This is a genomic window from Neobacillus rhizosphaerae (assembly GCF_937468385.1).
GTDB classification, from domain to species: domain Bacteria; phylum Bacillota; class Bacilli; order Bacillales; family Cytobacillaceae; genus Neobacillus; species Neobacillus rhizosphaerae.
Genome location: NZ_CALBWS010000025.1, coordinates 1 through 85,466, shown reverse-complemented (window position 1 = coordinate 85,466; position 85,466 = coordinate 1). Strand labels below are relative to the sequence as shown.

80 protein-coding genes, 1 tRNA gene, 1 pseudogene, 1 riboswitch and 2 other annotated features are annotated in these 85,466 nt (G+C 39.8%); of the genes and pseudogenes, 74 read left to right on the top strand and 8 right to left on the bottom strand.

All coding sequences use genetic code 11. The features are described 5' to 3' along the window. The 3 genes from M5A78_RS17485 to M5A78_RS17475 form a co-directional block, all read left to right on the top strand. On the top strand, positions 1–90 hold a 90-nt coding region (locus tag M5A78_RS17485; protein ID WP_248736569.1), incomplete at its 5' end, for an IS3 family transposase. Positions 91–242: 152 nt separating this feature from the next. Then, positions 243–2,015 carry an excinuclease ABC subunit UvrC gene (uvrC, locus tag M5A78_RS17480; protein WP_248736565.1) on the top strand — a complete coding sequence of 591 codons (1,773 nt, stop codon included), beginning with the start codon at positions 243–245 and terminating at the stop codon, positions 2,013–2,015. A 70-nt stretch (positions 2,016–2,085) separates the two neighbouring features. Next, positions 2,086–2,263, top strand: a riboswitch (Lysine riboswitch). A gap of 117 nt (positions 2,264–2,380) precedes the next feature. Further along, positions 2,381–3,598 carry an aspartate kinase gene (locus tag M5A78_RS17475; protein ID WP_248736564.1) on the top strand — a complete coding sequence of 406 codons (1,218 nt, stop codon included), beginning with the start codon at positions 2,381–2,383 and terminating at the stop codon, positions 3,596–3,598. Positions 3,599–3,660: 62 nt separating this feature from the next. On the opposite strand, the gene M5A78_RS17470 is transcribed toward M5A78_RS17475, so the two are convergent. Further along, positions 3,661–4,113: a YslB family protein gene (locus M5A78_RS17470; protein WP_248736563.1), complete on the bottom strand. Its 453-nt coding sequence runs from the start codon at positions 4,111–4,113 to the stop codon at positions 3,661–3,663. Positions 4,114–4,647: 534 nt separating this feature from the next. Between M5A78_RS17470 and M5A78_RS17465 the strand changes: the two genes are divergently transcribed. The 19 genes from M5A78_RS17465 (at position 4,648) to yihA (ending at position 24,341) form a co-directional block, all read left to right on the top strand. Then, positions 4,648–5,262: a succinate dehydrogenase cytochrome b558 subunit gene (locus M5A78_RS17465; protein WP_248736562.1), complete on the top strand. Its 615-nt coding sequence runs from the start codon at positions 4,648–4,650 to the stop codon at positions 5,260–5,262. A 53-nt stretch (positions 5,263–5,315) separates the two neighbouring features. Next, positions 5,316–7,067 (top strand): succinate dehydrogenase flavoprotein subunit, encoded by a 1,752-nt coding sequence (sdhA, locus tag M5A78_RS17460; protein WP_248736561.1) that lies wholly within the window; start codon positions 5,316–5,318, stop codon positions 7,065–7,067. Positions 7,068–7,088: 21 nt separating this feature from the next. Next, the gene (gene sdhB / locus M5A78_RS17455) at positions 7,089–7,850 is read left to right on the top strand and encodes a succinate dehydrogenase iron-sulfur subunit (protein ID WP_248736560.1); all 762 of its coding nucleotides are present in this window, start codon (positions 7,089–7,091) and stop codon (positions 7,848–7,850) included. A gap of 224 nt (positions 7,851–8,074) precedes the next feature. After that, the gene (locus M5A78_RS17450) at positions 8,075–8,650 is read left to right on the top strand and encodes a class D sortase (RefSeq protein WP_248736559.1); all 576 of its coding nucleotides are present in this window, start codon (positions 8,075–8,077) and stop codon (positions 8,648–8,650) included. A 103-nt stretch (positions 8,651–8,753) separates the two neighbouring features. Beyond that, complete coding sequence (locus M5A78_RS17445; RefSeq protein ID WP_248736558.1) at positions 8,754–9,218, top strand: acyl-CoA thioesterase; 465 nt, start codon at positions 8,754–8,756, stop codon at positions 9,216–9,218. Between the two features lie 137 nt (positions 9,219–9,355). Then, positions 9,356–9,580, top strand: a complete 225-nt coding sequence (gene gerE, locus M5A78_RS17440; protein WP_007087335.1) for a spore germination transcription factor GerE — start codon at positions 9,356–9,358, stop codon at positions 9,578–9,580. A 387-nt stretch (positions 9,581–9,967) separates the two neighbouring features. Next, positions 9,968–10,417 (top strand): MarR family winged helix-turn-helix transcriptional regulator, encoded by a 450-nt coding sequence (locus tag M5A78_RS17435; protein WP_248736557.1) that lies wholly within the window; start codon positions 9,968–9,970, stop codon positions 10,415–10,417. A 114-nt stretch (positions 10,418–10,531) separates the two neighbouring features. Then, positions 10,532–11,326 carry a glutamate racemase gene (gene racE / locus M5A78_RS17430; protein WP_248736556.1) on the top strand — a complete coding sequence of 265 codons (795 nt, stop codon included), beginning with the start codon at positions 10,532–10,534 and terminating at the stop codon, positions 11,324–11,326. 282 nt (positions 11,327–11,608) lie between these two features. Further along, positions 11,609–12,661, top strand: a complete 1,053-nt coding sequence (locus tag M5A78_RS17425; RefSeq protein ID WP_248736555.1) for a GerMN domain-containing protein — start codon at positions 11,609–11,611, stop codon at positions 12,659–12,661. Positions 12,662–12,800: 139 nt separating this feature from the next. Continuing rightward, on the top strand, positions 12,801–13,556 hold the full coding sequence (gene rph, locus M5A78_RS17420; protein ID WP_248736554.1) for a ribonuclease PH: 756 nt from the start codon (positions 12,801–12,803) through the stop codon (positions 13,554–13,556). A 12-nt stretch (positions 13,557–13,568) separates the two neighbouring features. Then, positions 13,569–14,180 (top strand): XTP/dITP diphosphatase, encoded by a 612-nt coding sequence (locus M5A78_RS17415; protein WP_248736553.1) that lies wholly within the window; start codon positions 13,569–13,571, stop codon positions 14,178–14,180. Beyond that, positions 14,177–14,695, top strand: a complete 519-nt coding sequence (locus tag M5A78_RS17410) for a metallophosphoesterase family protein (RefSeq protein ID WP_248736552.1) — start codon at positions 14,177–14,179, stop codon at positions 14,693–14,695. Before M5A78_RS17415 ends, M5A78_RS17410 begins: the two co-directional genes overlap by 4 nt. 105 nt (positions 14,696–14,800) lie before the next feature. After that, positions 14,801–14,877 (top strand) — tRNA-Arg (locus M5A78_RS17405). A gap of 233 nt (positions 14,878–15,110) precedes the next feature. Then, the gene (locus tag M5A78_RS17400) at positions 15,111–16,136 is read left to right on the top strand and encodes a tetratricopeptide repeat protein (protein WP_248736551.1); all 1,026 of its coding nucleotides are present in this window, start codon (positions 15,111–15,113) and stop codon (positions 16,134–16,136) included. A gap of 170 nt (positions 16,137–16,306) precedes the next feature. After that, positions 16,307–17,584: a trigger factor gene (gene tig / locus M5A78_RS17395; RefSeq protein WP_248736550.1), complete on the top strand. Its 1,278-nt coding sequence runs from the start codon at positions 16,307–16,309 to the stop codon at positions 17,582–17,584. A 431-nt stretch (positions 17,585–18,015) separates the two neighbouring features. After that, a complete protein-coding gene (gene clpX, locus M5A78_RS17390) occupies positions 18,016–19,275 on the top strand; it encodes an ATP-dependent protease ATP-binding subunit ClpX (RefSeq protein WP_248736549.1) in 1,260 nt (419 codons plus the stop codon). Between the two features lie 250 nt (positions 19,276–19,525). Beyond that, positions 19,526–21,193, top strand: a complete 1,668-nt coding sequence (lonB, locus tag M5A78_RS17385; RefSeq protein ID WP_248736548.1) for an ATP-dependent protease LonB — start codon at positions 19,526–19,528, stop codon at positions 21,191–21,193. Between the two features lie 242 nt (positions 21,194–21,435). After that, positions 21,436–23,763 (top strand): endopeptidase La, encoded by a 2,328-nt coding sequence (gene lon, locus M5A78_RS17380; protein ID WP_248736547.1) that lies wholly within the window; start codon positions 21,436–21,438, stop codon positions 23,761–23,763. Beyond that, positions 23,760–24,341 (top strand): ribosome biogenesis GTP-binding protein YihA/YsxC, encoded by a 582-nt coding sequence (gene yihA / locus M5A78_RS17375; protein WP_248736546.1) that lies wholly within the window; start codon positions 23,760–23,762, stop codon positions 24,339–24,341. The genes lon and yihA overlap by 4 nt, the downstream gene beginning before the upstream one ends. Positions 24,342–24,415: 74 nt before the next feature. Here the strand turns inward: yihA and M5A78_RS17370 are convergent, their stop codons facing one another. After that, entirely contained in the window at positions 24,416–24,904 is a 489-nt protein-coding gene (locus M5A78_RS17370; protein WP_248736545.1) for a LiaI-LiaF-like domain-containing protein, read from the bottom strand. A 216-nt stretch (positions 24,905–25,120) separates the two neighbouring features. Here M5A78_RS17370 and hemA point away from each other — a divergent pair, with 216 nt between their 5' ends. The 11 genes from hemA to M5A78_RS17310 all read left to right on the top strand — a co-directional run bounded on the left by hemA (position 25,121) and on the right by M5A78_RS17310 (position 41,060). Next, positions 25,121–26,464, top strand: a complete 1,344-nt coding sequence (gene hemA, locus M5A78_RS17365; RefSeq protein WP_248736544.1) for a glutamyl-tRNA reductase — start codon at positions 25,121–25,123, stop codon at positions 26,462–26,464. Positions 26,465–26,477: 13 nt separating this feature from the next. Beyond that, the gene (ccsA, locus tag M5A78_RS17360; RefSeq protein ID WP_248736543.1) at positions 26,478–27,311 is read left to right on the top strand and encodes a cytochrome c biogenesis protein; all 834 of its coding nucleotides are present in this window, start codon (positions 26,478–26,480) and stop codon (positions 27,309–27,311) included. A gap of 16 nt (positions 27,312–27,327) precedes the next feature. Next, on the top strand, positions 27,328–28,260 hold the full coding sequence (gene hemC, locus M5A78_RS17355) for a hydroxymethylbilane synthase (protein WP_248736542.1): 933 nt from the start codon (positions 27,328–27,330) through the stop codon (positions 28,258–28,260). Continuing rightward, positions 28,260–29,039, top strand: coding sequence for a uroporphyrinogen-III synthase (locus M5A78_RS17350; protein ID WP_248736541.1), 780 nt, complete (start codon positions 28,260–28,262; stop codon positions 29,037–29,039). Before hemC ends, M5A78_RS17350 begins: the two co-directional genes overlap by 1 nt. Positions 29,040–29,122: 83 nt before the next feature. Next, positions 29,123–30,103 (top strand): porphobilinogen synthase, encoded by a 981-nt coding sequence (hemB, locus tag M5A78_RS17345; RefSeq protein WP_248736540.1) that lies wholly within the window; start codon positions 29,123–29,125, stop codon positions 30,101–30,103. Between the two features lie 26 nt (positions 30,104–30,129). Further along, positions 30,130–31,416 (top strand): glutamate-1-semialdehyde 2,1-aminomutase, encoded by a 1,287-nt coding sequence (gene hemL, locus M5A78_RS17340; protein ID WP_248736539.1) that lies wholly within the window; start codon positions 30,130–30,132, stop codon positions 31,414–31,416. A gap of 464 nt (positions 31,417–31,880) precedes the next feature. Further along, a complete protein-coding gene (spoVID, locus tag M5A78_RS17335) occupies positions 31,881–32,912 on the top strand; it encodes a stage VI sporulation protein D (protein WP_248736538.1) in 1,032 nt (343 codons plus the stop codon). A gap of 89 nt (positions 32,913–33,001) precedes the next feature. After that, positions 33,002–34,045 (top strand): spore coat protein YsxE, encoded by a 1,044-nt coding sequence (gene ysxE, locus M5A78_RS17330; RefSeq protein WP_248736537.1) that lies wholly within the window; start codon positions 33,002–33,004, stop codon positions 34,043–34,045. A gap of 367 nt (positions 34,046–34,412) precedes the next feature. Further along, positions 34,413–34,650, top strand: a binding site (T-box leader). 53 nt (positions 34,651–34,703) lie between these two features. Continuing rightward, the gene (locus tag M5A78_RS17320) at positions 34,704–37,346 is read left to right on the top strand and encodes a valine--tRNA ligase (RefSeq protein WP_248736535.1); all 2,643 of its coding nucleotides are present in this window, start codon (positions 34,704–34,706) and stop codon (positions 37,344–37,346) included. Between the two features lie 455 nt (positions 37,347–37,801). Beyond that, complete coding sequence (locus M5A78_RS17315) at positions 37,802–39,139, top strand: bifunctional folylpolyglutamate synthase/dihydrofolate synthase (RefSeq protein ID WP_248736534.1); 1,338 nt, start codon at positions 37,802–37,804, stop codon at positions 39,137–39,139. A gap of 208 nt (positions 39,140–39,347) precedes the next feature. Continuing rightward, positions 39,348–41,060 (top strand): sensor domain-containing diguanylate cyclase, encoded by a 1,713-nt coding sequence (locus M5A78_RS17310; protein WP_248736533.1) that lies wholly within the window; start codon positions 39,348–39,350, stop codon positions 41,058–41,060. A 61-nt stretch (positions 41,061–41,121) separates the two neighbouring features. On the opposite strand, the gene M5A78_RS17305 is transcribed toward M5A78_RS17310, so the two are convergent. From M5A78_RS17305 to M5A78_RS17295, 3 genes are all read right to left on the bottom strand, one after another. Then, the gene (locus M5A78_RS17305; protein ID WP_248736532.1) at positions 41,122–42,273 is read right to left on the bottom strand and encodes a hypothetical protein; all 1,152 of its coding nucleotides are present in this window, start codon (positions 42,271–42,273) and stop codon (positions 41,122–41,124) included. Continuing rightward, positions 42,273–42,743 carry a type II secretion system protein gene (locus tag M5A78_RS17300; RefSeq protein WP_248736531.1) on the bottom strand — a complete coding sequence of 157 codons (471 nt, stop codon included), beginning with the start codon at positions 42,741–42,743 and terminating at the stop codon, positions 42,273–42,275. Before M5A78_RS17300 ends, M5A78_RS17305 begins: the two co-directional genes overlap by 1 nt. A 137-nt stretch (positions 42,744–42,880) precedes the next feature. After that, positions 42,881–43,189, bottom strand: coding sequence for a prepilin-type N-terminal cleavage/methylation domain-containing protein (locus tag M5A78_RS17295; RefSeq protein ID WP_248736530.1), 309 nt, complete (start codon positions 43,187–43,189; stop codon positions 42,881–42,883). 250 nt (positions 43,190–43,439) lie between these two features. Between M5A78_RS17295 and M5A78_RS17290 the strand changes: the two genes are divergently transcribed. The 28 genes from M5A78_RS17290 (at position 43,440) to pheA (ending at position 69,047) form a co-directional block, all read left to right on the top strand. Then, positions 43,440–44,201: a hypothetical protein gene (locus M5A78_RS17290; RefSeq protein ID WP_248736529.1), complete on the top strand. Its 762-nt coding sequence runs from the start codon at positions 43,440–43,442 to the stop codon at positions 44,199–44,201. A 15-nt stretch (positions 44,202–44,216) separates the two neighbouring features. Next, complete coding sequence (locus tag M5A78_RS17285; RefSeq protein WP_248736528.1) at positions 44,217–45,548, top strand: G5 domain-containing protein; 1,332 nt, start codon at positions 44,217–44,219, stop codon at positions 45,546–45,548. Positions 45,549–45,564: 16 nt separating this feature from the next. Further along, on the top strand, positions 45,565–47,226 hold the full coding sequence (locus M5A78_RS17280) for a GspE/PulE family protein (RefSeq protein ID WP_248736568.1): 1,662 nt from the start codon (positions 45,565–45,567) through the stop codon (positions 47,224–47,226). A 12-nt stretch (positions 47,227–47,238) separates the two neighbouring features. Continuing rightward, a complete protein-coding gene (locus tag M5A78_RS17275) occupies positions 47,239–48,288 on the top strand; it encodes a type IV pilus twitching motility protein PilT (protein WP_248736527.1) in 1,050 nt (349 codons plus the stop codon). After that, on the top strand, positions 48,281–49,498 hold the full coding sequence (locus M5A78_RS17270) for a type II secretion system F family protein (protein ID WP_248736526.1): 1,218 nt from the start codon (positions 48,281–48,283) through the stop codon (positions 49,496–49,498). Before M5A78_RS17275 ends, M5A78_RS17270 begins: the two co-directional genes overlap by 8 nt. A gap of 134 nt (positions 49,499–49,632) precedes the next feature. Further along, on the top strand, positions 49,633–50,130 hold the full coding sequence (locus M5A78_RS17265) for a type II secretion system protein (RefSeq protein ID WP_319942313.1): 498 nt from the start codon (positions 49,633–49,635) through the stop codon (positions 50,128–50,130). Positions 50,131–50,142: 12 nt separating this feature from the next. After that, complete coding sequence (locus tag M5A78_RS17260; RefSeq protein ID WP_406603718.1) at positions 50,143–50,904, top strand: prepilin peptidase; 762 nt, start codon at positions 50,143–50,145, stop codon at positions 50,902–50,904. Between the two features lie 16 nt (positions 50,905–50,920). Further along, positions 50,921–51,916: a type IV pilus biogenesis protein PilM gene (gene pilM / locus M5A78_RS17255; protein ID WP_248736524.1), complete on the top strand. Its 996-nt coding sequence runs from the start codon at positions 50,921–50,923 to the stop codon at positions 51,914–51,916. Beyond that, positions 51,913–52,794, top strand: coding sequence for a PilN domain-containing protein (locus M5A78_RS17250; protein WP_248736523.1), 882 nt, complete (start codon positions 51,913–51,915; stop codon positions 52,792–52,794). Before pilM ends, M5A78_RS17250 begins: the two co-directional genes overlap by 4 nt. Next, complete coding sequence (locus M5A78_RS17245; protein ID WP_248736522.1) at positions 52,791–53,561, top strand: pilus assembly protein PilO; 771 nt, start codon at positions 52,791–52,793, stop codon at positions 53,559–53,561. The genes M5A78_RS17250 and M5A78_RS17245 overlap by 4 nt, the downstream gene beginning before the upstream one ends. A 134-nt stretch (positions 53,562–53,695) precedes the next feature. Then, a complete protein-coding gene (locus M5A78_RS17240; protein WP_248736521.1) occupies positions 53,696–54,766 on the top strand; it encodes an SPOR domain-containing protein in 1,071 nt (356 codons plus the stop codon). Between the two features lie 216 nt (positions 54,767–54,982). Beyond that, a complete protein-coding gene (locus M5A78_RS17235) occupies positions 54,983–55,555 on the top strand; it encodes a Maf family protein (RefSeq protein WP_248736520.1) in 573 nt (190 codons plus the stop codon). Positions 55,556–55,601: 46 nt separating this feature from the next. Continuing rightward, entirely contained in the window at positions 55,602–56,291 is a 690-nt protein-coding gene (gene radC / locus M5A78_RS17230) for a RadC family protein (RefSeq protein WP_319942312.1), read from the top strand. A gap of 167 nt (positions 56,292–56,458) precedes the next feature. Beyond that, positions 56,459–57,481, top strand: a complete 1,023-nt coding sequence (locus M5A78_RS17225) for a rod shape-determining protein (protein ID WP_319942311.1) — start codon at positions 56,459–56,461, stop codon at positions 57,479–57,481. 306 nt (positions 57,482–57,787) lie between these two features. Further along, complete coding sequence (mreC, locus tag M5A78_RS17220) at positions 57,788–58,669, top strand: rod shape-determining protein MreC (RefSeq protein ID WP_248736518.1); 882 nt, start codon at positions 57,788–57,790, stop codon at positions 58,667–58,669. Continuing rightward, complete coding sequence (gene mreD, locus M5A78_RS17215; RefSeq protein ID WP_248736517.1) at positions 58,666–59,184, top strand: rod shape-determining protein MreD; 519 nt, start codon at positions 58,666–58,668, stop codon at positions 59,182–59,184. Before mreC ends, mreD begins: the two co-directional genes overlap by 4 nt. A gap of 213 nt (positions 59,185–59,397) precedes the next feature. Next, positions 59,398–60,078 carry a septum site-determining protein MinC gene (gene minC, locus M5A78_RS17210; protein ID WP_248736516.1) on the top strand — a complete coding sequence of 227 codons (681 nt, stop codon included), beginning with the start codon at positions 59,398–59,400 and terminating at the stop codon, positions 60,076–60,078. A gap of 1 nt (position 60,079) precedes the next feature. Next, positions 60,080–60,883 carry a septum site-determining protein MinD gene (gene minD, locus M5A78_RS17205; protein ID WP_248736515.1) on the top strand — a complete coding sequence of 268 codons (804 nt, stop codon included), beginning with the start codon at positions 60,080–60,082 and terminating at the stop codon, positions 60,881–60,883. A gap of 235 nt (positions 60,884–61,118) precedes the next feature. Further along, positions 61,119–61,904 (top strand): M23 family metallopeptidase, encoded by a 786-nt coding sequence (locus M5A78_RS17200; RefSeq protein WP_248736514.1) that lies wholly within the window; start codon positions 61,119–61,121, stop codon positions 61,902–61,904. Next, entirely contained in the window at positions 61,897–62,763 is an 867-nt protein-coding gene (locus M5A78_RS17195; protein WP_248736513.1) for a M50 family metallopeptidase, read from the top strand. Before M5A78_RS17200 ends, M5A78_RS17195 begins: the two co-directional genes overlap by 8 nt. A gap of 45 nt (positions 62,764–62,808) precedes the next feature. Continuing rightward, entirely contained in the window at positions 62,809–64,275 is a 1,467-nt protein-coding gene (locus M5A78_RS17190; protein WP_248736512.1) for an Rne/Rng family ribonuclease, read from the top strand. Positions 64,276–64,309: 34 nt separating this feature from the next. Continuing rightward, positions 64,310–64,392, top strand: a sequence feature (ribosomal protein L21 leader region). A gap of 13 nt (positions 64,393–64,405) precedes the next feature. Beyond that, positions 64,406–64,714, top strand: a complete 309-nt coding sequence (gene rplU / locus M5A78_RS17185; protein ID WP_248736511.1) for a 50S ribosomal protein L21 — start codon at positions 64,406–64,408, stop codon at positions 64,712–64,714. 15 nt (positions 64,715–64,729) lie between these two features. After that, positions 64,730–65,074 (top strand): ribosomal-processing cysteine protease Prp, encoded by a 345-nt coding sequence (locus M5A78_RS17180; RefSeq protein WP_248736510.1) that lies wholly within the window; start codon positions 64,730–64,732, stop codon positions 65,072–65,074. After that, positions 65,075–65,368 (top strand): 50S ribosomal protein L27, encoded by a 294-nt coding sequence (gene rpmA / locus M5A78_RS17175; protein WP_026572313.1) that lies wholly within the window; start codon positions 65,075–65,077, stop codon positions 65,366–65,368. Between the two features lie 376 nt (positions 65,369–65,744). Continuing rightward, positions 65,745–66,281 (top strand): Spo0B C-terminal domain-containing protein, encoded by a 537-nt coding sequence (locus M5A78_RS17170; protein ID WP_248736509.1) that lies wholly within the window; start codon positions 65,745–65,747, stop codon positions 66,279–66,281. A 55-nt stretch (positions 66,282–66,336) separates the two neighbouring features. Then, on the top strand, positions 66,337–67,626 hold the full coding sequence (gene obgE / locus M5A78_RS17165; protein WP_248736508.1) for a GTPase ObgE: 1,290 nt from the start codon (positions 66,337–66,339) through the stop codon (positions 67,624–67,626). A gap of 55 nt (positions 67,627–67,681) precedes the next feature. Continuing rightward, positions 67,682–68,131, top strand: coding sequence for an ACT domain-containing protein (locus tag M5A78_RS17160; protein ID WP_248736507.1), 450 nt, complete (start codon positions 67,682–67,684; stop codon positions 68,129–68,131). A gap of 70 nt (positions 68,132–68,201) precedes the next feature. Continuing rightward, complete coding sequence (pheA, locus tag M5A78_RS17155; RefSeq protein WP_248736506.1) at positions 68,202–69,047, top strand: prephenate dehydratase; 846 nt, start codon at positions 68,202–68,204, stop codon at positions 69,045–69,047. 102 nt (positions 69,048–69,149) lie between these two features. Here the strand turns inward: pheA and M5A78_RS17150 are convergent, their stop codons facing one another. Continuing rightward, on the bottom strand, positions 69,150–69,686 hold the full coding sequence (locus tag M5A78_RS17150; protein ID WP_248736505.1) for a transcription repressor NadR: 537 nt from the start codon (positions 69,684–69,686) through the stop codon (positions 69,150–69,152). Between the two features lie 234 nt (positions 69,687–69,920). On the opposite strand from M5A78_RS17150, the pseudogene M5A78_RS25110 reads away from it, so the two are divergent. The 10 genes and pseudogenes from M5A78_RS25110 to yajC form a co-directional block, all read left to right on the top strand. Then, a pseudogene (locus M5A78_RS25110) lies at positions 69,921–70,070 on the top strand (IS4 family transposase); the annotation flags it as partial. Between the two features lie 263 nt (positions 70,071–70,333). Continuing rightward, the gene (gene safA / locus M5A78_RS17145; protein WP_248736504.1) at positions 70,334–72,286 is read left to right on the top strand and encodes a SafA/ExsA family spore coat assembly protein; all 1,953 of its coding nucleotides are present in this window, start codon (positions 70,334–70,336) and stop codon (positions 72,284–72,286) included. Beyond that, entirely contained in the window at positions 72,273–73,262 is a 990-nt protein-coding gene (locus M5A78_RS17140; RefSeq protein ID WP_248736503.1) for a phosphotransferase, read from the top strand. The genes safA and M5A78_RS17140 overlap by 14 nt, the downstream gene beginning before the upstream one ends. A 105-nt stretch (positions 73,263–73,367) precedes the next feature. Further along, positions 73,368–74,063 carry a YhcN/YlaJ family sporulation lipoprotein gene (locus M5A78_RS17135; protein ID WP_248736502.1) on the top strand — a complete coding sequence of 232 codons (696 nt, stop codon included), beginning with the start codon at positions 73,368–73,370 and terminating at the stop codon, positions 74,061–74,063. 141 nt (positions 74,064–74,204) lie between these two features. After that, positions 74,205–74,765 carry an intercompartmental signaling factor BofC gene (locus M5A78_RS17130; RefSeq protein WP_248736501.1) on the top strand — a complete coding sequence of 187 codons (561 nt, stop codon included), beginning with the start codon at positions 74,205–74,207 and terminating at the stop codon, positions 74,763–74,765. A gap of 272 nt (positions 74,766–75,037) precedes the next feature. Further along, positions 75,038–75,649 (top strand): Holliday junction branch migration protein RuvA, encoded by a 612-nt coding sequence (ruvA, locus tag M5A78_RS17125; protein ID WP_248736500.1) that lies wholly within the window; start codon positions 75,038–75,040, stop codon positions 75,647–75,649. A gap of 10 nt (positions 75,650–75,659) precedes the next feature. Continuing rightward, a complete protein-coding gene (gene ruvB, locus M5A78_RS17120; RefSeq protein ID WP_248736499.1) occupies positions 75,660–76,661 on the top strand; it encodes a Holliday junction branch migration DNA helicase RuvB in 1,002 nt (333 codons plus the stop codon). Positions 76,662–76,883: 222 nt separating this feature from the next. Further along, positions 76,884–77,912, top strand: a complete 1,029-nt coding sequence (queA, locus tag M5A78_RS17115) for a tRNA preQ1(34) S-adenosylmethionine ribosyltransferase-isomerase QueA (RefSeq protein ID WP_248736498.1) — start codon at positions 76,884–76,886, stop codon at positions 77,910–77,912. Positions 77,913–77,940: 28 nt separating this feature from the next. Continuing rightward, positions 77,941–79,080 (top strand): tRNA guanosine(34) transglycosylase Tgt, encoded by a 1,140-nt coding sequence (gene tgt / locus M5A78_RS17110; RefSeq protein ID WP_248736497.1) that lies wholly within the window; start codon positions 77,941–77,943, stop codon positions 79,078–79,080. Between the two features lie 29 nt (positions 79,081–79,109). Next, the gene (gene yajC / locus M5A78_RS17105; RefSeq protein ID WP_248736496.1) at positions 79,110–79,400 is read left to right on the top strand and encodes a preprotein translocase subunit YajC; all 291 of its coding nucleotides are present in this window, start codon (positions 79,110–79,112) and stop codon (positions 79,398–79,400) included. 47 nt (positions 79,401–79,447) lie between these two features. Here yajC and M5A78_RS17100 read toward each other — a convergent pair whose 3' ends face one another. Then, complete coding sequence (locus tag M5A78_RS17100; RefSeq protein ID WP_248736495.1) at positions 79,448–79,810, bottom strand: TIGR04086 family membrane protein; 363 nt, start codon at positions 79,808–79,810, stop codon at positions 79,448–79,450. Positions 79,811–80,040: 230 nt separating this feature from the next. On the opposite strand from M5A78_RS17100, the gene M5A78_RS17095 reads away from it, so the two are divergent. Then, complete coding sequence (locus M5A78_RS17095; RefSeq protein ID WP_248736494.1) at positions 80,041–80,706, top strand: DUF421 domain-containing protein; 666 nt, start codon at positions 80,041–80,043, stop codon at positions 80,704–80,706. Between the two features lie 227 nt (positions 80,707–80,933). Here the strand turns inward: M5A78_RS17095 and spoVB are convergent, their stop codons facing one another. Beyond that, positions 80,934–82,478 (bottom strand): stage V sporulation protein B, encoded by a 1,545-nt coding sequence (spoVB, locus tag M5A78_RS17090; RefSeq protein WP_248736493.1) that lies wholly within the window; start codon positions 82,476–82,478, stop codon positions 80,934–80,936. A gap of 139 nt (positions 82,479–82,617) precedes the next feature. Here spoVB and M5A78_RS17085 point away from each other — a divergent pair, with 139 nt between their 5' ends. Together M5A78_RS17085 and secDF are read left to right on the top strand one after the other, a co-directional pair. Then, positions 82,618–82,914: a post-transcriptional regulator gene (locus M5A78_RS17085; RefSeq protein ID WP_248736492.1), complete on the top strand. Its 297-nt coding sequence runs from the start codon at positions 82,618–82,620 to the stop codon at positions 82,912–82,914. A gap of 148 nt (positions 82,915–83,062) precedes the next feature. Next, positions 83,063–85,324 carry a protein translocase subunit SecDF gene (gene secDF / locus M5A78_RS17080; protein ID WP_248736491.1) on the top strand — a complete coding sequence of 754 codons (2,262 nt, stop codon included), beginning with the start codon at positions 83,063–83,065 and terminating at the stop codon, positions 85,322–85,324. Positions 85,325–85,466: the final 142 nt, after the last annotated feature.

Sequence of the window (85,466 nt, the reverse complement as noted above, 5' to 3'; positions counted from 1 at the left end):
ATTCACTATTACAATAACAAACGAATAAAGGCAAAATTAAAAGACCTAAGCCCAGTAGAATACCGAACTCAGGTCCTCAAAGTAGCCTAAAATATTTGTCTAACTTTATTGGGTCAGATCAAATGGCTAAGGTTTTTTATTTTGACTATTATAATTTTTAGAACAAAACCTCCCACTTTCCTTTCTAAGCAGTTTGCTTTAAAATTTTAAAAGATAGATAAAGACGGATAGGAGTGGGCGGAGTGAATGAAACCATCAAACAAAAATTAACACTACTGCCTGATCAGCCTGGCTGCTACTTAATGAAGGATCGTCAAGGGACAATCATTTATGTGGGGAAAGCAAAGGTATTAAAGAACCGTGTTCGATCTTATTTTACCGGGTCGCACGATGGAAAGACCTTAAGGCTCGTCAACGAAATCGAAGACTTTGAATATATCGTGACTTCTACGAATATTGAAGCACTCTTACTTGAATTAAACCTAATCAAAAAATATGATCCAAAATACAATATCATGCTGAAGGATGACAAAAGCTACCCGTTTATCAAATTGACTGCTGAAAGACATCCAAAGCTTATCATCACGAGAAAAGTAAAAAAGGATAAAGGCAAATACTTTGGCCCCTACCCGAACGTCGGAGCGGCTAACGAAACAAAAAAGCTTCTTGACCGGATTTATCCGTTACGTAAATGCTCGACCCTTCCCGACCGCGTCTGCTTGTATTACCATTTAGGACAGTGCCTAGCACCATGTGTGAATGAAGTGGCCGAAGTGCAGTATAAGCAAATGACGGACGAGATTACCCGATTTTTAAATGGCGGGTATAAGGAGATAAAAAAAGAGCTTTCGGAAAAAATGACAGCGGCAGCTGAGGAGTTAGATTTCGAGCGGGCAAAGGAATTCCGTGATAAAATCACTCATATTGAAACTATTATGGAAAAACAAAAAATCACAATGACCGACTTTACCGACCGCGATGTATTTGGATACGCTGTCGACAAAGGCTGGATGTGTGTCCAAGTCTTTTTTGTCCGCCAAGGAAAGCTGATAGAGCGAGATGTTTCCATGTTTCCAATTTACAATGAACCAGAGGAAGAGATCTTGACGTTCCTCGGCCAATTTTATCAAAAGACAAATCACTTCAAGCCGAAGGAAATTCTCATTCAGGACGAAGTGGATTTGAACATGGCCGAACAATTGCTTGAAGTAAAAGTGATGCAGCCGCAGCGGGGGCAAAAAAAGGATCTCGTCAAAATGGCAATCAAAAATGCCAAAATAGCTTTATATGAAAAGTTTTCATTAATTGAAAAAGATGAGGATAGAACAATCAAGGCGGTAGAAACCCTTGGTGAGCTGTTAGGGATTTATACCCCACACAGGATTGAGTCATTTGATAACTCCAACATTCAAGGAACTGACCCTGTATCGGCAATGGTTGTTTTTATTGATGGCAAGGCAAACAAGCGGGAATACCGCAAATATAAAATCAAATCAGTTAAAGGCCCTGATGATTATGAATCAATGCGGGAAGTGACGAGAAGAAGATATTCCAGAGCTTTAAAGGAAAATCTGGCACTTCCGGATTTAATTATCATAGATGGTGGAAAAGGGCATGTGGAAGCAGTCAGGGATGTGTTGGAAAATGAACTTGGACTAGATATTCCGCTTTCGGGGCTTGTGAAGGATGAAAAACACCGAACATCGCAGCTCCTTTACGGTAATCCGTTGGAAATTGTCCCGCTAGCAAGGAACAGCCAGGAATTTTATTTACTGCAAAGGATTCAAGATGAGGTTCACCGCTTTGCGATTACCTTCCACCGTCAAATCCGTGGGAAAAGTGTCTTTCAATCGTTACTCGATGATATCCCTGGTATTGGGGAAAAGCGGAAAAAGCAATTGTTAAAGGAATTTGGCTCTGTTAAGAAAATGAAGGAAGCAACGTTTGAAGAATTTCGAGCCCTCGGAATTCCAACTAATGTCGCAGAAGAATTAATCAATAAACTTCGTTCATAGTATTGTTAGGAAAAAAAGAACATGCTATAATGAGTGAAAATTTAATTTACTATCACTTTTTACGTATTAAAGTGAAGGTAGAGGTGCGAGCTTCAAGAGTAGTGGTTCTGAGAAGGATGAGCTTCTGAGAAGAATCATGAAAGGGAAAGTTCGCCGAAGTAAAGAAGGTCTCATTTCTTTCTTTGCTGGTCTTGCATTGAATAAATGCCGGATTGTCAAGACGTTTGTCTTGGAGAGCTATCTTACATTGTGTGTACGAGAATTTATTTCTTCGTGTTCTTAAAGCAATGAGAGGCCCTTCTCATTGCTTTTTTGCATTTATGGGGAAAATTAAGAGTAACATTTGAAAGAAGGAGAAAACAACTATGGGGCTTATCGTACAAAAATTCGGGGGAACCTCCGTCGGCAGTGTAGAAAGAATTTTGAATGTGGCAGCATGTGTAAAAGAGGAGACGGAGAAAGGCAATAACGTCGTTGTCGTTGTTTCGGCAATGGGAAAATCGACGGATCAGCTAGTCGGCCTGGCAAAGGAAATTTCCTCACAGCCAAGCAAGCGGGAAATGGATATGCTCCTTTCGACAGGGGAACAGGTGACTATCGCACTATTGTCGATGGCCTTAAATCAACAAGGTCTTGATGCTGTTTCTTATACTGGCTGGCAGGCAGGAATCGTAACAGAACCCATCCACGGAAACGCCCGAATCACAAAAATCAACACAGAGGCCCTTCAAAGTCAGCTATCAAATGGTAAGATTGTCATTGTTGCGGGTTTCCAAGGAATAACAGAGGACGGTGAAATTACCACACTTGGCCGCGGTGGATCTGATACAACAGCGGTGGCCTTAGCAGCAGCACTGAAAGCTGATAAATGCGATATTTATACGGATGTGACCGGGGTGTTTACAACAGATCCAAGGTATGTCAAAGAGGCGCGCAAGTTATTATCTGTGTCCTATGATGAAATGCTCGAACTCGCCAATTTAGGTGCCGGTGTGCTCCACCCAAGAGCAGTGGAGTTTGCCAAAAACTATCAAGTCAGGCTCGAGGTTCGTTCAAGTATGGAAAAAATCGCAGGTACAGTCATAGAGGGGGAAGCAACTATGGAACAAAACCTAGTAGTACGCGGAGTGGCGTTTGAAGATGAAATAACGAAGGTTACCGTATTAGGATTAACCAATTCCTTAACAAGTTTATCAACAATTTTTACCACGCTCGCGCAAAATCAAATAAACGTTGATATTATCATACAAAGTACAACAGAAGCAGGAACAGCCAATTTGTCGTTCTCGATTCATACAGATAACTGGCTAGAAGCATTAAGTGTTCTAGAAAATAATAAACCAGTACTGGGTTACGAACAGCTGGACGCAGAAAATAAATTAGCAAAGGTGTCAATTGTTGGTTCAGGTATGATTTCCAATCCCGGAGTAGCCGCAAAAATGTTTGAAGTGTTGGCAAGTAATAACATTCCAATTAAAATGGTCAGCACATCAGAAATTAAAGTATCTGTTGTGATCGAAGAAAAAAATATGCTAAAAGCAGTTGAAGCACTGCACAAGGCATTTGAGCTTGGGGATAATTAGAAAAGGGTGTCAGGCACCGTCCGTTTGGACGGTGCCTGACACCCTAAAAAGGATAACCGTAATTAAATTTGGTCCTTGCTGTCCCATTTGACGGTGAACTGGACTTTGTTGGATTTTTTTACTGGATGCTCGAAGGTTTCTGCAATGACTTCTTTTTGAAGTTCGATTTGCTGGGCCAGGAAGCCCGCTTCAAGCTGGAAAAAGTGCTCTGCTTTTGACTTTACCCGGGAAACAATCAAAGGACTTGCTAGTTCAAATTCAATTTCGCTTTTCGTTTCTTTTTTTATTTCAAGCTGTCCCCAAGAAGCATTAGCGAAAAATTCAATGACTTTATCATAATCGGTTAAAGGAAATTTCCGGGCGAGGCGTTTTCCAGCCCAATATAAAATTTCGGGAGAATCTTTCCCTAGAATCTCAGGCAAAAGGATTTCCCTGATTAATTCGTATCCGAATATGGATATGGTTCTTGGCTCCCCAGTATTCAAAGTTTGATCAACGTCTGTACTTTCTTTCACAAGATTCCCCTCTTTCTATCATTCTATTATATACAAATTAAGTTGAGTTTCAGTACATTTCCCCAGAAAAAACAATTGATAATGTATTTTTAATTATTTTGCAATACCATATCTTTTTTACCATCATAATTATCTTATCCTTTTAAGGAAAAATTTTTTACCGTAAGATATTGGTAATTAAAATGTAAGAATCATGATGATTAACAGAAAAATCCAGTTAAAGGAAAGAGGGGGAGGCCCCTTCTATTACAATATCAATATATTTTAAAAATTTTATTAATTACCAAAGAATTGTGTATCCGTTTTCTTGACGCTCTATGATGATGGGAGTAAAATGAACATGTCACATTATTGTCACAGTGGTGCTAGAAATTCTTTCAAGGGGAATAATGAAAACTTGCCAATTGCTAGTTCGAATCAGGTTCATAAGGCATTGTTGAATTATCAATTCAGAATTTATGAATAGTAAATTCTGATAAGTTAAAAGGGGAAGAAACTTAACACCATTTTTTAAAAACTAAGGGGGGTAAAATTATGGCGGGTAATCGAGAGTTTTTTAACCGGAGATTGCATTCGTTGCTAGGGGTTATTCCTATTGGGGTATTTCTGACGCAGCACCTTGTAGTCAACCATTTTGTCACAGGAGGACCAGATTCCTTTGAAAAGGCTGCGGCTTTTATGGGAAATCTTCCATTCCGGATTGTCCTTGAAACTGTAATTATTTATTTACCAATGCTTTTTCATGCAATTTATGGACTTTATATTGTTTTTACCGCTAAAAGCAATGTCAAAAATTTTGGTTTTTTCAGGAACTGGTTGTACGTGATTCAGCGGATAACAGGCGTCATCACGCTTATTTTTATAGCTTGGCACGTATGGCAGACGCGTGTAGCTGATGCACTAGGCACGGCAGATGTTTCTTATGAAATGATGCATAATATTCTTTCATCACCAGTCATGTTCGTTTTCTATCTTGTGGGTATCCTTTCAGCAATTTTCCATTTTGCCAATGGGTTATGGTCATTCTTAGTAAGTTGGGGTATTACTGTGTCACCACGTTCACAAGTGATTTCTACATATGTGACAATTGGTATTTTCGTTATTCTATCAATTGTTGGAATTCAAACACTGATCGCATTTGTTTCTTAACTATTTTTTGATCGGAAAAATAAGGTATTTTGGATTAAGGGAGTGAGTCACGAATGAGTAAGGGTAAAGTGATTGTAGTCGGTGGCGGCTTAGCCGGCTTAATGGCTACCATCAAGGTTGCAGAATCAGGAACACCAGTAGAACTATTTTCTTTAGTTCCGGTAAAACGTTCTCACTCTGTTTGTGCCCAAGGTGGTATTAATGGAGCAGTAAATACAAAGGGTGAAGGGGATTCCCCATGGATTCACTTTGACGATACGATTTATGGCGGAGATTTCTTGGCGAATCAGCCGCCAGTTAAGGCAATGTGCGATGCAGCACCTGGTATTATCAATTTATTTGACCGGATGGGAGTTATGTTTAACCGGACTCCGGAAGGATTACTAGACTTCCGCCGTTTTGGAGGGACACAGCATCACCGTACCGCTTTTGCTGGTGCCACGACAGGTCAGCAGCTACTTTATGCACTTGATGAACAAGTTCGCCGCCATGAAGTCGACGGATTGGTTACCAAGTATGAAGGCTGGGAGTTTTTGGGCTCGGTTATCGATGACGATGGTGTATGCCGTGGTGTTGTTGTTCAGGACTTAAAAACAATGGAAATCAGGTCATTTGCAGCAGATGCTGTTATATTGGCAACAGGCGGCCCTGGGATTATTTTTGGAAAGTCAACAAACTCAGTTATTAACACAGGTTCTGCAGCCTCTATTGTATATCAACAAGGTGCTCATTATGCAAATGGCGAAATGATTCAGATTCATCCAACTGCTATTCCTGGTGATGATAAACTACGCTTAATGAGTGAATCAGCGCGGGGTGAGGGCGGACGTATTTGGACATATAAAGATGGAAAACCATGGTACTTCCTAGAAGAAAAATACCCTGCATATGGAAACCTTGTACCACGTGATATTGCCACACGTGAAATTTTTGATGTTTGCGTTTCGCGGAAGCTAGGTATTAATGGTGAAAACATGGTATTCCTTGATTTATCCCATAAGGACCCACATGAATTAGATGTAAAACTTGGCGGAATTATCGAGATTTATGAAAAATTCATGGGTGATAATCCACGCAAAGTGCCAATGAAAATATTCCCTGCTGTTCACTATTCAATGGGTGGACTTTGGGTTGATTATGAGCAAATGACGAATATCCCTGGACTATTCGCTGCTGGTGAATGTGATTACTCCCAGCATGGTGCTAACCGTCTCGGTGCAAACTCCTTGCTTTCAGCTGTTTTCGGTGGAATGGTGGCAGGACCAAACGCTGTTAAATATATCGGTGGACTTGAAAAGAGCTCTGATGCTGTTTCTTCTTCTGTTTTTGACCGTCATATTAAAGAACAGGAAGATAAATGGAATTCAATTATGTCATTAAATGGTTCCGAAAATGCCTATGTACTACACAAAGAGCTTGGGGAATGGATGACAGATAACGTAACAGTTGTCCGCTACAATGACAAGTTATTAAAAACGGATGAAAAAATCCAAGAACTATTAGAACGTTACCAAAACATCAATATTAATGATACATCTAAATGGAGCAACCAAGGGGCAGCATTCACACGTCAATTACAAAATATGCTGCAATTAGCCCGTGTTATTACAATTGGCGCTTACAATCGTAATGAAAGCCGCGGTGCTCATTATAAGCCTGACTTCCCTAAACGTAATGATGCGGAATTCTTAAAAACAACTATGGCAAAATTTGTAGATTCTAAATCGGCGCCGGAATTCCATTATGCAGAAGTCGATATCTCGCTACTCAAGCCGCGTGAGCGCGATTACACTAAAAAGCATTAAAAGAAAGGGGAGTAGGAAAGAATGTCTGAAAAGAAAACAGTGAAATTTATCATAGCACGTCAGGATACCCCAGACTCTGCTCCTTATGAGGAGACATTCGAGATTCCATACCGTCCAAATATGAACGTGATTTCGGCGTTAATGGAAATTCGTAAAAATCCTGTAACGGATAAGGGACAAGATACAACCCCAATTACATGGGAAATGAACTGTCTTGAAGAGGTTTGTGGTGCTTGTTCAATGGTTATCAACGGTAAGCCACGTCAATCTTGTTCGGCACTTGTTGATCAATTGGAGCAGCCAATCCGCCTCGAGCCTATGCGAACATTCCCTGTTGTCCGTGACCTTCAGGTTGACCGCAGCAGGATGTTTGATTCCTTAAAGAAAGTAAAAGCATGGATTCCAATTGACGGAACGTATGATTTAGGACCTGGGCCACGTATGCCTGAGAAAAAACGTCAATGGGCCTATGAACTTTCAAAATGTATGACTTGTGGTGTTTGTTTAGAGGCATGCCCGAATGTAAACAGTAAAACAAACTTTATGGGTCCGGCGATCTTTAACCAAGTTCGCTTATTTAATGCCCATCCAACGGGTGAAATGAATAAAGCAGAACGTTTAAATGCCTTTATGGACGACGGTGGAATGCAGGGCTGTGGGAATTCTCAAAACTGCGTCCAATCATGTCCAAAAGGGATTCCAATTACCACTTCCATCGCAGCAGTTAACCGTGATGCTACCATGCAAGCATTTAGAAACTTCTTTGGAAGTGACCACGATTAATTAGAAAAGCGCAAGCTTTCTTTGCTCGGGGCTGGAGCTGGACAATTCTCAAAGTGAAAATTTTATTCTTTCTTTATAAGTAAAGAAAAACCTTCTTTTCTAAATCGGAAAAGAAGGTTTTTCGCATCTTTGAAACGAATTTTATGCATAACCATTTTAATCATTTATTATTCGTTTGGTATACTTGGAGCTATTAAGTCCCTTGAAAAGGAAGGTTTTCAAAGTTGAAATCAAAGTTTCCGCTGTTGATTATTTTAATTGGACTTATTCTAATGGGAATCGGTGCCTGGCAATTTGTAAATGTAAAAATGCAAACAAAGTCATCACTGGAAAAAGCAAAGGAAATCATTTCAGAGCAATCAGTGGATGCTTCTTCTAAAAGAAATGAGAATAGCCCTCCTCCAAGTGTAGGAGATATTGTTGGTCTATTAACAATCCCGAAAATTAAAGCGGAATTGGCTATCGTCGAAGGAACAGACCCGGATGATCTAGAAAAGGGCGTTGGCCATTATAAAGGTTCCTACTTCCCTGGCGATAAAGGGCAAATTGTCTTATCTGGCCATCGGGACACGGTATTCCGACGACTAGGAGAGTTGGAAATCGGTGATTCACTAATGCTGCAAATGCCCTATGGAAATTTCACTTATGAAATCACTCATACGAAAATTGTAAAAGCGAATGATACGAGTATTATTACCTTGCAAAATAATGAAGAAGAATTAATTGTATCGACCTGTTATCCATTTCGTTATGTAGGTAATGCCCCAAAACGTTATATCATTTACGCGAAAGCTAAGTAATTCATTTTTTCAGGAACTCCTTCCGTTCTGAAATAGTTTTAAAATTTTGTGAAAAAAACTATAATAAATGAATAACTATTCAGAACTTAAGGAGATTACCATAATGGGAAAAGCAAATTACATAGACGACTTTCATCAGTGGGAACAGGGGTTTGTGTTTTGTCATCTTGTAAAGGTGCGTTTTTCTGAAACAGATATGTTTGGCCATTTGAACAATACCGTTCCGTTTATTTATTTTGAAGAGGCGAGAATAGAATTTTTTAAATCGATTGGATTTATGCAGGATTGGCTGCGGTCGGATAATGAAACGATTCCTGTTGTGGCAGATCTTCAATGTGATTTTTTGCAACAAATTTTTTACAATGAGCAACTTAAGGTTTATGTTAAGGCGCACACTGTTGGGAATTCCTCTGTTGACCTTCACTATATGGCGAAAAGAGAAGATGGAAGCATCGGGTTTATTGGTAGGGGGACAATGGTGCAAATTTCAAAAAAGACTGGAAAAGGAGTTCCTTGGACAGTGGAAATGAAAAATCTTCTCCTTCATCAAGAAAAAGTTGGTATATAATTCATATTTTTTTTTATAATCGTTCTCCGTTAAGTAATTATAGTCACTCCAATTGCATCCTTCACATATGATATGGTGACTAAATATATACCCACCCCACGGTTCATTACTGGCGAAGGCAAGGAGGGTTACAATACTTGAAGGAGAATGATTATAATCACAAGCCATTACTCACCAAACGTGAAAGAGAAGTATTCGAACTGTTAGTACAAGACAAAACAACGAAAGAAATCGCTGGTGAATTATTTATAAGCGAAAAAACGGTTCGGAACCACATTTCAAATGCCATGCAAAAGCTTGGTGTCAAGGGGCGTTCACAAGCAGTTGTAGAGCTCCTTCGAATGGGAGAGCTAGAACTTTAAAGATGACCGGCTTTCCTATTTGGGGAGGCCGGTTCATATTTTATGAAAAAATAGGTTTAATGAAATAAGTTATTCTCGTGCCTAAATTGTTTGGAGGTTATTTTGGTGCCAATATATGAAATACGAGGTAAACTGATTTTCATTTTTTGGAGACCATTTTGTATTTTAATATAAAATTATTTCCCTGTGCATTTCTCTTTTATCATCATCAACACTATCGAAATTAATATTTTTTTTTATACAGTCTTTTCAATAAGTTTCAACTTGAAATTTTAGTGAAAAAAGTAGAAAATAAGGACAAGCTTTATGACATTAATTGTGGAATAAAGGCTTTGTTTTTTATTATACAAGTTTTGAGGAGAAGCCTATTTTAGGGGTGTATGAAGGATGAAACTCGAAAATTCACAAAGAGTGAATAGAGACATAGTAGCTAATATCGAAAAGGATTTACGTTACATTTCCGGAATTATCAAACAAAAAGGAAGAGAGATGTTGAGTAATTATAAGATTACTCCGCCGCAGTTTGTTGCCTTACAATGGCTGTTTGAAGATGGAGACATGACGATTGGTGAACTATCCAACAAAATGTATTTGGCCTGCAGCACAACTACTGATCTAGTTGACCGAATGGAGAAAAATCAGCTCGTTGTGAGGGTTAAGGATTCTAGCGATCGTCGTGTGGTGAGAATACACTTGCTTGAAGAAGGCAAACGAATCATTGATGAGGTTATTCAGAAGCGACAACAATATTTAGAGGAAGTGTTAGTCAATTTCTCAACAGAAGAAATTGAACTTCTTCAAAGCAGCATGATGAAGCTCCATCAAGAAATGCGTTAACTGAAAACGTGCCGGTTGGCTAGATAGTTAGGACAGTTCATAAGGCGTAGTTGAATTAAGAAGTTCAGAATTTATTGATAGAAATTCTGATTAGCTAAAAATGAGGCGAGATGTTTGAAGCAACCAATTGGTGTAATAGATTCTGGGGTAGGTGGATTAACCGTTGCCAAAGAGGTCATGAGGCAGCTGCCAAATGAGAAAATTATTTATTTGGGAGATACCGCACGATGTCCCTACGGACCACGGACTTCGAAGGAAGTAAAAAGATTCACCTGGGAACTAACTACTTTTTTACTAGAAAAAAATATTAAGATGCTGGTTATTGCCTGTAACACGGCGACGGCAGCTGCACTGGATGATATTCGCAAGGAGTTATCCATCCCTGTCATAGGTGTAATTAATCCAGGAGCTCGGGCGGCAATCAAACGAACAAAGAACTATCGGGTAGGAATTATTGGTACTGAAGGAACAGTTAAAAGCGGTGCTTATGAAAAAGCTTTAAAGTCGCTAAATAGCCGGCTCTATATAACAAGCCATGCCTGTCCAAAGTTTGTTCCTCTTGTAGAGAGTAGCGAGTATGACGGACCGATTGCCGAAAGAATTGTCGATGAAGCCTTAAAACCGCTGCTGAATCAAAATCTGGATACGCTTATTTTGGGCTGTACCCATTATCCATTACTTGAACCCCTAATAAAAGATGTAATGGGTGATTCCGTCAATGTGATTAGTTCAGGGGATGAAACTGCACGGGAGATAAGTGCCATTCTACAATATAACGGTCTGCTTGAAACAAGTGAAATTGAGCCGGAGCATGAATTTTACACAACGGGTTCGCGGCGGATATTTGCCAAAATAGCCTCTCAGTGGCTCGGAATCCCAATCAACAATGTAAAAATGATAAAACTATAACGACCAGGAGCCCCCTACAAAATCAGGGGCTCTTTTTGTGCTAATCAAAGCGATGATGTCCACCGCACGCGCACATTTGTCCGCGAGTGGTGCCTGACACCATAGTGAAACCTGACGCCCATAATGTGACACCAAAGTGAAACCCATAGAAGCGCCCCGTAAAATGCCCTTCATTTAAATGAAAAAATTTAAATTATGTTCTTTTTTTCTTTCTTAAGGCGGTCTATTTTTCTACAAGGCTCGTATACATGATAGTACAAACTGTCTTAGGGGGGAATTTATGTGTCTAAAAATAAAGCAAAAATCCTTGGGGTGACTGTGCTTTCTTCAACAGTACTGCTATCTGGCTGCGGCTTGTTTGGGACGGAAACAAAAAAGAAAATTGATCCGCCAAAAACGGTAACTGTTGGAGATAAAAATGCAAGTAAGGAATCAGATGCAAAAGATAAAGGTAAAGTTGAAAACACGGTAAAAACAGAACTTTATCTCGTTGATAAAAATGGCTATGTGGTCCCACAAACACTAAATCTGCCGAAAACAAATTCAGTTGCCACACAAGCACTTAAATATTTAGTAGCTAATGGTCCAGTCACAAACATGCTTCCTAATGATTTTAGAGCAGTCTTACCTGAGGACACAGAGCTAAGTGTTGATATAAATAAAGAGGGGGTCGCAACTGTTAATTTCTCAAAGGAATTTAAAAATTATGAGCCTAAGGATGAGATGAAAATTCTCCAATCAGTTACATGGACATTGACTCAATTTAATAATGTAAATTCGGTAAAGCTTAAAATGAATGGTCATGACCTGACTGAAATGCCAGTCAATGGAACCCCTATTAGTGAAAATCAATCAAGGGCATCCGGTATTAATTTTGATACAACAGATGTTGTTGATCTTACGAATACAAAACCTGTAACCGTATACTACATTGGCGGCACTGAGGGCTCCTATTACTATGTCCCTGTTACTCGCAGGGTTAGTAACAATGAAAAGAATAATATTATTGCCGTTGTCAATGAATTGGTGAAGGGTCCTAGTGGAAAATCCAACCTGGTTTCTGAGTTTATGTCTGATGTAAAGTTGCTTGAGGCACCTAAATATGAGGATGGAAAGGTTACGTTGAACTTTAATAACAATATTTTTGGAAGCTTTGAGGAAAAAGAAATTTCGCAGTCCTTATTGGATGCACTTGTACTATCATTAACTGAGCAAAAAGGTATTGAAAAAGTCGCTGTTCAAGTAAACGGTAAAGCAGATATTAAGAATGATAAGGGTAAAAAACTATCGGAACCAGTAACTCGTCCTGAAAAAGTCAATACAGGTAGTTTTTAAAAAATAATTTTTGTTATACTATATAGTGACAATGAATGAGGTTGGCTTGAAGGCCACCTCTTCTTTATTTGATTTGGTAGTAGGGTTCAGATTCTTAGTGCCAATCGAAAAATAAACAGTAATTGAAGGAGGAAGTTTTGTGCGTGTTGATGGAAGAGAGCCCTTACAGCTAAGACCCATACATATTGAAACGAATTATTTAATGCATCCAGAAGGTTCTGTCCTTATTTCTGTAGGTAATACAAAGGTGATTTGTACTGCCAGCATAGAAGAAAGAGTTCCTCCTTTTATGAGAGGCGAAGGCAAGGGCTGGATTACTGCCGAGTACTCGATGTTGCCAAGAGCAACAGAAACAAGAAATATTCGCGAATCCTCGAAAGGAAAAGTTTCCGGCCGTACAATGGAAATCCAGCGTTTAATTGGCCGTGCACTTAGGGCAATTGTCGACCTTGGTGCGATTGGCGAAAGAACAGTTTGGATTGATTGTGATGTTATCCAAGCTGATGGCGGAACACGGACTGCCTCCATTACTGGTGCGTTTGTCGCAATGGCGCTAGCGTTAAATTCATTAGCGGAGAAAAAGTCATTTTCGAAGTTCCCAATAATCGATTATTTAGCGGCAACTAGTGTTGGAATTTTGCAAAATAACCAAACTGTTTTAGATTTAAACTATGCTGAAGATTCGAAGGCTCAAGTTGATATGAATGTAGTCATGACAGGTAATGGCGAGTTTGTTGAACTGCAGGGAACAGGTGAGGAATCTACTTTTTCCTATGATCAGCTTCAAGGCCTGTTACATGCGGCCCAGGAAGGGCTTATGGAATTATTTGAACAACAAAAAGCAGCACTTGGTGCGGAAATAACCAAAAAAATCGAAAGTAGACGAAAGAAATAAGAGGCGATTAGTATGAAAGAAGTTATTATTGCTACTAAGAATCCAGGAAAAGCTAAAGAATTTGAGGAAATTTTTGCAAGCAGGGGAATTGAGGTTCGAACCTTGCTTGATTTTCCAGAAATTCCAGATGTAGAAGAATCAGGTTCCACCTTTGAGGAAAATGCCGTTCTGAAAGCAGAGGCTATCTCCCAAGCACTTAACAAAATGGTCATTGGTGATGATTCCGGCCTAATGGTTAAAGCCCTTGAAGGAAGGCCAGGCATTTATTCAGCACGTTATGCAGGCGAGCCGAAAAATGATCAAAAAAATACGGATAAAGTCCTTTCCGAATTGAAAGACGTTCCTGAGGCGGAGAGAACAGCGCGGTTCTACTGTGCGCTAGCAGTAGCTGTCCCGGGCCAAGAAACGATGACGGTGTCAGGCACCTGTGAGGGTCGGATTCTTGAAGAGCGAAGAGGTTCAAATGGGTTTGGCTATGATCCAGTCTTTTATGTGCCGGAACAAGGTGTCGCCATGGCTGAACTATCTTCGGATGAGAAACACAAAATTAGTCATCGTGCGAATGCGCTTAAGAAGCTTGATGTGGTACTTGATTCAATTTTAAAGAGATCTGAGCAGCCATGAGCAAGGTATTAATCGTCAGTGATAGTCATGGATTGACGAAGGAACTCGAGGTTCTAAGGGAAAGGCATATAAACGAAGTGGACATGATGATTCATTGCGGTGATTCCCAGCTAACGCCGGATGATAAATCCATTTCTGGTTATTTGACTGTAATGGGAAATTGTGATTTCAGCGGCGGGTATCCATTAGAGACGATTTCTGAGGTTTCTGGTCGGAAGTTCTTTATTACCCATGGACATCGTTATTCTGTGAAAACTTCATTGATGAATCTAAAATATAGGGCGCAGGAAGTGAATGCGGATGTCGTCTGCTTCGGTCATTCTCACATCTTGAGTGCGGAAGTAATAGATGATACCTTATTTTTAAATCCCGGCAGCATCCGCCTGCCACGAGAGCCCATGGAAAAAACATATGTGATTCTTGATTTGCTTGAGGAAAAAATAAAACTGTCTGTGTTTGAAATGAATGGGAAGGAAATGGCAGAGTTGGCCCGTGAATTTACTTTGCCAAAGTGAAGGGGGGAAATATCTCCCCCTTCTTCTTGAAAAAAATGAACAAATAACTGTTGACTTTTAGATATTAGGATAATATAATAAATCTTGTCTTCGATAACTGCATACGTCCCAGTAGCTCAGCTGGATAGAGCAACGCCCTTCTAAGGCGTGGGTCGGGAGTTCGAATCTCTCCTGGGACGCCATACTACATACTAAACCATTAACCTCACTTTTAAAGTGAGGTTTTTTTGTTTTTTTGATCTCGCCTTTCAGGGTGAGTTTTTTTTGACCGATAGGAAAGTATAACTTTCTATCAGGCATAAGTGCAACTACGCCTCTGTCTTCGCCCTTAGGGGCTCGCCAATCGGCGAGTTTTCTTTATCCTTTTTTTATGCTAAACTATTTTTCAACGACAAGCCGAAGGACGGTTTTTTTTATGAAGAAACGGGAGCAAGCGAAGAGAAAAGATAATGTCATCTTTTTTCCCGGAATTGAAAAGAGATTAACAGCAAAAGGCTTAGAAAGCCTCCATAATAAAAAATTTAACGAAGCCATAAATCTGTTGGAAGAAGCAAAAGAACTAGACCCAGATAATGACGATATATTAATCGGGCTTGTATTTGCTTATTTTGAAGTATCTTCTTTTAAAAAAGCAAAATTACTGGCAAATGAAATGCTCTTAAAAGGAATTGGTGACTATTTTCAAATGGTGGATTTATATTTAACGGTGCTGATTCAGCTGCATGAGTATCAAGAAATCGTCTCGACCATTGAAGCTTTATTAGATGAGAAAGAAATTCCTCCAGAAAAACATGATCATTTCATTACCATTCTACAATTCAGCCGGCGGATGGCCGAGAATCGCCAACAAGACGTAACTGAAACAGTGCCAGAAGAAAGCACTGTTAAACAGTTAAATCTTTTTGAAATCGATAATCTAAATGATCAAATGCTGATTGTTGCTAGTTTGGCTGAAAAAAATATCCGCCCCTATGTCGAAGAAATTGCTGAATATTTGAAAGTAGACGGAGGGCATCCATTTCTCAAAACGATGCTGCTAACACTTTTACAGGAGCAAGAAATTGAGCGGGAATTAGTAGTCAGGAAATTTTCGATGGAAGAAAAGGTGATTCCAACGCAGCTGCCAGAGGTTAACTTGCAGCCAAGAATGATAAAGGTAAAAGAATTATTAGCAAACGGATTGGAAAGTGACAATCCAGTCCTGTTTGAAAATACAGTCGGAATGATAGAACGGATTTTTTTTATCAGCTATCCTTTCGAGCTTGAGCCGGAAAGTTCTGCTGCTTGGGCTGGTGCTTTCCACCTACTTGCACAAGAATACATGGGATTAGATCCGAAAATCGGTAAAATCGCAAGTGAATATGCTGTTCACCCGAAAGAAATTGGTCAGGCGATTGTAAAAATCGAGGAAATAGAGAAAATTTCTTATCCTAATATATAGGCTTCGCTGTTGAAAGAAAACAAACCTATGATATAATGTAGGGGTTGCATTGTGTAAAAAACTATATTTTACATTTAAAAAATGGAAATAGTGCTTGGTGGACAAGTCATTTTCCGACTCTAAATTCGTTACGAATGAAATGAGAATAGATTTGTTGGAGGGAAAAAGGTATGACAGCAAAATGGGAAAAGTTAGAAGGAAACCGCGGTGTCCTTACAGTTGAAGTAAGTGCGGACCAAGTTAGCAAAGGTTTAGACGAGGCATTCCAAAAAGTTGTAAAGCAAGTAAGCGTACCAGGCTTCCGTAAAGGAAAAATGCCACGGGGAATGTTTGAAAAGCGCTTCGGTGTAGAATCACTTTATCAAGATGCATTAGATATTCTTCTTCCAGAAGCATACGGAAATGCAATTGATGAAGCAGGTATCGAGCCAATTGACCGACCTGATATCGACATTGAGCAAATGGAAAAAGGCAAAGACCTTATCTTCAAAGCAACGGTTCAGGTTAAGCCAGAAGTGAAATTAGGCGAATACAAAGGCTTAGAAGTGGAAGACCTTGATACAACTGTTACGGACGAAGACGTTGCAAACGAATTAAAAACTCTTCAAGAGCGTCAAGCAGAGCTTGTTGTTAAAGAAGAAGGCACTGCCGTAAACGGTGATACTGTTGTTTTAGACTTTGAAGGCTTTGTTGATGGTGAAGCGTTCGAAGGTGGAAAAGCTGAAAACCACTCACTTGAACTTGGTTCAGGCTCATTCATCCCAGGCTTTGAAGAACAATTAGTAGGTCTAGCTGCTGGCGAATCTAAAGATGTGGAAGTAACATTCCCTGAAGAATACCATGCTGCTGAGCTTGCTGGTAAACTAGCAGTTTTCAAAGTAACGGTTCATGAAATTAAAGGAAAAGAACTTCCTGAAATAGATGACGAGTTTGCAAAAGATGTTGACGATGAAGTCGAAACATTAGACGCGCTTAAAGAGAAAATCAAAACTCGTTTAGAAGACAGTAAAAAGCATGAAGCTGAGCACCACCTACGTGACACAGTAGTAGAAACAGCTGCTGCAAACGCTGAAGTGGAAGTTCCAGAAGTGATGGTTGATACTGAAGTTAACCGTATGCTTCAAGAATTCGAACAACGCCTGCAAATGCAAGGTATGAACCTTGAACTTTACTTCCAATTCTCTGGTCAAGATGAAAATGCACTTCGCGGACAAATGAAGGAAGAAGCTCAAAATCGCGTAAAAATGAACTTAACATTAGAAGCGATTGCAAAAGCTGAAAACCTTGAAATAACGGACGAAGAAGTTAACGTTGAGCTTGAAAAAATGGCTGGTATGTACAACATGACTGTTGACAGCATTAAACAAGCGCTTGGCGGTTTAGAAGGAATTAAAGCAGATCTTCTTCTTAAAAAAGCAGTAGACTTTCTTGTTGAAAACAAGAAATAATTTTAAATAATGCAAGGCACGATTTTTGATCGTGCCTTGTTTTATACATTTTTTCTATTACATATTATAATAAGCAAAGGGAAACCTTTTTAATGTCTAGCTCCAACGTCTGGGCATCCGGTTTTTTTAAACAATGGACAGGAAAACAAGCAATCAACAGCGAATAAATAATTTCCATACAGGTTTTAGATTTATTTTTAAAAATTATGGTTAAAATTAATGAGTACATAAGTTTTTTTAACATGACTTACACAAACCAAAAATGAGTAATGTAAAACATAATGTGTAAAGCTTTTTATTTCCAGTCCATTGGCTTAATGTGTTACAATGCAAAATACATACTATTGAATTGTTAGAAAAAGACTCGGATTTTGTTTGTGTGAATCGCGGCTTTAATTATGAGTTTTAACACGTTTTAAGGGGTGAAAGGTTTGTTTAAATTTAATGATGAAAAAGGACAATTAAAATGTTCCTTCTGTGGTAAAACACAGGATCAAGTTCGTAAATTAGTTGCCGGGCCGGGTGTTTATATATGTGATGAATGTATCGAGCTTTGCACAGAAATCGTTGAGGAAGAGCTTGGAACGGAAGAAGAAGTAGAATTTAAAGACGTTCCAAAGCCAAAGGAAATCTGTGAAATTCTTAATGAATATGTCATCGGCCAAGACCAGGCAAAAAAATCACTGTCTGTAGCGGTTTATAATCACTACAAGCGCATCAATTCCAACAGTAAAATTGATGATGTTGAGCTTTCAAAAAGTAATATTTGTATGATTGGACCAACTGGTAGTGGTAAGACTTTATTGGCGCAAACATTGGCTCGTATCTTGAATGTACCATTCGCGATTGCCGATGCTACCTCCCTTACTGAAGCAGGCTATGTTGGGGAAGACGTTGAAAACATTTTATTAAAATTAATTCAAGCTGCTGACTATGATGTGGAAAAAGCAGAAAAAGGGATTATTTATATTGATGAAATTGATAAAATTGCCCGTAAATCAGAAAATCCTTCGATTACAAGAGATGTTTCTGGTGAAGGCGTGCAGCAGGCATTATTAAAAATTCTTGAAGGTACGGTGGCTAGTGTTCCACCTCAAGGCGGACGGAAACATCCACATCAAGAGTTTATTCAAATCGATACAACCAATATTTTATTTATCTGTGGTGGAGCATTTGACGGTATTGAGCCGATTATCAAGCGCCGCTTAGGCCAAAAAGTAATTGGCTTTGGATCTGATTTAAAACAGCCAGAAATTGGACAAAAAGAGCTACTTTCAAAAGTATTGCCTGAGGACTTACTTCGTTTTGGATTAATTCCAGAATTTATCGGCCGTCTTCCGGTAATCGCTAGCCTTGAACAGTTAGATGAAGTGGCATTGATTGAGATTTTAACAAAGCCGAAAAATGCGCTTGTTAAACAATATCAAAAAATGCTTGAAATCGACGATGTTGAGCTGGAATTTGAAGATGGTGCACTTGTGGAGATTGCTAAAAAGGCGATTGAAAGAAAAACGGGCGCCCGTGGTTTACGTTCGATTATTGAGGGAATCATGTTGGATGTCATGTTTGATCTTCCATCTCGCGAGGACATCACCAAGTGTATCATTACAAAAGATACAGTTATCGAAAATAGTGTTCCGAAGCTTGTTTTAGAAGATGGAACAGTTATCGCTGAAGAAAAATCTGCCTAAAATGTATGAAACCTAGCTTATAGCTGGGTTTTTTTTTTGAGAAAATGTTTAATTTGCCAATACTACTTAAAAAATAGCAGAAACATTTTAAAAACGGCCAAAATCGATTGCAAAATAGCCCAAATGATAATTAAGTATCCGAACCATCATTCCCTTGATAATTAGTTTTTACAGTTTGTGGTTTATTCCGTCAACCTGCAGGAAATACTTATTAATATATATTGAGTCTTTAGTTGCAGGAGGGAAATGTATGAGTTGGACGGGGATTGCCTTATTTATACAGTTGTTTTTCGGAATTATCATTGGGCTGTATTTTTGGAATTTGCTGAGGAATCAGCGTACACAAAAAGTGTCCATTGATCGGGAATCCCGGAAGGAAATGGAGCAGCTTCGTAAAATGAGATCCATTTCATTAACAGAACCATTGGCCGAAAAAGTTCGCCCTACAAGCTTTCTGGATATTGTTGGTCAAGAAGATGGAATAAAATCATTAAAAGCAGCTTTGTGCGGACCAAATCCACAACATGTGATCATTTATGGACCACCTGGAATTGGTAAAACAGCAGCTGCACGACTTGTTTTGGAGGAAGCAAAAAAGAATCAAAAATCACCATTTAAACCGGCATCTGTTTTTATCGAATTAGATGCCACAACCGCAAGATTTGACGAAAGAGGGATTGCCGACCCATTAATTGGATCTGTCCATGACCCGATTTATCAGGGGGCAGGGGCGATGGGCCAGGCGGGTATCCCGCAGCCAAAACAGGGAGCAGTTACAAATGCTCATGGCGGTGTCCTTTTTATCGATGAAATTGGTGAATTGCATCCGATTCAAATGAACAAGCTGTTAAAAGTATTAGAGGATCGAAAGGTATTCCTCGAAAGTGCCTATTATCATGAGGAAAATAACCAAATCCCGACGCATATTCATGATATATTTAAAAATGGCCTTCCCGCTGATTTCCGCTTAATTGGGGCAACGACGAGAACACCGAGTGAAATTCCTCCAGCCATTCGTTCCCGCTGTATGGAGGTTTTCTTTCGGGATTTAACCCAGGATGAAATTGTGAAAGTGGCAAAAAAAGCGGCTGAAAAAGTAAAACTGCAAATAAATGATACAGGCGTTAATACCTTATCTACATATGCACGAAATGGCCGTGAGACAGTCAATATGATTCAAATCGCTGCTGGACTTGCGATTACCGAAGACCGAGCTTATATCAAAGACGAAGATATCGAGTGGGTGATCCATTCCAGTCAGATGACCCCTCGGATGGAACGAAAAATCAATGATATATCTCATATAGGTCTTGTAAATGGCCTAGCTGTTTATGGACCGAATTCCGGAGCCCTTCTTGAAATTGAAGTGACCGTAATTCCGGCAAAGGAAAAAGGTTCGATTAATATTACTGGAATTGTGGAAGAAGAAAGCATTGGCAGCCAAGGAAAGTCGATTCGACGAAAAAGTATGGCGCGCGGTTCGATTGAAAATGTGATTACCGTTTTACGGTCGATGGGTGTACCAGCGAATGACTATGACATCCATGTTAATTTTCCAGGTGGGGTTCCAATTGACGGTCCTTCAGCGGGAATCGCCATGGCGACAGGGATTTACTCCGCTATATACAAAATTCCGGTTGATAACACGGTTGCGATGACGGGCGAAATTAGTATTCATGGAAATGTGAAACCAATCGGCGGCGTCTATCCGAAAGTAAAGGCTGCTCGGAAGGCAGGAGTGCAAACAGTCATTATTCCAGAAGAAAATATGCAAACCATTTTAAATGAAATCGATGGAATTCATATTGTTCCAGTAACCCATCTTCATGAGGTATTTGAAATTGCGCTTGTCAATGCCTATGGCAAGACGGAAGCTATTCCAGCTTCGATAGAGCTTTCCAAAAAAGAAACGATTTAATAGTGAACTTCGGTTTTTGGTTCAGCTGCCAAACCGAAGTCTTTTTTTTGCGTAATTTTAAAAAAGAAATATTTGCAAAGATTTGTTGGGAGAAAATTTAGTTCAAATGGAGAAAATAAAGTTATATTGATAAAGGGATATTCTAAAAATAGACACTGAAAAATAAATAAGATAGAATTGTACAAAGACTATTCTGCATTCGCAGTTGAAAAAATTGGATTTGCATGTGGAGGTGCAGTATATTGGCGAAAAAGAACGAATTGATCGTACCCCTCCTGCCGCTTCGGGGATTGCTTGTCTATCCGACAATGGTGCTTCATTTAGATGTTGGTCGGGAACGATCAGTACAGGCACTCGAAAAAGCAATGGTAGAAGACCATTTAATATTCTTAACCACTCAAAAGGACGTCTCCGTTGATGAGCCTTCTGAAGAGGACTTATACAAGCTTGGAACGTTAACAAAGGTTAAGCAAATGCTAAAACTGCCAAACGGAACGATTCGCGTATTGGTAGAAGGATTAAATAGAGCGGAAATTGTTTCATTTTTTGATGAAGAGGACTATTATTCCGTAAACATTGTCACCTTTGATGACCCAGATACTAAAGATGTCGAAGACCAGGCCTTGATGAGAACGATGCTCGATTATTTCGAACAATACATAAAATTATCAAAGAAAATCTCGGCAGAAACGTATGCCGCTGTTTCTGATATAGAGGAACCTGGTAGAATGGCGGATATTATTGCTTCCCATTTACCCATCAAGCTGAAGGAAAAACAAGACATACTTGAAACAATTGATATTAAACAAAGGGTAAACCGTGTTATTGACACGATCCATAACGAAAAAGAAGTTCTAAATTTAGAAAAAAAGATTGGCCAGCGTGTTAAGCGCTCCATGGAAAGAACACAAAAAGAGTATTACCTTCGCGAGCAAATGAAGGCAATTCAGAAGGAATTAGGCGATAAAGAAGGTAAAACAGGCGAAATCGCCGAACTAACAAAAAAAGTAGAGCAGGCCGGAATGCCTGAACATGCCCTTAAAGCAGCACTGAAGGAGCTGGACCGCTATGAAAAGGTTCCAACTAGTTCCGCTGAAAGTGCCGTCATTCGTAACTATATTGATTGGTTGATTTCCATCCCGTGGTCAAAAAAGACGGAGGATGATATTGATATTAACCGTGCAGAAAAAATCCTAAATCAGGATCATTACGGACTCGAAAAAGTAAAGGAACGGGTACTCGAATATTTAGCTGTTCAGAAGTTGACCAATTCCTTAAAAGGTCCGATTCTTTGTCTTGCCGGACCTCCAGGTGTTGGAAAAACAAGTCTTGCTCGTTCAATTGCCACTTCGCTTAATCGCAATTTTGTCCGGGTATCCCTTGGTGGTGTTCGTGATGAATCGGAAATTCGCGGGCATCGAAGAACCTATGTTGGGGCCATGCCAGGCCGAATCATTCAAGGGATGAAAAAAGCTGGGACGATTAACCCGGTATTTTTATTAGATGAAATCGATAAAATGTCGAGTGATTTCCGCGGCGATCCATCCAGCGCAATGCTTGAAGTACTGGACCCGGAACAAAACCATAATTTTAGTGATCATTATATAGAAGAAACCTATGATTTATCAAAAGTCATGTTCATTGCAACCGCCAATAATCTATCAACGATCCCGGCACCGCTGCTTGATAGAATGGAAATCATCACAATCGCCGGTTATACAGAACTAGAAAAAGTTCATATTTGCCGCGATCATTTACTGCCAAAGCAGATTAAAGAAAATGGTCTTTCAAAAGGAATTCTTCAAGTGCGTGATGAGGCGATTCTAAAAGTCGTCCGCTATTACACACGTGAAGCCGGTGTACGAAGTCTGGAGCGTCAGATGGCAACTATTTGCCGGAAAACAGCGAAAATCATTGTATCCGGCGAGAAAAAACGTGTTATCGTTACCGAAAAGAACGTTGAGGAATTTTTAGGAAAAACAAGATTCCACTATGGAATGGCGGAGACTGAAGATCAGGTTGGGGTTGCAACAGGTTTAGCCTATACAACCGTTGGCGGTGACACCCTGCAAATCGAGGTATCCCTTTCACCTGGTAAAGGTAAGCTCATCCTTACCGGTAAGCTTGGAGACGTAATGAAAGAGTCAGCACAGGCCGCGTTTAGCTATATTCGTTCCAAAACGAAGGAACTGGGCATAGATGAAGATTTCCATGAAAAATATGACATCCATATCCATGTTCCCGAGGGGGCTGTTCCAAAGGATGGACCATCAGCAGGTATCACCATGGCAACGGCGCTTGTATCGGCCTTGACGGGCAGACCAATCCGTCGCGAGGTAGGAATGACAGGAGAGATTACATTACGAGGTAGAGTGTTACCAATTGGCGGTTTAAAAGAGAAAACACTTAGTGCTCATCGTGCAGGCCTGACTAAAGTTATTCTTCCAAAGGATAATGAAAAGGATATTGATGACATTCCAGAAAGTGTCCGCAATGAATTGGAATTTGTACCGGTATCTCATTTAGATGAAGTTTTAAAGCATGCGCTTTTAGAAGGTGGAGTAGAATGAAGGTAGTAAGTTCAGATATTGTCATCAGTGCCGTTAAACCAGAACAGTACCCGGAAACGACCCTGCCAGAATTTGCGCTGGCAGGCCGTTCAAATGTCGGTAAGTCTTCTTTTATCAATAAGATGCTTAACCGTAAGGGTCTGGCGAGAATTTCATCAAAGCCAGGAAAAACGCAAACATTAAACTTCTTTCTCATTAATGAGATTCTTCACTTTGTCGATGTCCCGGGGTATGGGTATGCCAAGGTTTCAAAGTCGGAGCGGGCTGCATGGGGGAAAATGATTGAAACCTATTTTACAACTAGGGAGCAATTACGGGCAGCAGTCTTGATTGTCGACTTGCGCCACCCTCCAACCTCAGACGATGTAATGATGTATGACTTTTTAAAGCATTACGACATTCCCTGCATTATCATCGCAACAAAGGCAGATAAAATCCCTAGAGGGAAATGGCAAAAGCATTTAAAGGTAACGCGTGAAACGTTAGATCTCGATAAAAATGACCATATTGTTTTATTCTCTTCGGAAACAGGCGAAGGAAAAGATCAGGCTTGGGCTATTTTAGAGAGCTATATGTAAAAAAAGCCAGGCGCTGAAGCGCCAGGCTTTTTTCCGTATTAAGAGGTTGTAAAAAACTGATGGAAGTTTCACTATTATTTTTTCCTTTTTAGTAGAAAATAAATACCAACAACAATGAGAAGAGCGGGCCAGAATTTCCAGACAAAACTCATTCCATTTTGCAGCAAGCCAAAGTATCCAGCAATTTTATCATAAAAGAGCAGTAACACGGCTAGAATGAGAAAGAGGAACGATTGAAACAGGCCTGTACTGGTCTTTTGAAAACGAAGAAAAAATCCAATTGAAATAATCAAGATTAACATGCCAATATGGTTAGTCGGCCAGAACGACACGTGGCCAGCAAGATAGAGATGAAGACCAAATCCAGCCATGATAACCCCAGGAAGAATGGCCTCGTAATCCTTCGCCATATATCCTTGCCCTAAAAAGGCTGCGCCAACAATGATAATTAAGGTCGGCCAGGTTGAAATTTGTTGAAAAAAAGAAACTCCTGTTTGCTGTAATAAAAAGTATGCTCCGAAACCGATAAGAATGATACCAGGGAAAATACGTTGATTTTTCAATACAATACACCGCTTCCAGTAAGGTTCACTTGAATCTAGTCTGCTTTTTTGATACTGTACATAGGGAAGATTATAAAAAAAACTGTCCTATTCAATTTCTAATATTAACACAATAGATTCGTTTTCTGTTCACATTTTTCGAGGAAAAGTCGAAATTACTCATGATATAATTTTACTAGTTGAAACCGTATTAATTATTGGGGGTGTCCTTAACAAATGCATATATTAGTGATCGGTCTTAACTATAAAACTGCCCCTGTAGAAATCCGTGAGCGTTTGACATTTAATGAAACCGATCTTGCGGATGCCATTAAAAAGTTAAACACTAAAAAAAGCATCCTAGAAAATATTATCTTATCCACTTGTAATCGAACGGAAATTTATGCGGTTGTCGATCAATTACATACTGGCCGCTATTATATGAAAGAATTTCTGTCCGAATGGTTCGGAATGGAGCAGCTGGAGTTTTCTCCATATTTATATGTTTATGAAGACGATGGTGCGGTAGATCATTTATTTAATGTAACTTGTGGAATTAACTCCATGGTTTTAGGGGAAACGCAAATACTTGGACAGGTTCGGACGAGCTTTTTGTCAGCTCAAGCTGAGGAAACGACTGGTTCCGTGTTTAACCACTTGTTTAAACAGGCGATTACCCTGGCAAAACGCGCGCACTCAGAAACAGAGATTGGTGCAAATGCTGTTTCTGTTAGCTATGCAGCGGTGGAACTGGCAAAGAAAATTTTCGGTTCCCTTGCTAACAAGCATGTGTTAATTTTTGGCGCAGGAAAAATGGGTGAGTTAGCAGCTCAAAACCTGCATGGTAACGGTGTGAAAAAGGTAACTGTCATTAACCGGACGTTTGATAAAGCGAAGGAGCTTGCAAAACGTTTTAATGGTGAGGCCAGAACATTGACGGAGTTAGAGAAATCACTTGTGGAAGCCGATATTCTCATTAGCTCGACTGGTGCCAAGGACTTTGTCATTTCAAAAGAAACGATGGCTAGTGTTGAGAAAAAACGGAAGGGTAAGCCATTATTTATGGTTGATATTGCCGTGCCGCGTGATTTAGATCCAAGAATTGCTGAACTTGAAAACATCTTTTTATACGATATCGACGATTTAGAAGGAATTGTGGAAGCCAACCTAAAAGAGCGCAAGAAAGCGGCTGAAAAAATCATGTTAATGATTGAAAAAGAAATCGTTGACTTCAAACAGTGGCTTGGGATGCTTGGTGTGGTTCCTGTTATTTCCGCGCTTAGGGAAAAAGCTTTAGCCATCCAGGCGGAAACAATGGATAGCTTGGAGAGAAAGCTACCGAATTTATCTAATCGCGATATAAAAGTGCTTAATAAACATACAAAGAGCATCATCAACCAGCTCTTAAAAGATCCGATTTTACAGGCAAAAGAATTGGCTGCAAGACCTGACGCCGATCAGGCGATGGAATTATTTATGAAAATTTTTAATATTGAAGAGCTTGCACGTGAACAACATTCGAAAGCAGCCGAATCCAATAACATGCCGGTTCATGAACCGTTGGCTTCCTTTCAGTCATAAGGGGTAAACTTTTATGCACAACGTCTTTATGACAAGGCTTCATGAATTCACAGTTGTTCTATATGCCTTCAGTGTACTGCTCTATTTTTTTGATTTTATTCACCATAACCGGAAGGCAAACCGCATTGCCTTCTGGTTACTTGCGTTTGTATGGATTTTGCAGACGGTTTTCCTTTTGTTCTATATGATAAAAACAGGTAGGTTCCCTGTACTGACTATCTTTGAGGGGCTCTATTTTTATGCTTGGGTATTAGTCACATTGTCACTTGTTATAAATCGGTTACTAAGAGTGGATTTTATCGTATTTTTCACGAATATACTTGGCTTTATTGTTATGGCGATTCATACATTTGCCCCGATGCAATACCATTCCCATATCATGGCCAAACAGCTTGTTTCAGAACTGTTGTTGATTCATATTACGATGGCGATTCTCTCTTACGGGGCATTTTCCTTGTCGTTTGTTTTTTCAACGCTGTACCTGCTTCAGTACGATTTATTAAAAAGAAAAAAATGGGGAACAAGACTTATCCGGCTCGCAGATTTAGATAAACTGGAAAAATCATCCTACATATTCGCAGTCATCGGCGTTCCAATGCTGCTGTTGAGTCTCATATTGGGCTTGCAGTGGGCATTTATTAAGGTTCCCGGAATGCCTTGGTACGATATAAAAATTATTGGCTCATTTCTGTTACTTACAGCATACAGCCTTTTATTATATCTCCGGATTGTGAAGAATATATCCGGAAGAAAATTAGCCATCTGGAATTCAGCTTCTTTTTTAATTGTAATCATTAACTTTTTCTTATTTGGTCAATTATCATCTTTTCATTTATGGTACGCATAAACCCTAGGAGGCAGTCATGAGAAAAATTATCGTAGGCTCTAGACGAAGTAAGTTGGCGTTAACACAAACAAATTGGGTGATTGAACAGCTTAAGAAGCTTGATCCATCTTTCGAGTTTGAAGTAAAAGAAATCGTTACTAAAGGGGATAAAATCCTCGACGTTACCCTTTCAAAGGTGGGCGGTAAAGGTTTATTTGTAAAGGAAATTGAGCAGGCCATGCTTGATAAAGAGATTGATATGGCTGTTCATAGTATGAAGGATATGCCGGCTGTATTGCCTGAAGGTCTCACTATCGGATGTATTCCTTTCCGTGAAGACCACCGTGATGCCCTTATTTCTAGAGGTCATGTAAAGTTAAAGGATTTAAAGCCAGGTGCAATTATTGGAACAAGCAGCCTGCGCCGCAGTTCACAGCTGTTGGTTGAACGCCCAGATTTAGAGATTAAATGGATCCGTGGCAATGTCGATACTAGATTAGCAAAATTAGAAACTGAAGAATACGATGCCATCATTTTAGCTGCCGCTGGCCTTTCCCGCCTTGGCTGGGCAACGGACGTAGTGACAGAATTTATCGATGCAGATATTTGTGTTCCTGCAGTGGGGCAAGGGGCATTATCGATTGAATGCCGCGAAGACGATAAGGAACTTCTTGAACTGTTTGAAAAATTCACTTGCAAGCAGACGGAAAGAGCTGTCCGTGCTGAACGCGCTTTCCTGCAAAAAATGGAGGGCGGATGCCAGGTGCCGATTGCTGGATTCGCCTATGTAGCTGAAAATGATGAGATTGTTTTAAATGTATTAGTTGCATCACCTGAAGGTCATGAAGTCTTTAAAGAAGAACTAAGAGGACAAAATCCGGAAGAACTTGGTATTCATGCTGCTGATTTATTAATTAAAAAGGGAGCTAAGGACCTGATTGAAAAGGTGAAACGGGAGCTCGAGGGTTAATGCTAAAACCCTCACCCCTACTTGATAAAAAAGTTCTTGTTCCAAGAGGTAAAGATCAAGCGAAAACATTCTCTCAGCTTGTCGAAAGGTATGGAGGGATTCCGGTTGAAATCCCTCTGATTGCCTTTCGTCCGATTGAAAGAAATGAACGCCTTCATGATTCGCTGAAGGTCCTTAATACATATGACTGGATTATTTTTACAAGCAATGTCACAGTTGAAACCTTCTTTTCTTTTTTTGAAAGAGTTGGTCCGGATTTTCCTAAAATTGCTGTGATTGGCAAAAAGACTGATGAGGTATTGCGAGAAAAAGGGCTTCGTGCTGAGTTTGTACCATCGGCATATGTAGCCGAAGCGTTTGTAGAGGAGTTTTTACCCTATATCAATAAAGGATCGCGGGTATTGCTCCCGAAAGGAAATCTAGCCCGGGAATATATCGCCACCGCGTTGACGGAAGTGGGGGCTGAGGTTGATGAGGTCGTCATTTACGAAACGTACATGCCGGAAGAGAGCCGTGTGAAGCTTGCGGGCATGTTGTCTGATAACCAGCTTGATATTCTAACGTTTACAAGCCCTTCAACGGTTGATCATTTCATGGATGTCGTAAAGGAATGTGGTCTGGAAGAGCAGTTGAAAGGCTGTGTCATTGGCTGTATCGGGCCGGTGACTGAGAAAAAATTAATTGCTTACGGATTAACAGTCCATGCTTCTCCAGTGGAGTACACCGTGAAGGAAATGATTAAATGCACGATTGCTTATCTTGATAACCATCATGTTTAATTTGATTTCCGTCAGTAAAGCGGAGCTATCCGCCAGTATAAACCAAGCTAACTAATAAAGTTTAAATTTTTGGAGGTAAAAATATGGAACTACAATTCTCACGTCATCGCCGCTTACGTTCAAGTGCTAATATGCGTGCACTTGTGAGAGAAAATCATTTAAAAGCAGAAGACTTCATTTATCCGCTATTTATCTATGAAGGGGAAAATATTCGCAATGAAGTATCGTCCATGCCTGGTGTATTCCAAGTATCGATGGACCATCTTCAAGCTGAAATGGATGATATTGTCGCACACGGCATTAAATCCGTCCTACTGTTCGGCATCCCGAAAACGAAAGATGCATGTGGAGAGCAGGCCTATCATGACCATGGTATCGTCCAAGTAGCCACCCGTTATATTAAAGAAAACTACCCGGACATCATTGTTGTGGCTGATACTTGCTTATGCGAATATACAGACCACGGACACTGTGGAGTTGTAGAAGGCGAAAAGATTTTAAATGACCAATCATTAGAATTGCTCGTAAAAACAGCTGTGGCCCAGGCTAAAGCTGGAGCGGACATTATTGCTCCGTCTAACATGATGGACGGCTTTGTGGCTGCCATTCGTGTCGGTTTGGATGAAGCTGGTTTTACCGAAGTTCCAATCATGTCTTATGCCGTTAAATACGCTTCTGCATTCTATGGACCTTTCCGTGAGGCAGCGGAGGGGGCGCCGCAATTTGGTGATCGTAAGACGTATCAAATGGACCCGGCTAACCGGATGGAAGCATTTAGGGAAGCGGAATCAGATGTTGCAGAAGGTGCAGACTTTTTAATCATCAAACCAGGGATGCCATACCTTGATATTGTTCGTGATGTAAAAAACAATTTTAACTTGCCTGTTGTCGTTTACAATGTAAGTGGTGAATATGCAATGGTGAAAGCGGCAGCTGCTAATGGCTGGATTGACGAGAAAAACACCGTACTTGAAATGTTAATCGGTATGAAACGAGCAGGTGCAGATCTCATCATAACTTATGCCGCAAAAGATGCGATTCGCTGGTTAAAGGAAGACCAATAAACATTTTTTTGAAAAGAGGGAATAGAATGCGTTCGTATACAAAATCGATTGAAGCATTTAAAGAAGCCCAAAACCTAATGCCCGGCGGAGTTAACAGCCCGGTTCGTGCCTTTAAATCTGTAGCTATGAGTCCGATTTTTATGGAAAAAGGCAAGGGGTCAAAAATCTATGATATCGATGGCAATGAATATATTGATTACGTCCTTTCATGGGGACCGCTAATTCTTGGTCACTCCAACGACCGTGTGGTGGAGGCGCTGAAAAAAACAGCAGAGCAAGGAACAAGCTTTGGGGCGCCAACATTATTAGAAAACAAAGTGGCACAGCTTGTAATTGAACGTGTACCATCTATTGAAGTAGTAAGGATGGTCAATTCAGGAACAGAAGCAACAATGAGTGCACTTCGTTTAGCCCGCGGCTATACTGGTCGTAATAAGATTTTGAAATTCGAAGGCTGCTACCATGGTCATGGTGATTCGTTATTAATTAAGGCCGGCTCAGGTGTTGCTACACTTGGTTTGCCTGATAGCCCTGGAGTGCCAGAAGGGGTTGCATCCAATACAATTACAGTACCTTACAATGACCTAGAGAGTGTAAAATACGCTTTTGAACAATTCGGCCCAGATATTGCTTGTATCATCGTAGAGCCAGTTGCTGGTAACATGGGTCTTGTCCCACCGCTGCCAGGATTCTTAGAAGGTCTTCGCGAGGTTACTTCGGCAAATGGTTCATTGCTGATTTTTGATGAAGTCATGACCGGCTTCCGCGTAGGTTACAATTGTGCGCAAGGCTATTTCAATGTAACACCTGATATTACATGTCTTGGAAAAGTAATTGGGGGCGGTCTTCCCGTTGGCGCATACGGTGGTAAAGCGGAAATCATGCAGCAAATCGCTCCAAGTGGCCCCATCTATCAAGCAGGAACATTGTCTGGAAACCCACTTGCAATGACTGCAGGTCTAGAAACACTAAGTCAATTAACTCCAGAGCATTACGAGGAATTTATTCGTAAAGGGGACATGCTTCAAAAAGGTTTTGAAGCAGCTGCTGAAAAATACGATATTCCCATTACCTTTAACCGTGCTGGTTCCATGATTGGCTTCTTCTTTACTAATGAAAAGGTCATTAACTATGAAGTAGCTAAAACATCGAACTTGGAATTCTTTGCAGCTTATTATCGGGAAATGGCTAACCAAGGGGTATTCTTACCGCCTTCTCAGTTTGAAGGGCTATTCCTATCAACTGAGCATTCTGATGAGGATATTGAAAAAACCATTCAAGCAGCAGAGGTTGCTTTTTCAAAGCTTAAATAAAGATTGTGCAGGGCACCCACCAGATTTGGTGGGTGTTTTTGTATAGTTAGAAAGCTAATTTACCTGAGCCAGTCCACGGACTGGTTTTTTAACTGTAAAGGATAGCGGAATAAAAGCAGTTTGGCGGAATTTATTAAAGTTGGCGGAATTCATGTTAAGTTTGGCGGAATTCAAAGGATGGCGGAATTATTACCAAAGTTGGCGGAAATCCAGTCCAAGGCAGAGGAATCACCCCTTCTCCAGTCCTCAAAACCCAATCTCAACTCCTGAACCCCATCCAATACTCCAACTGAATTTTCAAAACTCTAATTCTTTTACCCACCACGCAAGGTTTTTTATCATAAATGAAAAAATCCCTTCATAAAGTGTAAGTGACATAGTGATTTTGCGTGAAGGAAACGAAAGGAGGAGTCGCTTTGTCCCAGGAGAATCAATCGTGTCTGCGATTTTCCTTGGAGGAGTCCTTGTGGTTTAGAAAAGGACAGGAAGTCGAAGAGCTTGTTTCGATTTCCCTAGACCCGGACATTACCATCCAGGAAAACGATCAGTACGTAACCATACGTGGTTCGCTAGAACTCACCGGCGAATATAAAAGTTACGAAGCTGCCGATGAAGGCAAGGATGAAGGCTTTACCTCGCAAAAATTTGTAGAAAGAGTGGCGGATCTTGATGAAGGAAACTGTGAATTTTCACATCGTTTCCCCGTCGATATCACCATTCCGAATAATCGGATTCAAAGCATTTACGATATTGATGTCCTCGTTGAATCCTTTGATTATTCTCTACCAGAGCGCAGCTGTTTGAAGCTCTCTGCAGAACTAACCATCAGTGGTCTTTATGGAATCGAACAACAACAGCAGCTAGAACAAACACAAGAGTATGAGGTACTTCACCGTACCGAAGAAGAAGCTGCAGAGGAAGAAGTAGAAGTAGAGCAAGAAGTCGTTCCTAGCAGCCATGAAGATAACTTCCTGTTTGAAGTTGAGGTAAGAAAACAGCAAGAGGAAGAAAGTATTGAAGTATTACCGAAATTCCCAACCTTCAACTATCAACCGCAAGTGGAGTATGTAGAAGAAGACTACGAACCTGCATGGGACCTCCAAGAGGCTAGAAGTGAGAGTAGTCAGCCAATTGAAATTGAGCATGAAGTAGTATTTGAAGAAGAATCGGTACCAAATCCTCATTTTGAAGAAGAGGTAACTATTTTAGAAGAGAGTTCATCCTCTTCTGATGATGTGATAAAAAAGGTAAAGAAAAAGCTATCTGGGAAAAAGAAGAGCATGACGTTGACAGAGTTTTTTGCCCGCAAGGATGAAAGTTCTGCTCATGCGAAATTGAAGGTTTGTATCGTGCAAAAAGGAGATACTCTCGATGGAGTTGCCGAGCGTTATGATGTAACAGTTCCAAATCTCCTCCGCGTTAATAATCTTGAACTCAATCAAGACATTTATGAAGGGCAAGTATTATACATCCCAGCAACATTTGCAAAAAAATAATATTTCAAAAAGAAGCTGAGCGGGTTTCTTTAACCAGCTCAGCTTCGTTTAGATACAGTTTTTCTTTTTTGAAAGAGAGATGAGTTTTCATGAATGACTCCAATCGATTAGAAGCCATCGCCCCAATTTTAAAGAATTATCTTGTCGAGCCCTACTTTGTTGAAGATAACGGTATTGTCCAAAAAGTTTATTCAAATAAAGGAACCTTTGCCTTAAAAAAAATTGATCCAACAATAGGGACCGATTTCGTCCGTCATGTTCATCTTCTCTACCAAAAAGGGTTTAATCGGATTGTTCCGATTTACCCTACAATGGACGGCAGGTATGCAGTTTTATACGATAACAACCTTTACTATCTAATGCCATGGATGCCAAATGATCAAAAGGAAGATCGCGAGCACAAAAACCAACAGCTATTCCGGGAATTAGCGAGGCTTCACACCCTTTCTGCCAAAGAAATTACGGTAAACAATGAAGAACGAACAGAGCATTATGAAAAGACAATTCAACAATTGGAAAAACAGCAGGAATTCCTTGATGGCTTCGCTGATGAATGTGAAAGAAAGACGTATATGTCCCCGTTCGAATTGTTATATTGCCTGTATTACAATGAAATTAGCCAGGCGCTAAAGTTTTCGAAAACTAAATTTGAAGAATGGTACGAGAGCACGAAGGAAGCTGAGAAGGCGCGAATGGTGATCACTCACGGAAAATTATCATCCGAGCATTTTCTATATGATGACAGGGGATACGGTTTTTTTATCAATTTTGAAAATGCCCGTTATGGTTCACCGATTCATGATCTCCTGCCGTATATTTCACGAGCTCTCGATACGAATCCGAAGCGAAATGACACGACTATTGAATGGATGTATCATTACTTTAAATACTTTCCGTTTAAAGAAGATGAGAAATTGTTGTTCTACAGTTATTTAGCTCTACCAATCCCAATCATCAAGACGACGGAAAAATATTATCGAAAGCAGAGCCCAAAAAATGAATTAAAATTTGTGAGACAGTTGCAGCACCGCTATTGGCATCTGAAAAATTCAGAGTATACCGTGATGAGAATGACGGAAATTGAAGCCCAGCAACGGCAGACAAAAGAAGGAGCCCAGCAGCAGCTTGATTAACTGCAACAAGGGCTCCTTATATAATTTCAAAATAGATGGAAACGGCGATGGCGATAAAAAATGATAATAATAATACATCAAAAACGGTTGGAAAAAAAATTGTTCGTAGGAATTGAAAAATAATAAATGGTACAATTAATTGTCCGCAAAATCTCCGAATCGTTCTAAACCAGGGTCGGTGTTTGTATTTTTGAAAATTCCCCCTCACCCGAAAAACCTCCTCATTCAACTTCGACATCTACCTATATATATTCTAAATATTTGTAAATTCCCCTTAAAACTTACATATAGTATAAAATAAAAGAAATTTGGTCATCATGATTGACGTCTAACCCTTTTTTTCGGTAGTATAACAATATAATTTAAAAAATAAGCAAAGACAGGGAAGAGTATGATGCTGAGCTTACTTAAAGAGAGGGAAATTATTAGCTGGAAAATTTCCTAAGAGGCACATCAGAAGGTCGCCCAAGAGCTTCTTCTGCGAACGGATCCAGTGGTCCTAGTAATGGAAGACGGATGAAATCCGTTATCCTAGTTAAGAGCCAATCATTTTTGTTGATTGGAAAAAAGGTGGTACCGCGAAGCAAACTCCATTCGTCCTTTTATGACGATTGGGGTTTTTTGTATTTTTTAGAAGTAAAAGAAGGAGGAATTTTAGATGGAAACAAAGGAAATAACGATGCCAACTAAATACGACCCGCAATCGATTGAAAAAGGTCGTTATGATTGGTGGTTACAAGGGAAGTTTTTTGAAGCAAAAGATGATGAGAGCAAGCAGCCGTATACAATCGTGATTCCACCGCCAAATGTTACTGGAAAACTTCATATAGGTCATGCTTGGGACACAACCCTGCAAGATATTATCACCAGGATGAAGCGAATGCAGGGCTTTGACGTTCTTTGGCTGCCAGGAATGGACCACGCCGGAATCGCCACCCAAGCAAAGGTGGAAGGAAAACTGCGAAGTGAAGGTAAAAGCCGCTACGACCTTGGTAGAGAAAAATTCGTCGAGGAAACATGGAAGTGGAAGGAAGAATATGCCGCTCATATACGTGCACAGTGGGCAAAACTAGGCTTAGGCTTAGATTACAGCCGCGAGCGTTTCACTCTTGATGAAGGCTTATCTGATGCGGTTCGGGAAGTATTTGTTACCCTTTATAAAAAAGGCCTCATTTACCGCGGGGAATACATTATTAACTGGGATCCGTCCACGAAAACTGCCTTATCTGATATCGAAGTTATTTATAAAGATATTCAAGGTGCGTTTTATCATATGAAATATCCATTGGCAGACGGCTCTGGACAGATTGAAATTGCGACAACTCGTCCAGAAACGATGCTTGGGGATACAGCCGTTGCGGTTCATCCGGAAGACGACCGTTACAAGCACTTAATAGGTAAAACTGTTATTCTGCCAATCGTTGGCCGTGAAATTCCGATTGTTGGCGATGATTATGTTGATATGGAATTCGGCTCTGGTGCGGTAAAAATTACCCCTGCCCATGACCCGAACGATTTTGAAATCGGCAATCGTCACAATCTTCAACGCGTTCTTGTTATGAACGAAGACGGCTCAATGAATGAAAAGGCTGGCAAGTATCAAGGCCTTGACCGCTTCGAGTGTCGCAAGGAAATTGTTAAGGACCTACAAGAACTAGGGATTCTTTTCAAAATTGAAGACCACATGCATTCCGTTGGCCACTCTGAACGGAGCGGCGCGGTTGTGGAACCATACCTTTCAACACAATGGTTTGTTAAAATGCAGCCGCTCGCTGATGAAGCCATTGCCTTGCAGGATAAAGAAAATAAAGTAAAATTCGTTCCTGATCGTTTTGAAAAAACCTACTTGCGCTGGATGGAAAATATCCGCGACTGGTGTATTTCCAGACAGCTTTGGTGGGGGCACCGCATTCCTGCCTGGTACCATAAAGAAACGGGCGAGGTTTATGTTGATCACAAGCCACCTGCAGATAGCGAAAATTGGGAACAGGACAAAGATGTTTTAGATACATGGTTTAGTTCCGCTCTTTGGCCGTTCTCCACAATGGGCTGGCCTGACACGGAAGCAGCTGATTATAAGCGTTACTTCCCTATAAGTGCGCTGGTTACGGGCTATGACATCATTTTCTTCTGGGTATCGAGAATGATTTTCCAAAGCCTTGAGTTTACAGGTGAGCGTCCATTTAATGATGTTCTCATCCACGGCCTCGTTCGTGATGAGCAAGGACGGAAAATGAGTAAATCGCTTGGCAATGGTGTCGACCCAATGGATGTCATTGATAAATATGGTGCCGATGCCTTAAGGTACTTCCTATCGACAGGTAGTTCACCTGGTCAGGATTTACGCTATAGTACGGAAAAGGTTGAAGCTACCTGGAATTTTGCCAATAAAATTTGGAATGCCTCCCGGTTTGCGTTAATGAATATGGACGGCCTGACTTACGAGGATATTGATTTTAGCGGAGAAAAGTCAGTTGCCGATAAGTGGATTTTAACGCGTTTAAATGAAACGATTGAACAAGTGACGAAGCTTTCAGAGCGCTATGAATTTGGGGAAGTTGGCCGTGCGCTTTACAATTTTATCTGGGATGATTTCTGTGATTGGTATATTGAAATGGCGAAGCTGCCGCTTTATGGAGAAGACGAAGCAGCGAAGAAAACGACTCGTTCGATTCTAGCATACGTGTTAGACCAAACGATGCGCTTACTTCATCCGTTCATGCCATTTATCACCGAGGAAATTTGGCAGAACCTCCCTCATAGTGGCGAATCGATTACCGAAGCAAAATGGCCGGAGGTTAAGGCGGAGCTTTCCGATGACGAAGCCGAACAAGAAATGAAGCTTCTCATGGAAATGATTCGGTCTGTACGAAACATTCGTGCCGAAGTAAACACGCCGATGAGCAAGAAAGTCAAAATGCTCGTTAAAGCAAAGGATGAAAAGGTTCTAAAGGCGATTGAGAACAACCGTAGCTATATTGAACGCTTCTGTAACCCGGAGGAACTGCAAATGGGAACAGACATTCAATCTCCTGAAAAAGCAATGACGGCTGTTATTTCAGGCTTGGAAATTATTCTTCCACTTGAAGGCTTGATTAACATTGACGAAGAAATTGCTCGTCTTGAAAAAGAATGGGACCGATTAAATAAAGAAGTAGACAGAGTTCAGAAGAAATTAGGCAATGAAGGCTTTATGAAAAAAGCACCAGAAAGTGTTGTTGCTGAAGAACGTGGCAAGGAAAAGGATTATCTCGAAAAAAGAAGCGTTGTCGAAGCACGGATTAACGAATTAAAAGGTTAAACAGTTAGGTGAGGCGAATCCGGCAATGGATTCGTCTCGCCTATTAATTCGCGTTGAGAAAATAATCAAAATCCTGTCTGAAAGACGCAATTTTGCTGTAAATGCCAATTTATCAGCGGTTTTTAGTCATATATCAGCGAATCCGCACAGTTTATCAGTGAATTTTGGATATTATCAGCGAATTTCCACTTTTATCAGCGAATCAAATAATAGATCTTTTCTGTGGAAAAGGGGCGGAGCGCCGCAAAAATGAATCACTTTAACCAGTTAAAGTGAAATACCCATTTCACTAGACGAAAGATGTGAAGTCTAGCTCTGCTCTCACCGCCTTTATTAGGTGACTACGGCTTGTTCTCTAAATTTATTTCCAGGCTAGGGTTGGGAGTTGAGGCTCATGATAGTTTTTTTAGAAGAAAATATTAAAAATTCAAGTCAAAACAGATGGGGTGTAACGGATGTTTACTGCATATAAAGGAGCCCTTGACTGGATTCATGCAAGGTTAAGACTGGGAATTAAACCAGGTTTAAAACGGATGGAATGGATGATGGATAGGCTTGACCATCCGGAAGCAAAAATAAAAACGGTCCATATCGGCGGAACAAATGGAAAAGGTTCAACGGTTACTTTTCTCCGTTCGATACTCGAGTCCGCAGGATATACGGTCGGCACCTTTACCTCTCCTTATATTGAGCAATTTAACGAACGGATTAGTGTGAACGGGAAACCGATTACTGATGATGAACTTCTAAAGCTTGCCAATGTCATTCGTCCATTAGCGGATGAGTTAGAGGAAACAGAGCTTGGCGGCCCTACTGAATTCGAAGTTATTACTGCTATGGCCTTCTATTATTTTGCAAATAATAGCAAGGTGGACTTGGTTGTTTTTGAGGTGGGGTTAGGTGGACGATTTGATTCCACTAATATTATTCATCCATTAACTTCTATCATTACAAACATTGGCCTTGATCACACGAATATCCTCGGGAATTCATATGAGGAAATTGCTTTTGAAAAAGCTGGAATCATTAAAGAAAACACGCCCGTTTTTACAGCTGTCAAACATCCTGGTGCCAGTAATGTGATTGAAGAACAGGCAGCGAAAAGAAAAGCGCCCTTATATCGCTTAAACGAGGCGTTTTCCATTAGCTCACACGAGTCACTTGATACTGGTGAGATTTTTACTTTACATACTGTATCACAAACTATGGAAAAGCTTGAAATCAGTATGATTGGCCAGCATCAAACTGAGAATGCAGCACTTGCTGTCAGTGCAGCGCAATTTTTAAATCAAGAGAGCTTGTTCAACATTACGGACGAAGCAATCCAAGAAGGGTTAAAAAAGGCATATTGGCCGGGAAGATTTGAGATTCTCTCTGAAAATCCGCTCGTCATTATTGACGGGGCCCATAATGATGAAGGAATAACAGCCTTAGTCCATGAATTAGCTTCCCGATACGCTGACCGTTCTATCCAGATAGTGTTTGCTGCTTTAAAGGATAAAAAGCTCGACAAAATGATTGCTAAACTCGATAAAATCGCAGATCAAATTTCGTTTGTCAGCTTTGATTTTCCACGTGCTGCCGCAGCACAAGATTTATTGAAAATCAGTCAATCATCGAACAAATTGGCTGTCGACAGCTGGGAATCCTATCTTTTTGAGGAGATTCAAAACCTGGATGCAAAAGAGATGTTAGTGATTACGGGTTCTCTCTATTTTATTTCGGAAGTCAAACCGCATTTATCCCGCATTATCAAGCAGGACGATCCCAACATCAGTGTAAAGAGAAACTAATAAGGTAAAGGTATGGGAATCCAACTACCTGAAAAGCCTACTTAACAACTAACCATCAGTGGCTGTGAAAGGCGCTCCACTGATGGTTAGTTGAACTTTATGTAAAAATTCGAAAAATAAGTCGATTCTTTATGACAAGCCTATTATTATTTGATAAAATAATTATATCTTGAATTAATAATAATATATCGGAGAGGGGGAGGGTCAGATGGTTGTAAAACCGCAAGTCCAAAGAACTATTTTTCTGATTTTCTTTTTGATGGTTCCAGCAGGTTTATGGTTTACCTATCACTATAGTCCTCCACACTTCTCCGGCAATTGGATGAATATTTTTGCCTTTTTGCTGTTAACATTAGTTGTTGCGTCGATGCCAATTGTCATCAATGAGATGTTTATCTTTTTAACTCAATGGGTTGCATTAGCGACCTTTTTAAAGTTTGGCTTATTTGTCGAAATTGTCTTTGCCCAAGCTGCGGTTATTAGTTTACTGATAAAACTAAGGGTCCTGAAAAATGGTCAATTATTTCGTCTGCCGCTAAATTTGATTATGTTTTTCATTGTTTCTTTCGTCAGCGGAATGATCTATTACTTACTTGGCGGTCAGACTGGACCAAACTTGGCCCACGATAGGCATTCACTCTTGCTGGCTGTCCTATATGCTGTTTTAAGTTATGTGTTAAATCAAGTCATTATTTCTTTTAATATATATTTTATTTATAAAAGCAAAGTGTCATATTTTGGTAAAGATTTCTTTGTCGAAACGATTACCACGTTAATCACATTGCCAATTGGCATAATTTTATACATTTTATATAATCAGGTAGGATTATTGGCCCTCTTGTTTGTAGGAATCCCGTTTGTTAGTTTATCAATCGTGTTTAATCTTTACTATTCAAGTCAAAAAATAAATGAATATTTGCAAAAGGCGGCAGAAATTGGTCATCAATTGGCCGAACGCCTCAATGTTAATGACGTGATTGACTTATTTATTCAAAAGCTTAGTGAAATGCTGTCCGTTGATTATGCGTATATCTTTGAGGTCACAGGTGAAGAACTTAAATTAATTCGCCGGATTGAAAGCGGTACCGTAATGGACAATGACATTAAACTGTTGAAAAATGAAGGAATCACAGGCATGGTTTGGGCGAAACGGAAGGCTTACCTATTCTCGGCTAAGATGGAATGGCGAGGAATTACAGACCGTTATATTCCTAGTGATGCCGAAAGTGTTCTTTGTGTCCCTATCGTAAAAAGTAAAAAAGTAATTGGGATATTATTATTGGCTTCAAAGAAGAAGCGGGCCTATGAAAAATTCCAGCATATGATTATCGATATCCTTTGTTCCTATTTTGCCGTTGCAATGGAAAATGCCAAGCATTATGAGCGAACAAAAAGACAAAGTGAACACTGCGCGTTAACGAAATTATACAATTATCGCTATTTTGAGAATCTACTTTCCGAGGAATTTGAAAAATTGACTAGTTTTCAACGCCAGATGCTTTCTTTGATCATCCTTGATATCGACCACTTTAAAGAAGTAAATGACACTTATGGTCATCAAAGCGGAAATGAAATCCTATGTGAACTTGCAACCAGAATTAGTAAACTGGTTGGAAATCACGGAACGGTTGCTCGGTATGGCGGAGAGGAATTTGTTGTTCTATTACCAGATGCAACAAAACAGGAAGCTTATCAAATGGCCGAGCACATAAGGCAGGCGATCGCGAACTGGCCATTTATTCTTAGTCAGTCTATTGATCAAAAGCAGCAGCAGGTTAAAATTACTGCTTCAATTGGAGTAGCAACAGCACCTGAGGATGCCGAGGATTCCCTCGCATTAATTCGCCATGCAGACCGGGCGCTTTATGTGGGGGCGAAACGGGCTGGGAGGAATCGGGTGGCAGAGTATTCGTCTTGTTAAAAAAGGTGTGCTCGTAGTTGGATGAAACAACTCCGAGCACACCTCTTTTTATGTGATTTAATTAATAATCAACATTGCTAATCATAGTATCAATATTATCTCCCCAGTTAATTTGGAAATCGGGTGGTACATAGGTTCCACACTCTGACTTAAAGATGGTATCAGTGACTCTATAAGGAGATGTTGTGCTACCGTTTACTTTTCCATATACGATTAATTTCCCTGGGGGATTACTACTGGAAACACTTATGCTCCTAGCCGTTAAATCTCCACGCACACACATTTTGGAAGAAGTCCCAATTGATAAACTATTATCAACAGTTGCATTTCCCCCAATCATAATCTTTGATGTTCCATAAATCTCTAAATGCCCCCCGAAATAAGCATTATCTTTCGTTTCCACTTTAAAATTTAACGCCTTATTCATATTGTTTCCGATGGTAATTGGACCTTCAGCATGAATGGAGATGTTACTTTTATTGTTTTCATTCCCAGTTCCCACTTGTGTAAATGAACCTGTGGTATAGATTGTTTGTTTAGATTTCTTAAAAAGATTGTTTCCGCCAAAGCTTCCATTCCCGTCAATATACACTTCGTCGCAAGCTAGTATACTACATCCAGCTTTAGGTTTTGGTATTTCATTGTAGGTTGGCATTGTATAACCATTTGAAGATCCACTGCCGGCCAAATTGATAATAGAGTCTAAATTTATTATCATCTTTGTACTAAGTTTGGAACCAGTACTTTTCCCATCTTCCTTACCAACAATATCAAAGGTAATATTAACTTTACTAGAATTCGTATCAGGGTCAGGAACAGAAATTAGGTTACTTATTGTAAACGAAGCATTGGTATCATCTATTGGAACTGTGGGTTGTGTGCTCCCAATTGGATAAGCTTTTTGTATTTCATCTGCCAATGTAATTGCTGCCTGTCTTTTAAAGTTCGCCGATGGAGTGGTGGTCATAATAGCTTTTACTTTATCATTAACATCAGTTTGTTTAGATTCAAATAGATTTTGAATTGCAACCTGATAATAGGTTATCCCCATTTCAGCTGTATCAATAGACAGTGATTTCTTCTCTACCACCTGATTTTGCTTCACACTTGTAAAGCCTTGTCCCATGAAAGAGAGAAATACAACCATAAACACTACTATTATTAGTAATACGGTTACAAGAGCATATCCTTGTTCATTTTTAATACTAGGCATTAATATCCAACTCCCTTCATCCGATAAAGAAATGTATCGATATTTACAATATTATTTTTGTTTTTTCTATCACTTGTTTTAACTTTTAAAATGACATCTGATTTATTTGGTTCAATTGTTACCGGTCCTGAACCTTTAATACTAGAATCAATCTTAATTTCTAGGTCATAGCATATTTGGGAATGACTAAATATTTGTGTTTTAGCTGAAGTGAGTTGGTCTTTTTTATAAATGACTGTGATATCACAATTCGAGGAACTGATAGTATAGTTTATATTTGTTTGATGAATTTTCTTTAAATTGGTAATGATTATGTTTGCTTCTTGTTGCAAAGAATTTCTCGACATAGCATTTTTTGAATATAAATAACCTTGAAAAAAAACATTCCAAATAATTACACCAATGATAGATAGGATAGCTAAGGTAACCAGAACTTCGATAAGTGTTAACCCACGTTCATTTCGAATCAATATCCTCATCTCCTATCTTAAAATGTAACCATATGTTTCACTTACAACATTTTTTCTTTTATTAAATAGTTGTATTTGGATGAGATGTGCTTTAGAAAATTTTGCTTCTTTACTAGGTGTTATTTTTATTTTTATAGTTACATCAAAATTCCCCTCCACAGTATAAAAATAATAATATCCGCCTTCTGTCTTTTATTAATAGGCAAATCATCTAGGCTTTCGTTAGTAGGATCTACAAGAAAGGCTTTGGCATGTGGGGAATTCTGCCAATCGATGAGTATTTCTTTTGCAGTATTTATAGCTTGAGTCTTTTCTGCGTTTTGATTATTCATGAACCCCATTTGTGGAAAAAAACGCATAACTGATAAAAAGATAATCGATAAAATAACAATTGAGATAAGAACTTCAAGGAGAGTTACCCCTTTTTCATTTTGACAAAATTTCATAAATTATCCTTTCCCTTCAAGGATGAAAATAGGTATTATTTAAGTTTAAAGTTTTCAAAGTTCATAGAATGAATTTTAGTAATTATTACCTATAAATATTTTCTAGCTTCTTTAAAACTAGCTAAAAGTATTATACAATATTTAGTAGGCGGATTTTGTCTAATTTTTGAAAAAATAAGCAAAAAATAAAAGACTTTGAAAAAAAATGTAGTTTCATAGTATAAAGGACAAAGAGAAAGGGAGTGAATGGATGCAATCTATTATATGGGCCTTTAGTTCTATGTTTGTTCTAATGGTGATTATATCTTTTCTACCGCTTGGATTCACTAAAAGAGGAAAATTTTTTATCGTTTTGGTCAGTTTTGTGTTAGCTTTAGGGGGACTTGCTGCCATATCCTCTTTCCCATTATGGGAAACCGTAATATTGTTAGTTCTACTCATATTCTTTACAGCTTATTTTATGGGTAAGCGCGGTGGCACTGTAATTTTTAAAGAAAATCCCTCATTTGAAGAAAGACTCCCTAGTCAAAATACAAATCCCTTTCTAGATTCCAAAATCGACATGATAAAAATGAAGGAGTCGATGGAATTAACTGAATTAGATTTGGTGGAAGCACCCGTCATAAATATGGCGGATACTATTCAACCAATAGTAAAGCCTGCTATGGAAAAATTGATCGAAAATAAAGAGGATATTTTATTTCTATTAGAGCGGAACTCTGTAAGTGAAGCTTTTGAACAGAAGCAAGAGGAGTCAGAAAATGAAATTGGTTATTTATCCGACATAGAGAGTTTACTTGAAGAGGAGATTTCCAATAGGAATGAAAAGCTGACTGGTAATTGGTTTGAAGAAATGGAGTCGCATGTGCAACACTTTCCTAACGGAATTGAGCCGTTCGGAGATTCTTCTTTTGATTTCCTTAATACTTCAAAAGAAATTGCAGTTGACATAGACAGTGTTCAAGAAGAAACTGAAACGAAAAAAAAGGTAACCTTGCAAAAAATAATGTGATGGGAGGCAGGTGAATTGGGCAAAAATCAACAAATCATTAAGTTGTTTGTTGTTTTATTTTTCAGTACAGCATTTATTTTTAGCTTCTCTCATTATGGTGCGAAGGCATTTGAAAAATTAACAAACACTGACGGGGAATTTTCTGATGGAACAGCAATTGGGGCATTAGATGTTTCCGGGAAAACAGAAGTTGAAGTGATTAGTCTCTTAGAGGAAAAGTATGTAGACTGGCTTAAGGATACAACTATTGGGCTACAATATGGGGAAAAAATTGTTCCATTTGATGTAAACCAATTCCATTTAGATGCTAAACAAACAGTGGATTCAATCAAGGATGGTCAAAAAAATCCAGCTTTCATTACAATTGACAAATCACAGGTAGAAGTACAAGTTCAAATGCTATTCCCGCAGATTAAAATCAATGATATCAACCTTGATAAGCTAACGAACAGTATAAATAAAACAGCGTCACTTTTTGAAGCAGGTTCGCATTCCTTTAACCTTTTTGAAGAATACCTACTAGCTGATCACATTAAAAAGGATGCTGTCTTAAATGTAGCAGTCATTGATATGATAGAAGTACCTGAAGGTTTGCAATCTCTAATTAAGAACAATGCATCAATTGAAATTCCAGAAGAATCTACATTTTCATTGCTAGAATATGCTAAGAAATATAAGATTAAAGAAACCTCTACACTAAATGTGATGGCAACTGGAATCTATCAGGCCGTTTTGCCTTGGAACTTTTCGATTGTAGATAGAAGCATTAGCAGTTCTCTTCCAGATTATGCGAATTTGGGCTTTGAAGCTAAAGTGAATCAAACTAAAAAGGCTGATTTAGTTATAGCCAATCCGAATAAGGTAAAGTATATGCTTGAACTGCAATTGGATAACGGTAGCTTAAAGGTCACCTTAAAGGGTGAAAAGCTTGTTTACAATTATAAAATTACGACAAAAGATGAACAAAAGTTAAAACCAAAAACGATTATTCAATACAGTCCACTGCTTCTTCCAGGAAAAACAACGGTACAAACAAAAGGGGCAGAAGGTCTAATAGTAAAGGTATACCGGGATGTCTATCAAGGCAACACATTTATTAAAAGTGAATTAATTTCAGAGGATTATTATCCACCAACCTATCAAGTGGAAGTTCATGGTTTAGCAGGAAGCGGGCAGGGCACTACCACAAATTCCGGTACGTCTAATCAGAATGGTACAGAAAATAATAATCAGACCACTAATCCTTCTAATTCTATTGGGAATCAAACGACACCCAATTCTGATACAGCTCAACAAGATTCAAATGATAGCGATCTATGGGGAAAACTGAATGAACAACCAAAATAAAAGCAGGGATGTAAAAATGAGGCAAGCACGTAAACGACTTGGTGATTTGTTAATCGAAGAAGGATTAATTACCCTTGAGCAGCTTCGGTCCACCTTAGAGGGAAAAAGTCGGCAACAAAAACTTGGTGAGGCTTTAATAGAACGAGGATATATTACTGAACAACAGTTAATTGAAGTGCTTGAATATCAGCTTGGTATCCCACACATAAGCCTTTTTCATTACCCGTTTGAAACGAATCTTTTTTCGCTTATTTCCAAAGAAACAGCGAGAAGGAATTTAATTATTCCGCTAAAAAAAGAGGGCAATAAACTGTTTGTAGCCATGGCCAATCCAATGGATTTCATCGTGATTGACGATTTACGTTTATCGACCGGATTTCAAATTGAACCCGCCATTGCCACTAAAGATGATATTCTTCGCACTATTAATAAATACTATGATGTTGATGATGGCTTTGATGAGCTACTTGATGAACTTCAACAAAATGAAAAAGGACGAGCTGATGATGTAACCGACCTAGATTCACCAATTGTACGTCTTGTGAATCAGCTTTTATCAAATGCTGTTATCCAAAGAGCCAGTGATATTCATATTGATCCGCAGGAAACTAAGGTTGTTGTCCGTTACCGAATTGATGGTGTACTACGGAATGAGCGAGTTCTGCCTCGTCATATGCAAAGTGTATTGACAGCAAGAATAAAAATTATGTCTAATCTTGATATTACCGAGCACCGAATTCCCCAAGATGGACGGATAAAATTAAATCTCGATTTTCATCCAGTCGATCTCCGTGTTTCAACGCTGCCAACTGTTTACGGTGAGAAAATAGTCATGCGTCTCCTTGATATGGGTTCAACATTAAATGATTTAAGCAAACTGGGATTTAATTCACTTAATATGAAAAGATTTAACGAGATGATTGAAAAACCGACAGGCATTGTTCTCATTACAGGTCCCACAGGATCAGGAAAATCCTCGACTCTTTATGCGGCGCTTAATAAGCTAAATAGTGAAGCGGTCAATATCATTACCATTGAGGATCCAGTTGAGTATCAATTGGAGGGAATTAACCAAATTCAGGTGAACACGAATGTTGGCATGTCCTTTGCTGCGGGATTAAGATCCATCCTTCGCCAAGATCCTAATATAATTATGGTTGGGGAAATTCGTGACAAAGAAACGGCAGAAGTAGCGATCCGGGCATCATTAACAGGACATTTAGTTTTAAGCACGCTTCATACCAATGATTCAATCGGAACTGTTACAAGGCTGATTGATATGGGAGTAGAACCGTTTTTACTTGCATCCTCTTTAAGTGGTATTGTTGCCCAGCGTCTGGTCCGGAAAGTGTGCCGTGATTGTGTGGAAATTCAAGAACCATCAAAACGAGAGCAAGAAATTTTTGCAAAGCGTGGGATGAAAATTGAAAAAATATCCCGGGGGAGAGGCTGCTCATCTTGTAACATGACGGGGTATAAAGGAAGGCTAGCCCTTCATGAAGTATTGGTCATCAATGATGAAATGAGCCGTGCGATGATGAATGGAGAATCTTTTCAAAAGCTAAAGGAAATGGCTACTAAAAATAAAACCATCTTTTTAATTGATGATGGTTTATTAAAAATAAAACAAGGTTTAACAACTACTGAAGAAGTATTAAGAGTAGCAACTCTGGAGTAGGAGTATATGAGCATGAAAGAAAAAATTGATGCAATACTAAGAGCAGCAATTGAATATAAAGCATCCGATATCCATTTAACTGTTGGTGTTCCTCCGGTCATGCGCATAAATGGTGACTTACGAAGGTACGGAACTGATCTATTATTACCAGATGATACTGAGTCAATGGCAAAAGCAATTATTCCAGAAAACATGTGGGATTTATTTAAGGAAAAAGGGGAACTCGATTTCTCCTATGGAGTAGCAGGTAGTTCACGTTTCCGTGTTAATTCCTATCATCAGCGGAAAAGCGTTTCATTAGCTCTTAGGGTGGTTGCCTCAAAGGTTCCCTCAATTGAAGAATTAGATTTGCCTGACATTGTTTCAAAGTTGATGGAGAAACCCCAGGGGCTTATTCTTGTCACCGGCCCAACTGGTAGTGGAAAATCAACCACTCTTGCTTCGATGATTGATTATATGAACCGAACGATGCACAAACATATCATTACCTTAGAAGATCCAATAGAATATCTCCATCGGCACGGAAATTCGATTGTTGATCAACGTGAGGTTGGATTTGATACAAATAACTATGCAAGTGGCTTAAAGGCTGCTCTTCGTCAGGACCCTGATGTTATTCTTGTTGGTGAGATGCGCGACTTAGAGACGATGGCAATTGCAATAACTGCTGCAGAAACAGGGCATCTTGTGTTGGGAACACTCCATACTTCAAGTGCCCCGACAACCATTAACCGGATTATCGATGTATTTCCATCGGTGCAGCAGCCACAAATACGTATTCAGTTAGCTTCAGTTCTAGTGGGGGTAATTTCGCAACGTTTATTTCCTACCGCCGATAAAAAAGGCAGAAAAGCAGCAACAGAGATTTTAGTTAATAATGCTGCAATTGCAAACCTAATCAGAAATGAAAAAATTCATCAAATTCAAAGTACGATGCAAACGTCCCGGGCCCAGGGGATGCATACGCTTGAAATGAGTATTCGAGACCTTATTGATAGAAACATAATTCAGAAGGAATCGGCAACCCAATATTTACATGAAAAGTTGTTAATGAATGGCTAGATATAAATACAATGGACGTGACCGAAAAGGAAAACGGCAGGGCACCGTTAACGCTGCCTCCAAGCGGGAAGCAATGGTCAAGCTTAAGGATGAAGGAATCCGAGTAATTGAAATAAATGAAGTCCCTGAAACGCTGTTGACTAAAGATATTTCAATAGGAAATCCCGTGAAGTTACAGCATTTTGTCATTTATTTAAGACAATTTTCGACATTAATAAAAGCCGGGGTAACAGTTGTTGAAGCAACGTCGATTCTCGCCTTTCAGACTGAAAGTAAAGCATTAAAGAAGGCTTTGCTTGATGTAGAACAGGAATTGAGGGAAGGGAATCCATTATCTGAGGCTGTTGCAAAACACAATAAGATATTCACACCCATGTTTGTTAATATGGTCAAAGCTGGGGAAGTCAGCGGGAACTTGGATGAGACGCTTGATCGCTTGGCTGAGCATTTTGAAAAACAACACTTCACCAGGCAGAAAATAGTATCTGCTCTTGCCTATCCATCTGTTGTAGGAATTATTGCGATTGCAGTTGTCATCTTTTTACTGGTTGCTGTTGTACCAACCTTTGTTACTATGTTTGATGATATGGGTGGAAAGCTTCCAGCAATTACAAGGTTTGTCCTTGCTGCTAGTAGTTTTATGCAATCATTTTGGTGGCTTGTAGCACTCATCATCATATTAATAGTAACAATAATTACTTCCTTAAAAAATAACAAGGAAACGAAATACTATTTAGATTATATGATCTTAAGAATGCCTATTTTCGGAAACTTATTGCAAAAAGCGGCTCTAGCACGAATGATGCGAACACTCAGTTCGTTATTTTCCAGCTCTGTCCCGATTCTTCAAGCAATGGCGATTGTTGAAAAGGTTGTCGAAAATGAAGTCCTCGCCAAAGTAATTCGTGAATCACGTGATTCTCTTGAAAAAGGGCGTTCGATGACTGAGCCTATGCGAATACATTGGGCATTCCCACCGCTCGTTACACAAATGATTGTGATTGGGGAAGAGACTGGTGCGCTCGATGCGATGCTTTCAAAAATTGCTGAATTCTATGAAAAAGAAGTCGAAACAGGAACTGATAGACTTAAATCATTAATAGAGCCGCTTATGATTGTTGTTTTAGCGGGATTGGTTGGTACGATAGTAACATCCATTATGGTGCCAATGTTTGACATGTTCAACCAATTTCAACAGCACAATCAATAATCCGACATCAATTACAAAAAGTTGAGGGGAAATGACAAAATATCATATAATTCTCTTTTCTTTATAATGCCAAATAATGTATACTACAAGAGACTATATTACTAGGTTCAAAGAACCATTTAGGAGATGAATTTATGTTTCAAATGTTAAAAAAGAAGCTTAAAGATCAACGTGGATTAACTTTGATTGAATTGCTTGCAGTTATTGTTATTTTGGGGATTATTGCAGCAATTGCGGTACCTTCTATTTTAGGATTAATTGACAACACTAAAAAAGATGCTCACGTTGCTAATGCACAGCAAATGATTAACTCTGCTAAGATGGCAATAACAACAGATACAAATTTACAAAAAAGTGATGCTACCAAACCAATAATTAAATATTTGACGTTAAAAGAAATGGTGGATTCAAATTATATTGATGCAATAGAAAGTCCAGACGGAAGTACTCATAACTATATGGATACAATAACAGGAACAATAGATGATACAACTGTAGTATCATATGTGAAAATTTCAAATGGAAAAGTTGTAGGTGTCAAACTTGTAACAAATGAAAGAGGAGTTCAAACAAGCACGAAGGGTCCTGTACCCCAAGAGGATCTTAAACGTGGAGTAGTTATTGGGAATTAAATAGTTATGAAAATGTATTTACTTTTATCTATTGTTTTTTTTTACGGAATTATTTTCGGCTCCTTCTTCAACGTTGTTGGCCTTCGAGTCCCAATGAAAAAATCAATAGTCACCCCGCGTTCGGCTTGCTCGGCTTGCGGGCATCAATTAACAGCATATGAACTCATCCCAGTGTTTTCATACATAATTCAAGGGGGGAAATGCCGCGGCTGTCAGTCGCGGATTTCTCCTATTTATCCGATTATGGAATTGCTTACTGGTATTCTATTTGCAACATCATTCTATGTGGTTGGTTGGTCGGGAGAGCTATTAGTTGCAATAACACTAGTTTCTATGTTTATGATTATTGTAGTATCAGATATAAATTATATGCTCATCCCTGATAAAATTTTACTTTGGTTTGCAGGGATTTTTTTATTGGAACGAATCATTTGGCCTTTAACCCCGTGGTGGGATAGCCTTTTAGGTGCTGTAACAGGTTTCACACTCCTATTAGTCATTGCCTTTGTCAGTAAAGGCGGCATGGGCGGTGGGGATATCAAACTTTATGCCCTACTTGGTTTTGTCCTAGGGTTTAAGCTTGTGTTATTATCGTTCTTCTTATCAACATTATTTGGTGCTGTCCTGGGTGGATTAGCGCAGCTCTTTAGAATCGTTAAAAAGCGGCAGCCGATTCCATTTGGTCCGTTTATTGCTGCGGGCACCTTGTCCGCTTATTATTGGGGATCGGAACTTATAGATTTATACTTACATTTTCTTAATCACGGATTTTAACTAAGGGGTTTTTTATATGACTTTTTCCCTATTTTCATCTAAAAACCGAATTATCAACCTGGTACTAAATGACCACTCGATTCGCTATGTTGAATTGAAACAGGCGACCCCACCTCAGGCACAAAAATGGGGGGAACGGTTTCTTCCGCCGGGGATTATTAGTGATGGAAAAATTGCTGATATAGATTCCTTGGCGAACATTTTAGAAGAGTGTATTGATGAATGGAAGATTCAACGACGTGCTATCCGCTTCGTAGTACCCGATCAACTCGTCATCATCCGAAAAGTGTCTGTGCCTGCTGAAATCCAGGATGATGAAATGAAGGGTTATCTGTATTTGGAGCTTGGCGCTAGCATTCATTTACCTTTTGAAGAACCAATATTTGATTTTTATCCACTTACGGATAATGGAAAGACAAAGGAGCTGCTTCTTTTTGCTGCACCAGAGCAAAATGTAATGGAGTATGCGGATTTATTTTCGAGCCTTAAGCTAAATCCTGTTGCCGCGGATATTTCACCGCTTGCACTTTATCGTTTATACCATACGATTGGTCATGCAGCTCAAAATGAAATTCTTTTAACGATTCAATTTGATTTGACAAGCGTGAATTTGTGTATTTTTGAAGGAACTGTCCCAGTAGTCATGCGCCCGTTCGCATTACCCTTTGATTTGGATCAATGGGAAATAAGGCAGGATAGCATGGGCTTGATGGAATGTAAATATAAAGGCGATGCTGAAGAATTGGTTATTCAGTTTGAAGATATTTTTAAAGAATTAACTAAATTATTGGATTTTTATCGTTATAATCTTAACATTGAGAAACGTGAAATAACCAAGTTTCTTCTAACTGGTGATCATCCAATGCTTCAAGCAATTGCAGACGAAATGAATGATCGATTTGAGATTCCTGTTGAATTGCTTTCTCTTTATTCTGATGTAAAAGGAAAATCAGGAAGCGTACCGACAAATTTATTACTTTCTCTAGGTCTCGCTTTAAAAGAGGTGCAATGATGCTAGTAGAAATTAACCTGCTTCCACAAAAAGAACCGAAAAAAGTCGGCTTTATTATTACTTTATCCAGTTTGCTAGTAGTATTTGTCCTGATTGGTGGCTTCTATTTTTGGCAAACCCAATCCGTTAAAGATGAGTTAGCTTCTTTAGACAGACAAATTTCAATAACCAAAAAAATTGCAGATAAAGAACAGAAAAATAGTGAAACTGCTGCATCTTCTAGCTCTATCAACCAATTAAAGAGTGCGATAAATTGGGCAAATGATTATCCCATTCAAACGGTACCAGTCATGCAGCATCTAACCTCGTTATTACCAGAGCGAGGCTTTATCCAATCCTTTGGCTATTCAGAGTCTGGAACTGTTACCTTGACCGTTCAATTTGATAGTGCCAGAGAGGCAGCCTACTTCTTAGATAGCCTTAATCAGTCGAAATGGATTGCGGAAGCAAGCTTAAATTCATTAGCAGCCACAGAGTCTAAAAATGAAACTAAAGCTGCTGGCAACTCAGCAGCTTCAAATAGCCAAGGGGATACAACTAATCAGACGTCAAGTGCTAATCAATCTACACCAGGATCAACTACCTCAGTTGATAGTCAAAACAATCAAGCAACTGGAACTATAACCAACCAGGGTACACAAACCAATCCAGCAGCTGGAACGACGAACAAGGATAGCCGAAACAACACTACCACAACAACAAATCAAAATACAGTCAATAATAACACAGCATCTTCTCCAATTAGTTCAACGATTAAGCAAAAAAGTAACTATCTCCCTCGTTATACAGGGCAATTTGAGATTAAGTTTAACAAGGAAGAAATGAAGAAAATTATACAAAAGAGCAAGAAGGATGGGGAAGGAGTGAAGGGTTCATGAAGCTTCGTTTCTCCAAAAGAGACAAACTTATTGTTGGAGTCGGCATTCTTTTGTTGGTGTTAATCATCGTCTATGCTCAGTTCTTTTTCCTAACTCCCTTGAAATCAGACTTAGGGATTAAACAGCAAGAATTTAAGTCAGAACAAAAGCTGTTGGATATCGTTAGTCAAAAAAAGGCAGACAATACCGTCACTTCTGCTGAAGATACAAGAGAACTCCAGAAAAAAATTCCTGTCGAACCACTTCAAGAACAATTGATTTTGGACTTAGAAAAAGCCGAAACAATATCTAATAGTGAAATTAAATCAATGAGCTTTGCAAAGGATGCAGATGCCAATTCAACAGAGAATCAAACAAATACGCAAACCACAAATGCTCCCCAAAATACAACAACTGATGCAAATGCGACATATCAAAATGCCGGGGAACAACAATCTGGACCAGCTGCACCCACTGGAATGAAAAAGCTAACTGTTCAGTTGAGTGTTGAATCTCCAACTTATGAAGAGTTAGAGAAATTCATTAAAACACTGGAATCATTAAAACGGATTGTAGTGGTTGAGGCGATTACGTATTCAGGTGGGGAAGAGATAACTAGCCTAGATCAAGCAGACCAACCGATAAGCTATAGTTTGACTATCTCTGCTTTCTATATGCCTAGTCTAGCTGACCTAAAAGCAGAGCTACCAAAAATCGATGCACCTGCACCAGCAGGAAAGGAAAATCCATTAAGTCAGTTTCCTGCTATGGCAAAAACACAGCCTTAATTTTCAACATCTCGAACTAACAAATAATTTGGCGAAATCATTCGATAACAAGACGACAAAAGTCTTGTTATTTTTTTTTGCCACTATGATAGGATGGAACCAATTACGCTTCGATTGAGAGAGGAGTACGATTAGTGGACAAGCCTAATAAAGGCCATACAATTAAGATTAGATTAAATGGAGAAAACAAAATATCTCAGGAAGAACCGCAAAAGAGGGAGTTAGAAGCTAGAATTAAACCAGTTTCCAAAGTAATAAAAATTAATAGGAATGTACCGGAAGCGGATGGATTTTTGGAGACAGCCGTTGCCCAGGAATCTATCGATGAAAGTTTTGAGTGGATTATTCCGGAATCCTCCGAAAATGACATAGAAGAATTCAAAGTTGTTAGCCATGAAAAAATGAAAAAAAATGAACCCAAAAAATTGACCTCAGTTTCAACTAATTTTATAAAAAAGAATCATCAACCAGTTGGTTCCATTTTAATTTCGGCAACATTCGCTATCCTTATTGGTCTAACGATTGGTGTTATTATGCTTAAGTTGGTGATAACAGAGTCAGGTGATAAGGCAGCAACTGAACCAAAGGTGGTTGAAGAAAAAGGCAAAGAGACCACTGCTTCAGCCAGTAAGACAACCACAGCAACGATCAAACAATTTACTACCTTTGTTATCCAAGGCGGCTACTATACATCAAAAGATGGTGCTAAGGAAGTTTCTAATCAGCTAGCTGCTAAAGGGATTCCTTCCCAATTTATTGAAATGAATGGCAAGTATTATATCTTTCTTGGTGTAGCAGATTCGATTGAAATGGCTAAATCTTTAGCTAGCCAAAATAAAGAAAGTGGGGTTGAGGGTGCATTTGCCAAGCCCCTATTACTAGAGGAAAAGAAAATTTCTGATATCACCAAACAAGAAAAGAGCTTTCTTGAAGCGGTACTAGACATTTATCAGACGCTTTCTGTTGCTACTACGGATGCCCTTCTCACCAAGGGAATCTCTGAAGAATCAAGCAAAGCGATAGTTTCCTTTGAGGAACAATTGAAGAAAAGTACAATTAAAACTGAGAAAGTTAAGGCGCTGCAGACAGAATTAACTAGTGTGGATGAAAAAGTAAAGGTTTTCCAAAAATCGAAAGACACAAAGAGTCTTGCTGAAGCCCAACAGCATTTATTAAACTTCCTATCCTTATATTATTCGTTGTAATCAATATCGACACCCTTCGATATTTTCCGGGAAATGAATCACAGCATTTAGCCTGTTCAAATAGGGCAGGCTCTTTTTATTTGCAAAATAAGAGAAATTCCGCATAGATTTACAAATTTCATCAAACTTTAATTATATAAAAATTGTTTGCTTCTACAATTTCTGATAGGATTAACTTGTATCTCCCAATACGAAAGTAAAAGGTAAGGTGATTGAATGCAGAACCTCATATTAGCCTCTTCTTCTCCACGGCGCAAAGAACTTCTAGAAAATCTCCACTTAACATTCGCAATTTCAAGCAGTGATGTTGATGAAAGCTTTAATCCAACCCTCTCCCCAGAGGAAGTAGTGATGGAGTTAGCCGACCGTAAAGCACAGGCAGTTTTTAAAGAAAACAGTCAAGCTTTTGTGATTGGCTCAGACACGATTGTGGTTGCGAATAGCCGAATCTTAGGAAAGCCAGCTGATGAGGCAGAAGCCATAAGTATGTTAACAACTCTTTCAGGTAAGCAACATGATGTGTTTACTGGTGTTTCGATTGTGTCTCCAACTAATTCAACTAAGTTTTTTGAAAAAACTGAAGTTTGGTTTTGGGAGTTAACGGACGAGGAGATACGTGCATATGTGAAAAGTGGTGAACCGCTTGATAAAGCAGGTGCATATGGGATTCAACAGCTTGGAAGTATGCTTGTCAAAAAAATAAATGGAGACTATTTTGCGGTTGTCGGTCTGCCTGTTGCAAGGACTGTACGGGAATTGAAACGGCTAGGCTACCAGTTGCCGTATTAACATTTTTAAAAGTTCATTATCTCCCGGTAAACAGGGAGGAAAAAAAGTGTCCACAAATACATTGATGATCCGTGATTTTCCACAAGACGAAAGGCCCCGGGAGCGGTTTATTCAACATGGCCCGCAAAGCTTATCTAATCATGAACTGATTGCCATTCTGCTTCGAACCGGAACAAAAGACGAATCGGTCCTGCAATTATCGAATCGTCTGCTGACCCATTTTGAAGGATTAAGGCAGTTAAAAACCGCATCATTAGAAGAAATAACTGAAATAAAAGGAATTGGTTCGGCAAAGGCAATACAAATTCTTGCTGCCGTCGAAATTGGCAGGAGGATTGCCAATCTTAACTTTAATGATCGCTATGTCATCCGTTCCCCTGAAGACGGAGCCAAGTATCTCATGAACGATATGCGCTTTTTGTCACAAGAGCATTTTGTCTGCCTTTATTTAAACACAAAGAACCAGATCATTCATAAACAAACTGTTTTCATCGGCAGCCTAAATGCCTCGATTGTCCACCCAAGGGAGGTGTTCCGCGAAGCTTTAAAGCGCTCTGCTGCCTCCGTTATTGCCGCACATAATCATCCCAGTGGCGATCCCGCACCGAGTCGCGAAGACATCGAGGTCACCAAGCGGCTGGTCGAATGTGGGAAAATAATTGGTATTGACTTGCTGGACCATCTTATTATCGGTGAAAATAAGTTTGTCAGTTTGAAGGAAAAAGGGTATTTATGACACTATGATTTTATTTGACGGTACGATATAATATTGGTTATGAATTTTAGGATCATTTAGGTTTTAGCTATATAAATAAAATAAAAAATAGACATGATATAAAAGGTGATTACCTGCCTAATGGAGTTTTTGCATTTCGTATCAGAATGAAAGGGAGATACAACACTATGTTTGGAATTAGAGCAAGAGATCTTGGAATTGATTTAGGGACAGCTAATACCCTCGTCTATGTAAAAGGAAAAGGAATTGTTTTACGAGAGCCATCTGTTGTGGCCATGCAGACAGATACGAAAAGTATCGTCGCGGTTGGAAATGACGCGAAAAATATGATTGGACGGACACCGGGAAATGTCGTGGCAATGCGGCCGATGAAGGATGGCGTTATCGCTGACTTTGAAATAACAGCTTCGATGATGAAGCACCATATTCGTCAGGCACAGAAAAGTAATAACCCTTTCTCCGGGAAGCCATATGTTATGGTTTGTGTACCTTCAGGCATAACTGCGGTAGAGGAAAGAGCGGTTATTGATGCCACCAGACAAGCAGGGGCAAAGGATGCTTATACGATTGAAGAGCCATTTGCTGCAGCCATTGGCGCTAACCTTCCTGTATGGGAGCCGACCGGCAGTATGGTCGTTGATGTTGGCGGCGGTACGACCGAAGTGGCCATCATCTCCTTAGGAGGAATTGTAACAAGCCAATCGATTCGCGTTGCCGGCGATGAAATGGACGATTCGGTCATATCTTATATCCGTAAAAATTATAATTTGATGATCGGGGAGCGAACAGCAGAAACCATCAAAATGGAAATCGGGTCTGCAGGTACTCCAGATGGCATCGACAATATGGAGATTCGCGGCCGTGATTTATTAACAGGTCTGCCAAAAACGATTGAAATAACGGCAAAAGAGATTGCTGTGGCCTTAAATGACACAGTTTATGCGATTGTCGAAGCCGTCAAGAATACATTGGAAAAAACACCGCCCGAACTTGCGGCCGATATTATGGACCGCGGGATTGTGTTAACTGGCGGGGGTGCATTACTCAGGAATTTGGACAAGGTTATTAGTGAAGAAACAAAAATGCCAGTCCTGATTGCCGAAAACCCGCTCGATTGCGTGGCAATTGGAACCGGAAAAGCGTTAGAACATATTCACTTATTTAAAAATAAATCGAAAGATTCACGTTAAATCAGAAAAGCGGAAGCGACCGTTTAGTGACGTTTGGACTGCAGCGCTTCGACTGAGATAAATGTAAACTCGCCGACTGGCAAGCCGTTAGGCGCAGACAGAGGCGTAGTTGAATTTATGCGTTCAGAATTCAGGAAATAAATTCTGATTAGCTAAAGGAAACACGGAGAGCGATAGCGATTCGATGTTGACTTCTCGTAGGGAGAAGAGCGAAGTATACTTGTCGCTGGTCGCTGGAGATGGACAGTTATCCAAGTTCAAAGACTTAAACTTTTTTATTTATTAGAAAAATAGAGGTGTATAATCATGCCACAGTTCTTTTTGAATAAACGTCTGATTATTTTGCTTGTCAGCATTATTGTTCTCGTGGCATTGATTGGGTTTTCTTTAAGGGAGAGAAGTAAACTATCCTGGCCGGAGCAATTTGTCAAAGATACAACCGGCTGGGTTCAATCCCTGGTTTCAAAGCCGACCAACTATGTGGCAGGCTTTTTTGAAAATCTCCAGGACTTACAAAATACATATGAAGAGAATAAGGAATTAAAATCGCGGCTTGAGAATCTTGTCAGCCTTGAAGCACAAGTTCAAGAGTTGAAAAAAGACAATAAAGATCTGCGAGATATTCTCGGTGAAGAAAAGACCCTGAGAGATTACGAACCACTACCAGCAACTGTGATTGGTAGAAATCCTGATCGTTGGCATGAAATGATTATTATCGACAAAGGTAAATTAAACGGCATCAAAAAAAATATGGCTGTTGTTACAGCAAATGGCCTAGTTGGAAAAGTAAAGAGTGTGACACAATTCAGTTCAACCGTGCAGCTTTTGAGTTCAACGGACCCGAAAAACCGGATTTCCGCCATCGTCCAGGGCAAGGACGATGTATACGGCCTTGTTGAAGGTTACGATAATGAGAAAAAATTATTGATGATAAAGGCTATTCCTTCAGGTTCGAATATAGAAAAAGGGCAAATGGTCATCACCTCCGGGTTAAGCGATGTCTTTCCTAAAGGGTTACCGATCGGAAAGGTTGTCGAAGTTAAACCGGATCAGTATGGATTGAATCTGACAGCACTAGTGAAACCTGGGGCAGATTTTTACGATATCAAGAGTGTAATTGTCACAAAAAAAATCATGCGACAGCCAGATGAAAAAGATTTAACAGGTGGGAAGGAGGAGGGATCGTGAAAAAATTCCTTCTTCCTCTTTTGTTTCTGTTTTTGTTTTTATTAGAAAGTCTTTTTGTTCAATACCTTCCTGCAGGTCTTTTTGGTCGTAATCGAATCGTGGCTCCACATTTTCTGTTTGCCGCCCTGCTTTTTCTAACCATTTTTGTTGGAAAGAAGCAAGGAATCATCTATGCAGCCATTTTTGGACTATTATTTGATATTGTCTATATCGAAATTATCGGTATATACTTTTTCTTATTTCCACTTATTACCTACCTTGTGTCCAAAATAATGCAGACCATGCAGGCAAATATATTTATTGCCTTCCTCGTTTCCCTTTTCGGGATTGCATTATTAGAAGTCGGCGTTTATGAAATGTATCGATTAATTCATGTAACGACCCTCGATTTTATGAGCTTTATTAATTTGCGTTTTTATCCAACCCTTATCTTTAATGCTGCTTTTATCATCATTGTGGGCTATCCGCTTAAACGACAATTTGAAAAACATGCCGAGGCATTGAGAGATGAATGATCTATTCCATTCAATCTTTGCCTTCTGAACTACCCCCTTGGAGCCTGATTTTCTTTTAAAAAAAGAGGAGAATGGACGCATCATGTCGAATTTCTAAAAAGACGTCTGTACTTTCGATTCGGAATAAGTAATAGGGCTTATAAATTACCTTTTTTAGAAGGAAAAATTGGCTTGTTCCGAAATTGTTTTTTAATTATGAGGTGAAATTTCTCCATGAAAAATCGGCAAAATGTTACAATAAAAGGTACGAAGGAAGGTCTTGTCCTTCATCTTGATGATAGTTGTTCTTATGAGGAACTAAAAAAAGAACTAGATCAAAAGCTGTCCGCCAATTCCAGAACACAGGAAGAACGTCACTTAATCACTGTTAAAGTGGAGATTGGCAACAGGTATTTAACTGAAGGCCAGCGTGAAGAACTGAAGAGCTTAATTCGACAAAAGAAGAATTTAGTAGTTGACGATATTGAATCAAATGTCATCACATTGGAAGAAGCAGTACGGTTAAAGGCCGAAACCGAGGTGATGACCGTTTCTAGAATTATACGTTCAGGACAAGTACTTGAAGTACCTGGTGATTTATTGCTAATTGGCGATGTCAATCCGGGTGGGAGAGTAATTGCGGGTGGTAATATTTTCATTATGGGTGTTTTAAAAGGGATTGCCCATGCAGGCTGCTTCGGAAATGAGCTGGCAGTCATTGCCGCTTCTAGTATGAAACCATCACAGCTGCGAATCAGCGATTGCCTAAATCGGGCACCAGATACAATAAAAAGTAACGAAAAGCGCGAAATGGAATGTGCTTACATAGATGAGAGCCGTCAAATCAATATCGATAGATTACAAGTTTTATTCAAATTAAGACCTAATTTAAATAGATTCGAAGGGGGACATTAAAGTGGGAGAAGCAATAGTAGTAACATCCGGTAAGGGCGGCGTTGGTAAGACCACAACTTCTGCTAATATTGGCACGTCTCTGGCCCTTCAAGGAAAAAAAGTCTGCTTAGTGGACACGGACATCGGCCTTCGAAATTTAGATGTCGTAATGGGGCTTGAAAACAGAATCATTTATGATCTCGTTGATGTTGTGGAAAAAAGATGCAAAATACATCAAGCATTGGTCAAGGACAAACGGTTTGATGGGTTATTATATTTACTTCCGGCCGCACAAACAGTTGATAAATCGGCCGTTAAGCCAGAGCAAATGAAGGAACTAATCACGGAGTTAAAGCAAGACTATGATTATATTATTATTGATTGCCCTGCTGGTATTGAACAGGGATTCCAAAATGCGGTTGCCGGGGCAGATAAAGCCATTGTCGTCACGACTCCTGAGGTTTCAGCAGTTCGCGACGCCGACCGAATTATTGGTTTGCTTGAAAAACAAAGGAATATGGAAGCGCCTAAATTAGTGGTCAACCGAATCCGAAATCATATGATGAAGAGCGGTGACATGCTCGATATTGACGAAATTACTCTCCATTTATCCATCGAGTTGATTGGCATTGTTGCCGATGATGAAGAGGTAATTAGAGCTTCTAACCACGGTGAACCGATTGCTTTAAATCCAAACAGCAAAGCATCCATCGCTTACCGCAATATTGCCAGACGGATTCTCGGTGAATCCATCCCGCTACAGCCGCTTGAGGATGCAAACAAAGGTGTTTTAACAAAAATTAAAAAGTTCTTTGGTGTTCGTTAATTCAGCAGCCTGCCCATTTAAACCGTGGACAGGCCTTTTTTTGTCTGTTTTTTGAAAATAATAGTCTAATTAAACAAATGGTAATAAAAAATAGACAAAACCCAAGCAATCCTCCAAAACACACCTGAAATTCATCGGATTTCCAAACTTTTTTTAACTAGAAGCCAAATGATAAGTCATACTCTCCCATTTTCCTTCATAGACTTGTACAAAAAGTGGGAAAAGGGTTGATGGTATGGCGCGGTCTACACCTGAGGAGATACGGCGACGAATAGCTAAGAGAAAGAAAGACCAGGGTACTCAGGCAAAAAGTCCAAAACACGAATTTACTTGGCATGGTGATGACGAAAAATACGGCTTTAATCCGATTACAGCTTCAGGAAGCACTAACGGTGAAGAGGGACATCCATTGTTTAAAAAAGAGGTATTCTTTTTTAAAATTTTGGCATCGGGGCTCTTATTTCTACTCGTAGCTATTTTGTTTCGCAATCATTCTGCCACTCTTGATCCGGCGCGTGGCTTCGTCCAGAATACGATGGATAAGGATTTTAAGTTTGCTGTCGTTACGGAATGGTATGAGAATAAGTTTGGTAAGCCGCTCGCTCTTTTGCCTTTTTCAGAAGATAACAAGACAGGTAAAAAAGAGCAAGGGCCAAAAGGATTTTCCGTACCGGCGATGGGAAAAATCCTTGAAAATTTCGAGAAAAATGGCCAAGGCATCATGATTGAAACCAATAAAGGGGCTGCTGTCCAAGCGATTAATGGCGGAAATGTCCTGTTTGCCGGGGTAAAAGAAGGCTTTGGGAAAACCGTCATGGTCCAGCATTCTGATGGAACGGAAACATGGTATGGGAATTTAGAGGAAATTAAAGTCAAATTATATGATTATATCGAAAAAAGAACAGTAGTTGGTACGGTTTCAACATCAACTGGTGAGGATAAAACAAAGGGCAAGTATTATTTTGCGATTAAAAAAGACAATGATTTCATCGACCCAATCCAGGTGATCCGCTTTGAATAGAGCTATCCAGTTACTAAGACTCATATATATCCATCCATTGCTGTGGATCATCATAGCTCTATCGATTGCTACAGCACATTTCCTTGAAGTCTGCATGTTGATTGGAATCATTTTTATTCATGAAATGGGGCATGCTGTTGCGGCTTCTTTTTTTTCATGGAGAATTAAAAAAATCACCCTGCTGCCCTTTGGAGGGGTTGCCGAAATGGATGAGCATGGTAATCGCCCCTTAAAAGAGGAAACGATTGTCGTACTTGCTGGACCGCTGCAGCATGTGTGGATGGTGGCTTTAGCCTTTATATTATTTACTCTTCACCTCATTCCGAAAGATTTATTTCTCTTATTTATTAGTTATAACGCGATGATTTTTGTGTTCAATCTGTTTCCGGTTTGGCCGCTTGATGGAGGAAAGCTAGTTTTCTTACTGCTCTCATTAAAAAATTCCTTTCCTCGTGCGCACCACCAAACCTTACTCATTTCTTTTTTTAGTCTAGGTTTTTTTTCAGTGATAATTTTACTGGCTGCTCCATTGCACCTTAATGTATGGTTCGTAATTGCCTTCTTATTCTTCTCGCTTTACCACGAATGGAAGCAGCGTCGCTTTATTTTTATGAGATTCTTATTGGAACGATATTATGGAAAAAAATCGAGCCTGCAGACATTAAAGCCAATCCAGGCGAATGAACAGGATTTACTCATCAATGTGTTAGAAAAATTTCAACGCGGCTGTAAGCATCCGATTATCGTTAAATCAGACGGCAAGGAAAAAGGACAGTTGGATGAAAATGAACTGCTGCATGCCTATTTTACCGAAAAGCGTTTAACCGATAAAATCAGCGACCTTCTTTTTTCGTATTAAAAGGTTATACTATTGGTAACTTAGAAAAAAGTGAGGACGCTTGGTTTGGAAACATTAATTGTCAATTACACGGCACGGGAGAAGCGATTTGCTTATTTAAGAGATAACCGTGTGGAACAGATCGTTTTTGACCGACCAGAACATCGATCACTGGTCGGAAATATTTATTTTGGAACAGTTACAAAAGTTTTACCGGGGATGAATGCTGTTTTCATCGATATTGGCGAGGAGAAAAATGCCTATTTGCACCGCGATGTCCTACCATCTTATGTGCTTTCCTCCGAAAAACAAAAAAACATCACCTCATTTGTTCATCAAGGCGAAAAAATGCACGTACAGGTGGACAAGGATGCAACCGGCACAAAGGGACCAAAGGTGACGGGTATTATTGAAATTCAGGGAAACAATCTTATTTATATGCCCAATGGACGTTATGTGGCTGTATCGAAGAAAATTGCCGATGATGCGCAAAAGGCGATGCTCCGCCGCCTAGGCAATCGTCTCAAAATGGAAGAAGAGGGGATCATTTTTCGTACTTCTAGTATTTCTAATACTGAGGAAGAAATTCAGGAAGAGCTGCAATCATTAAGACAACATTACCAAGAACTAAAACAGAAAGCGGGTTTCTTAAAAAAGCCCGGATTAATTTTTCAAAAAGATACATTTTTAGAAATGATTCTCGATGGTGTTCTAAAAATGAAGTCTGGTGAAGTAATCGTCGATGATCTAGCTGTAAAAAAAATGCTAGAGCAGGTCAATTCCAAAGTTAAGCACAGCTATTATAACGGAAAAGTGAATATTTTTTCAGCAAACCAGGTGGAGCATGAAATTGAAAAAGCCCTCAAGCGGATTGTCTGGCTCGACCAAGGGGCCTATCTTATTTTTGATGAAGCAGAAGCATTGACAATCATTGATGTAAATACAGGGAAGTTTTCTGGAAAGGCCGATTATCAGGATACGGTATTAAAAACAAATCAGCTTGCCGCCAAGGAAATCGTCAAGCAGCTTCGTCTTCGAGATATTGGCGGTATTGTTTTGATTGATTTTATCGATATGGCACGCGTTCAGGACAAGCAAACGATTCTTGACACGGTCGAAACCGAATTAGCGAGAGATGAGAAAAGAACGAAAATCATAGGTTTTACACCATTGGGTATCTTGCAACTGACCAGAAAAAGGACAAAGGTCACACTGTCAGAGGCTCTCCAAGTGAAATGTCCTGTTTGTGACGGTACAGGTCGTATTCTAAGTCCTGAAACGATGGCATTCCGGCTTGAACGAGAGCTGTTAGAGCACCGTCATGGTGAATTCGAGGCTATCCTTGTAGAGACAACTAAAGAGGTGAAAGAGGCACTTCTAGGTGAAAATGAAGCTTATAGAGAAGTATTAGAAGACCTGCTGCATGTAAAAATATATTTTTCCATCCACGTATCTGCTAAACCGTATTATGTCCTGAAACAATTTGGAGATGACCAGGATATCTCCCTAAAAGCTATTGACACTCTTGCTTAAATTATGTTAGTATTCTAATGTTATGTTTGTAGCACCCGTGCTACAACCGCACAGAACAGGTAGTAAGTCTTTTGCTTTTGGCATAAGCGCCTGTGTATGGCGAGTCTGAGTTTATAAGGAGGTGCAGTTCATGTACGCAATTATCGAAACTGGCGGTAAACAACTTAAAGTCGAAGAAGGCCAAGCTATCTACATTGAAAAATTAAATGTTGAAGCTGGTGAAACAGTTACTTTTGACAAGGTTCTTTTCGTTGGCGGTGAAAATGTAAAAGTAGGCAGCCCTGTTGTTGCAGGCGCTACAGTTACAGCTACTGTTGAAAAACAAGGCCGTCAAAAGAAAATCACTGTTTTTAAGTACAAAGCGAAGAAAAACTATCATAAGAAGCAAGGTCATCGTCAACCTTACACTAAAGTAGTCATCGAAAAAATCAACGCATAAGGTGTTGAAACATAGATGATAGAAATTACGATTAATCGTACGGAGTCCGGAATAATTCAGTCTTTTGAAATGAGCGGTCATGCTTTATTCGCTGATCGGGGGAAGGATATCATTTGTGCAGGCGTGTCTGCTGTCTCTGTTGGGGCGATCAACGCGGTGCACGAACTGACTGGTGTCACTCCCGACATTGAACATAGGGTAGATGGATTTCTCCGCTGCGTTGTCCCGGAAGAACTTCCTGATGACGTTCATGAGAAAGTTCAGCTGATCCTTGAAGCTATGGCAGTTTCATTACGATCGATTGAAGAAGAGTACGGAAAGCACATAAAAATTACCTTCAAAAAGCAGGAGGTGGAATAAATGTTATTAAAATTAGATCTTCAGTTGTTTGCATCTAAAAAAGGAGTAGGTTCTACAAAGAACGGACGTGACTCTATCGCAAAGCGCCTTGGTGCTAAGCGTGCAGACGGTCAATTCGTTACTGGTGGTTCAATCCTTTACCGTCAACGCGGTACAAAGATTTACCCAGGTGAGAACGTTGGCCGTGGCGGAGACGATACTCTTTTTGCAAAAATCGACGGCGTTGTTAAATTCGAACGTTTAGGTCGTGACCGTAAAAAAGTGAGCGTTTATCCAGTAGCTCAAGAAGCTTAAGGATTACATCATTTGGAAACTCTAACCTGTTTGGTTAGAGTTTTCTTTTTTCTAACGAAAGTAAACCTTCCGTAATAATCTTCAGGGAAAACTACTTCGTAAAAGCTTCTTTTTGCCTCTAATGACAGTTCATTCGTATACAGTTCAACTAACAATCAGTGGAGATTTTCTTCCATCCCCAACTGATTGTTAGTTGAACTAAATTGGGCTTTTATCGGCAGTTTTTTCTCCACCTAGTATTTCTTCAATTTAAGCAATTTATGATGATGGGGGAATTACTGCCTGCTAATGCGGAAAAAATAAGCTTACTCATGTTTCTTTTTTTGATATACTAACAGCAAACAGTGTTCCGACACTTTAATGTGGGAGTGTACGTATGGGGAAAGAATGGGATATCGTGGAAGTGCTGCGCCACTCACGACATGACTGGTTAAACAGACTGCAGTTAATAAAGGGGAACCTGGATTTAAATCGAATCGACCGGGCAAAGGCAGTCATTGATGAAATTGTGATCGAAGCACAGCATGAGACAAGGCTAACTAATTTACATATACCTTTGTTTGCTTCGCTGGTATTAAAATCCAACTGGGAAAATCCCTTCTTTAAGCTGGAATATGAAGTCCTTCTTGACTCAGATTCCATCAAGATTGATGATCTAGTTTTGACAGTTTGGGCGAAGTCATTTTTTTCATGCTTGAATAGGGCTATCGAGGTATTTCAAGAAAATCATTTATCCATTACAATTGAACCGCAATCAGAGGGTGTTCGTTTCTTTTTTGATTTTAGCGGAATAATAAAACACAAGGAACTACTTGATGAATTCCTTACTGACCAAAATCAATCCTTGGATTTGCTGGTCAAGGAATTCACCGAAAGTGAACTCGCACTAGAAGTGTTTATGCCAGTTTTATAGTAATGGTATAACTCCGATTCATCAGTTGATTCCTAGTGCATATGGGAGGAATAAGATGTTTGTCGATCAAGTCAAAATTTATGTAAAAGGCGGCGACGGCGGCAATGGTATGGTCGCGTTTCGTCGTGAAAAATATGTTCCAAAGGGTGGTCCGGCCGGAGGCGATGGTGGTAAGGGTGCCAATGTTGTTTTTGAAGTAGCAGAAGGCCTAAGGACGTTAATGGATTTCCGTTATCAGCGCCATTTCAAGGCGCCGCGTGGTGAGCATGGTATGTCCAAAAATCAGCACGGTAAAAATTCAAAGGATATGATCGTCAAGGTTCCCCCTGGTACAGTTGTTATTGATGCGAATACTCAAGAAGTGATTGCTGATTTAGTGGAGCATGGACAACAGGCGATTATTGCAAAGGGTGGCCGCGGCGGCCGAGGAAATTCTCGCTTTGCTACTCCGGCAAATCCAGCTCCAGAGTTGTCTGAAAACGGTGAGCCTGGTCAAGATCGTGATGTCATCCTTGAATTAAAGCTGCTAGCTGATGTTGGTCTTGTAGGTTTCCCGAGTGTTGGGAAGTCGACCCTGTTGTCAGTTGTTTCTTCAGCAAAGCCAAAGATTGCTGAATATCATTTTACTACGATTGTTCCCAATCTTGGCATGGTAGAAACAGAGGATGGCCGAAGTTTTGTAATGGCCGACCTTCCAGGGTTAATTGAAGGGGCAAGTGAAGGCGTTGGTCTAGGCCATCAATTTTTACGGCATATTGAACGGACAAGAGTCATTGTCCATGTGATTGATATGGCGGCAATGGAAGGCAGAGATCCGTTTGAGGATTTCCTAACCATTAATAAGGAATTGAAAGAGTATAATCTACGCTTGACCGAGCGGCCGCAAATTATTGTTGCTAATAAGATGGATATGCCGGATGCCGAGGAAAACTTGCAAAAGTTTAAAGAGCAGCTTAATGAGGATTATCCGATTTTTCCAATCTCTGCAGTGACAAGAAAAGGGCTTCGTGAGTTATTGTATGCGGTAGCGGATAAGATTGAGGAAACACCGGAATTCCCGCTTGAACATGAAGAAGAGGAAACCGGCATCCATCGTGTACTTTACAAGCATGAGGCTGATCCAGAAGCGTTCACGATTACAAGAGAACCAGATGGATCGTTTGTTGTTTCGGGTGAAAAAGTTGAAAAGCTATTTAAGATGACAGACTTTTCAAGAGAAGAATCTGTCCGTCGTTTCTCACGCCAGCTACGCGGGCTTGGAGTTGATGATGCTCTAAGACAAAGAGGAGCTACAGACGGAGATATCGTGAAATTATTGGAATTCGAATTTGAATTTATTGAGTAAGATTTCGGATGAGATTGAGTAAGGTTTCGGATGAGATTGAGGTAGGTAGATAAAAATGGACAACGTTGATAAAAAGTTTTATTTGGTTCGTGAGGATGTTTTGCCAGAAGCGATGCTGAAAACCATTGAAGTGAAAGATATGTTGGAACGAGGCAAGGCAGAATCGATTGCCGTTGCTACTCAGAAGGTTGATTTAAGCAGAAGTGCCTATTATAAATACAGAGACACTGTTTTTCCTTTTTCAACGATTAAGAAGGAAAAATTGATATCGCTTTTCTTTCATTTGGAGGATCGCTCGGGTACACTGTCTAATTTGTTAAGTGTTGTTGCTGCGTCTGGTGGTAATGTGTTAACCATCCACCAAACGATTCCATTGCAAGGCAGAGCAAATGTGACACTATCCTTAAACACTTCGAATATGACGGTGGAAATTGATCATTTACTGACAGAACTTAAAAAGCTTGAATTCGTAGAGAAGGTAGAAGTGCTGGGAACAGGTGCATAGTGAACAGTTTGTTCATTATGTAGAGCTGTTCTCAGCTTTCTTTTTACAATAAAAGAGGAGTGGAGAAGGAATGAAAGTCGGTTTTTTAGGACCAAAAGCAACATTTACCGAACTTGCGGTAAAAAAGGTCTTTCCAGGATACGAGCTTGAGCCGTATCAAACGATTCCTGAAAGTATAGATGCAATAGTGAATAAAGAAGTAGACCTTGCAGTAGTTCCTGTCGAAAATGCTCTTGAAGGCTCCGTGAATATTACACTTGATTATTTAACCCATGTGGTGCAAATTCCGATCGTTGGGGAAATCACGCTCCCAATCAAGCAGCATTTGTTGGTACACCCAGCTAATAAGGACAATTGGCAGAAGGTAAGCCGGGTATATAGCCATTCTCATGCCATTGCTCAGTGCCACAAGTTCTTACATACTCGTTATAAAGGGGTGCCAATTGAGAGTGTGTCATCAACAGCGGCAGCGGCGAAGTTGGTGATGGAGCATCCCGAAACGAATGCAGCAGCGATTGCAAATGAATTGGCGGCGGAGGAGTATGGGCTGGATATTGTCCAAAAAGATATTCATGATTTCCATTATAACCATACAAGCTTTTTCGTGCTATCAGAAATGAACCTGGATTTTGAATCTATCACCGGTTCCTCCCATTACAAAACAACGCTCATGGTTACACTACCTTCTGACATGGCCGGAGCTCTCCACCAAGTGTTATCTGCTTTTGCTTGGCGAAAAATAAACCTGTCAAAAATTGAATCAAGGCCAATGAAAACAGGGATTGGTAATTACTTTTTCATCATTGACTTAGAAATGAAGCTCGATGAGGTGTTGATACCTGGGGCGATCGCAGAGCTTGAGGCATTGGGCTGCGGTGTGAAAATACTAGGCAGCTACTCATCGGCTATGGTGTAAAAGAAAAGGACCCAGTCATGTCGGGTCCTTTTGTATAGATTTTAGAATTTATATCATTCGACTTTGAGAATTGTCCAGCTCCAGCGGGCGTTTCCGCTTTTACTATTCAATCAAAAAGCCTTCATCCCTTAAGGCTGCTTCCGCTTTATCTAATACTTTTGTGTTCGATGCTGAAATGGTATGAAGATGGATGCCATCTGTTAACTCTGATAATAACGAGGCTTTTGATTTTTGAATGTTTTCCAAGAATTGTTTCACCTCTTGGCGATTCGAAACCATGATCGATGCCGTCAAATCGCCGTAAACCGAGTGTTCAATTTTTACATCCTTCACCAGTACACCATGGTCAACTAGCAAATTAAGTTCTTTCTCTGTGTCCATAGGTGTATGTCGGCAGGCAATTGTCCTTTCGATTGTAGGAGTGCCGGTGTTTTGCTTTAAGTACACATAGCCTTGACTCGTTGCGATAATCGGTTCATTTCTTGCTTTAAGCAGTGTAATATCCCCGACAATGACTTGTCTACTTACATTCGTTCTAGTTGCTAGTTCGCTACCCGTTAGTGGTTTAAGGTTGTCTTTTAGCAGTTGTAATATGAAAGACCTCCTTTCCTCACCTAAAATTTTTTTTTGCTCAGTCATAGGGTACCTCCTGATTTAATCTGTTGTTTTATTCTAGCATAAATTCGCCATTTTATATTGCTTTGTGATTTCAACAATATTCTCCCCAAGTCGAACAACATCCACCATCTTAGTGGAATTTCCAAAAGAGATTCGGATAAATCCCTTCTGGGTCGAGGGCCAAAAAGTGAAAACCTGTCTGAATCCCGGTCGTATTCGGACAGGTCTTGGGTAAAAAGGCAAAATCCAGTCTGATTGCAACCGTTAATCGAGCTTCTTCAAGATACTCTAAAACAGACGTATAAGAAAATCAAAAAGTTAATTCAAAGTCAAGTTGCTCAGTGGATTTATGGCCTTCCTAGTTATATCAAGGTTTATTTACTAATTTCACTCTGCGAAAGTTGAGATAATAAGAGTAAAAAAGATGCAATTTAATCGATTGTATCTTTTTTTGTCTAATAGATAGTTATCTGCGAAATAGTAGAAAATATCTGAGGAACTTAAATTTGCAGCGAAAAATTATATATATATGCGAATCTGTTTTAATATAAAATCAAAAGGGGATTCATATTTTTTCAAAAATTAGCATAAGTTTTTCTGAAGAATGTTAGCACTTTGCCCATTTTCACATACACTATATGGACTTATGCCATAGGAGGGAAATCAGAGTGAAGATCCATATCGTACAGAAAGGGGATACTCTTTGGAAGATCGCCAAGAAGTACGGCGTGAATTTTGAAGAGCTGAAAAAGATGAATTCACAGCTCAGCAACCCTGATATGATTATGCCCGGTATGAAAATAAAGGTCCCAACCACAAGTGGAACCGTTAAAAAAGAAGGGTCAATCAATATAGGAGCAAAAAAAGAAGTTCCCATTGCTGAGCATCCGTTTGCCAAAGAGAAGCCAGTGCCAATGAAGGAAGTACCGAAAAAGGAAGTGCCAATTGTTAAAGAACAGCCAATCAAAAAAGAACAGCCAATCAAAAAAGAACAGCCAATCATAAAAGAAGCACCAAAAGCACCCTACACTCCTAAAATGCCTCTACAAGTAGTCCCAGAAATTGATATTAACAATTATTATATGTCGAACATGACAAATATGACCGTCCAGCCAAATCTTCCACCTAAACCTGCCAACATACTTCCTGAAGTAAAAGAGGTACCGAAGAAAGAAATTCCCAAAAAAGAAATTCCAATCAAAGAAGTGCCTATTCCAGCACCACTGCCAGTTCAGGAAGCACCTGTATTTGATTATTGTGTTCCAGTTACACCAGTAATGCCAGGACCTGGATTTTGTCCGCCATATGGCGGTTACCCAGTGCAGCCAATGATGCCTTATCCACAAGTACAAGGTGTGGCTTTTGCACCAACACCTGGAATGATACATGGTACTCCAGGAGTTGCCCCAATTTCTGGCGGAATGCCAGTAATGCCAGGCGTTGCTCCAACAATGACGGGTGGACCAGTAATGCCAGGCGTTGCTCCAGCAATGACGGGTGGACCAGTAATGCCAGGCGTTGCTCCAACAATGATGGGTGCACCAGTAATGCCAGGACACTATTTTCAAGATGAATCATCATCCTTTATGCCGCAAATGCCTATGATGAACCCAGCATATCACACGGGAGCAGGTATGGGGGCACAAACACCATACATGGACCCAGCGGCCTACGGTCAAATGCCAGGAGGCTACGGTCAGATGCCGGCGTCCCACGGTCAAATGCCAGCGGCCTATGGTCAAATGCCAGGAGGCTATGGAGAAATGCCGGCGGCCTACGGTCAAATGCCAGGAGGCTACGGAGAAATGCCAGCGGCCTATGGTCAAATGCCGGCGGCCCACGGTCAAATGCCAGGAGGCTACGGGGAAATGCCAGCGTCCTATGGTCAAATGCCAGGAGGCTACGGAGAAATGCCGGCGGCCCACGGTCAGATGCCAGGAGGCTATGGGGAAATGCCGGGGGTCTATGGTCAGATGCCAGGAGGCTACGGGGAAATGCCGGCGTCCTACGGTCAGATGCCAGGAGGCTATGGAGAAATGCCAGCGCCCTATGGTCAGATGCCGACAGGTTACAGCCAGATGCCCGCCGGTTATCCAGCAGGATACCAACAAGCAGCACCTAGAGGCTTTCCGACAGCTCAAAATCCAGCTGAATTCACACAGGCAGCACCAGGAATGCATGGAGCAATGTATGAGGCTCCGGCAATGGGAGAACCATACGGTATGAGGCAATCACCATATGGTCAAATGCCATACGGTTACCCACAAATGAACGGCCCGGTACCACAATCTATGGGTGTAACGGACTTTGAGGCTACGCAAGCAGTACCTGCACAAATGCCATACATGCAAGGCTACCAGGCTCAGGAACTCCCGGTAGGAACGGGTACTATGGTCGACTGTGGCTGCGGACCAGCGCCAACAACGGGGATGATGCCATTTGCTGAAGCGGTTCCTAACGCTGTCACACCAAACTTTGTACCGCCAACCCCGCCAATCTACAGTGCTCCATATACAGGACCTGCCAATGCTGCCCAGCCTCCCTATATGAATCCATATGGTTTGGGACCGGTTGGAACAAGTTCATATGGTATGCCAGGATACCGTGATGAAAGCGATTAACCCGTCAATGAACAGAAAGGGAGACGATGATTATCTTGATCGTCTCCTCTCTTATTTTCAGTCGCAGTTTTATGAAAAAATCATCCAGCTGGTCCCGATTCGAAAGTCTGTTTTTTTTCTAAAAACGGATAAAAATACTTACATTATTAAAGGGTATCATACCAATCGAAGACTTAGACTCCAAGAAGCCTTTACAGACACACTTAGAAAAGAAGGTTTTACAAAGACGTATTTGTTTTTAACTCCGGCCGTTAAAGAGGAGCTTTTTTTTGAAGGAATCTACTTTGGCTGTATCGAGTACATTCCTCCTAATAAAACAGGTTTTTCCTTCCATACACAAAAAAATCGCCAGGAAGGGATTGAGCTTCTCAATCAATTTCACCAGATTACATCCTCGTTTGAAGTGCGCTATCGAAGATTACTCCCAAAAGGTCAATTATTAGAAAAATGGACGGAGCGGTTCTACCTTTTTTCTAATAATCTTCCCTTTCTTAAATATTTTATGAATGAACCGTTTATCTCGGAAATGTTGACATGGGCGAATTGGTCGCTAGAGGGTATGGAAAAAAATCGTCGGTTTTTTCTCAGAGAACCGTTTGTCATCCTTCATGGTGACGTGGCCCATCATAATTTTTTACGTGATAAGGAGGGGAAATTACATTTAATTGATTTTGACTTAATCAGTATTGGTATCCCTTCATTGGATTTTTTACAATATGCGAACCGGATTCTTCCATATATCGACTGGTCCTTCGAAAGGCTCTCGAGTCTTAAGCAAGTTCGAAAGCATTTGCACGAAGAAGCATTTTTATATGCTTTGGCCTATCCAGCCGATATTTTTCGGGAATGGAATAGAATGATTCGTGAAAAATCTTATCATGATCATGTGAAATTTAAGCAGGTAATGGAATTATCCATTGGTCAGTTTTATACAAGAAAAAAATTTATTGACCATATAAAAAATCAGTTGATATGAACATGGTTTGGTCGTTTCTGGCAGAATGAAATCCCTGACAAAATAACACCCTATAAATGAGCATGGATGACATGCTCAGGAAGTTATTGAAGGGGGTTTTTTCGCATGAATAAGAAACAGTGGATGATTCCTCTTTCGGCCTTAATGATGGTTGGAATAGTCGGTTGCACAAAGGATAATAGCAGGGCGGGTCTGAATCAGTCTAATAATAATCCGTTACGCCCTGTTGGTTATTACTCCAATGAAAACCACCCTAACAATGGGAATGCTTTATTTAGAGATAATGATGGGGCAATAACCGATATGATGGACCGTACCTTCGGGGATGAGGATAAAGTTACAAACGAACAAAGAAGAAGTCAACTGCAGGTAAGAGACAAAAATGGTAATCCGAAAAACCCAACGACACCGTTAGCTTCGAAAGATCGAAACTTTTTTCAACGGGATGATCGTTTCAGCACCAGTGATATGAATTATCACGGTCATTTGAATAAAAATATTGGAAATACCGGGGTTGCAACAGACCCAAATTTTCAAGATAATGTAACGAATAATATTAGAAACAAGGTAGCAAGAATCAATAATGTTCAGGATGTAAGATCCGTTGCCTACGGAAATACAGTGATTGTTTCAGTGAAATTGATTGATAATGGGAAAGCAGCAAATACAAAAAAGGCCATCAAAGATGCAGTGAAGCCTTACGCGAATGGAAGAACGGTAACCGTTCTAACGGATGAAGGAACCCTTGGCCGCGATCGCAACATTAATAATGATATTCAGCTCAATAGAGGAGGAAAATAATTCAACTTCCTGAACAAGGGCAAAGCTTCCGGGCTTTGTCCTTTTAAATTTACCTTATACAGCTACGGATAAAAAGGCAATAAAAGGCTAAAATAGTATTGAAAAGATTGTTCAATTTTTTAACAATAAGAGGTGAGTAGCATGAGGAAGTATTGGATAGCATTGTTTCGATTATGCATGCCTGTATTCGCTGTTATTCTCTTCATGTTTAGCTTTGGGGCATCGTTTGTTTTGATAACGGGCTCTGTAACAGCTGCACAACTGGATAGCCGTCAAACTCAGCAAAAGCCTAAACCATTAAACATTACGGTGATTTTAGAACGAGTCTATCTTGATGGAGAAATCAGTCAAGAAGTCATCCACGAGACATGCTGGCTAATGGAGAATTTTTGGGCTAAATATGACCAGTGGCAGCTTACAGACAGCGATGAATCAACTTTTGTTTTTAGAAAACAAGTGGATGATATCTCCCCATTACTGAAGGCAAATGGCTTTTTTGGTATTACAGATGCTGGTGTGCTGACTATTTTTAACGGAAGGCCAGGCCAATCAAGAATCATTCAATCTTTTTTCCAAATAGATATAAAAAAGTTAGAGAGTAAAAAACAAGAAGAGCTGACTCAAGGCATCCCCATTAAAACAAAAGATCATTATGTCGAAGTTTTAGAAACATTTAAACCATATTCGATAAAAAAAGAATAGAAACATCCCTGAATCAGACTGATAGAAGCTAATCAGCCTGGTTTTTTTTGTGAAATTTACTATTCTGCTTGCTTGAATGTAGTCAATTTAAGGATATCAATGGATTTAGGAAGATATCAGCGGATTTTTGGTATATATCAGCGAATTCGTGACATATATCAGCGAATCCAAATTCCGAATAGTTTGAAGTTCCGCTTAGCAGCTATTTTCTTCAACTAACATAAAATTGTATGGTAGAATGAAATTTAGTGAAACTAGGGGAGAGAATTCGATTGTATGAATTTATTAGAGGGGCCGTCGATTTTGTCGGGCCAGAATATATTGTTATCGAAAACAATGGGATTGGCTATCAAATATCAACGCCGAACCCGTTTATTTATTCTAGTAAAATGGAAACAATGGTGACTGTGTATACCTATCATTACGTTCGCGAGGATGTAAGCGCGCTGTATGGCTTTGAAACAAGAGAAGAAAAAAAGCTCTTTACCAAATTATTAAATGTTTCTGGAATTGGGCCGAAAGGGGCACTGGCGATTCTTGCGTCTGGGGAAGTCCAGCAAGTAGTCATCGCGATTGAAAATGAGGATGAAAGCTTCCTCGTCAAATTTCCAGGCGTCGGCAAAAAAACAGCTAGGCAGATGATTCTTGATCTAAAAGGAAAATTACAGGATGTCGTCCCTGACTATTTCCCGAATTTATTTAATGCAGAAAAATTCGCGTTACCAAAGCCATCAAGCACCGTAGCCTTTGAGGAAGCGATTCTTGCCTTGAAAGCCCTTGGCTATTCAGAAAAAGAAATTAAAAAGATTTCACCTGAGTTAAGAAAAGAACAGCTGTCAACAGATCAATACATTAAAAAAGCCCTCCAGCGGCTTTTAAAATAGGTGATGGCCCATGGAAGAACGAATTATTTCTAGTGAAGTGAATGAGAACGAGATAAGCATTGAACAAAGCCTTCGGCCGCAAACAATAAAGCAGTACATTGGGCAGAATCAGGTCAAGGAAAATCTAGAAATATTTATTAAGGCAGCGCGTCTTCGCAACGAAACCCTGGACCATGTTCTCCTTTATGGTCCGCCGGGATTGGGGAAGACAACCCTTGCCGTCATTATCGCCAATGAAATGGGCGTGAACATTCGGACAACATCAGGGCCGGCAATTGAAAGGCCGGGTGATTTAGCCGCAATTCTGACCGCGCTTGAACCGGGAGACGTTTTATTTATTGATGAAATACACCGTCTACCGCGAACGATTGAAGAGGTGCTATATCCCGCGATGGAGGATTTTTGCCTAGATATCGTGATTGGAAAAGGTCCTAGTGCCAGGTCCGTACGTCTCGATCTGCCTCCATTTACGCTCGTAGGTGCTACGACAAGGGCTGGTTCTCTTTCAGCTCCGCTTCGCGACAGATTTGGAGTTTTAAGCCGGCTCGAGTATTATAAGGAAGATCAATTAAAAAGTATAGTAATCCGAACGGCAGAATTGTTCGATACGAAAATTGACGAGCCTTCGGCAGCGGAAATTGCTAGAAGAGCAAGGGGAACCCCGAGGATTGCCAATCGACTTCTCCGCAGGGTTCGGGACTTTGCTCAGGTAAAAGGAAATGGTACAATTGACCTTTCCCTCGCACGAGAAGCATTAGAACTTCTCCAAGTAGACCGACTTGGTCTCGATCACATTGATCACAAATTATTAAAAGGAATTATTGAAAAATTCCGTGGCGGCCCTGTTGGTCTTGATACGATTGCTGCATCGATTGGGGAAGAGTCAGAAACGATAGAAGATGTGTATGAGCCGTATTTACTGCAAATCGGCTTCTTACAACGAACACCTCGAGGACGAGTGGTCACCGGAGCTGTTTATCACCATTTTGGGCTGGAGATTCCTGCTCCATGATTGGTTTATGTTATAAGACAAGGTTGAATAAAATTTCGACTTTGAGAATTGGCTACTCGAACGCCCAGCGACTAGTGAACATCGCTCCCTCCCTACGATAAGTCAACATCGAATTGCTAACGCTCTTCGTGTTTCCTTAACTCAGTCGGAGCGCTCCAGTTCATACATTGATAAACAGGCACTTACGCTTTTCTTATTTTATAATGATTAGGATGTCATAATATGAAAGTAGATTTATTTGATTTTCATTTGCCTGAAGAATTAATTGCTCAAGTTCCACTGAAAAATCGGACTGACAGCAGATTAATGGTATTAGATAAGGAAACAGGCGATATCAAGCACGAAGTTTTTAAAAATATAACTGAGTATTTGCGTGAAGGGGATTGCCTTGTCTTAAATGACACAAAGGTATTGCCTGCACGCCTTTTTGGTGTCAAAAAAGATACAGGAGCCAAAATTGAAGTCCTACTTTTGAAACAGCTAGAAGGCGATCAGTGGGAAACGCTTGTGAAGCCGGCAAAAAGGGTGAAGGAAGGGACCGAAATCGATTTTGGTGAGGGTCTGCTTACAGCCGTTTGTACTGGCACATCAGACCATGGTGGAAGAATCCTGGATTTCAAATATGAGGGTATTTTTTATGAGGTACTTGATCAATTAGGTGAAATGCCACTGCCACCATACATAAAAGAGCAGCTAGATGATCGGGACCGATATCAGACTGTGTTTGCCCGCGAACCTGGTTCCGCGGCAGCGCCGACGGCAGGACTTCATTTTACCGAAGCACTATTGGATGAGATTAAAGATAAAGGTGTCCATGTTACGTTTATTACCCTCCATGTAGGCCTTGGTACATTTAGACCAGTAAGTGTCGATGATGTATTGGAGCATGATATGCATTCAGAATTTTATATGGTATCAGAGGGAACAGCCAAATTGCTTAACAAGGTAAGGAATAATGGCGGCAGAATTATTACCGTTGGGACGACCTCGACAAGGACACTGGAGACGATTGCCTCCGCCAATGATGGACAGTTTGTCGAAGGCAGCGGCTGGACCAATATTTTTATTTATCCAGGCTACCAATTTAAAGCCATTGATGGAATGATTACCAATTTCCATTTACCAAAATCAACCTTAATAATGCTTGTTAGTGCATTGGCAAGTAGAGAAAATATTTTGCACGCCTACAAGACTGCTGTAGAGGACGAATATCGCTTTTTCAGCTTTGGCGATGCCATGTTTATCATCTAAGGGAAGCACGAGGAAGGAGACAAAGAATTTGACTGCAATTCGTTACGAATTAATCAAAACATGTAAGCAAACGGGGGCACGGCTTGGCCGCGTCCATACACCTCACGGATCTTTTGATACACCTGCTTTTATGCCGGTTGGGACACTTGCGACCGTGAAAACGATGTCCCCAGAAGATTTAAAAGAAATGGGTGCCGGGATTATTTTAAGCAACACCTATCATTTATGGCTCCGCCCTGGCCATGAAATCATTAAAGAAGCAGGCGGTCTGCATAAATTTATGAACTGGGACCGCGCGATTTTAACGGATTCCGGTGGTTTCCAGGTGTTCAGTTTAAGTGAATTCCGTAAAATCGAAGAAGAAGGCGTACACTTCCGCAATCATATGAGCGGAGAAAAGTTATTTTTATCTCCGGAAAAAGCGATGGAAATCCAGAATGCCCTTGGTTCCGATATCATGATGGCTTTTGATGAGTGTCCACCATACCCGGCCACTTTTGAATATATGAAGAAATCAGTTGAGCGGACATCGAGATGGGCGGAACGTTGTTTAAGTGCCCACCAGCGTCCTGGAGACCAAGGTTTATTTGGTATCGTGCAAGGTGGAGAATATGAGGAGCTCCGTAAACAGAGCGCGAAAGACCTTGTATCGTTAGACTTTCCTGGCTATGCTATTGGGGGATTATCGGTGGGTGAACCAAAAGACATAATGAATCGGATGCTTGAATACACAACACCGCTATTACCGTCCAATAAGCCTCGTTATTTAATGGGAGTAGGATCGCCGGACTCTTTAATTGATGGCTCGATTCGTGGGGTTGATATGTTTGACTGTGTGTTGCCAACACGGATTGCCAGAAATGGTACGTTAATGACTAGCAATGGTCGTCTTGTGGTGAAGAATGCAAAATTTGCCCGAGATTTTGGACCGCTTGATGAAAATTGCGATTGCTATACATGCCGAAACTATAGTAGAGCCTATATTCGTCACTTAATTAAATGTGATGAAACATTCGGAATTCGTTTAACGTCTTACCATAATCTCTATTTTCTGTTAAGATTAATGGAGAAAGTCAGACAAGCCATCATGGAAGACCGGCTTGGTGATTTCCGCGAAGAATTTTTTGAACGTTATGGCTTCAATAAGCCAAACGCGAAAAATTTCTAATAGATGCTTTTTGAAAGGAGGGAAACAAGATGCAAGGTACTATGGGTACAATCATTCCATTAATATTAATGTTTGTATTATTTTATTTCCTATTAATTCGCCCGCAGCAAAAACGCCAAAAAGCGGTTCAGCAAATGCAGCGCGATTTAAAGAAGGGTGATAAAGTTGTCACGATTGGTGGACTACATGGTTTTGTAGACTCTATTGATGATAGTAAAGCTGTAATTAAATGTGGAGACGGTAGCCGTCTTACATTTGACCGTTCTGCGATTCGTGAAGTCACTGAAGGTAGCGGAGAAAGCGTAAACCTTTCAAAATAATCATAAAAAGTAAAAGGAAGCCACAAATAATGGCTTCCTTTTACTTTTTAGACTGACCGTCTAGAATTGTTGGTTGCAATGTTAACTCCTAAAATCCCACCCATCATGGCAATTAATGTATAGCAGGTATGATAGATTACTTGCTCGGCGTCAAACAGTCGATCATAGCCTAAGTATTGAAACAAAAATACAACAAGTGAGTAAATGAGCCCAGTTAGTCCTCCTATAAGCCAGCCTTTTTCTTTACGCTTCCCTCCAGATAGAAAACCACCTCCGAATAGTCCAATAAATGATAGAGCCGTAATGACATATTGAACTGATCCTTCACGAGCGGATGTAAACCTAAGAATAAACGCGAAAATAAGGCTGCATATCACGGCAAAAGCAAAGACAAAAAATAATCCATACAAAATCGAGGTTCCAAAGCTTTTTGATTCGATTTTACTCTCCCCCTTTAGGCCGCCAGAATTTTTCTTTATTTTCTGTAGTGCCCTAGATTACAGTTTCTTTCCTAGTACAAGCGTATTCGTTAAGGCAGGAAATTAGAATTAAAAGATGCCCGCTTTTCAAAAAGAAAACGAATGATAAGCCCGTAACTGCGAACAATAGGACTGAATGGAAAAAAAGGGGCGATTCGTAAGTGGAAGTATACTTGAGTATCATTTTTCGAACTGTTTTGTTATATGTAGTTATGCTAATTATTTTCAGGGTAATGGGGAAGAGGGAGATTGGGGAATTAAGTATTCTGGATCTCGTTGTTTTTATCATGATTGGTGAGATGGCCGTAATTGCGATTGAAAATACGAAGGATCCGCTCTTACACACGGTTATACCAATGGTGCTGCTGATGTGTATTCAAGTTACGCTTGCGATTCTTTCATTAAAAAACAAGAAATTTCGTGATCTTATCGATGGAAAGCCCAGTATTATCATCAATCGCGGGAAAATTGATGAGGCAGAGATGAAAAAGCTGCGTTATAATTTTGATGATTTGATGACACAATTACGAGAAAAAGACATTAGAAGTATTACAGATGTTGAATTTGCCATTTTAGAAACATCGGGTAAATTATCTGTTTTAGAAAAAATAGAGGAGCCAAAGAAACCAAAAACTCCTTCCGAGAATGGTGACATTACCATTCCATTAATTATTGATGGGACTATTGAGGAAGAGAGCCTAAAAAGGATTAATAAAACCAATTTGTGGCTGCGGCAAGAACTTAAAAAGAAGGGTTACCGGGATATTAAGAAAATTTCTTTCTGCAGTTATGAAAACGGCAAGTTTTTCATTGATATGCAGGATTGAACTTAACTGAAAGGAGACACGCCAATCTAAAGAAAGCGTGTCTTTCAGGTATGGAAAAGGGGAGGAGTGCCGCAAAAAATCAGTTTATCTAAATCTAAGCGAAAAACAATTTTACTTTGAACAGGTGAAGCTATGATTTGCTCACAGCGCCTTTATTAGGTTAGTGTAACGACTCATATCCTAGCTATTTTCTAGATAGGCTTGGTATTGAAACTCATATTGGTTTTTTAAAAAAATCTACCTATCCAAGGAAATCGGTGTAGTTCATCCTTTTTAATTAGCCCGAATAATAGCAGCAGGACTAAATAGGAAATCCCCATCCCCGAAATCGAGGTTAACACCCTGATCACTAAATGTTCTTTTAAGAGGATATTTTCAAACAACCAAAATCCTAACCAGCCGGATGCCCCCATAACTAGAAAGCCTTTTAAATAATCTCGAATGTTAAACGGGAAGGAAATCTTTTTTAATACAGTAGCAAAATGAAGAATCGTTACTAACACAAAGCCGACGATAATCCCGAGCGCAGCCCCAGTTATGCCAAAGGAGGCTTGTGAGGCCAGTAAAAAGATAACAGCTGTTTTGACGACGGCCCCAATTAGACTATTTATCATCGCAGCTCTCGCAAGATTTAACGCTTGAAGGACCGCCTGTAATGGACCTTGATAGTAATAAAACAAAAAGAATGGAGCCATTAACCGAATAAAGTATGCCCCTTTCGTTGACCCATACATTAGCTGCATGAGAGGGTCTGCCAATACATATAGGACAATGACGGCAAGTCCACCTGTTAAAAAGGTCAACCGTAATGCTTGCTGCAGCCGATAGGCAATTAACTTGTGGTTATTTCGTGAATTGGCCTCACTGATAGCAGGAACCAACGATGTTGCTAATGAAAAGGTGACAAAAGATGGCAGCATTAACAGCGGCATCGCGTAGCCGGTTAAGGATCCATATAGTTTCGTGGCATTAACTGCAACAACGCCTGCGATGGCTAAGCTGTGGACAACGACGATTGGTTCAAAAAACCAAGCAACCGAACCAATCATTCTGCTTCCCATTGTGGGTAAAGCAATTTCCATTAAATCAAGGAATGTCTGTTTCCCTTGCTGGGCGAATTGAAAGAAATTCTTTCTAAGCGGAAAACGTTTTTTTAATTTAAAAGTAGTCATTAAGTAACCGAGTGAAACCAGTTCACCAATAACAGATGCCGCCATTGCAGCAGCAGCTGCATATTCAACTCCATATGGAAGAAATGCCTTCGTCATCACGGCAATTAAGGTAATTCTGACAAGCTGCTCCAAAATCTGCGAAATGGCTGACGGACGCATATTTTGTCTTCCTTGGAAATAGCCTCGTAATACAGAAGAAATGGCGATAATTGGAATTGCTGGTGCGATGGCAATTAAAGGATAAAAAGTCCTTTGATCAGTAAACAGCGTCGTTGAAAGAATCGGTGCTAGCAGGATAATTGCCGGTGTAATAATGATGGATAAGCTAATCGTAGTTGCCAGGGAAACAACAAGGATTTTTTTAATTTCAGCATAATCTTTTCTTACCTCAGCCTCGGCGATATTTTTTGAAATAGCTACCGGTAGACCTAGCTGCGTGATTGTTACCACAAGAATAAAGGTTGGATATGCCATCATATATAAGCCGACGCCTTCTTCGCCAATGCTTCTTGCTAGGACAATCCGATAAATAAAACCAAGGACCCTTGTAATTAATCCGGCAATTAATAGGATAAAAGTCCCCTTTAAAAACTTCGACATGCTGATTCCCACCTTCTCAAAAAAGAAGAATTCATATACAATTAACTATATGCTTCATGGTGGACAAAGCATGACATGTTGTAAGAGCTTTTTACAAGACAATTAACTTTAAGGGGTCATCCCCAGGGGGGCAGATTGGATGGATAATAGCAGTGTAAACGACCATTTTCGTACCCAGGTTCAACCGGCAATAGCAAGTAAACTCGAGGAGTTTCGATTGCTAGGGATTGATTCTGTAACGGAACAAGGGCTTTGGGAATTCTTAATAAAGAAAAAGTGGAAAAAGGTAAAAGATGAATTAAAGCTATACGAAATTATCCAAGAAATACTCTCTGTTAAAGTAAGTGATTATATCAGCTTTGCAACCATTGAGACATATAAAACGGCTGAATTTTCTTTTGATGATGAAAACGAATTGAAAGAGCTTTTAAAGTAGTCCCAAAGTTATTTAAATTTTCATTTTAGTGAAATTGACAGCTAATCTATCTTATTCCATAATGGAAGCAGTGACTTTTTTATTATTTTTATATAAGGCTTGTATGTAAAAGTGCTAACGCACAGGCACTAAGGAGGAACAATACATAATGGTAAAGCGCAGTAGAATTATTGCTTTCTTTCTTGTGGTTCTAATTATAGGGAGCACAATGGGAGCAACGACAAAGAACATCTTAAACAATTTGAAGCTTGGACTTGATCTTCAAGGTGGATTTGAAGTTTTGTACGAGGTTGAGGCTAAAAATGGTCAAAAGATTGACAAGGATGTAATGGCTAATACGGCTAAAGCGCTTGATAAGCGTATTAACGTCCTAGGGGTTAGTGAACCGAGTATTCAAATCGAAGGGAATAATCGGATTCGCGTCCAGCTTGCGGGTGTTACAGATCAAGCAAAAGCACGGGAAATTCTGTCTACTCAAGCAAATCTAACCTTCCGTGATGCCAATGATGTGGTTAAGATGGATGGAACGGACTTAAAACAAGGGGGAGCAAAGCAAACATTTGATGAAAAAGGAGCTCCAAGTGTCTCTTTAACATTAAAGAGTGCGGATAAGTTTAAAACGGTCACTCAAGATATTGTTAATATGGCACCAAATAATGTTCTTGTTATTTGGCTCGATTTCGAAGAGGGAAAAGACTCTTTTAAAAATGAAGTTACAAAGCCAAAACCCAAATATTTATCAGCACCAACTGTAAACCAAGTTTTTAACCAAAATACTGTTTCCATTGTCGGAAACTTCACTGCGAAAGAAGCGCAAACCTTATCTTCGCTTTTAAACGCAGGGGCGCTACCTGTAAAGCTAAAGGAAGTTTATTCAACTTCTGTAGGAGCTAAATTTGGAGAACAAGCCTTAAATGAGACAGTACTTGCTGGTATCATCGGCGTCGTCCTCATTTATCTGTTCATGCTTTTCTATTATCGTTTTCCTGGCTTCATTGCAACCGTTACATTATCGATTTATATTTATCTCGTGTTATTAATTTTTGATTGGATGAATGGTGTCCTGACCTTGCCGGGTATCGCCGCGATTATTCTCGGGGTCGGTATGGCTGTCGATGCCAATATCATCACCTATGAACGGATCAAAGAAGAACTAAAAGTGGGTAAAAACATTAAAGCAGCGTTCGAAGCTGGTGAAAAACATGCTTTTACAGCCATCCTTGACTCTAACTTAACAACAATCTTAACAGCTGCTGTTTTATTCTACTACGGGACAAGCTCTGTAAAAGGTTTTGCGACCATGTTAATTGTGAGTGTCTTGATGAGTTTTCTCACTAATGTTTACTTTTCCAGACTTTTGTTAGGGCTATGGGTTCACAGCGGTTTATTAAAAAACAAACCGAGCTGGTTTGGTGTACACCCGTCCAAAATTAAAGCTATTTCCGAAAACGTTGATACCATCGATCTCCCAACTAGATTTGATAAAATTGATTTTGTAAAACTAAGGAAAAAAATATTCCTTTTATCAGCAACACTAATTGTAGTTGGTACTGTGGTTATTTCTATTTTCCGTTTGAATTTAGGTATTGATTTTTCAAGCGGAACGCGTGTAGATGTTCAATCGAACACCCCTTTAACAACTGAACAGGTTAAAAGTGCCTTTATCAAACTTGATCTAAAACCAGATGATGTTGTCATTTCTGGTGATAAAAAAGAAAAGGGTGCTGTTCGTATGGTTGGTGTTTTGTCTAAAAATGAAATTGCCGACTTAAAAGCAGAGTTAAAGAAGGAGTTCGGCTTTGAGCCAAATGTCAGCACCGTTTCTCCAACAGTAGGGAAAGAGCTGGCGAAAAATGCCTTTATCTCAGTTTTGCTTGCATCGATAGGTATTATTCTTTACGTTTCATTGCGATTTGAAATGTATATGGCCATCGCAGCCGTTGCTTCAATCCTTCACGATGCGTTCTTTATGATTGCTATTTTCAGTATTACTCGACTTGAAGTCGATTTAAACTATATCGCGGCAATCTTGACGATTGTTGGATATTCGAACCACGATACGATCGTTACCTTTGACAGGATTCGTGAAAATATGTATAAGAAAAAGCGTCTCAAAACGGTTCAGGATATTGCTGAAGTGGTAAACGTTAGTATTCGTCAAACATTAACTCGTTCGGTCAACACAGTATTAACAGTTTTAGTAACTACTTCATGCTTAATGATTTTTGGAAGCTCATCAATCCGCAATTTCTCTATTGCCTTGTTCGTAGGATTAATTGTCGGTGTATATTCCTCCGTCTTTATCGCAGGCTCTTTATGGTATGTAATGAAATGTAAAGAGTTGAAGAAGAAAGGTGTTATTAAAACTGAGAAAGAAAAGAGAAAATATTCTGATCAACCACAGGTGTAATTTTTAGAAAAAACCGCAAACTGATATTATCCCCTTTAAGTAGACAGTGTAAAAAACCCATGTGTATAGCGTGGGTGTTACACTAATACTTGGAGGGGATTTTTCTATGGCTAAAAAAGGACAACAATTTCAAAGGTATACA

Excerpts from the sequence above, each read along its gene's own strand:
- M5A78_RS17475 (WP_248736564.1), top strand. The coding sequence starts at position 2,381 with ATGGGGCTTATCGTACAAAAATTCGGGGGAACCTCCGTCGGCAGTGTA.
- M5A78_RS17465 (WP_248736562.1), top strand. The coding sequence starts at position 4,648 with ATGGCGGGTAATCGAGAGTTTTTTAACCGGAGATTGCATTCGTTGCTA.
- sdhA (WP_248736561.1), top strand. The coding sequence starts at position 5,316 with ATGAGTAAGGGTAAAGTGATTGTAGTCGGTGGCGGCTTAGCCGGCTTA.
- sdhB (WP_248736560.1), top strand. The coding sequence starts at position 7,089 with ATGTCTGAAAAGAAAACAGTGAAATTTATCATAGCACGTCAGGATACC.
- M5A78_RS17445 (WP_248736558.1), top strand. The coding sequence starts at position 8,754 with ATGGGAAAAGCAAATTACATAGACGACTTTCATCAGTGGGAACAGGGG.
- M5A78_RS17435 (WP_248736557.1), top strand. The coding sequence starts at position 9,968 with ATGAAACTCGAAAATTCACAAAGAGTGAATAGAGACATAGTAGCTAAT.
- M5A78_RS17415 (WP_248736553.1), top strand. The coding sequence starts at position 13,569 with ATGAAAGAAGTTATTATTGCTACTAAGAATCCAGGAAAAGCTAAAGAA.
- M5A78_RS17410 (WP_248736552.1), top strand. The coding sequence starts at position 14,177 with ATGAGCAAGGTATTAATCGTCAGTGATAGTCATGGATTGACGAAGGAA.
- M5A78_RS17400 (WP_248736551.1), top strand. The coding sequence starts at position 15,111 with ATGAAGAAACGGGAGCAAGCGAAGAGAAAAGATAATGTCATCTTTTTT.
- tig (WP_248736550.1), top strand. The coding sequence starts at position 16,307 with ATGACAGCAAAATGGGAAAAGTTAGAAGGAAACCGCGGTGTCCTTACA.
- lonB (WP_248736548.1), top strand. The coding sequence starts at position 19,526 with ATGAGTTGGACGGGGATTGCCTTATTTATACAGTTGTTTTTCGGAATT.
- yihA (WP_248736546.1), top strand. The coding sequence starts at position 23,760 with ATGAAGGTAGTAAGTTCAGATATTGTCATCAGTGCCGTTAAACCAGAA.
- hemA (WP_248736544.1), top strand. The coding sequence starts at position 25,121 with ATGCATATATTAGTGATCGGTCTTAACTATAAAACTGCCCCTGTAGAA.
- ccsA (WP_248736543.1), top strand. The coding sequence starts at position 26,478 with ATGCACAACGTCTTTATGACAAGGCTTCATGAATTCACAGTTGTTCTA.
- hemC (WP_248736542.1), top strand. The coding sequence starts at position 27,328 with ATGAGAAAAATTATCGTAGGCTCTAGACGAAGTAAGTTGGCGTTAACA.
- M5A78_RS17350 (WP_248736541.1), top strand. The coding sequence starts at position 28,260 with ATGCTAAAACCCTCACCCCTACTTGATAAAAAAGTTCTTGTTCCAAGA.
- hemB (WP_248736540.1), top strand. The coding sequence starts at position 29,123 with ATGGAACTACAATTCTCACGTCATCGCCGCTTACGTTCAAGTGCTAAT.
- hemL (WP_248736539.1), top strand. The coding sequence starts at position 30,130 with ATGCGTTCGTATACAAAATCGATTGAAGCATTTAAAGAAGCCCAAAAC.
- ysxE (WP_248736537.1), top strand. The coding sequence starts at position 33,002 with ATGAATGACTCCAATCGATTAGAAGCCATCGCCCCAATTTTAAAGAAT.
- M5A78_RS17320 (WP_248736535.1), top strand. The coding sequence starts at position 34,704 with ATGGAAACAAAGGAAATAACGATGCCAACTAAATACGACCCGCAATCG.
- M5A78_RS17315 (WP_248736534.1), top strand. The coding sequence starts at position 37,802 with ATGTTTACTGCATATAAAGGAGCCCTTGACTGGATTCATGCAAGGTTA.
- M5A78_RS17310 (WP_248736533.1), top strand. The coding sequence starts at position 39,348 with ATGGTTGTAAAACCGCAAGTCCAAAGAACTATTTTTCTGATTTTCTTT.
- M5A78_RS17305 (WP_248736532.1), bottom strand. The coding sequence starts at position 42,273 with ATGCCTAGTATTAAAAATGAACAAGGATATGCTCTTGTAACCGTATTA.
- M5A78_RS17295 (WP_248736530.1), bottom strand. The coding sequence starts at position 43,189 with ATGAAATTTTGTCAAAATGAAAAAGGGGTAACTCTCCTTGAAGTTCTT.
- M5A78_RS17290 (WP_248736529.1), top strand. The coding sequence starts at position 43,440 with ATGCAATCTATTATATGGGCCTTTAGTTCTATGTTTGTTCTAATGGTG.
- M5A78_RS17280 (WP_248736568.1), top strand. The coding sequence starts at position 45,565 with ATGAGGCAAGCACGTAAACGACTTGGTGATTTGTTAATCGAAGAAGGA.
- M5A78_RS17275 (WP_248736527.1), top strand. The coding sequence starts at position 47,239 with ATGAAAGAAAAAATTGATGCAATACTAAGAGCAGCAATTGAATATAAA.
- M5A78_RS17270 (WP_248736526.1), top strand. The coding sequence starts at position 48,281 with ATGGCTAGATATAAATACAATGGACGTGACCGAAAAGGAAAACGGCAG.
- M5A78_RS17265 (WP_319942313.1), top strand. The coding sequence starts at position 49,633 with ATGTTTCAAATGTTAAAAAAGAAGCTTAAAGATCAACGTGGATTAACT.
- M5A78_RS17260 (WP_406603718.1), top strand. The coding sequence starts at position 50,143 with ATGTATTTACTTTTATCTATTGTTTTTTTTTACGGAATTATTTTCGGC.
- pilM (WP_248736524.1), top strand. The coding sequence starts at position 50,921 with ATGACTTTTTCCCTATTTTCATCTAAAAACCGAATTATCAACCTGGTA.
- M5A78_RS17250 (WP_248736523.1), top strand. The coding sequence starts at position 51,913 with ATGATGCTAGTAGAAATTAACCTGCTTCCACAAAAAGAACCGAAAAAA.
- M5A78_RS17245 (WP_248736522.1), top strand. The coding sequence starts at position 52,791 with ATGAAGCTTCGTTTCTCCAAAAGAGACAAACTTATTGTTGGAGTCGGC.
- M5A78_RS17235 (WP_248736520.1), top strand. The coding sequence starts at position 54,983 with ATGCAGAACCTCATATTAGCCTCTTCTTCTCCACGGCGCAAAGAACTT.
- M5A78_RS17225 (WP_319942311.1), top strand. The coding sequence starts at position 56,459 with ATGTTTGGAATTAGAGCAAGAGATCTTGGAATTGATTTAGGGACAGCT.
- mreC (WP_248736518.1), top strand. The coding sequence starts at position 57,788 with ATGCCACAGTTCTTTTTGAATAAACGTCTGATTATTTTGCTTGTCAGC.
- minC (WP_248736516.1), top strand. The coding sequence starts at position 59,398 with ATGAAAAATCGGCAAAATGTTACAATAAAAGGTACGAAGGAAGGTCTT.
- M5A78_RS17200 (WP_248736514.1), top strand. The coding sequence starts at position 61,119 with ATGGCGCGGTCTACACCTGAGGAGATACGGCGACGAATAGCTAAGAGA.
- rplU (WP_248736511.1), top strand. The coding sequence starts at position 64,406 with ATGTACGCAATTATCGAAACTGGCGGTAAACAACTTAAAGTCGAAGAA.
- M5A78_RS17180 (WP_248736510.1), top strand. The coding sequence starts at position 64,730 with ATGATAGAAATTACGATTAATCGTACGGAGTCCGGAATAATTCAGTCT.
- rpmA (WP_026572313.1), top strand. The coding sequence starts at position 65,075 with ATGTTATTAAAATTAGATCTTCAGTTGTTTGCATCTAAAAAAGGAGTA.
- M5A78_RS17170 (WP_248736509.1), top strand. The coding sequence starts at position 65,745 with ATGGGGAAAGAATGGGATATCGTGGAAGTGCTGCGCCACTCACGACAT.
- obgE (WP_248736508.1), top strand. The coding sequence starts at position 66,337 with ATGTTTGTCGATCAAGTCAAAATTTATGTAAAAGGCGGCGACGGCGGC.
- M5A78_RS17160 (WP_248736507.1), top strand. The coding sequence starts at position 67,682 with ATGGACAACGTTGATAAAAAGTTTTATTTGGTTCGTGAGGATGTTTTG.
- pheA (WP_248736506.1), top strand. The coding sequence starts at position 68,202 with ATGAAAGTCGGTTTTTTAGGACCAAAAGCAACATTTACCGAACTTGCG.
- M5A78_RS17150 (WP_248736505.1), bottom strand. The coding sequence starts at position 69,686 with ATGACTGAGCAAAAAAAAATTTTAGGTGAGGAAAGGAGGTCTTTCATA.
- M5A78_RS17140 (WP_248736503.1), top strand. The coding sequence starts at position 72,273 with ATGAAAGCGATTAACCCGTCAATGAACAGAAAGGGAGACGATGATTAT.
- M5A78_RS17135 (WP_248736502.1), top strand. The coding sequence starts at position 73,368 with ATGAATAAGAAACAGTGGATGATTCCTCTTTCGGCCTTAATGATGGTT.
- M5A78_RS17130 (WP_248736501.1), top strand. The coding sequence starts at position 74,205 with ATGAGGAAGTATTGGATAGCATTGTTTCGATTATGCATGCCTGTATTC.
- ruvB (WP_248736499.1), top strand. The coding sequence starts at position 75,660 with ATGGAAGAACGAATTATTTCTAGTGAAGTGAATGAGAACGAGATAAGC.
- queA (WP_248736498.1), top strand. The coding sequence starts at position 76,884 with ATGAAAGTAGATTTATTTGATTTTCATTTGCCTGAAGAATTAATTGCT.
- yajC (WP_248736496.1), top strand. The coding sequence starts at position 79,110 with ATGCAAGGTACTATGGGTACAATCATTCCATTAATATTAATGTTTGTA.
- spoVB (WP_248736493.1), bottom strand. The coding sequence starts at position 82,478 with ATGTCGAAGTTTTTAAAGGGGACTTTTATCCTATTAATTGCCGGATTA.
- M5A78_RS17085 (WP_248736492.1), top strand. The coding sequence starts at position 82,618 with ATGGATAATAGCAGTGTAAACGACCATTTTCGTACCCAGGTTCAACCG.
- secDF (WP_248736491.1), top strand. The coding sequence starts at position 83,063 with ATGGTAAAGCGCAGTAGAATTATTGCTTTCTTTCTTGTGGTTCTAATT.